At 63.4% G+C, this 113,020-nt stretch carries 112 protein-coding genes, 2 pseudogenes and 1 riboswitch (2 of these 115 only partly in view); of the genes and pseudogenes, 55 read left to right on the top strand and 59 right to left on the bottom strand.

The genetic code is table 11. From position 1 onward, the window contains the following. On the bottom strand, positions 1–574 hold the start of the coding sequence (locus tag DH08_RS23505; RefSeq protein ID WP_192181547.1) for a pilus assembly protein TadG-related protein. It extends 647 nt beyond the left edge of the window; the window shows 574 of its 1,221 coding nt (coding positions 1–574); its start codon is at positions 572–574; the stop codon falls past the left edge of the window. A 227-nt stretch (positions 575–801) separates the two neighbouring features. Here DH08_RS23505 and DH08_RS23500 point away from each other — a divergent pair. The 7 genes and pseudogenes from DH08_RS23500 to DH08_RS23470 all read left to right on the top strand — a co-directional run bounded on the left by DH08_RS23500 (position 802) and on the right by DH08_RS23470 (position 7,968). Next, positions 802–1,034: pseudogene (locus DH08_RS23500) on the top strand (hypothetical protein). A gap of 826 nt (positions 1,035–1,860) precedes the next feature. Then, on the top strand, positions 1,861–2,460 hold the full coding sequence (locus DH08_RS23495; protein ID WP_192181546.1) for a CDP-alcohol phosphatidyltransferase family protein: 600 nt from the start codon (positions 1,861–1,863) through the stop codon (positions 2,458–2,460). Positions 2,461–2,480: 20 nt separating this feature from the next. Continuing rightward, a complete protein-coding gene (locus DH08_RS23490; RefSeq protein ID WP_428339029.1) occupies positions 2,481–4,268 on the top strand; it encodes a bifunctional alpha/beta hydrolase/class I SAM-dependent methyltransferase in 1,788 nt (595 codons plus the stop codon). Positions 4,269–4,271: 3 nt separating this feature from the next. Next, entirely contained in the window at positions 4,272–5,612 is a 1,341-nt protein-coding gene (locus tag DH08_RS23485; RefSeq protein ID WP_192181544.1) for a phosphatase PAP2/dual specificity phosphatase family protein, read from the top strand. A 307-nt stretch (positions 5,613–5,919) separates the two neighbouring features. After that, a complete protein-coding gene (locus tag DH08_RS23480; RefSeq protein ID WP_246800972.1) occupies positions 5,920–6,288 on the top strand; it encodes a hypothetical protein in 369 nt (122 codons plus the stop codon). Positions 6,289–6,358: 70 nt separating this feature from the next. Next, entirely contained in the window at positions 6,359–7,027 is a 669-nt protein-coding gene (locus tag DH08_RS23475; protein WP_246800971.1) for a lysophospholipid acyltransferase family protein, read from the top strand. 8 nt (positions 7,028–7,035) lie between these two features. After that, positions 7,036–7,968, top strand: a complete 933-nt coding sequence (locus DH08_RS23470; protein ID WP_192181640.1) for a phosphatidate cytidylyltransferase — start codon at positions 7,036–7,038, stop codon at positions 7,966–7,968. Positions 7,969–7,977: 9 nt separating this feature from the next. On the opposite strand, the gene DH08_RS23465 is transcribed toward DH08_RS23470, so the two are convergent. Continuing rightward, entirely contained in the window at positions 7,978–8,910 is a 933-nt protein-coding gene (locus tag DH08_RS23465) for a hypothetical protein (protein WP_192181542.1), read from the bottom strand. Positions 8,911–9,208: 298 nt separating this feature from the next. On the opposite strand from DH08_RS23465, the gene DH08_RS23460 reads away from it, so the two are divergent. Both DH08_RS23460 and DH08_RS23455 read left to right on the top strand, forming a co-directional pair. Then, positions 9,209–9,472, top strand: a complete 264-nt coding sequence (locus tag DH08_RS23460) for a hypothetical protein (protein ID WP_210328845.1) — start codon at positions 9,209–9,211, stop codon at positions 9,470–9,472. A 40-nt stretch (positions 9,473–9,512) separates the two neighbouring features. After that, positions 9,513–9,737, top strand: coding sequence for a hypothetical protein (locus DH08_RS23455; protein WP_192181541.1), 225 nt, complete (start codon positions 9,513–9,515; stop codon positions 9,735–9,737). Between the two features lie 82 nt (positions 9,738–9,819). Here the strand turns inward: DH08_RS23455 and DH08_RS23450 are convergent, their stop codons facing one another. Further along, positions 9,820–11,727: an AI-2E family transporter gene (locus tag DH08_RS23450; protein WP_246800970.1), complete on the bottom strand. Its 1,908-nt coding sequence runs from the start codon at positions 11,725–11,727 to the stop codon at positions 9,820–9,822. A 689-nt stretch (positions 11,728–12,416) separates the two neighbouring features. Here DH08_RS23450 and DH08_RS23445 point away from each other — a divergent pair. From DH08_RS23445 to DH08_RS23430, 4 genes are all read left to right on the top strand, one after another. Continuing rightward, positions 12,417–13,487, top strand: a complete 1,071-nt coding sequence (locus DH08_RS23445) for a sensor histidine kinase (RefSeq protein ID WP_192181539.1) — start codon at positions 12,417–12,419, stop codon at positions 13,485–13,487. 1,018 nt (positions 13,488–14,505) lie between these two features. Next, the gene (locus DH08_RS23440; protein WP_192181538.1) at positions 14,506–14,979 is read left to right on the top strand and encodes a BA14K family protein; all 474 of its coding nucleotides are present in this window, start codon (positions 14,506–14,508) and stop codon (positions 14,977–14,979) included. 176 nt (positions 14,980–15,155) lie between these two features. After that, the gene (locus tag DH08_RS23435; RefSeq protein WP_192181537.1) at positions 15,156–16,211 is read left to right on the top strand and encodes an HWE histidine kinase domain-containing protein; all 1,056 of its coding nucleotides are present in this window, start codon (positions 15,156–15,158) and stop codon (positions 16,209–16,211) included. Continuing rightward, positions 16,204–16,569 carry a response regulator gene (locus DH08_RS23430; protein ID WP_192181536.1) on the top strand — a complete coding sequence of 122 codons (366 nt, stop codon included), beginning with the start codon at positions 16,204–16,206 and terminating at the stop codon, positions 16,567–16,569. Before DH08_RS23435 ends, DH08_RS23430 begins: the two co-directional genes overlap by 8 nt. 609 nt (positions 16,570–17,178) lie before the next feature. Here the strand turns inward: DH08_RS23430 and DH08_RS23425 are convergent. Then, positions 17,179–17,730 (bottom strand): group I truncated hemoglobin, encoded by a 552-nt coding sequence (locus tag DH08_RS23425; protein WP_192181535.1) that lies wholly within the window; start codon positions 17,728–17,730, stop codon positions 17,179–17,181. 336 nt (positions 17,731–18,066) lie between these two features. Here DH08_RS23425 and DH08_RS23420 point away from each other — a divergent pair, with 336 nt between their 5' ends. Both DH08_RS23420 and DH08_RS23415 read left to right on the top strand, forming a co-directional pair. Next, a complete protein-coding gene (locus DH08_RS23420; RefSeq protein WP_192181534.1) occupies positions 18,067–18,375 on the top strand; it encodes a DUF1236 domain-containing protein in 309 nt (102 codons plus the stop codon). 527 nt (positions 18,376–18,902) lie between these two features. Continuing rightward, the gene (locus DH08_RS23415; protein ID WP_192181533.1) at positions 18,903–19,196 is read left to right on the top strand and encodes a hypothetical protein; all 294 of its coding nucleotides are present in this window, start codon (positions 18,903–18,905) and stop codon (positions 19,194–19,196) included. A gap of 197 nt (positions 19,197–19,393) precedes the next feature. Here the strand turns inward: DH08_RS23415 and DH08_RS23410 are convergent, their stop codons facing one another. Next, positions 19,394–19,747, bottom strand: coding sequence for a cupin domain-containing protein (locus tag DH08_RS23410; RefSeq protein ID WP_192181532.1), 354 nt, complete (start codon positions 19,745–19,747; stop codon positions 19,394–19,396). 530 nt (positions 19,748–20,277) lie between these two features. Between DH08_RS23410 and DH08_RS23405 the strand changes: the two genes are divergently transcribed. Next, positions 20,278–22,254, top strand: a complete 1,977-nt coding sequence (locus DH08_RS23405) for an SGNH hydrolase domain-containing protein (protein ID WP_192181531.1) — start codon at positions 20,278–20,280, stop codon at positions 22,252–22,254. A 104-nt stretch (positions 22,255–22,358) separates the two neighbouring features. Here DH08_RS23405 and DH08_RS23400 read toward each other — a convergent pair whose 3' ends face one another. After that, positions 22,359–23,891, bottom strand: a complete 1,533-nt coding sequence (locus DH08_RS23400; RefSeq protein ID WP_192181638.1) for an FAD-dependent oxidoreductase — start codon at positions 23,889–23,891, stop codon at positions 22,359–22,361. Positions 23,892–24,222: 331 nt separating this feature from the next. On the opposite strand from DH08_RS23400, the gene DH08_RS23395 reads away from it, so the two are divergent. From DH08_RS23395 to DH08_RS23375, 5 genes are all read left to right on the top strand, one after another. Continuing rightward, positions 24,223–25,149: a DMT family transporter gene (locus DH08_RS23395; RefSeq protein ID WP_192181530.1), complete on the top strand. Its 927-nt coding sequence runs from the start codon at positions 24,223–24,225 to the stop codon at positions 25,147–25,149. Between the two features lie 134 nt (positions 25,150–25,283). Then, on the top strand, positions 25,284–26,639 hold the full coding sequence (locus tag DH08_RS23390) for a selenium-binding family protein (RefSeq protein ID WP_192181529.1): 1,356 nt from the start codon (positions 25,284–25,286) through the stop codon (positions 26,637–26,639). Further along, positions 26,636–27,007 (top strand): 2Fe-2S iron-sulfur cluster-binding protein, encoded by a 372-nt coding sequence (locus DH08_RS23385; protein ID WP_192181528.1) that lies wholly within the window; start codon positions 26,636–26,638, stop codon positions 27,005–27,007. The genes DH08_RS23390 and DH08_RS23385 overlap by 4 nt, the downstream gene beginning before the upstream one ends. 5 nt (positions 27,008–27,012) lie before the next feature. Next, positions 27,013–27,462, top strand: coding sequence for a CoA-binding protein (locus DH08_RS23380; protein WP_192181637.1), 450 nt, complete (start codon positions 27,013–27,015; stop codon positions 27,460–27,462). Positions 27,463–27,608: 146 nt separating this feature from the next. Then, positions 27,609–28,499, top strand: coding sequence for an ankyrin repeat domain-containing protein (locus tag DH08_RS23375; RefSeq protein ID WP_192181527.1), 891 nt, complete (start codon positions 27,609–27,611; stop codon positions 28,497–28,499). Between the two features lie 43 nt (positions 28,500–28,542). On the opposite strand, the gene DH08_RS23370 is transcribed toward DH08_RS23375, so the two are convergent. The 4 genes from DH08_RS23370 to DH08_RS23355 form a co-directional block, all read right to left on the bottom strand. Continuing rightward, positions 28,543–29,772 carry an NAD(P)-binding domain-containing protein gene (locus DH08_RS23370; RefSeq protein ID WP_345892439.1) on the bottom strand — a complete coding sequence of 410 codons (1,230 nt, stop codon included), beginning with the start codon at positions 29,770–29,772 and terminating at the stop codon, positions 28,543–28,545. 59 nt (positions 29,773–29,831) lie between these two features. Further along, entirely contained in the window at positions 29,832–30,389 is a 558-nt protein-coding gene (locus tag DH08_RS23365; protein ID WP_192181526.1) for an OsmC family protein, read from the bottom strand. A 199-nt stretch (positions 30,390–30,588) separates the two neighbouring features. After that, complete coding sequence (locus tag DH08_RS23360; RefSeq protein ID WP_192181525.1) at positions 30,589–31,479, bottom strand: transglutaminase family protein; 891 nt, start codon at positions 31,477–31,479, stop codon at positions 30,589–30,591. A gap of 133 nt (positions 31,480–31,612) precedes the next feature. Beyond that, positions 31,613–32,551 (bottom strand): AraC family transcriptional regulator, encoded by a 939-nt coding sequence (locus DH08_RS23355; RefSeq protein WP_192181524.1) that lies wholly within the window; start codon positions 32,549–32,551, stop codon positions 31,613–31,615. 97 nt (positions 32,552–32,648) lie between these two features. Here DH08_RS23355 and DH08_RS23350 point away from each other — a divergent pair, with 97 nt between their 5' ends. After that, positions 32,649–33,392 (top strand): SDR family oxidoreductase, encoded by a 744-nt coding sequence (locus tag DH08_RS23350; RefSeq protein ID WP_192181523.1) that lies wholly within the window; start codon positions 32,649–32,651, stop codon positions 33,390–33,392. Positions 33,393–33,439: 47 nt separating this feature from the next. On the opposite strand, the gene DH08_RS23345 is transcribed toward DH08_RS23350, so the two are convergent. From DH08_RS23345 to msuE, 5 genes are all read right to left on the bottom strand, one after another. Next, positions 33,440–34,201 carry an ABC transporter ATP-binding protein gene (locus tag DH08_RS23345; RefSeq protein WP_192181522.1) on the bottom strand — a complete coding sequence of 254 codons (762 nt, stop codon included), beginning with the start codon at positions 34,199–34,201 and terminating at the stop codon, positions 33,440–33,442. Between the two features lie 17 nt (positions 34,202–34,218). Next, on the bottom strand, positions 34,219–35,217 hold the full coding sequence (locus DH08_RS23340; protein ID WP_192181521.1) for an ABC transporter substrate-binding protein: 999 nt from the start codon (positions 35,215–35,217) through the stop codon (positions 34,219–34,221). Between the two features lie 38 nt (positions 35,218–35,255). Continuing rightward, positions 35,256–36,092 (bottom strand): ABC transporter permease, encoded by an 837-nt coding sequence (locus DH08_RS23335; protein WP_192181520.1) that lies wholly within the window; start codon positions 36,090–36,092, stop codon positions 35,256–35,258. A gap of 62 nt (positions 36,093–36,154) precedes the next feature. Further along, positions 36,155–37,528: an LLM class flavin-dependent oxidoreductase gene (locus DH08_RS23330; protein WP_192181519.1), complete on the bottom strand. Its 1,374-nt coding sequence runs from the start codon at positions 37,526–37,528 to the stop codon at positions 36,155–36,157. Positions 37,529–37,574: 46 nt separating this feature from the next. Next, entirely contained in the window at positions 37,575–38,132 is a 558-nt protein-coding gene (gene msuE / locus DH08_RS23325; RefSeq protein ID WP_192181518.1) for an FMN reductase, read from the bottom strand. Between the two features lie 348 nt (positions 38,133–38,480). Here msuE and DH08_RS23320 point away from each other — a divergent pair, with 348 nt between their 5' ends. Next, positions 38,481–38,786, top strand: coding sequence for a hypothetical protein (locus DH08_RS23320; protein WP_192181517.1), 306 nt, complete (start codon positions 38,481–38,483; stop codon positions 38,784–38,786). Between the two features lie 123 nt (positions 38,787–38,909). Here the strand turns inward: DH08_RS23320 and DH08_RS23315 are convergent, their stop codons facing one another. Next, on the bottom strand, positions 38,910–39,506 hold the full coding sequence (locus DH08_RS23315) for a DUF6456 domain-containing protein (RefSeq protein ID WP_192181516.1): 597 nt from the start codon (positions 39,504–39,506) through the stop codon (positions 38,910–38,912). A gap of 254 nt (positions 39,507–39,760) precedes the next feature. Between DH08_RS23315 and DH08_RS23310 the strand changes: the two genes are divergently transcribed. Beyond that, the gene (locus DH08_RS23310) at positions 39,761–40,048 is read left to right on the top strand and encodes a DUF982 domain-containing protein (RefSeq protein WP_192181515.1); all 288 of its coding nucleotides are present in this window, start codon (positions 39,761–39,763) and stop codon (positions 40,046–40,048) included. 17 nt (positions 40,049–40,065) lie between these two features. Here the strand turns inward: DH08_RS23310 and DH08_RS23305 are convergent, their stop codons facing one another. Beyond that, positions 40,066–40,857, bottom strand: coding sequence for a GcrA cell cycle regulator (locus DH08_RS23305; protein WP_246800969.1), 792 nt, complete (start codon positions 40,855–40,857; stop codon positions 40,066–40,068). 90 nt (positions 40,858–40,947) lie between these two features. Beyond that, positions 40,948–41,286: a hypothetical protein gene (locus DH08_RS23300; protein ID WP_192181513.1), complete on the bottom strand. Its 339-nt coding sequence runs from the start codon at positions 41,284–41,286 to the stop codon at positions 40,948–40,950. A 178-nt stretch (positions 41,287–41,464) separates the two neighbouring features. Between DH08_RS23300 and DH08_RS23295 the strand changes: the two genes are divergently transcribed. Then, entirely contained in the window at positions 41,465–42,115 is a 651-nt protein-coding gene (locus DH08_RS23295; RefSeq protein WP_192181512.1) for a LexA family transcriptional regulator, read from the top strand. Between the two features lie 42 nt (positions 42,116–42,157). Here DH08_RS23295 and DH08_RS23290 read toward each other — a convergent pair whose 3' ends face one another. The 4 genes from DH08_RS23290 to DH08_RS23275 all read right to left on the bottom strand — a co-directional run bounded on the left by DH08_RS23290 (position 42,158) and on the right by DH08_RS23275 (position 45,443). Continuing rightward, on the bottom strand, positions 42,158–43,165 hold the full coding sequence (locus tag DH08_RS23290; protein WP_192181511.1) for an ABC transporter substrate-binding protein: 1,008 nt from the start codon (positions 43,163–43,165) through the stop codon (positions 42,158–42,160). A gap of 2 nt (positions 43,166–43,167) precedes the next feature. Continuing rightward, positions 43,168–43,950, bottom strand: coding sequence for an ABC transporter ATP-binding protein (locus DH08_RS23285; RefSeq protein WP_192181510.1), 783 nt, complete (start codon positions 43,948–43,950; stop codon positions 43,168–43,170). Continuing rightward, complete coding sequence (locus DH08_RS23280) at positions 43,947–44,717, bottom strand: ABC transporter permease subunit (RefSeq protein WP_192181635.1); 771 nt, start codon at positions 44,715–44,717, stop codon at positions 43,947–43,949. Before DH08_RS23280 ends, DH08_RS23285 begins: the two co-directional genes overlap by 4 nt. A 117-nt stretch (positions 44,718–44,834) precedes the next feature. Then, the gene (locus tag DH08_RS23275) at positions 44,835–45,443 is read right to left on the bottom strand and encodes a Ykof family thiamine-binding protein (protein ID WP_192181509.1); all 609 of its coding nucleotides are present in this window, start codon (positions 45,441–45,443) and stop codon (positions 44,835–44,837) included. Next, positions 45,434–45,547: riboswitch (TPP riboswitch) on the bottom strand. Its footprint overlaps the gene before it by 10 nt. A gap of 224 nt (positions 45,548–45,771) precedes the next feature. Between DH08_RS23275 and DH08_RS23270 the strand changes: the two genes are divergently transcribed. Both DH08_RS23270 and DH08_RS23265 read left to right on the top strand, forming a co-directional pair. Beyond that, complete coding sequence (locus DH08_RS23270) at positions 45,772–46,857, top strand: nucleotidyltransferase family protein (protein ID WP_192181508.1); 1,086 nt, start codon at positions 45,772–45,774, stop codon at positions 46,855–46,857. A gap of 111 nt (positions 46,858–46,968) precedes the next feature. Beyond that, positions 46,969–47,319 carry a hypothetical protein gene (locus DH08_RS23265; RefSeq protein WP_192181507.1) on the top strand — a complete coding sequence of 117 codons (351 nt, stop codon included), beginning with the start codon at positions 46,969–46,971 and terminating at the stop codon, positions 47,317–47,319. Positions 47,320–47,742: 423 nt separating this feature from the next. On the opposite strand, the gene DH08_RS23260 is transcribed toward DH08_RS23265, so the two are convergent. From DH08_RS23260 to DH08_RS23250, 3 genes are all read right to left on the bottom strand, one after another. Further along, positions 47,743–47,982, bottom strand: coding sequence for a DUF2934 domain-containing protein (locus tag DH08_RS23260; RefSeq protein WP_192181506.1), 240 nt, complete (start codon positions 47,980–47,982; stop codon positions 47,743–47,745). 112 nt (positions 47,983–48,094) lie between these two features. After that, positions 48,095–48,310, bottom strand: coding sequence for a hypothetical protein (locus tag DH08_RS23255; protein ID WP_192181505.1), 216 nt, complete (start codon positions 48,308–48,310; stop codon positions 48,095–48,097). 69 nt (positions 48,311–48,379) lie between these two features. Next, entirely contained in the window at positions 48,380–48,703 is a 324-nt protein-coding gene (locus DH08_RS23250) for a DUF1236 domain-containing protein (protein WP_192181504.1), read from the bottom strand. 307 nt (positions 48,704–49,010) lie between these two features. Here DH08_RS23250 and DH08_RS23245 point away from each other — a divergent pair, with 307 nt between their 5' ends. Beyond that, positions 49,011–49,334 carry a DUF982 domain-containing protein gene (locus tag DH08_RS23245; protein WP_192181503.1) on the top strand — a complete coding sequence of 108 codons (324 nt, stop codon included), beginning with the start codon at positions 49,011–49,013 and terminating at the stop codon, positions 49,332–49,334. Positions 49,335–49,347: 13 nt separating this feature from the next. On the opposite strand, the gene DH08_RS23240 is transcribed toward DH08_RS23245, so the two are convergent. Further along, positions 49,348–49,656, bottom strand: coding sequence for a hypothetical protein (locus tag DH08_RS23240; protein WP_192181502.1), 309 nt, complete (start codon positions 49,654–49,656; stop codon positions 49,348–49,350). Between the two features lie 170 nt (positions 49,657–49,826). Here DH08_RS23240 and DH08_RS23235 point away from each other — a divergent pair, with 170 nt between their 5' ends. Continuing rightward, positions 49,827–50,807 carry a glycosyltransferase gene (locus DH08_RS23235; protein ID WP_192181501.1) on the top strand — a complete coding sequence of 327 codons (981 nt, stop codon included), beginning with the start codon at positions 49,827–49,829 and terminating at the stop codon, positions 50,805–50,807. A gap of 97 nt (positions 50,808–50,904) precedes the next feature. Here the strand turns inward: DH08_RS23235 and DH08_RS23230 are convergent, their stop codons facing one another. Both DH08_RS23230 and DH08_RS23225 read right to left on the bottom strand, forming a co-directional pair. Beyond that, complete coding sequence (locus tag DH08_RS23230; RefSeq protein ID WP_192181500.1) at positions 50,905–51,126, bottom strand: hypothetical protein; 222 nt, start codon at positions 51,124–51,126, stop codon at positions 50,905–50,907. Positions 51,127–51,334: 208 nt separating this feature from the next. Further along, entirely contained in the window at positions 51,335–51,634 is a 300-nt protein-coding gene (locus tag DH08_RS23225; RefSeq protein WP_192181499.1) for a DUF1236 domain-containing protein, read from the bottom strand. Between the two features lie 226 nt (positions 51,635–51,860). Between DH08_RS23225 and DH08_RS23220 the strand changes: the two genes are divergently transcribed. From DH08_RS23220 to DH08_RS23210, 3 genes are all read left to right on the top strand, one after another. Continuing rightward, positions 51,861–52,613 carry a DUF1236 domain-containing protein gene (locus tag DH08_RS23220; protein WP_192181498.1) on the top strand — a complete coding sequence of 251 codons (753 nt, stop codon included), beginning with the start codon at positions 51,861–51,863 and terminating at the stop codon, positions 52,611–52,613. A 577-nt stretch (positions 52,614–53,190) separates the two neighbouring features. After that, positions 53,191–54,213, top strand: a complete 1,023-nt coding sequence (locus tag DH08_RS23215; RefSeq protein WP_192181497.1) for a diguanylate cyclase domain-containing protein — start codon at positions 53,191–53,193, stop codon at positions 54,211–54,213. 468 nt (positions 54,214–54,681) lie between these two features. Further along, positions 54,682–54,954 carry an exopolysaccharide production repressor protein gene (locus tag DH08_RS23210; RefSeq protein WP_192181496.1) on the top strand — a complete coding sequence of 91 codons (273 nt, stop codon included), beginning with the start codon at positions 54,682–54,684 and terminating at the stop codon, positions 54,952–54,954. 127 nt (positions 54,955–55,081) lie between these two features. On the opposite strand, the gene DH08_RS23205 is transcribed toward DH08_RS23210, so the two are convergent. The 3 genes from DH08_RS23205 to DH08_RS23195 form a co-directional block, all read right to left on the bottom strand. Continuing rightward, complete coding sequence (locus tag DH08_RS23205) at positions 55,082–55,492, bottom strand: heme-copper oxidase family protein (protein WP_192181495.1); 411 nt, start codon at positions 55,490–55,492, stop codon at positions 55,082–55,084. A 238-nt stretch (positions 55,493–55,730) separates the two neighbouring features. Beyond that, a complete protein-coding gene (locus DH08_RS23200) occupies positions 55,731–56,639 on the bottom strand; it encodes a hypothetical protein (RefSeq protein WP_192181494.1) in 909 nt (302 codons plus the stop codon). A gap of 391 nt (positions 56,640–57,030) precedes the next feature. Then, positions 57,031–57,267, bottom strand: a complete 237-nt coding sequence (locus DH08_RS23195) for a hypothetical protein (RefSeq protein WP_192181493.1) — start codon at positions 57,265–57,267, stop codon at positions 57,031–57,033. Positions 57,268–57,552: 285 nt separating this feature from the next. Between DH08_RS23195 and dinB the strand changes: the two genes are divergently transcribed. Together dinB and DH08_RS23185 are read left to right on the top strand one after the other, a co-directional pair. Next, on the top strand, positions 57,553–58,815 hold the full coding sequence (dinB, locus tag DH08_RS23190) for a DNA polymerase IV (protein WP_192181492.1): 1,263 nt from the start codon (positions 57,553–57,555) through the stop codon (positions 58,813–58,815). A 99-nt stretch (positions 58,816–58,914) separates the two neighbouring features. Next, positions 58,915–59,358 carry an SRPBCC family protein gene (locus DH08_RS23185; protein ID WP_192181491.1) on the top strand — a complete coding sequence of 148 codons (444 nt, stop codon included), beginning with the start codon at positions 58,915–58,917 and terminating at the stop codon, positions 59,356–59,358. 181 nt (positions 59,359–59,539) lie between these two features. Here DH08_RS23185 and DH08_RS23180 read toward each other — a convergent pair whose 3' ends face one another. Continuing rightward, a complete protein-coding gene (locus DH08_RS23180) occupies positions 59,540–60,607 on the bottom strand; it encodes a glycosyltransferase family 2 protein (protein ID WP_192181490.1) in 1,068 nt (355 codons plus the stop codon). Between the two features lie 560 nt (positions 60,608–61,167). Here DH08_RS23180 and DH08_RS23175 point away from each other — a divergent pair. Continuing rightward, entirely contained in the window at positions 61,168–62,523 is a 1,356-nt protein-coding gene (locus tag DH08_RS23175; protein ID WP_428339026.1) for a sensor histidine kinase, read from the top strand. After that, positions 62,520–63,164 carry a LuxR C-terminal-related transcriptional regulator gene (locus DH08_RS23170; RefSeq protein WP_192181488.1) on the top strand — a complete coding sequence of 215 codons (645 nt, stop codon included), beginning with the start codon at positions 62,520–62,522 and terminating at the stop codon, positions 63,162–63,164. Before DH08_RS23175 ends, DH08_RS23170 begins: the two co-directional genes overlap by 4 nt. A gap of 163 nt (positions 63,165–63,327) precedes the next feature. Here the strand turns inward: DH08_RS23170 and DH08_RS23165 are convergent, their stop codons facing one another. The 3 genes from DH08_RS23165 to DH08_RS23155 all read right to left on the bottom strand — a co-directional run bounded on the left by DH08_RS23165 (position 63,328) and on the right by DH08_RS23155 (position 66,172). After that, the gene (locus DH08_RS23165; RefSeq protein WP_345892438.1) at positions 63,328–63,774 is read right to left on the bottom strand and encodes a hypothetical protein; all 447 of its coding nucleotides are present in this window, start codon (positions 63,772–63,774) and stop codon (positions 63,328–63,330) included. A 546-nt stretch (positions 63,775–64,320) separates the two neighbouring features. Further along, on the bottom strand, positions 64,321–64,800 hold the full coding sequence (locus DH08_RS23160; protein WP_192181487.1) for a hypothetical protein: 480 nt from the start codon (positions 64,798–64,800) through the stop codon (positions 64,321–64,323). Positions 64,801–65,284: 484 nt separating this feature from the next. Next, on the bottom strand, positions 65,285–66,172 hold the full coding sequence (locus DH08_RS23155; protein ID WP_192181486.1) for an EamA family transporter: 888 nt from the start codon (positions 66,170–66,172) through the stop codon (positions 65,285–65,287). A gap of 262 nt (positions 66,173–66,434) precedes the next feature. Here DH08_RS23155 and DH08_RS23150 point away from each other — a divergent pair, with 262 nt between their 5' ends. The 5 genes from DH08_RS23150 (at position 66,435) to DH08_RS23130 (ending at position 72,908) form a co-directional block, all read left to right on the top strand. Continuing rightward, positions 66,435–67,238: a trypsin-like serine peptidase gene (locus tag DH08_RS23150; protein ID WP_192181485.1), complete on the top strand. Its 804-nt coding sequence runs from the start codon at positions 66,435–66,437 to the stop codon at positions 67,236–67,238. Between the two features lie 543 nt (positions 67,239–67,781). Beyond that, positions 67,782–68,960: an acyltransferase family protein gene (locus DH08_RS23145; protein ID WP_192181484.1), complete on the top strand. Its 1,179-nt coding sequence runs from the start codon at positions 67,782–67,784 to the stop codon at positions 68,958–68,960. Next, positions 68,957–70,066, top strand: coding sequence for a glycosyltransferase family 2 protein (locus tag DH08_RS23140; RefSeq protein WP_192181483.1), 1,110 nt, complete (start codon positions 68,957–68,959; stop codon positions 70,064–70,066). The genes DH08_RS23145 and DH08_RS23140 overlap by 4 nt, the downstream gene beginning before the upstream one ends. Next, complete coding sequence (locus DH08_RS23135) at positions 70,063–71,106, top strand: glycosyltransferase family 2 protein (RefSeq protein ID WP_192181482.1); 1,044 nt, start codon at positions 70,063–70,065, stop codon at positions 71,104–71,106. The genes DH08_RS23140 and DH08_RS23135 overlap by 4 nt, the downstream gene beginning before the upstream one ends. Beyond that, positions 71,106–72,908, top strand: a complete 1,803-nt coding sequence (locus DH08_RS23130) for an ABC transporter ATP-binding protein (RefSeq protein WP_192181481.1) — start codon at positions 71,106–71,108, stop codon at positions 72,906–72,908. The genes DH08_RS23135 and DH08_RS23130 overlap by 1 nt, the downstream gene beginning before the upstream one ends. A gap of 71 nt (positions 72,909–72,979) precedes the next feature. On the opposite strand, the gene DH08_RS23125 is transcribed toward DH08_RS23130, so the two are convergent. From DH08_RS23125 to DH08_RS23080, 10 genes are all read right to left on the bottom strand, one after another. Next, positions 72,980–74,482, bottom strand: a complete 1,503-nt coding sequence (locus DH08_RS23125) for a coiled-coil domain-containing protein (RefSeq protein WP_192181480.1) — start codon at positions 74,480–74,482, stop codon at positions 72,980–72,982. A 403-nt stretch (positions 74,483–74,885) separates the two neighbouring features. Next, on the bottom strand, positions 74,886–75,158 hold the full coding sequence (minE, locus tag DH08_RS23120; protein WP_006201441.1) for a cell division topological specificity factor MinE: 273 nt from the start codon (positions 75,156–75,158) through the stop codon (positions 74,886–74,888). Next, positions 75,155–75,970, bottom strand: a complete 816-nt coding sequence (gene minD, locus DH08_RS23115; protein WP_006201442.1) for a septum site-determining protein MinD — start codon at positions 75,968–75,970, stop codon at positions 75,155–75,157. The genes minE and minD overlap by 4 nt, the downstream gene beginning before the upstream one ends. A gap of 59 nt (positions 75,971–76,029) precedes the next feature. Beyond that, positions 76,030–76,839 (bottom strand): septum site-determining protein MinC, encoded by an 810-nt coding sequence (gene minC / locus DH08_RS23110; RefSeq protein ID WP_192181479.1) that lies wholly within the window; start codon positions 76,837–76,839, stop codon positions 76,030–76,032. A 191-nt stretch (positions 76,840–77,030) separates the two neighbouring features. Continuing rightward, positions 77,031–78,923 (bottom strand): bifunctional sugar phosphate isomerase/epimerase/4-hydroxyphenylpyruvate dioxygenase family protein, encoded by a 1,893-nt coding sequence (locus DH08_RS23105; protein ID WP_192181478.1) that lies wholly within the window; start codon positions 78,921–78,923, stop codon positions 77,031–77,033. Next, positions 78,920–79,375 (bottom strand): type II 3-dehydroquinate dehydratase, encoded by a 456-nt coding sequence (locus tag DH08_RS23100; RefSeq protein ID WP_192181477.1) that lies wholly within the window; start codon positions 79,373–79,375, stop codon positions 78,920–78,922. Before DH08_RS23100 ends, DH08_RS23105 begins: the two co-directional genes overlap by 4 nt. Positions 79,376–79,395: 20 nt before the next feature. Next, positions 79,396–80,697, bottom strand: a complete 1,302-nt coding sequence (locus DH08_RS23095) for a TRAP transporter large permease (RefSeq protein WP_192181476.1) — start codon at positions 80,695–80,697, stop codon at positions 79,396–79,398. Next, entirely contained in the window at positions 80,694–81,212 is a 519-nt protein-coding gene (locus DH08_RS23090; protein WP_345892437.1) for a TRAP transporter small permease, read from the bottom strand. Before DH08_RS23090 ends, DH08_RS23095 begins: the two co-directional genes overlap by 4 nt. A 78-nt stretch (positions 81,213–81,290) precedes the next feature. Next, a complete protein-coding gene (gene dctP / locus DH08_RS23085; protein ID WP_192181474.1) occupies positions 81,291–82,277 on the bottom strand; it encodes a TRAP transporter substrate-binding protein DctP in 987 nt (328 codons plus the stop codon). A gap of 19 nt (positions 82,278–82,296) precedes the next feature. Then, complete coding sequence (locus DH08_RS23080; RefSeq protein ID WP_246800980.1) at positions 82,297–83,217, bottom strand: shikimate dehydrogenase; 921 nt, start codon at positions 83,215–83,217, stop codon at positions 82,297–82,299. Positions 83,218–83,348: 131 nt separating this feature from the next. Between DH08_RS23080 and DH08_RS23075 the strand changes: the two genes are divergently transcribed. Beyond that, positions 83,349–84,059 carry a TetR/AcrR family transcriptional regulator gene (locus DH08_RS23075; protein WP_192181472.1) on the top strand — a complete coding sequence of 237 codons (711 nt, stop codon included), beginning with the start codon at positions 83,349–83,351 and terminating at the stop codon, positions 84,057–84,059. Positions 84,060–84,334: 275 nt separating this feature from the next. Then, entirely contained in the window at positions 84,335–85,489 is a 1,155-nt protein-coding gene (locus tag DH08_RS23070) for a sulfite oxidase (RefSeq protein ID WP_192181471.1), read from the top strand. 758 nt (positions 85,490–86,247) lie between these two features. Here the strand turns inward: DH08_RS23070 and DH08_RS23065 are convergent. The 3 genes and pseudogenes from DH08_RS23065 to DH08_RS23055 all read right to left on the bottom strand — a co-directional run. After that, positions 86,248–86,571, bottom strand: coding sequence for a DUF2934 domain-containing protein (locus DH08_RS23065; protein ID WP_192181470.1), 324 nt, complete (start codon positions 86,569–86,571; stop codon positions 86,248–86,250). 193 nt (positions 86,572–86,764) lie between these two features. Then, on the bottom strand, positions 86,765–87,271 hold the full coding sequence (locus tag DH08_RS23060; RefSeq protein ID WP_192181469.1) for a YciE/YciF ferroxidase family protein: 507 nt from the start codon (positions 87,269–87,271) through the stop codon (positions 86,765–86,767). A gap of 181 nt (positions 87,272–87,452) precedes the next feature. Further along, positions 87,453–88,094, bottom strand: a pseudogene (locus DH08_RS23055) (SDR family oxidoreductase); the annotation flags it as partial. Between the two features lie 23 nt (positions 88,095–88,117). Between DH08_RS23055 and DH08_RS23050 the strand changes: the two are divergent. Continuing rightward, positions 88,118–88,282 (top strand): DUF3309 family protein, encoded by a 165-nt coding sequence (locus tag DH08_RS23050; RefSeq protein ID WP_192181468.1) that lies wholly within the window; start codon positions 88,118–88,120, stop codon positions 88,280–88,282. A gap of 54 nt (positions 88,283–88,336) precedes the next feature. Further along, a complete protein-coding gene (locus tag DH08_RS23045) occupies positions 88,337–89,551 on the top strand; it encodes an FAD-dependent oxidoreductase (RefSeq protein WP_192181467.1) in 1,215 nt (404 codons plus the stop codon). A 32-nt stretch (positions 89,552–89,583) separates the two neighbouring features. Here the strand turns inward: DH08_RS23045 and DH08_RS23040 are convergent, their stop codons facing one another. Beyond that, a complete protein-coding gene (locus DH08_RS23040) occupies positions 89,584–90,192 on the bottom strand; it encodes a cysteine hydrolase family protein (protein ID WP_192181466.1) in 609 nt (202 codons plus the stop codon). A gap of 217 nt (positions 90,193–90,409) precedes the next feature. Here DH08_RS23040 and DH08_RS23035 point away from each other — a divergent pair, with 217 nt between their 5' ends. Continuing rightward, positions 90,410–90,826 carry an HD domain-containing protein gene (locus DH08_RS23035; RefSeq protein WP_192181465.1) on the top strand — a complete coding sequence of 139 codons (417 nt, stop codon included), beginning with the start codon at positions 90,410–90,412 and terminating at the stop codon, positions 90,824–90,826. Between the two features lie 60 nt (positions 90,827–90,886). On the opposite strand, the gene DH08_RS37485 is transcribed toward DH08_RS23035, so the two are convergent. Beyond that, complete coding sequence (locus tag DH08_RS37485) at positions 90,887–91,129, bottom strand: globin domain-containing protein (protein ID WP_428338966.1); 243 nt, start codon at positions 91,127–91,129, stop codon at positions 90,887–90,889. A 326-nt stretch (positions 91,130–91,455) separates the two neighbouring features. Then, positions 91,456–92,121 (bottom strand): BA14K family protein, encoded by a 666-nt coding sequence (locus tag DH08_RS23025; RefSeq protein ID WP_192181464.1) that lies wholly within the window; start codon positions 92,119–92,121, stop codon positions 91,456–91,458. A 284-nt stretch (positions 92,122–92,405) separates the two neighbouring features. Between DH08_RS23025 and DH08_RS23020 the strand changes: the two genes are divergently transcribed. Together DH08_RS23020 and DH08_RS23015 are read left to right on the top strand one after the other, a co-directional pair. Then, on the top strand, positions 92,406–92,942 hold the full coding sequence (locus DH08_RS23020) for a FecR domain-containing protein (RefSeq protein ID WP_192181463.1): 537 nt from the start codon (positions 92,406–92,408) through the stop codon (positions 92,940–92,942). Between the two features lie 6 nt (positions 92,943–92,948). After that, positions 92,949–94,817: a CHASE2 domain-containing protein gene (locus DH08_RS23015; protein WP_192181462.1), complete on the top strand. Its 1,869-nt coding sequence runs from the start codon at positions 92,949–92,951 to the stop codon at positions 94,815–94,817. A 45-nt stretch (positions 94,818–94,862) separates the two neighbouring features. Here the strand turns inward: DH08_RS23015 and DH08_RS23010 are convergent, their stop codons facing one another. Together DH08_RS23010 and DH08_RS36555 are read right to left on the bottom strand one after the other, a co-directional pair. Further along, the gene (locus tag DH08_RS23010) at positions 94,863–96,029 is read right to left on the bottom strand and encodes a KamA family radical SAM protein (protein ID WP_192181461.1); all 1,167 of its coding nucleotides are present in this window, start codon (positions 96,027–96,029) and stop codon (positions 94,863–94,865) included. A gap of 249 nt (positions 96,030–96,278) precedes the next feature. After that, positions 96,279–96,614, bottom strand: coding sequence for a hypothetical protein (locus DH08_RS36555; protein WP_246800966.1), 336 nt, complete (start codon positions 96,612–96,614; stop codon positions 96,279–96,281). Here DH08_RS36555 and DH08_RS23000 point away from each other — a divergent pair. The 6 genes from DH08_RS23000 (at position 96,614) to DH08_RS22975 (ending at position 105,251) form a co-directional block, all read left to right on the top strand. Continuing rightward, positions 96,614–98,137, top strand: coding sequence for a winged helix-turn-helix domain-containing tetratricopeptide repeat protein (locus DH08_RS23000; protein WP_192181460.1), 1,524 nt, complete (start codon positions 96,614–96,616; stop codon positions 98,135–98,137). The two genes, DH08_RS36555 and DH08_RS23000, sit on opposite strands and share 1 nt — an antisense overlap. Positions 98,138–98,353: 216 nt before the next feature. Beyond that, positions 98,354–99,289, top strand: a complete 936-nt coding sequence (locus DH08_RS22995) for a hypothetical protein (protein WP_192181459.1) — start codon at positions 98,354–98,356, stop codon at positions 99,287–99,289. 906 nt (positions 99,290–100,195) lie between these two features. Then, on the top strand, positions 100,196–100,483 hold the full coding sequence (locus tag DH08_RS22990; protein WP_192181458.1) for a hypothetical protein: 288 nt from the start codon (positions 100,196–100,198) through the stop codon (positions 100,481–100,483). A gap of 578 nt (positions 100,484–101,061) precedes the next feature. Beyond that, positions 101,062–102,144: a substrate-binding domain-containing protein gene (locus DH08_RS22985; RefSeq protein WP_120019063.1), complete on the top strand. Its 1,083-nt coding sequence runs from the start codon at positions 101,062–101,064 to the stop codon at positions 102,142–102,144. 76 nt (positions 102,145–102,220) lie between these two features. After that, entirely contained in the window at positions 102,221–104,476 is a 2,256-nt protein-coding gene (locus tag DH08_RS22980; protein WP_192181457.1) for an ABC transporter permease, read from the top strand. Beyond that, positions 104,469–105,251 (top strand): ATP-binding cassette domain-containing protein, encoded by a 783-nt coding sequence (locus DH08_RS22975; RefSeq protein ID WP_120019065.1) that lies wholly within the window; start codon positions 104,469–104,471, stop codon positions 105,249–105,251. Before DH08_RS22980 ends, DH08_RS22975 begins: the two co-directional genes overlap by 8 nt. A 255-nt stretch (positions 105,252–105,506) precedes the next feature. On the opposite strand, the gene DH08_RS22970 is transcribed toward DH08_RS22975, so the two are convergent. Continuing rightward, positions 105,507–107,075 carry a serine hydrolase gene (locus tag DH08_RS22970; protein WP_192181456.1) on the bottom strand — a complete coding sequence of 523 codons (1,569 nt, stop codon included), beginning with the start codon at positions 107,073–107,075 and terminating at the stop codon, positions 105,507–105,509. Positions 107,076–107,492: 417 nt separating this feature from the next. Between DH08_RS22970 and DH08_RS22965 the strand changes: the two genes are divergently transcribed. Beyond that, positions 107,493–110,090, top strand: a complete 2,598-nt coding sequence (locus DH08_RS22965; protein ID WP_192181455.1) for an EAL domain-containing protein — start codon at positions 107,493–107,495, stop codon at positions 110,088–110,090. 21 nt (positions 110,091–110,111) lie between these two features. On the opposite strand, the gene DH08_RS22960 is transcribed toward DH08_RS22965, so the two are convergent. The 5 genes from DH08_RS22960 to DH08_RS22940 all read right to left on the bottom strand — a co-directional run. Then, positions 110,112–110,393, bottom strand: a complete 282-nt coding sequence (locus tag DH08_RS22960) for a hypothetical protein (protein ID WP_246800965.1) — start codon at positions 110,391–110,393, stop codon at positions 110,112–110,114. A gap of 512 nt (positions 110,394–110,905) precedes the next feature. Next, positions 110,906–111,145 carry a hypothetical protein gene (locus DH08_RS22955; RefSeq protein ID WP_192181454.1) on the bottom strand — a complete coding sequence of 80 codons (240 nt, stop codon included), beginning with the start codon at positions 111,143–111,145 and terminating at the stop codon, positions 110,906–110,908. A 56-nt stretch (positions 111,146–111,201) separates the two neighbouring features. Then, a complete protein-coding gene (locus DH08_RS22950; RefSeq protein WP_192181453.1) occupies positions 111,202–111,645 on the bottom strand; it encodes a carboxymuconolactone decarboxylase family protein in 444 nt (147 codons plus the stop codon). A 140-nt stretch (positions 111,646–111,785) separates the two neighbouring features. After that, complete coding sequence (locus DH08_RS22945) at positions 111,786–111,968, bottom strand: YjiS-like domain-containing protein (RefSeq protein ID WP_192181452.1); 183 nt, start codon at positions 111,966–111,968, stop codon at positions 111,786–111,788. 55 nt (positions 111,969–112,023) lie between these two features. Beyond that, a protein-coding gene (locus DH08_RS22940) for a class I SAM-dependent methyltransferase (RefSeq protein WP_192181451.1) crosses the window boundary here: on the bottom strand, positions 112,024–113,020 show its 3' portion. It continues 74 nt past the right edge of the window; 997 of the gene's 1,071 nt are visible here — the last part of the coding sequence; the start codon falls outside the window, past its right edge; the stop codon is at positions 112,024–112,026.

Below are 113,020 nucleotides of genomic sequence, written 5' to 3'. Positions count from 1 at the left end.
GGAGGCTCGCCGAGCCCTGAAGCTTGATGGCATCGCTGGCGATCGAATTCGACATGGTGACGCAGCCGGTCTGCTTGGGGCTGGTGTTGCCGGAAAAGAGCACCGCCTGCGAAGCCGACGCATTGAGCGCTATGTTGCAGGCATAGGCGCCATCGGTGATGAGCGCCACCGCCCTCGCCTTTTCGGGAACCTGCCCCTGAACGAAGATCGAGGTGAAGATCCGGTCAAGGTTCCGGTTGAGGATCACCTCGACCGCCTTGTTGGCCGTGTTCGGCCCCGAGGTGGGCGGCGTGTGGACGACGATGGTGCCGGTGCCTAGTCCGTTCGAGGTGGCCGACTGGGTGGCGGCCGTCGTGATCGCCGCGATGTCGGATCCCGCGATCTTCTCGAGCGCACCGGCATAGGCGGCGGCGTCCGCCGTCGCCTGCAGCTTCAGGCTCGAATAGTACCAGTAGGACGTCTCCACGCCGAGACCTGCCCCGCCGACGACGACCGGCAAAGTCAGCGCGAAAACGACGGCGACGTTGCCGCCCGCCTCGGCGCCGCGACGCAGGCAGTGGGAGACAAAGTCCAAAAAAATATTCAGAAGCATCCGCATAGCGCATTTAAGCAATCATGAATACGCTAACTATTTCCTAAGGATTTGCCTCGATTTTCGTTCATCACCACATCTTCAGGGGACGACCACCCGCCGTCGGGCCGGCGTTGCCGCATTTAAGCTGGCTGCCTGTTGCCCCCGCGCATCGTTTAGGTGACGTGAGAGGCTGCTATTTGCGCCTCCCCCAACATCGCGCGGGCGCGATGGCGCTTTCGATGGTGAGCGGCGCGGCGCTGGCCGGCGCGCTCGACAACCCGGAGAAGATGACTTCACGGATAGCGGCATGAAGACCATGAAGCCGGAAGCCGATTTCAAGGCGGCCTGGATGGCCATGAGCGAGGAAGACCGTACCAGCATGTCATGCAGCGACGAGGGAAACGCCAAGGAGCACAACGACTTCTGCGCCATGACCAAGAAGCTCGGCGGCGCCAACTGAACGCTCGTCGCACGGAACACTGTTGGAAATGGCGGGCTGCGGCCCGCCATTCCTGTTTCCGGCGAGCGAGAGCAGAGGCTTCACGGCAGTGGCAACGCAAGCTCCCCCGGCGGCGAAGCATGCCGAAAGAGCCGCCACGAAAATACACCCAAAAAAAGTCAGGTTGAAAAGCCCGGCGCGGAGCGCGCCCGGCCAGCGAAAAGTAAACCGATTCAAGCGCCTAGATCAGGGCTGACGCAACGTCCCCTGCAACCGCGAAAAGCCCGGAAAACCGGCTTTCTAGAGGTCTTTTCATGCCAGCAATAGCGTGATCGCGCGGTGCCCCGGGCGGCTGCCCGAAGACGGAAAATCCTCTCTTTCAGACCCACCCAGGCGGCGTTGACAGGCGGCACCGCCAATGGATATTCGCACAGCTACGGGTCACGCCATAACCGTGGCTGTTGGGGACGGACGGGGTTTCAACAGCATTGGCGGCGGCGCCGGACGGGCGGGCACTTGCAAGTGTACCGCCCGCTCCTGGCCAGCCTCTCCCTCGCGGGAAACTCAAGCCTGGATCAAGCTTTGGCCTGGATCAAGCCTTCGGGTTGGCGTCTGAAACGGGCGCGCCTGCCGTCACCACGGACAGCTTTTCGCGCCGGCTAAGCGTCGGCTTGCTGTAGGCCTTTTTCATCGGCATCCCCTCTGCCAGAAGCGATCAGCGAAAGTGATCCCGTGGCGCTCGCTTTGTCAAGCATATGCTAAAATATGGGTGTACTCCTTCGCCCTTGCGTCTTGTCCGCCGATTGATCATCTTCGCCGGATTGAGGCACGGGTTGGGGAATCGCAGATGCCGACGCTCTATGCGTTGAAACCAGCCTTCCAGGCGAGGTTGAGGCCGCTTGCCGACTGGCTGGCAAGAACCGGCGTCACCGCCAACCAGATCACACTTCTCGCTGCCGCACTCTCGATCGCCACCGGCGCGGCGGTCGCCGCGTTTGCCGATCATCGCGGGGTGTTCCTCTTGATGCCGGCGGTGCTGTTCGCACGCATGGCGCTGAACGCCATCGACGGCATGCTCGCCCGGGAGCATGGGCAAACCTCCAGGCTCGGCATGTATCTCAACGAACTCTGCGACGTTGTTTCGGATCTGGCGTTGATCCTCGCCTTCGCCATCGCCTTCCCTGTCTGGGGCGTCGTCGCCTTTGCGATTGCCGCGATCATCGCGGAATATGCCGGCGTGCTCGGCGTCGCGGCCGGCACGGGCCGCAACTATGCCGGCCCGTTCGGCAAGAGCGACCGGGCCCTGGCGCTCGGCATCATTGGCTTCCTCATCGCCTGCGGGCTTTGGGTGCAAGTCCTTACACCCTTTGTGTTTCCAGCCATGGCTACACTGTCGCTTGCGACCGCCATCAACCGGATACGCAGCGGCCTTAGAGGCGACCGATGACCAGCCTCGAAGGAACCGCCATGCTTCACGAACAGAACATCACCGCCGCCACTGTCGCCGACGGGAAGCGCGTGGCCGAGGAGCGGACCTTCAAGAGCCATGACGGCACCGAGATCTTCTACCGCTACTGGCCGGCCGTCGGGGAATCCGCCCAGGGCGCCATCCTCCTGTTCCATCGCGGCCACGAGCATGGCGGCCGCATGGCCCATCTGGTCGATGAACTGGCCATGCCCGACCACGCCTTCTACGCCTGGGACGCGCGCGGCAATGGCCGCTCGGCCGGCGAACGCGGCTATGCGCCGTCCTTCGCCGCACTTGTGCGCGACATCGACTGTTTCGTGCGCGAGATCGGCAGGGACGGGTTTGGCCAGCGCGACATCGCGCTGATCGCGCAATCCTTCGGCGCTGTGCTCACTGCCGCCTGGGTGCATGACTATGCGCCCGACATCCGCGCGATGGTGGCGGCCTCGCCGGCCTTTTCCGTCAAGCTCTACGTGCCCTTCGCCAAGGAAGGCATCGCACTCTGGCAGAAGCTCAAGGGTCGCTTCTTCGTCAATTCCTACGTCAAGGCGAAATTGCTCACACATGATGCCGAGCGCATCGCCTCCTTCGAAACCGATCCGCTGATCACACGGCCGATCGCCTCCAACATTCTGGTCGAGCTTTACGCCCATGCCGCGCGCATCGTTTCCGATGCCCGCGCCATCATAGTGCCGACGCAGCTCCTGATCTCCGGAGCCGACTGGGTGGTACGGCACGGGCCGCAGCACGAGTTCTTCGTCAACCTGGCGAGCCCCGCCAAGGAGCGGCATGTGCTGCCCGGCTTCTTCCACGACACGCTGGGCGAGCGCGACCGCAAGATGGCGCTCGACCTGATCCGGCCGTTCCTGGAAAAGCAGTTCGCGACGCCGGAGAAGAAGATCGACCTCACCACTGCCGACCGCGCCGGCTACACGCGCGACGAGGCCGACCGCCTTGCCTCGCCGCTGCCGCTGCTGTCGCCCAAGGGCCTCTACTGGGCCATGAGCCGCGCCTCGATCCGCATGGGCGCCTGGCTGTCGCCCGGCATGAAGACAGGCATCGCCACCGGCTTCGATTCCGGCTCGACGCTGGACTATGTCTACGAGAACGAGGCGCGGGGCATCGGCTTCGTCGGCCGCATGATCGACCGCACCTTCCTCGACGCCATCGGCTGGCGCGGCATCCGCCAGCGCAAGCTTCACCTGGAAGAATTGATCGGTAATGCTGTCGCTGCGCTGAAGGCGGCTGGCCGTCCCGCGCACATCGTCGACATCGCCGCCGGCCATGGCCGCTATGTGCTCGATGCCGTCGCCAAATGCGCCGAGCCGCCGGCGAGCGTGCGGCTGCAAGATTATTCCGACATCAATGTCGGGCTGGGCTCGAAGCTGATCGCCGACCGGAATTTGCCGACCAGCGTCTCTTTCCGCAAGGCCGACGCCTTCGACGCAAAGATGCTGGCCGCCCTGAAGCCGGCGCCGGACCTCGCCATCGTCTCCGGACTCTACGAGCTGTTTGCCGACAATGCCATGATCGCGCGCTCGCTGGGCGGACTGGCCAGCGCCGTGCAGCCCGGCGGCCTGCTGATCTACACCAACCAGCCCTGGCACCCGCAGCTGGAGATGATCGCGCGCAGCCTGACCTCGCATCGCGGCGGCCAGGCCTGGGTGATGCGGCGGCGCACGCAGGGCGAGATGGACCAGCTGGTGGCGGCTGCCGGCTTCGAGAAGATCGATCAGCGCATCGACCAGTGGGGCATCTTCACCGTCTCGGTCGCGCGGCGCGTCTAGAGCATGGCCGTGCCTGCCGCAGACCCTGCCCCCATTACGGCCGAGCGGCCGAAAGATCGCTTCAGCGCCATCCTGCTCAGGGCCGCACTTTGGCTAATGCTGCTGGCGCCGCTGTTCTACTCGACCTACGGCTTTGCCAACTGGCTGGCGTCGCGGCGCGACGATGTCGGCAGCATCGTCTTTGCGTGGGAGCGCGACATCCCGTTCATGGCCTGGACGATCGTGCCCTATTGGTCGATCAATCTGTTTTACGGCCTGTCGCTGCTGCTCAACGATACGAAGAACGGTGTCGACCGCCTCGCCGGCCGCTATCTCACGGCGCAAGCCGTCGCGGTGACCTGCTTCATCCTGTTCCCGCTGAAGGCGACCTTCGTGCGGCCGGAAACCGCAGGGCTGCCCGGCTTCCTGTTTGCCGTGCTCGGCGGCTTCGACAAGCCGTTCAACCAGGCGCCGTCGCTGCACATCGCGCTGCTGGTGATCATCTGGGACCACTGGCGGCAGCGACTGAGTGGCATCACCGGCGTCGCCTGGCACATTTGGTGTTTCCTGATCGGCGCCTCGGTGCTGACGACGTGGCAGCACCATTTCATCGACATCCCGACCGGCGCGCTGCTCGGTTTTTTTGCGCTGTGGCTTTTCCCGGCCAAGGGCGAATTGCCCTTTTCCGGCTTTCGCCTGACTACCGACCCGAAGGCCAAGCTGCTGGCGCGGTTCTATGCGCTGGGAGCGGCTCTGGCGCTGGCGGGTGCTGCTCTCGGTGCCTTCGCCTCGCCTGTCGCGCTGATCCTGTTGTGGCCGGCCTTGGCGCTGGCCATTGTCGCTTTCGCCTATGCCGGGGCCGGACCCAAAGTGTTCCAGAAAGCCGCCGACGGCACCGCGCCGCTGGCCAGCCGCATCGTGCTCTGGCCATACCGGCTCGGTGCCCGGATCAATCAGTGGGCGTGGACACGAAAACTGCCGGCGCATGTGGCGGTCACCGACGGCGTCTTCCTCGGCCGCTTCCCGACCGCCGGCGAAGCCAGTGGCTTCGGCACGGTCGTCGACCTTGCCGGCGAACTGGAACGGCCGCGCGGCACCTCCTGCCGCTGGATCAGTCTTGCCGTGCTCGACCTCCTGCCGGCTCCTGAGCAAAGGCTCACTGAAGCGGTGGCGGCGATCGAGGCGGCACGCAAGCGCGGTACGGTGCTGGTCTGCTGCGCGCTCGGCTTCCAGCGCAGCGCCGGCGTCGTCGCCGAATGGCTGGTCGCCACCGGCCGCACGCACACGGCAGCACAAGCACGGAAAGTGCTCGCGGCATCCGGCCGTCCGGTGCACATTCATGCAAGCGTGGACGAACCGGCATGAGCGAACGGGGCAATGGCTTTACGTTGATGAGCGCTGGCGCGTCCTTATGGGAAGGCGAGCAATTGTTGATGTCTGCGCTGCCCCTCACCTGCCTGCCGGCATCCTCTCCCCGTATAGTGACGGGGAGAGGGAAGCTCTCCTCAACGGTTTCGCCAATCATCAATAGTGCAGAGGTAGCGCCAAGGCCGCAGCCAGTCCCTTCTCCCCGTCACTATGCGGGGAGAAGGTGCCGGCAGGCGGATGAGGGGCAGCGCAAACGCCCGGAAATGGTGAGGGGCTGCACCAAACCTGACGTGATTGTTCCGGCATGAGCGGCAGCGCCTATCAGGACAAAGCCGGCGCCTTTGCCGCCGGGCTGATGGTGCAGGCGGCGTGGCCGCTGCTGCTGATCGCGGCTTGCGCGCTTGCCACGTCCGTCATCGGGCTTGCGGCCGGGCCGCAGGCGACGCCGCTGTCGGCGGCGGCCTGGTTCGTGGCGGCGGTGGGCGCCCTGACCACCCTCGCCTTTTCCATGCTCATCCTGTTCGACGCGCTGCTGTTCCGGCTGATGGCAAGTCACGACAATGAAGCAGCCGGCGGCGCGGCGATCGACGATGTGCTGGCGCGCATGCGGCTCAAGCCCACGCCTGCCGCCACTCGCTCGACCAGCGCATGGCGGGCACGCGCCGCCTGCTGATGAAGCAGCGCCTCGCCTTCGCCCTGTTCGTGGCGGCGTCGCTCGTCGCGGCATTCCTATGAGCCCTTCGATGACCAAGCTCCACCTCCGCGCCAACACATTTACCCTGCTGCAGACGGTGACCTCGGTTGGCCTGTCGGCGCTGGCCTGGGTGGTGACCGGGGTGCGGCCGATCTGGAACGGCAGCCAGCCCTCGGAGCGGCAGCGCATCTACTTCGCCAACCATGCCAGCCATGGCGACTTCATCCTGCTATCAGCCTGCCTCAGCGAAAAGGTGCGCGCCCGCACCCATGCGGTGGCGGCGGCGGAATACTGGGGCAAGTCGCGGCTGCGCCGCTACATCGCCGAGGATATGCTGTCGTCAGTGCTGATCCACCGGCAGTGGACCGACGAGGCGCAGAACCCGATCTCGATCATGCTCTCCGTGCTCGACCAGGGTCATTCGCTGATCCTGTTTCCCGAAGGCACCCGCAACACGTCAGACGAGAAGCTGCTGCCGTTCCGCTCCGGCCTCTACAATCTGTCGATGGCGCGGCCCGAGGTCGAGTTGATCCCGTGCTGGATCGAGAACATGTCGCGCGTGCTGCCCAAGGGCCAGTTCCTGCCGGTGCCGCTTCTGTGCCGCGTCGTCTTCGGCCCGGCGGTGACGATCGCGCCCGGCGAGGCCCGGCGCGCCTTTCTCGAGCGCGCCCGCCAGACGCTGCTTGCGCTCAACCCCCGCCCGGATCGAGATGACTGATGCCACCGATGCATGAAACCATGATCCTGGTGATCGGCCTGGTCGGCGTGCTGACCACGGCCAGCCTCGTCGCCGGCATCCTGTCGTGGCGGGCGCCGAAGCCGCTGTCCTCGACGCTGGTCAACCTCACCCAGCGCATCAACGCCTGGTGGGTGATGGTGGTGGCGATCACCGTCGCATTCTTCTTCGGCCGCACCGGAATGACCATCCTGTTCGCGCTGATCTCGTTTGCGGCACTGCGCGAATTCGTGACGCTGACGCACAGCCGGCGCAGCGACCATTGGGTGCTGCTCGGCATGTTCGGCCTCATCATCCCGTTCCAGTACTGGCTGGTGTGGACGGCCTGGTATGGGCTCTTCACCATCTTCATCCCGGTCTACTGCTTCCTGCTGATGCCGGCGATCACCGCGCTCAACGGCGACACCGAGCGTTTCCTCGAACGCGTCTCGGCGCAGCAATGGGCGGTCATGATCTCGGTCTACTGCGTCAGCCACGTGCCGGCGCTGCTGACGCTCAACGTGCCCGGCTTCGAGGGCCGCAACCTGCTGCTCATCGCCTTCCTGATCATCACCGTGCAAGGCAGCGACGTGCTGCAGTACATTTTCGGCAAGCTGTTCGGAAAGCACCTGCTGTCGCCGGCCGTCTCGCCCTCAAAGACTTGGGAAGGGCTGGTCGGCGGGCTGGCGGCATCGAGCCTGCTCGGCGCGCTGCTTTCCTTCCTGACGCCGTTCTCAGCCTTGCAGGCGGCGGCCGTCGCCCTCGTCGCCTGCCTGATGGGATTTCTCGGCGGTCTGGTCGCCTCGGCGATCAAGCGCGACCAGGGCGTGAAGGACTGGGGCCATCTGATCGAAGGCCATGGCGGCATGATGGACCGCGCCGACAGCCTGGTCTTCGCCGCCCCGGTGTTCTTTCATACGGTGCGCTATTTCTGGACGGTGTAAGGGGCGATCCTAGCCCGCATGGCTCAGCCAATGGCGGTCGAACACATCGAGGATGGCGCGGAACTCGGTCGGCGGGATCTGGCTGGCGCCGCCATTGTTGCTGTCTCCGAGGAGAAATTGCGCCAGCTGCCGGTCGACCGCCTCCGGCTGCTCGATCTCCAGGCCAAGCGATGCCAGATCCGCGGCGATCGACCCGTCGGGCGACAGATACCCACCCCATGTCTCGGGCGCCGGATCGCGCAGGCGAATGATCAGGATCCTGGTCAGGGACGGCTGCGGCTCCGGGCCGATGATGGCGCCGCCGCACATGTAGCCGCCCAGCACGCTTCCCGGTTGCGATTGCGGGAACAGGCAGAGGAAGAAATGGGCCTCTCCACCGGTTTCCTTCAAAAGCGCGTAGAGACCGCGTTTTGCCGGCGTCACCGGCCCGGCAACCAGCAGATGCCCGGTCGGCAACACCTCGCGATAGGCGGCAATCAGGCTGTGTGAGCCCGGCCCCGCCTCTATCGACAATGTGCCCCTGATCAACTGGCCGCGATAATAGGGCGACAGGGCGCGCGAATAACAGGCGTAGGTTCCGGCCAGGGCAACGGCGAGGCTTCGCTCCTCATGCCCGGGCGACGCTTCGAACTGCGTGCTGGCGCGGCGCTCCAGGTCGGTCCTGTCGATGCCGTGGCGGGCGCTGACGGCCGCCGTGAAGCTCGCCAGATCGCTGTCTGCGATCCAGGCGCCCGGCTGCTCCAGACGAAGCAGCTTTGCCCAATCCTCATAGACGCTGAGCTGGCGCGGCTGCGCGCGGCCCTGAAGCCATTTGTCGGCACGGCCGAGATCGAATGCCGTCTCCGGATTGACGCGCCTGAATGCCGCCGCCAGATCCTTGCGGCTGACGGTCCCGAGCAGCGCAGACGTGAGGCGCAGCTTCTGCGCGATATGCTGTGCCATACGACTGCCCCTCAATGCCCGCTACAGGCATAGCACGCACGGCCGATTCCTGCCGCCGTATTTTTCCACATGCTAATATTCCTGGAATTCCAAAGAATTCCACGGAGTTCCGCAGATCCGACCTGTTCGGCGCCACGGCCAGCGATAAGCTGATCGAGGGCAAAGGGGACCGTCATCAAACTCGCATTTGCGCGGGCAGGCACGCCATCCCTTCCTTCGTCGAACCCGTGACACGCTCAGTTGGAGCAATCGGCGAAAACTGAGCTTCACGGCACCTCAACAAGGAAGGAAGGGATCGATGTCCCGAACTGCTTCTCCCACAATCCCCTTTTTCGCGGCTGCGGCTGGATGCGCCGCAATAGCGCTGTTCCTGACCTTCGGGCCGACCGGACCATCGCGAGCAGCTGCGGGGATCAGCTCACGCGCGGCAGCGACATACGTCAAGCCGACGCCTGCCATCCAGCCGACGCGCATCGAAGTCGACAGCGAAGCGCATTCGATACGCTTTTACATCGACGGAAAGCAGGTCGCCCTGCTCGACGCCGCCGGTTTCAAGAAATGAATTCGGCACCCGGAGTCGTGGACACAGGAAGGGGAACCTCATGAAACGCGAACTATCCGCACTTTTCGTCGTGCTTGCACTGTCGCAGACGGTGGAGGCCAAGACAAAGATGCCAGTCACCGACACGACAGGGCCCGCGATCGAGGAAAGCCGGCCGCCGCTCGACAACACACCGACGGGCGGGATCACGCCTGCCGACACAAAGGCGGCGCCGGCTACGGACGGATCGCAGTATCCGCCGGCGCTGTACCCTAATTTCCAATAGGTCGCTTTCTGCTGGCCGTGACGCCCGGATCCAATGGCCCGCGCGCGACGACGGCTAGGCCTGCAGCCCCGTCGCCGCGGCCTCAGCCGGCTACCGCAAGCGCCGCCTTCTTGCGGGCGGGCGGGCGTCGCCGCAGGCGACGCTTCGCGGCGAGCTTGAGCTTGACCGGCGGCGCGTCGGTCAACGCTCCGAGGGCGGCGTCGACCATGCCATAGGCGACGAAATCGGCGTTGAGATCGCCGGCCAGCGCTTCTGCGGATTGCCTGTCGTTGTTGCCGGCCTCCGACCAGAACACGATGCCGACCCGCAGCGCCGGCCTGGCGCGCTTCAGCCGACGCACCAGGAAACGGGCGTGCTTGACGGAATTGCGGTTGAGGAAGCCGACCACGACACTGTCGACGGCGTCGAGTTCGAGGCGACGAATGCCTACGGCCTCCATGTCGGCAAAGCTTGCCTTCGACACCGTCGCGCCCTGGACTTCCAGCACCTGCGCCAGCATGGCGGCGGCGGCATCGTCGAGTTCGCCGCGCCCGCCGGCACACAGCACCGACATGCCGGTGCCGTCGGGCAGTTCGGCCTCGGCCTCGCCGGCGGCGTCCTTGCCCCCGTTCGCAGCAGTCTCGTCGGCCACGGCCGGCTCATCGTCCTCTTCCGCTTCCTCCTGCGCGCTGTCGTCGAGATTGGCGACAAGCGTCAGCGCGCTGGCCGCCACCTGCTGCCGCTGCTGCTCGTCCATGACTCCCCGGACACGATCCTGCTCGCCAAGCAGCAAGGCGGGAATGGCGACCTTGTCGTAGAAGTCGACCAGATACTTCTCTTCCAGCATTTCCTCGGCATGGTCGGTGGCTTCATCGGGATCGCCCGCCAGCAGCCGCTGGTAAAGCCGGGCATGCGGCTCGAGCACCGGCTCGTTGCCGAACAGGACGTCGAGGAATTCGAACTGCGGCACGTGCCGGCCGAGCACGACCAGGCAGACGGTGAGCGGCGTCGACAGGACCAGGCCGAGCGGCCCCCAGAGCCAGGTCCAGAAGATCGCCGCGACGATGATGGCGAGCGGCGACAGCCCGGTGCGCGAGCCATAGAGCCAGGGTTCTATTACATTGCCGGTGAGCATCTCCATGACCACGAACAGCCCGGCGGTCCATAGCAGCAGCGACCAGCCGGGCGCCACCGCCAGCGCCAGGAACAGCGGCAGCAGCGCGCCGATGACCGGGCCGATATAGGGAACGAAGCGCAGCGCCAGCGCCAGCAATCCCCACAGCAGTGCATTGGGAATGCCCAGGATCCAGAGCCCGATGGTAATGGGTATGGCGTAGACGATATTCACCACCAATTGCATCAGCAGATATTGGCCGACCCGCTTGCCGGCATCCTGAAGCGCCTGGGTGGTTCGATGCAGATCGCCATAGCCGACGAGGCGTATGAAACGATCACGCAAATCCTCCCGCTCCAGCAGCATGAAGATGACGACGATGATGATCAGCCCGGCCGAGGCCAGCGGACTGATCAGCGGGCCGACCAGGTTCTGCAGCACTTCGAGCGGCCTTTCGCGGGCGACGATCTCGACCGGCAAGGGTTCGCGTTTCGGTGTCTCGGCCGCGGATGGCAGCTGCGGCTCCTGGCGCTCGATCTCCTGGCCGATGCGCTCGACCACGCGGCTCAATCTGGAAACGATCCCTCCCCCGACGCCTGTCTCCTTAAGGGATCTGACCTTGGTCAGGATGTTTGTCTGGTAGGTCGGAATGTTCTGCGCCAGTTCGCTGACCTGCGATGCGACAATGAAGGATAACAAGGCGAGTGCCGCGAATGCGCTGAGCACACTGACGATGACAGCAGGGGTGCGAGGAACGCCTATTCGTTTGAGGGCGGAAACCACCGGAGCCAGCGCAAAGGTCAGCAGCAGCGCGATGGCGATCGGCAGGAAAACCTCGCGGCCGAAATACAGGGCGGCGATCGCCGCCACGACAGTCGCGACGGTGGGCAATGACATGCGCGGGGCCGTAGCAGCAGAAAGAATGCTCCCCAGCCCGGGGCCCGACGGGTCTCGACGACTGGTCGTCACTTGATGCCTCCACCCTGCCAAGGTCATGATCGGGCATATTTAGTCGGCGCGCAACGTTTGCGTTCCACAGGATAGTGCTGCCTCACAAGGCTTCGCCCGCCACCCGGGGCGGGTCGCGGGCAAACCCTATCGACACAGGAAGGGACGTTACTGCGTAGATACCGGTGCATCTAACCCATACTTAAGACGCATCTTCATAGATCAGCTAAAGAAGACCCCAATCGTCATGAAAATTATACATACCCCAAAAACTGGCGCCAATAGCCAGCGAGCTTGACCGACGCTCTCATCCATCTTTTCCTCCTGAAAACTTGCTTCTGGGAACGAGTACTGGGCCCCAAGGTTCCGGGCGATATGACACTGCAGACCTTTTCGCGCGGCACTCAGACTTAGGTCCGATAGCAGGATCAGACCGAAACCCTGGCGGGGGAACATGTGGAGGGGCGCCACCGATCGGTGTCTGCATCAACGCCATGACGTGATCCGGCTGCTCGCTCCCAAGAGGGAGAAGGCAGGCTGGCACTGGCGAATCGATTCAATTCGCGACACGAAGCCAGCAACGGTGTAAAGATGGCCCTTAGGAGGAGGCGAAAACGCCTCCAGATCGGCTTTAAGCCTTGTTTCATCCCATCGCCAATATCGACGACGCGCAGACGCTGGCGCAGGCCATCGTCAATACGCTCGTCGAACCCTTCCTCGTGCTCGACGAACAGTTTCGCGTGCTGGCGGCCAGCCGCTCCTTCTATGAGACCTTCAAGGTCGATTCGGAGCAGACGCACGGCTCGCTGCTCTATGCGCTGGGCGATGGCCAGTGGGACATTCCGGCACTGCGCCTGCTTTTGGAGACGATCATCCCCGAGAAGACCGCCATGGACGGCTTCGAGGTCGAGCATGATTTTCCCAATATCGGCAAGCGCACGATGCTGCTCAACGCGCGAAAGGTGCTCTACGACCACAGTTCGGCCGTCACCATCCTGCTTGCCTTCAACGACATCACCGCCCGCCGTTCCATCGAGAAGGAAAAGGAAGAGCTTCTCGCCCGCACCGAAGACCTGCTGCGGCAGAAGGATGTGCTGCTGCGCGAGATGGAGCACAGGGTTGCCAACAGCCTGCAGATCATCGCCAGCATTTTGCTGCTGAAGGCCCGCTCGGTCACCTCCGAGGAAACCCGCCAGCACCTGAAGGACGCCCATCAGCGCGTGCTGTCGGTGGCCGAAGTGCAGCGTCATCTCCACACCTCGGCCGGCATGGAGGAGATCGACGTCGGCTCCTATCTGTCGAAATTGTGCAGCAGCCTGGCCTCGTCGATGGTCGGTGAGGACCAGCCGATCAAGGTCAACGTCACGGCGCAAGGCGGCAGGATAGACTCGCAGAAGGCGGTGAGCCTCGGCCTGATCGTCACCGAACTCGTCCTCAACGCCATCAAATATGCCTTCCCCCGGGAGAAGGCCAAGGCGGTGATCCAGGTAACCTACGAGACCGACGGCAGCGACTGGAAGCTGACGGTCTCGGACAACGGCGCGGGCAAGGCGGCCGGCGAAGTGCCGAGCGTGGGCCTCGGAACAGCCATCGTCGAGGCACTGGTCAAGCAGCTGGAGGCCAAGATCGAGGTCATCAGCGACACCGACGGCACCAGCGTATCGGTGACCAGGGCGACGTTCATCTCGCGCATCCCGCGGGCGGCGTAGCCTTCCGCGCCATTCGAGCCTGCTCAGCCACCCCTGGAACCAATCCGCTGCCGCTTCCCCGCGTCGAGCGCCTGAGTGTTCGGAACTATCGGGCCGCGCTGCCCGTTTGGAAAGGAAACCAAACGGGAGGCCCCGATGAACTCTTGGCAACCCAACACCTTGGAGGCGGCCTGTCTTCTTGCCGTTCCGCTGTCGCTTGTCCTTACGGTTCTACTGGCTGGCCTCATCCTTGGCTGAGCGGCCGGGTACCCGGCGACAAGCCTGTCGAGCTAGCATCAAAGCCTGTATGAAGCACCCTCAGGAAGACCTTCGCAATGGAACTTCTTTGGCCAGTCGTCCCTTCAAGGAACGGAAGCCGATGTCGTCCGTTTATCTTCGAGCGATTCTTGGGAAAGCTCCTGGGCAGAAGCATTTACGGTGATAGTCGCACCGCTATTTTGGGCTTGCGTCTGAAACGCTTGGATTCTTTGTAATCTGAAAAGGAGATAAATTATGGCTGATGGCCCAACTGTTATCAATTCGGGCGGAGGCGGCGGTGGCACCACAGTTATCGCCGTCATCGTGGCAATCGTCGCAATAGTCGTGTTGCTGTTTGCCACGGGTATCGTCCACATGCCTGGGGGCGGCGGAGGTGACGTCAACGTGAAGGTTGATGCGCCTGCGGCCCAAACGCCTGCCGCACCCGCTCCGGCTGCACCCGCTCCGGCTGCAAGCGCTCCGGCTGAACCGGCGCCTGCCGCGCCGGCACCCGCGCCTGCCGAACCAGCACCGGCGCCTGCCGAACCCGCACCGGCCCCGGCTGCACCCGCCAGCGGCGGCTGATACACTCGCCGCTCCAGTACCGCTTCAGCGTGAAGCGCAGCCCATCGGTGTCAAAGCCGGTGGGCTTCCTTTTGGCCTCGAACTTTCGAAAGGCGATCTGATATTGCTGGCGCGGCCCTTCCAGCGGGCGGGAACCATAATGCGGTTAAATCGTTTTAAATCCATAGGGACGTCAACCACCCTTCAAGGAGGAAAAATGAACAAGATCGTATCGGGTTTGCTGGCGGCCACATTGTCAGTATCGTTCGCGGCCGCCGCTTCCGGGCCTTCCGGCGCTGCCGGGATATCCCAGCCGCAAGCGCCTTCCGCCTCGTCTGATGTGCAGGCGATCGACCACAGGCCGTGGAGGAAGCACCGGAGCGCCAACCGCAATCGCAATTTTTCGCAAAATTTTGCGCAAAATGATGGCGCCTACTGGAATGGCCACCGCGGCTATCGTGACTACCATCGCGGCTATCGCCGTCATGGCGACTACTGGTTCCCACTGGCGGCCTTCGCCACCGGCGCGCTGATCACCAGTGCGATCATCAACAACAACCAGAACCGTGTCTATCGCGGCGGTGATGCCCATGTGGAGTGGTGCTACGATCGGTACCGGAGCTATCGCGCTTCGGACAACACGTTCCAGCCCAACTACGGCCGTCGTCGGCAGTGCAATTCGCCCTACTGATAAAATACGAGCCCGCGCTGGTGACGGCGCGGGCTTTTCAATCCATGTGGACCCCCGCCTTCGCGCGGGGTTTTTGGTAACTGCGCCTCTATTACATTCCACCAGTCTGTCGACCTGTAGCGCGGAGGCCTTGGGCAAGCTACGCTGTCGAATGGCTTGCACCAACGGCGGGATCAATGGTCACGATGCCTGACAAGTCCGAACAGCAGAAGGACGCCGAAGCCGAAGTCGAGGGCTTTCAGCACGACCTTGGCCCGTTCGTTGTTGCCGCCGAGACAACACGAATGGCCATGGTTTTCACCGATGCAAAAGAGCCCGCCAATCCGATCATTTTTGCGAATGACGCCTTTCTCGCTTTAACCGGATACACCAGGGAAGAGGTACTCGGTCAGCCCTTCAATTTCCTGATGGCGGACGGCGCCGACGCCGGAGCACTGAAACGTATCAAGGCGGAGTTCGAAGCCAATTCGGAGGCGAGCACGGAAATCCTTTACAGGCGCAAGGATCGCAGCGAATTCTGGGCGGCCCTTTTCGTCAATCCCGTCCGCGACAGGAGCGGCGCCATCGTCCAGTATTTTACCTCCTTCGTCGATCTCACCAGACACAAGGAGGAGCAGGCGCAATCGCGGATGCTCATCGACGAATTGAACCATCGCGTGAAGAACATGCTTGCAACGGTGCAGTCGATCGTCTGGCAGGCATCGCGAGCGAATTCCGATCCAAAGGTGATCCGCGAGGCCGTCGAGTCCCGGCTGTTTGCGCTTTCCCGGTCGCACAACCTGCTGACCCGCGAAAACTGGCACAGCGCCGGGTTGCTCGATGTCCTCCACGATGCCCTGGAACCATTCGGCGTCACCGACGGTCGGGCGGAGCGCCTTGTGATTTCCGGCGAGAACATCCGCCTCTCGACAAGGGCAGCCCTGGCGCTTGGCATCGCGTTCAACGAACTTGCCACCAACGCCGTGAAGTATGGTGCGTTTTCCAATGACAAGGGTTCGATCCGGATCGATTGGACGATGATCGAGCCAGCATCGGAGGGCCGCCGACTGGTCCTGTCATGGAAAGAGAAGGACGGGCCGAAGGTTACGCCGCCGTTGCGAAAGGGGTTCGGTTCGCGCGTGATCGAGCGCGGCCTGACCCACGAGCTCGAAGGCACTGTGCAACTCGACTATCGCCCGGACGGGTTGATCTGCACGATGAACATTCCGGTACCGGGAACTCGTGATGGATAAACTGCTTTCTGGCCGCCGCATCCTCGTTGTCGAGGATGAAATTCTGGTCCTGATGATGATTGAGGACATGCTGGGCGATCTTGGATGCGAGTCCGTCACCTCAGCCGCCACGATCGAAAAGGCGATCGCCCTGATCGAAGCGCAGGTTTTCGATGCCGCCATGCTGGACATGAATCTGGATGGCGACGACAGCAATGCCGTGGCCGACGCGCTTGCCGAGCGCGGTGTGCCCTTCATCTATTCGACTGGTAACAGCGGTCGCGACATGCGCGAAGGCTTCAGCAGCCGTGCCGTCCTTCGCAAACCGTTCAGCTTTGACGAGCTCAGCAGCAAACTCGAGCGCCTTCTTTCTCGTTGATCGAGGAACAAGCTCCGGGAATGACCAGCGCGGCTTCAGACGGTGCTGATTGGCCCGCATCCTCTCAGAGTCGGGTAGCTCCGTCATGGAAACCGACTGTCGGCACTCTGCCGCACTATAAATTCAACGTGTTGGAACAAAAACGCTGCACAGTCGTTGCGTCTATTGACAATAGTTTTCGCCATGGCATCTCGAGGTAAAGGGAGGCCGTTATGAATAGCATTATTTGGCTGGTCGGAGCCGTAGTTATCGTACTATTGATACTCAGCTTTTTTGGCTTGCGTTAGACCGATCGGTTTAGAACAGGCATCAATCACGCACATAGGAGGCGCATGGCCTATATGGATATCACCACAATACTGGTCATAGTTCTTATCGTTATTCTGCTAGGCGGCGGCTTCTACGGCCGTGGACGCTGGTACTAAACGGCGAAGATCATCGACGAGTCCGGGACCTCTTCGTTCCCGCACTCCGCCCGATTGGCCCGCGCCCTCCGTCAGAGGCGCGGGTTTTTGTTGCCTCCTGGAAAATCTCCCGGGATCGCACCTTTTACCGGAATCATCCGTCCGATCTTTCCTCACCCCCTGGAACGCGGAAACACAGGGGACTTCAGCCCTTCTTGACGTAGCCGGCGGTGACCTCGTCCTTGTGCGCGGCGAAGGCTGCCAGGACCTCGGTTTTCTCGGCCTTCGGAACCTTGAAGTGGTCCAGGGTCCGTCCGAGTTCCGCTGCGACCTCATCGAATTCCGCGGGAGATATCCGCAGGTCCCGGTGCGCCTCCTCAAGGCCGAGCGGCGTCGTGCCAGGCTTGGTGGCCGTGAATTTGAAGGGTCCACCAGAAACGTCGCAGACCCACAGCGTGCGCATGAACTTGAGGCCGGGCAGCCTTTCCAGGTTCTTGGTGTGCCATTTCCGCAGCTGCGGGTTCTTGGACTTCTTGCCGACGATGGGATTCTTCACGACGGCGTCGCTGAAGTGATCCACCACCGCTGCGATGGCGAAGACGCCACCCAGCCGTTCGTACAGACTTTTCTCAGGCGTGGATTGCTCGTCCTGCGCGTGCGCGTTCTCCGCCGACAATACAGCCGTCGTCGCGGCGGTCACTGCCAGCCCTGCGACGACGACCCGTCTTGTGAAAGAGGTCGAAACAGCCGTTTTCATCTCTGGTTCCCTCCGAGTTGGGCCAGAACAAGCCGCGGCCTGTCTGGCGGCTTCAATGTAGGCAGAGTCTTAAATCCGCCACCGTCTGAGGAATTAACGAGCCTCCCAGCCGAATTATTCCGATTGACGGCATTCCCACCATCAACATGCGAACCTTCGGCACGGGCGAAGGTCCCTGCATGGCGCCAACCGGACTATCCGAGCGGGCTAATCATTTAGACGGCGCTGATGGGAACGATAGGCAGCGGCCAGAGTTAGCTCCATGGGCTCGCCATAACGGGACTATCAAGCCAGTCGCCCGCGACGATCCAAAGGCGAAGCTCACAGGAGTTTACAATGAAGAATTATGTTATCGCTGCCGCCGCCGGGTTTGTTCTGGTCGCCGGTATTGGTGCGGCCGTTGCAGAGGACGTCATCGTGATTGCTCCCGAACAGCAGACCGTCATACGCGAATACGTGCACAAGCAGAAGCTTGCGTCGGTCAGCCTGCTCGGCGTGGAACTCAATGTCGGTTCGCCGCTGCCCGACACGGTTGAACTTCATCCGATCGACGTGCCCGACGTGAAATACAAGTACGTCGTCGTTCAAGATCGTACGGTGCTGGTTGACCCGGATACACGCAGGATCGTGCAGGTCATCGACTAACCATGCCGCGAATGGAACAAACGCCTCGGTGACGTGTTGATAGACACATCGAACACTCCAAGCGTTTGGTGTCTAAAGAGCCCGCTTCCAAAGTCCCCTCTGGCAAGCGGGTTTTTTGCGCCCTCTGCCCGGCCTCACTGGGTGCTACCGAGGCACAGCATCTGCTGAAACGCCTGCCGTCCGGAGATGGCCTCGATCTTGATCCGATAGAACAGATGGCTGCCCGAAATGGCCGGCGTTGCGCCGCCCAGATTCAGGGCGCGGGGCTCCCACCAGGTTGGCATGCTTCTGCAGCAGCGACCAGGCGAACTCCCGGTCATGGTTCGACTTGGGAAGCGGCTGGTCGACGGCGGGCAGCAGCGGCTCGCCAGCCGAACTAATGGATTACAATAGAAAGTCATTTTCTCAATCGATAAATTTTTAAAATGCCATGCTCTGTTTTGAAAAGTATTTGGAACCCTTTTGCAAACAACCCGTTCCTCCCTTGGTCGCTTTGACGATCTGAAAAGCAACAAGAGGAATTGATCATGAACATCAAGATGCTTTGCATGGGCGCGATGGCGCTTACGATGATGAGCGGTGCAGCCCTTGCGGGCAGCAGCACCGGAACCTCGGCGCTCGACGATCCGGCGAAGATGACGCCCTTCTTCACCGATGCCGAAATGAAGACCATGAAGCCGGCGGAAGAATTCAGGGTCGCATGGCTGGCGATGAAGGAAGAGGATCGCGCCGGCATGACCAAGGAATGCGGCGACGAGGCCATTGCCAAGGAGCATGACGAGTTCTGCAAGATGACCAAGCAGCTGGGCGGCGCCAACTAGCCGTCGGCTCTTGCCAATGAAATGGCGGGCAGAGATGCCCGCCATTTTTTTGGGATTGAGAAGCACTCAGCGGGGCTCTGCCTCAGTCACTTTATCGGGATCATGAGATGTGCGTAGGGCGTGCCCGCCCACATCACATAGGGCTTGGACGTGTCAGGCTTGGGATCCGCCGGATAGCCTGCATGCGCGGCCGCGGATCAGTCGACTCTGACGACGAAGTGTTTTGTCACCGGCTCGACAATCTTCCAGGTGCCCTTGAAATCGGCCTCGACCACAAAGGCATCGCCAGGCCCAACCTCGACCGGCGCGCCGCCGTCGGGCGTGATGATGATGCGGCCGGCAATCATGTGCACGAATTCATAGTCGGTGTAGGTCGCGTGATAGGTGCCTGGCGTCGCCTGCCAGGTGCCCGACATCACCTTGCCGTCGGCGGTGGTGTGCTGGACGGCGGTCTTCATCGTCGGCTTGCCCTCGACCACCACCCAGCCCGCGAGGTCGCCGGCCTCGGCATTGTCGACGGCGCCGAATTTGAGAATGGTGGGGTTGGTCATGGTCGGGCTCCGTTTTGCGCCGGCATTGGCTGCGGGCTGAATAGCCGATGCGGCGGATGCGGGCAACGCGGCGGCCGACCACAAATGTCGGAGATTGGCGAAATCGGCGGCCAGAGCGTCCTTCTCTCCGCTACGGGGAGAAGATGGCGGCAGCCAGATGAGGAGCGGCGCGGCGCTCGCCCAGCCTTGCCGTCCGCAGATCTCGTTGTTCTCGAATCGAGCAAGCATCGATCGAGGCGCAGCTCCACGACGACAAGCGTCGGCGCTGCCCCTCATCCGCCTGCCGGCACCTTCTCCCCGTGAACGGGGAGAAGGAATATCTCCACTTATGTTGCACTGCGTTAAATATGTTGCATTGCGATATCAACCCATAGGACCGAGTCTTTGACACGGGTGGGCTGTCAACGGTTGTGGTGCCGCGCGTTCGATGCGCGCGGAGGCGCCGCAGCACGTGTGATCCCCGGCGAGCTGTTTCTCGCCGGTGCGGACCGTCGGTTCGGGGTCATGCACCAGCGCGAGGTTCAACAATCGTGTCAGCATCGTTCCGGCCTGATATCGAAGGCTTGCGCGCCGTGGCGGTGGCGGGCGTGATCGCCTTTCATTTCGGCCTTACGTCGCTCTCCGGCGGCTTCACCGGCGTCGACATCTTCTTCGTCATCTCCGGCTATCTGATCACGAAACATCTGCTGACCGAGATCACCGAGACCGGGCGGCTGAACCTGTGGCGCTTCTATGCGCGGCGGGCGCGGCGGCTGCTCCCGGCATCGCTGTTCGTCATCCTCGCCACGCTGGTGGCCGGCGCCTTCGTACTGTCGCCGGAAGAGCAGTCGCTCTATTCCAAGGGCGCCATGTTCGCTTCGGCCTACATGATCAATCTGTGGCTGATCCGCTGGTCGTTCGACTATTTCGCCGCGGATGCGACCAGCAACCCCTTCATCCATTTCTGGTCGCTGTCGGTGGAGGAGCAGTTTTATCTGGCCTGGCCGGCGCTGCTGATGCTGGCGGCGTGGCTCGCTCCCGGCAAGCGCGCACCGATGCTGGTGATCGGCCTTGTTGGCCTCGTCTCTTTCGCCGTCTGCGCCTGGCTGACCACGGTGGCGCAGCCCTGGGCGTTCTATTTCTCGCCGCTGCGCGCCTGGGAATTCGCCGCCGGCGGTCTCGCCACCATGGTGCCGGCACGTTTCTGGCGCGAGCGCCGGCAGCTCGGCGCGCCGCTGGCGTGGCTGGGTCTGGCGCTGATCGCCGGCGCCTATCTCAGCTTCACCGAGGAGGCGCCCTTCCCCGGTTTCATGGCGCTGGCGCCGGTGGCCGGCACGGTGATGCTGCTGCTGGCCGGTGCCGCCAATGCCGAGCTGCGCGCCAGCAGCGGCCCGAGTGCCGCACTGGCGCTGCCGCCGCTGCAATGGGTCGGCAAGCTTTCCTATTCGCTTTATCTCTGGCACTGGCCGGTGATCGTCTATGCGTCGATGCTGGTGCCCGATCTGACGCCGCTGCAACGCGTCGGCTGCATGGCACTGACCTTGGCGCTATCCCTCTTCACCTATCATGTCATCGAGAACCCGATCCGCCGCAATGGCTGGCTTATGGCCAGCGCGGCGCGGGCGCTGGTGCCGGCCGTCCTCCTGACCGGCACCGGCGTCGCAGCCGCTTATGCCAATGCGCGGCTCGCCGTCAGCGACCTCGACCCGGTGCAGCGCAGCATCGCCGAGAGCGCGGCGCGCCCCTCCACTGCGCGCGCCAAGGTCGGCTGCGTGCTCGACTACGAAACGGTAACGCCAAAGCCCTGCGAGTTCGGCGACAAGGCCGCGCCGCGCACGATCGCGCTGTTCGGCGATTCGCATGCCGACCACTGGTCGACGCCACTGATCGCAGCGGCCAGGAAGAACGACGCCAAGGTGGTCACCTGGCTCAAATCGTCCTGCCGGGCCTCGCAGCTGACGGTGTGGGTGACCAAGCTGAAGCGCGACTACACCGAGTGCGATCAATGGCGCGCGCAGTCGATCAAGGAGATCATAGCGGCGCGGCCGAGCCTGGTGGTGATCTCGGAGATCGCGCTGGCGAGTTCGCGCAAGATGTCGCCCGACGCCCAGATCCCGGCCGACCAGGACGCCCGGTGGCGCGATGGCCTGCGGGCGACGCTTTCAGCGTTCAGCCAGGCCGGGCTGAAAGTCGCCTTCATCCGCGACGTGCCGTTCAACGAAGAGCATGTCGACACCTGCGTGGCCAGAGCGCTGTGGCGGGGCGAAGCGCCCTCGCTCTGCGACCAGAAGCGGACCGACGCCGCCAATGACGCGGCAGCCGCGGTGGAGCGCGAGATCGTGCGCTCGGTGCCCAACGCCAGCTACATCGACATGACCGACCAGTTCTGCGACGCCACCATTTGCCACGTCTACATCAACGGCAAGATCGCCTACCGCGACCGCCATCATCTGGCGACACCGTTCGCGGAATCGCTTGAGCCGGAGGTGGAGAAGGTCGTGTTCAGGCAGGTGGTGGCGCAGAGGTAGGTCTTCCAGTGATCCTATCCGGACACCGGGCGATGCCTCATCGCTCCCAGTCCTTCGGATCGCGCGATGAGCGGCCGTGACGGAGGTCTTTGCGGATCGCTCCGTCAGGTCATCTGACGCTCCATTTCCAGTTCGGCTTCGAGGCTCTCGATGTCGCGAAAGATCGACGCGACAGCCAGTGTGCGCCCTCCGCGTTTGAATCGCACGAGACAGTCCTTGGCGGCAACGTCACCATCGACCGCGAGCTCGTCCCATTGCCCGGCATGGCCGACATAGTTGATGGGAACGTCGTAATGCTGGCTCCAGAAGAACGGCACGGCGACGAATTTCTCGCGATGGCCGAGCATGTTGAGCGCCGCTGTTTGCCCCTGCCTCTCGGCAACGATCCAATGCTCGACCCGAATGTTGTCGCCACTGTGAGGATCCGGCCAGCGTGCAATGTCGCCGGCCGCGAAGATCCCGGGTGCACTTGTCTCCAGAAACGCGTTCACCACGACACCGCGATCGAGGCTAAGCCCAGCCCTTTCGGCAAGCGCCGTCCGTGGTTTCACGCCGATGCCGGCGACAACGAGGTCCGCCGGCAATGTTTTGCCGCTGCTAAGTTTCACCGTGCTGCCGTCGATGCCGCTCGCGGTGTCCTCGAGATGGAATAGAACACCATGCTCCTCATGGAGGGCGCGGACGAAGTCGCCCATTTGCGGCCCCAAAACCCGCTCCATGGGCCGTTTGTCCGGCGCCACGACATGAACTTCGATATCGCGCGAGCGCAGGGCCGCGGCAACTTCCAGGCCAATGAAACTGGCACCAAGCACGATGGCGCGGCGCGCAGTCGTGGCTTTTGCGATGATCGCCTTGCAATCCGCGAATGAGCGCAGCGTATGGACATGTGGCTGGTCGGCGCCGGGGATGGTCAGGCGCACTGGTTCGGCTCCGGTCGCAAGCAGCAGCTTGTCGAAGGGAGCCCGCTCCCCATCGGCGAGTACAACTTCGCCACAGCGCGCATCGATGCTGGCGACAGTCGCATTGAGACGCAGGTCGATATCGCTCTTTGCGTAAAAGGTCTGTCCGCGAAGTGGGACCCAGTCCTCCGGTGCCTTGCCGGCGAGGTAGTCCTTGGAAAGGTTGGGCCGATCAACCGGCGGCGCTGCATCGCTGCTGACCATAACGATGCTGCCCTGATACTGTTCGCGCCGCAGTCTTTCGGCCGCTGCGAACCCGGCCGCGCCGCCGCCGACAATCACTATTTTCTCCGGAACCCGGCCGGAGCTGCCACCGCGCGGCATCGGTGCCGTCCGCTTGCGCTTCTCGCCTACGAATATCCTGTTATCGCGCAGTTCCACCGACCAGCAGGCGAGTTGATTGAAGGCAGGCGCCCGCAAGGCCTCGCCCGTGCGCAAATCGAAGCATGCGTGATGCCAGGGACACCGAACGGTATCCTCCACCACAAGACCGTCGACGAGCGGCCCGCCGTAATGTGTGCAAGTCGCCCCGATGGCGAAGACCTCGGCCCCACGGCGCACCAGCAGCACCTGTTCATCGCCGCAATGACCTAACAGCTTTCCGCCATCGGCAAGCTCGGAGAAAGGGATGCCCTGCACCAGATCCGGCCCGCTTGGTTTGGTATGACCTTCAGCCATTTCCTTCTCCCCTGGCGATCCTGTCGCCTGCGCGGCCAAGAAGCGGGAAATCCTCCGGAGTTCGCCAACCTTGGCCTTGTCTTCCGGCGCGCGCCTTCGGGTACTCGACGCCGCTTCTGCCAAACGTTCGGCCACATCATTCGTTGCCAGTGAGCAGCGTGCAGACTCCAATTTTGCGCCGTCAAGCCAGCCCGCCACGATGAAGACGCTCCGCGCTCTCAGGACATCTTCCGGGCACGATGCTGCCGCTGGTCCGCATTGGACCGCCATATCGAGGGAGCTGCCATCTGGCCCTGGCGCTTGCTCTACGATATCGGCTGCATTCCGTCACATGAGTGAAGCCGTGAAGATATCCAGCCAGACAGGCGCCGTTTCCCCGATGATCCCGGTGCTTGTATGCGCGCTGGCGATCTTCCTCCTATCCGTGATGGATGCGGCGATGAAGACCCTGGTTATCGCCATAGGCGTCTACAATACGGTGCTGTGGCGCAGCATGCTCGCCACTGTCGTCGCGGGCGCAGGGTGGTCGGCGGGGCCGCGCTCGCAGCCAACCCTTTCGGTGCTGAGGCTGCATGCGCTGCGTGCCGCGGTTATCTGTATCGTTCTGATATCATTCTTCTGGGGGCTTGCGAGGCTGCCGCTCGCGGAGGCGATCGGGCTTAGCTTCGTCGCGCCCTTGTTCGCCCTTTTCCTGGCCGCGCTATTGCTGGGCGAACGAATCCGGCGGCAGGCCATCTGGGCATCGATGGCCGGCATCGCCGGCGTCGCGATCATAATGGCCGGCCAGTTTGGGCAGGAAAGCTATTCGCAAGATGCGCTGCTTGGCACGGCAGCGGTGCTTATGTCGACGGTGTTCTACGGCTACAATCTGGTCCTCGCCCGGCAACAGGCGCTGTTGGCCAAGCCAGTCGAGATCATGTTCTTCCAGAGCCTTGCCATTGCAATCGTCCTCGGCTGCGCCGCACCGTGGCTCGCCGTCGCCTTGCCGACCAATCTCTGGCTTCCCTTGGCCGGCGTGACGGTCCTGTCGCTCAGCGGCCAATTCCTGATGAGCTGGTCCTACGCCCGCGCCGAAGCGCAATACCTGATTCCAACGGAATACTCGGCCTTCATCTGGGCGATCGCACTTGGCTGGTTCTTCTTCGGCGAGGCGGCAGCCTGGACTACGCTCGCAGGAGCATGCCTGATCGTCGCCGGCTGCCTGATCGCCGCGCGCGCCAACCCGAAGCTTGCCGAGCCAATCGAGGCAGCAGTTTGAGGAAGGCGCTCTGTCTTCGAGTTGCACGGCGCGCTTCGCTGGCCGCCGCGGCCGTAGCGCCAACGGCAAGCATGCACTAACATTCCAGCTTGCCCCCTGGGGCTGGCCAGTGATCTGTTCAAAGGGAAGCACCCATGACCAATCATTGCTGTGGACCGGGCTATGCTTCTCCAGCCGAGGCGATGACGGCACCTCGTGAAAAGCTGCTCTATACGATTGCCATCTACACCGGCACGGGCATACAGAAGCCGGACTATCTGTGCACCATCGATGTCGACTCGGAGAGCTCGACCTACAGCCAGGTGATCTCACGTTTGCAAATGCCGGGTATTGGCGATGAGCTTCATCACTCGGGCTGGAATGCCTGTTCGTCGTGCCATGGCGATGCGAGCATGGAGCGGAAATATCTGATTGTGCCGGGTGTGCGCTCGTCCAATCTGCATATTGTCGATTGCGGTACCGATCCGCGCAATCCGACGCTGTTCAAGGTCATAGACGGCGCTGAAATCAAAGCCAGGACCAATTTGTCGGCACCGCACACGGTGCATTGCCTCGGCTCGGACATCATCGTCTCCATGCTTGGCGACGCTCAAGGCAATGCCCCCGGCGGTTATCTGCAACTCAGCAAGGAGTTCGAGATTGTCGGCCGTTGGGAAAACTCCATGGGCAGCATCAAGTTTGGCTATGATTTCTGGTACCAGCCGCGACACAACGTGATGGTCAGCTCGGAATGGGCCGCGCCCAACACCTTCATGCCTGGTTTTGACCTGGAAGAGGTAGGCCATCTGAAATATGGCCGGCAGATCCATTTGTGGGATTTTGAAAAGAAGGAGCCAAAGCAAACGTTCTATCTCGGTGAAGATGGCTTGATCCCACTGGAAGTGCGGTTCCATCATAATCCCGACAGCAGTCACGGCTTTGTCGGAGCCGCCCTCTCTGCAAACATCATCCATTGGTGGAAGGATGCGGCGGGTGACTGGCAATGGGAAAAAATTGTCGATGTCGGCAATGAGCCGCATCCCGAATGGCCGATACCAATACCGGGCGTGATCTCGGTCATTCTGCTCAGCATGGACGACAGATACCTCTATCTGTGCAACTGGCTGCATGGCGACATCCGTCAGTACGACATCTCTGACCCGCACAATGCCAAGCTTACCGGACAAGTGTGGATGGGCGGACTTCTCGGCCGTGCGCCCGAGGTCAATGGCGTGAAAGTGACTGGCGGGCCGCAGATGATACAGCTCAGCCTCGACGGCAAGCGCCTCTATGTAACGACCTCGCTCTTCTCGACCTGGGACAATCAGTTCTATCCGGAAATCCGCACCAATGGCGGATGCATGCTGATGGTCAATTGCGATACGGAAAACGGCGGCATGGAAATCGATCCGCTGTTTGTCGTTGATTTTGGCAAGGAACCAAATGGACCGAGCCGCTGCCACGAAACCCGTTATCCCGGCGGTGATTGCACGAGCGACATCTGGGTATGACCAGCTTCACCATAACTCTCGCCAATCAAGGCGGTGCGGCCTTTGACGTCGACCGGCGCAAGCCCCTCTTGCAAAGCTTGCGCGAGCAGGGCGTGGACCTGCCATATGGCTGCAAGTATGGCGGCTGCATCAGCTGCGCGGCCAAGATGATCAGCGGCAAGGTCGATCAAAAGGCGCAGCGGGCGCTGAACAACCGCCAGATCAACAATGGCTATATAATCCTCTGCGTCGCCCGCCCTTTGAGCGACTGCACGCTGGAGGTCGGCGTTGAAAGCCACGACAAGCTCTATCGCAACCCCTTCCTTGATCCCCTGGCCGCACATGAATTGAAAGCCGATATCGCGACCCCGCTGGAAGCAAAGAAATGACCCATATGAACCATGATGAGCCCTATTCGGAGGCTTATCTGCAAGACATTCTGAAGTCGGTCAAAACCATCGCCATGGTGGGAGCGAGCCCCGACAAGACCAAGTTTTCCTATGGTGTTCTCAGGGTGCTGCACGAAACCGGCTATGACATGATCCCGGTCAACCCCAGTTCCGGTCTGGATGAAATTCGGGGGCTTAGGGTGTACCCGTCACTGGCGGCCATCGACCGGCCTGTCGATATGGTTGAGGTTTTTCGCCGCTCCGAAGATCTGCTGGAGGTTGCGCAGGAGGCCATCGCAATCAACGCCAAGGTTCTGTGGGGTCAGATCGGGGTGCGCGATGACGCGGCCGCTCACCTGGCAGAGGAAGCGGGCTTGAAAGTGGTGATGAACCGCTGTCCCAAGATCGAGTTGTTCCGCCCCTTCTGGAAGCCGAAATTGCACCTGGGAATATGATTGCAGGGCCACGGAGGCGAGGAAGTTGACGGCGTGTTTCTTATAGCGCGTCGCGATGCGGGCGTTGTCTCGATCGGGGATTTTGAGGTAGACTTTGCCGTCTTGAAAGCGTGACGCGTACCGCGGTTTGCCTTGGGAGATGCCAAATGCGCATGTCCTTGCTTTTCATTCCACTAGTGCTCGCACACATCCCGATTGTATCGCATGCCGCCGACATTCACGACGCCGCCTTGAACGGCGATGTCGCGGCGATCACGGCGGCGCTCGATGCAGGCGCCGGTATAGATGAGAGTGATGGAACCGCAACGCCGCTCTATTTTGCGGTCTGGATGGGCCACGTCGAAGCGGCAAAACTGCTCATAGAACGTGGTGCGGACGTCAACGCCCAGACGACTGGTGGTCCCCCGCTGATGGCGGCTGTAGGGACAGGCAAGATCGATCTGTTAAAGCTGTTGCTGGAGCGGGACGCAGATCCAAATTCCAACCGTGGTGGCGAATTCGCCCTTCATGTCGCCGTCACTCTCGATTGTCTCGACTGCGTGAAGGCACTGGTCGAGGCCGGCGCAGACGTGAATGCGAAGACAATGGACGGCAAGACACCGCTCCATCTGGCAAAAAGCAGGGGGCAACGCGAAGTTGCCGACTATCTCTTGTCGCACGGCGTCGTCTTGCCGACACCAGCTCCCATCTCGATGAAGTTGGCTACTGCCGATGTCGAGAAAGGCCGAACCTACTTCACCCGCCGGTGTACCAGTTGCCACAACGTCGAGCCACAGGGAGGGAACAAAATAGGACCGAACTTGTGGAGCGTCGTCGGCCGCGACAAGGCATCTGTGGCAAATATGCGTTACTCCGACACGTTGCTGGGCTGGGAGGGTGTATGGACGTACGAGGACCTGAACAGATATCTCTTCGGGCCCATGCTCACCACGCCGGGCGTCAAGATGGAGACTCCTGGTGTCCCGGACGATACCGAACGGGTCAACCTGATCGCCTACTTGCGCACACTCAGCGACAAGCCGATCCCGCTGCCCTGAATCGATGGTATCTTGTGCAACTACTGCTACGGGCCTGCGTCGGCTAGCACATTGAATTTTGCCCGAGGTACGACGCCAGATGGTCGCTGAGATCACGCGCGTCGTCGCCGGCGCCGTCGATCAGCGCAGATTTGCGGCGGCGCAGAAACTGCATCCCCATCAGGTACATGCCCGGATGTTCCGCAACCCCGCCGTCGTGACGGACATGGCCCTTGCGGTCCAGAACCGGCAGTTCCAGCCAGGAGTAGTCCGGCCGGTAACCGGTGGCCCAGATGATCGTCCTGATCGCGCCTCCGGCGAGATCGAGGCCGAGCGGCGGGTCGTCCTCGACACGGGTCGGCGGCAGGCGATCCGGCGGCCCGACCGTAGCGTCCAGGCCGTTGGCGCGCGCCCATTCGTCGATCAGGTCGAGCAGCCGGGCCATCTTGAGATCGGAAAGCGCGCACATGTTGCGCAACGACCCGGCAAACTGCGCCTTGCCGTCTTCGGTGATGCCGGCGAGACGGCCAACGAGTCTGACGCCGAGGTCGACCAGCGCATTGAGGTCGAGGGTGGTGCGGTCGGGCGTGCCGGCAAGCTGCAGCGAAGGAACCCGCCGCGCCCGCCTGATGTCGTCTACCTCGTCGTAGCGCTCGTCGAGCACGCCGGCGGCGTCCATCCACCATTCCAGGTCCTTGCCGCGATAGACGCGCGGCGCCCGGATGTGTTCGCCCACCGACAGGGTCACCTGACGCCCCGAACGCTGCAGCTCCTGTGCGATCTGGGTGCCGCTGGCCGACGCGCCCGCCACCAGCACGCCACCGTCGGCGACCTGATCCGGATTGCGATAGGACTGCGCCGTCAGCATGGCGACCGACGGCGGCACGCGGACGGCGAAATCGGGCAGGCGCGCGACATTGCACGCGCCCGACGCGAGCACCACGGTCCGGCACCGCCACTCGCCGCGGTCGGTGCGCACGAGATATCCCGCCCCGTCGCTGCGAACCGAGGTAACGGTCGTGTGCGTTCTGACCGGAGCCGAGATCGCCCTGGCGTAGTTGCCGAGGAAGTCGACGACCTCAGGCATCGTGCGGTAGCCGTCGGGGTCGTCGCCGTCATAGCGGAAGCCCGGCAGCCGGCTCTGCCAGTTCGGGGTGAGCAGCCGCAGCGAATCCCATCGCTCGGTGCGCCAGGTATGGGCGATCTCGCCGCGCTCCAGCAGCACATGGTCGATAGAGCGCTCCGCGAGGCAGCGGCTCATCGCGAGCCCCGCGTGCCCTGCGCCAACGATCACGGTGGTGACGGAACTAATCGCGCCCTCACATCAGGAAAGTCTACGGCTCGAAGCGCCTTTCAATTCACCACGACCGTGACGTTCGTCGGATTGGTGACAATGTCATACACCGCCGACCGCTTCTGCGACTGGGCGACGAGAGCCTCGATGTCTTCTTGCTTGGCGTCGGCGTCGATGTTGTACTTCACCGTGATGCCGCTGAAGCCGTTGCGGACGTCGCTGTCGATGCCGAGAATGCCGGCGATATCCATGTCGCCTTCGATGGTCGCCTTGACCGACTTCAACTGGATGTTCCGGTTCTGCGCGACCGCGGCGATGCCGGCGGTCAGGCAACTGGCCAGCCCGACCAGCACATATTCGACAGGCGTGGCGCCCTGATCCAGGGAAGCGAAGACTTCCGGATGGTCGGCATCGAATGCGAAAGTGGTCTTGCGATGCTGGTCCTGGCCGAGACCGTAGAAGCTCTCGACCGTCGAGTGGCTGTGGGTGCCATCCTTCCATTCGCAAGCCGCGCGCCACTTGAACTGCGCAGCCTCCGGGGCGTTTGTAAGCGCTTCTTTTGCTGCGAGCAGCGCCTCTACGTTAACGCCATTGTTTGCCTGTACTTCGGAAGCCATAATTATCCTCCCTACCTTGCACTGGCTCAAAAACCCGACCGGTTCCACTGACCTCCTGATCAGATTTTACCATGACCTTCGATGGTATGGGTCGCGAAGCGTTTCTTCAAGTTGATTCCGCAGAGGCAAGGGCGCCCCTCGGGTGCCTTTTCGAGCTAAACCGGGCAGCCTGAACAGTTCCGGAATGCATCGGACGCAGCTAATCTTTGTTCCCGTCGATTTCCTTCGCCACTTTCACCTCAACGGTCATCCCGACAAAACTCGAGGCGCTGCCGGAGTAGCTTCCCGAAAGTGGGATGGCCTGCCGGGGATGGCGAGCCACGGCTACCCTGATCAAATCCCGGTTGCCGACAATGCCATTGGTTGGATCGAACTCGATCCAGCCTGCCCCAGGCAAATAGACCTGGCACCAGGCATGCGTTGAGCCTCCACCGCGGATTGCGTCACTGTCGCGGCTCGGCACATAGACATAGCCGGTCACGAAGCGGGCGGCAAAGCCGAGCGAGCGGACCGCTTCCATCATGAAAAGCGCAAAGTCCCGGCATGTGCCCTTGCGCAGATGCAAGGTCATGAGCGGCGGCTGCGTTCCGGTTTCGATGCGACGGGAATACACGAAGCTCTCGTGGATGGCGTAGCAGAGCGTCATCAGCAGTTTGCCGGTCTCGGTGCGCCCCGCGGCACTCACGAACTGCCGCGCCCATTTGCCGACCTCGTCGCCGTCGTCGGGATGATGGCGCTCCATTGTTTGCGCGAGGTCGGCCGCCTCGTCGGGATCGTAAGAGAACGGATAATTCAGCGCCGCTTCATCGATGCGGAAATCGGGCGCATGCTGCGGCGTGTGATCGAGCCGAATGTCTGTCGCAAAAAGGAGTTCATTGGCCGAACCCTTGAAATCGATCACCGCAACGCAGTTGCCAAAAACGTCATGGATCCAGCGAACCTCCTTCGGCTCGGGGTCCACGGATAGAGCGTGGTCCAGAAGCCGTTGATCGAAACTGTCGCGCGGCCTGAACATCAGCCGGTGTTCGCCAAAGCTCACCTTCCGGCTATAGCGATAGACGGTCGTGTGCTTGACTGAAAAAATCGGCATCGGCGTCCGTCGGCAAATTCACCTGCGGCGCAATCATACAATCTTTTCGACGTGCATCCGAAGGGCCATGTTTGGAGGCCAGCGAACTCGCTCGTTTCCCCTTCGCCAGTTCCTCTGGCTATCGCGACGAGCCCTATGTCGAGATCGTCACGGGCAGTCGAGTGCCCGCTCCCTCCTGGCGCCCGCGCGCATATCGGCCCGGCGACTGGCCCACATGGCGATTGAACGCGGTGCTGAATGTGCTGGCCGAGCCATAGCCCACTCGCCTGGCAACTTCATCGAGCGCGACGCTGTTGCTGCGCAGAAGGTCCTTCGCAACGGCCATTCGCCAGCCCAACAGGTATTCCATCGGCCGCAGCCCCACGGAGCGGATAAAGCGGTCGAAGAAGGCCGAGCGCGACATGCCCGCCTCGCGCGCCAGGTCAGCCACCGTCCACGGCCGCTCGGGATCGGCATGCATCTGCCGCAACGCCCCGGCACAGCGCGCATCGGCGAGGCCGCGCAGCAAACCCGGCGGCGCGTCCTTTCCCCGGGTTGCCCGCAGCGCTTCGATCAGCAGCACCTCGACCAAACGCGCGAGCACGAGATCGCGGCCCATGCTCTGGGCGCTCGCCTCCTCGCCAACAAGCCGCACCAGGACCGAAAGCCGCGGAATGCCGCGCAGGTGAAGCATTGCCGGCAAGAGCGATACCAGCAGTCCCGCATCTGGCGAGTCGAACACGAAGTAACCGCCGAGCAGCCGCACATCCGCGGGACCGTCGGGACGACCGTGACGGACCTCGTCCGTGGGCGCAGGCGTCACCTTGGGATCGATACGCCTCGGCGTCACATGGTCGAAGCTGGACATGGTGAAGGCCGGCGTCGCGGGCAGCAGGACAAAATCGCCTTCTTCGAGACTGATCGGCGCCTGCCCGTCGACGGCCAGCCGACATCGGCCTTCGATCACCGCGCAAAAGCCCGGCTGGCCGAATTCGGAGTAGCGCACACCCCAGCGCCCGGCGCCACTAATCCCCTTCGAGAACACCGTGCGTGGGCGCAGAAGCTGGATCACTTGCGAGAGCGGATCGGTCATTTCCGGACTTAGGCAGATGAAATTGAGACTCTTAGTCGATGATAGTCCTGATGTTGGCGGTTATTTGTCCTGCGTCAACACGAAAGAGGATATCGTCATGAAAACCGTACTGATTACCGGCAGCTCATCCGGCTACGGCCTGGAGACCGCACGTCACTTCCACGCGCAGGGGTGGACCGTCGTCGCCACGATGCGAACCCCGCGCGCGGGCATACTGCCCGCTTCCGATCGCATCCGCGTGCTGCCGCTCGACGTCACCGATGCCAGCAGCATCGCGGCCGCACTCGAGGCGAGCGGGTCTGTCGACGTGCTCGTCAACAATGCCGGCATCGGTGTCGCCGGCGCGTTCGAAGCGACGCCGATGTCGCACATCCGCAAGGTGTTCGAGACCAACACATTCGGCGTGATGGCGATGACACAGGCCATCATCCCGCAATTCCGCATCAGGGGATCAGGCGTGGTGGTCAACGTGACCTCGAGCGCGACGCTGGTCCCGATGCCCCTGGCGGCGGCCTACACGGCCAGCAAGATGGCCATCGAGGGGTTCACCGGATCGCTGGCGCACGAGCTTCAGGCATTCGGCGTGCGGGTCAAGCTGGTGGAACCCGGCTATGCGCCGAGCACCCGTTTTGCGCACAATACCGAATTGCGCGTCGAGGATATGATCCCCGAGGCCTATGCATCGTTCGCGCAGCCGATCTTCGCCGGGTTCGCCAACCCTGCCATGGTCACGAAGGAGACCGACGTTGCCGAGGCCGTCTGGCATGCCGCCAACGACACCTCCGCCCGGCTGCGCTACCCGGCAGGAGCCGATGCTGTGGCATTGGCCCGCGCAGGCTGAGAACTGCCGGCGCGATCAATCCAGCCGGCCTGGTCGATTTCGCCCTGTCAATGCAGCCCGAACTCCCGCAACAGCTCTTGGCGATAGCTCACAAACCGGCTCTCGCTGCGGTCGCGGGGGCGCGGCAGGTCGACATCGACCAGGCGCGCCGCGCCGCCTTTTTCCTTGGGCAGGATCAGCACCCGGTCGGCAAGGTAGATCGCCTCTTCGAGGTCATGGGTGACCATGACCATGGTGACGTTCTCCTCGCTCCAGATGCGCGCCAGTTCCTCCTGCATGCCGATCTTGGTCATGGCGTCGAGCGCGCCCAGCGGCTCGTCGAGCAGCAGGATCTCGGGCTGCACGGTGAGCGCCCGCGCAATGCCGACGCGCTGCGCCATGCCGCCGGAAAGCTGGCGCGGCCAGGCATCGGCGAATTCGGCGAGGCCGACCAGCGCGATGTAGAAACGCGCCCTCTCCTCGGCTTGCCGCCTGGGTATGCCGCGCACTTCGAGGCCGAAGGCGACGTTGCCGAGCACGGTCAGCCAGGGCAGCAGGCGCGGCTCCTGGAAGATCACGGCGCGCTCGGCGCCGACGCCGTCGACAGGCTTGCCGTCGATGGCGACGCCGCCGTTGTCGGCGGCCTCCAGCCCGGCAAGGATGCGCAGCAGCGTGGTCTTGCCGGAGCCGCTGGCGCCGACGATGACCAGGCATTCGCCCGCGCGGATGTCGAGGTTGAGCGTCCTCAATACCTGAAGCGGACGCCCGCCAAGCGTAAAGGATTTCGAGAGGTCGCGTATCGAGACCTCGGCGCCGCTGGTGCTGGCCATCGCCTTCGTCTCCGTGCTCAGTTGGTCTTGGTTTCGCCCGGCCGGTAGAGGATATCAGCGGCCTTCAGCTTGCCCTTGGCGAGGCGGCCGTCGCGCTCGAGCACGGCGACCCAGAAATCGATGTCGCGATCGGTCGCCTCAGCGCCTTCACGCAGGCCAAAGCCGGTCCAGTAGCGGGCGAGATCGCCGTTTTCGCCGCGCTTGTTGAGGATGTTGGCCAGCACCTTGCGGGCTTCATCGGGGTTCTGGCGCGACCAGTCGGAGGCACGCGCCGATTGTTCGACGAAGTTGCGGGCGGCATCCGGATGCGCTGCGATGAAATCGCGCCTCAGCACGACGAAGCCGCCGGCCAGTTCCCCCAGCACGTCGGTGTCGTCGAACACGCCGCGCACGCCACCATTGGCGACCAGCGCGCCGGCAAAGATCGCCTGCCAGTAGCCGAGGCCGGCAATATCGACCTGGCGCGAGCGCAAGGTCTGTTCGAGCTGCGGACCGGGCACGACGACGAGGTTGGCGGCATCCGGCGGCAGGCCGACGCTGTGCAGCGCCTCGCGCACCGTATAGTCGAGATGGGCGCCGAGCGTGTTGACCGAGATGGTCTTGCCGGCAATGTCGGCGATCGATTTGATCGGGCTGTCTTCCAGCACGTAGAAGACGCTCTTCACATCCTTGTTGATGCCGTTGCTCGGATAGGCGGCGACGAAGTCGTTGCCGCCCGAGATCGAGTTGATCACGGCGGCGGTGGCGGCCGAACCGATGTCGACGCTGCCGGACGACAGCGCAAACAGCGATTCCGGGCCGCCGGCGGCGTAGCCGGCATTCTCCAGCTCGACGCCAAGGCCCTTGAAGTAGCCGAGTTCGTCGGCCAGCTCATGCGCGGAGATGCTGCCGCGGCTGGCGAGGTAGCGGAACTTGACGGGTGCGGCTTCGGCAAAGGCGAAGCGCGGCAGGCCGGCGGCGAGGATGCCGGCGGCAAGCGGTGCGCCGGCAAGCAGGGTACGGCGGGCGATTTTCATGATCCGGTCTTTCCTTGTTCGAGAAGAAGGTGGAAGCGTCAGTTGATAGGCTGGCTCCAGCGGCAGAGCCGCCGCTGCAGGCTGACCAGCGCCTGGTTGGCGATCAGGCCGAGGCCGGCGAGGATGACGATCGCCGCGAACATCAGCGGGATCTGGAAGTTGTACTGGGCGTTCATCACCTGGAAGCCGATGCCTTTGTTGGCGCCGATCATTTCGGAGGCGATCAGCAACAGAAGCGCGGTCGTCGCGCTCAGCCGCAAGCCGACGAAGATCGAGGGCACGGCGCCCGGAAGCACGACACGGCGAAACACGGTGAGCCGCGTGGCGCCATAGACGCGTGCCATCTCGAGCAGTTTCGGGTCGACCTCCTTGACGCCGCTGATGGTGTTGAGCAGCAGCGGAAACAGCGTCGCCCAGAAGATGACGAACACTTTCGAGGCCTCGCCCAGGCCGAGCAGCAGGATGAACACCGGGTAGAGCGCCAGCGCCGAGGTCTGGCGGAACACCTGCAGGATCGGATCGAGCGCGGTTTCGACCGATCGCACCTGGCCCATGAACAGGCCGAGCGGGATCGCCACCACTACCGCCGCGACGAAGGCGATGCCGGAGCGCTGCAGACTGATGGCGATGTCGCCGAGCAAGGTGCCGCCGGCCAGCCCCTTCCACAGGGCTGCGACGATCATGTCGATCGGCGGCAGCACCGCGGCATTGACCCATCCGGCGCTGCTCGACACCTGCCAGAGCGCCAGGAAAGCAATCAGGATGCCGTAGCGCGACAGGAGACGTACGGATGCCGCTCTGGCCAGGCGCAGGATGTCGGTGCCGAGCCTGCCGTCGCCAAGGATGACCGGCTCTTCGATGTGCTGCAAACTCATCGTCTTTGCCCTTTGCTTCAGGATTGTCGGGAGCTTCGAGTGTTGTCCGGCGCTTCAGCCGATCATTCGGCGGCCAGCACCTTCGAGCGTGCGGCGGTCCAGGGGTTTTCCGGCCGCCTGAGACCGAGGTTCTCGCGCAGCGTCCTGCCTTCGTAAGCCGTGCGGAACAGGCCGCGGCGCTGCAGTTCGGGGATCACCAGGTCGACGAAATCGTCGAGCGCGCCGGGCAGCCAGGGCGGCAGGATGTTGAAGCCGTCGGCGGCCTCGCTCGTGAACCATTCCTCGAGCTGATCGGCGACCTGGGTGGCGCTGCCGATGATTGTGTAGTGGCCGCGCGCCGTTGCCACCCACTGGTAGAGCTGGCGGATGGTGAAATTGTTCTCGTCGGCAATCTGACGGATCAACGCCTGGCGGCTCTTCATGCCTTCGGTTTCCTTGCTGGGCGGCAGCGGGCCGTCGAGCGGATAACCCCGGATGTCGAGCGTCTGGCCGGCCAGCCCGTTGAGCAGCGCCACCCCGTCCTCTGGCAGGATGAGGTCGTTGAGCTGCCGGTATTTTGCCTGCGCTTCCTCTTCGGTGCGGCCGACGAAGGGTGCCACGCCGGGCATGATCAGCACCTGGTCGGGATCGCGACCGACGGCCGCCACGCGCGCCTTGATGTCGCGGTAGAATTCCTGCGCCGTCTCCAGCTTCTGATGGGCGGTGAAGATGACCTCGGCCGAGTGCGCGGCAAGCCCGCGTCCGTCCTCCGACTGCCCGGCCTGCACCACCACCGGATGGCCCTGCACGGGACGCGGCACGTTGAGCGGACCCTTGACGCTGAAATGCGCGCCCTTGTGGTCGACATCGTGCAGTCTGTCCTTGTCGTAAAAGCGGCCCGACTTCTTGTCGCGGATGAAGGCGTCGTCCTCCCAGCTGTCCCACAGCGCCTTGACGGTCTCGACATGCTCGTGCGCCCGGGCATAGCGCTCCGCGTGGTTGGGCTGGACATCGCGGTTGAAGTTGCGCGCGGTGTCGTCGCCGGCCGAGGTGACGACGTTCCAGCCGGCGCGGCCGTTGGACAGCAGATCGAGCGAAGCGAATTTGCGTGCCAGCGTATAGGGCTCCTCATAGGTGGTGGAGGCCGTGGCGATGAAGCCGAGATGCGTGGTCAGCGGCGCAAGCGCGGCAAACAGTGTCACCGGCTCGAAGCCGGCAATCTTGGCATTGCCGCCTTCGCGGGCGCCGAGGCCGACCGTCAGATTGTCGGCCAGGAAATAGGCGTCGAACAGGCCGCGCTCGGCGGTCAGCGCCAACTGCTTGTGGAACTCGAAATTCGTCGCGCCGTCGGCCGGCGCATCGGGATGGCGCCAGGCGGCGATATGCTGTCCGCCGCCGGGCAGGAAGGCGCCCAGTTTGATTTTTCGCGGTTTGCTCTGTCGGGATTTGCTGGTCATTTGCAGGCTTCCTTCTGGCGCTGTGCGGAAAGGGAATTCCGCCGTTTCAGGCGGCAAGGCCGACGCTGTAGGGCACGCCGGCCGCCCGGCAGGCTTCGGCGACGGCTTGGCGAGCACGCGCCTGGATGGCTTCAGACACCAGCTGGCCATTGGCGAAGTCTTTGTCGGAGGCGTAGATCGCGGTCGGCATGGTCAGCGCCTCGAAGAAGCCGAACAGCGGCCGCAGCTGATGCTCGACGATCAGCGAGTGGCGCTCGCCGCCGCCGGTCGCCGCCAGGATCACCGGCTTGCCGCGCAGCGAGGACGGGTCGAGCAGGTCGAAGAAATGCTTGAAGAGCCCGGTGTAGCTGCCCTTGAAGGTCGGCGAGCCGACCACGACGATATCGGCGCCGAGCAATTGCTCGACGAGATTGCGCGCCGCCGGATCGAGATCGCCGACGCGCCTTGCCTGCGCGAAAGACGGACCGAGATCCTCGATATCGAAAACGCTCGAGGCAGCATTCGTCCTGCCGGCGATGTCACCAACGATATGGCTGATGAACGCCTTGGTCTTGGACGGACGGGTCAAATTGCCCGACACCCCCACCACCAGCTTCTTCGACATGCCAGGCTCCTTCTCGCAAACGCTATCTGCATTAAGCCTACCGATTTTGTAGAATTAAATGAGCGAGAAGATTTCAAAACCAGCCCGGCAAGCGGATTGAGTTTGCCGAATGCGGCCCTCGATTGGTTCATTCGACGCGAGTTGTGGCGGTGCGCGACGTCAAAGAACGAGCCGGTCGAGGGTCAATGCATTGCCTGGAGACGGCCTTGCGATGATGAAGCAAATGCCGCCGCCCCCAGCATTTTGCGACCGACCGGGTGGGTTTGCCTATGTTCACTTCTTGCGAAATTGTGGAACAGGGCCGCGCCTCAGTGGTTTGATTGGATCAACCTTGAAAAGGAGGTAGCTATGAAAAAGCTCCTGCTCGCCTCCGTCATCGCTATTGCGTCGGCGGCGGCCATGATAGGCCCGGCCAGTGCCGACAGCCTGCGGCTCGGCATCGGCATCGGTCCCGCCTATGACGATGATTATTATGGCGGCCCGTACTATGACGATCCTTACGTCTATCGCCCGCACCATCGCTACAATGTCTACGACGATGGTTACAGGCCCCGGTACTCCATGCGCCACAACCGCAATTGCTGGACCGAGTATCGCAAGCACTGGCGCCACCACCACCGCGTGATCGAGAAGATCCGCATCTGCGAGCGGTGACGTGAGCATCGATCCGGCCGGCTTTTGTCGGCCGGATCACTCGTAGCCCGACAGTGATCGATTCCGCTTCTGCGAAGAAGCGCCCGCTACCTGCGGGGCTTTGGCAGCACAAGTTCACCGCCCTCACCCTGCTCTGCGCCCCATCATCCCATAGTGCACGGCCAGCAAGTCCAGGCCGATCTTGAGCATTTTGCTCACCACGTCGCGCGGCTCGCCGGTCTGTTCGGCTAAACTCTTTACCGAATCGCCGGCGCAGCAGATTTTCTGCACCACGGTCGAGACCTCCCAATGCGCCAGCACGCGGGTTGCCTCGGCATGGGCGCGGCCGGCCGAGAGGATATGGTCGGGAATGCCGCCATCGCGCCGGCCGCCGTCGACGCGCTCTTCCCACGCCATCGGCCGCGGGCCTTCGCGCGAGGCGCGCTCGAAATCGTCGCGAAAGCGCATGCCGGCCTCGCGCTGCTGGCGCGACAGCGAGGTGATGCCCAGCAGCGGGTCGACATTGCGCACCCGCACGATGCCGCCGGTCGAGGTGTAGCCGCCGTTCGAGACGTCATAGATGCGCGCCGCCTCCTGCGTGCCCGCCGTCAGGCGCTTGCGGCCGAAGGGGTCTTCCCTCAGCGCGAAATCATGGCCGATCTCCCTGCGGATACGCACCTGCTCGGCCTCGCCCTTCGGCAGTTTCGGCGGTTTCGGTTTTTGAGCGGTTCTTCGGCTCATGGGTCGGTTCCTTGTGGGCTGGCTGTGGGGATGGAGGGCGAGGTTGGCGATCCTTCGCGCCCCTCTCTGCCTGCCGGGGCATCTCCCCCACGAGGGGTGAGACTGGCAGCGTCACTCGCGCGACCTTTTCTGCAACGTCGGCGATTGGCGAAAGCGGCGGCGACATGGCAGGCAATGCAACCGCACGGCATTGCCGCGCGTTGTTGGACGCTACAGCCAGAAAATCGACAGCGAGGTGTAACGGCGTGGGCACGATGCGAACCGGACGTCCGATCAGGGTCAGCTTCGACGGCGAGATCGAGGACATCGAGGATGTCAACGCCGCCGCCGACCTCCTGCAGCGCTGGCCGGTCGACCGGCGCGGGCACGTCTACCGCAGTGCGCTCAATGCCTGCAGCGCCGCCATCGCCGCGCAGATCTCGCCAGACGACGCGCTGAAGGTGTTCACCGGCTTTGCCCGGGTGACCGGGATACTCGTTGTCGATGACGACCCGGCCATGGTGTTCGAAGAGAGAAGCGTCCAGAGCCGGATGCCGAAATAGGGGCATACCAGACAAGCTCATCGCGCCGGCGCCGCCAACAAAGTGCGGCGCCGGCCGTGGAAACGGGCGTGATGGTGCCTGCAATAGCTGCGCGTCGCCGAGGTGCGCAGGCCGCAGCACAGCATGTCCGGCGCCGGCCTGGCGCCAGGCGCGTCCTTGTCCGGGTCTTCCTCAAGCGTGAGGTCGAGCGGGGCACGGCAGCGGCCGAACAGGCAGTCGATGAAGCGCATGGCGGCGACATGCGGCTGGCGGCCGGGCGGCAGCGGTGGCGGTGGCGCCGGCAGCTTGTAACGAAGAGCGTCGGGCTTGTCCTCGTCGCGGGCCAGGCCGTGCGGCGACAGCCAGGCCGGCGGCAGAGCGCGCGCCGGCTTCCTCGGCTTACCCTGTTTTGGCTTTTCCGGCGTGCGGACAGTGACGACGCCAGCAGGCGGGAATGGCGTACCAGCACCGCCCTGCCCCTCAGCCTGCCCGGAAGCCCTCGCCTGTCCAGCCGGCCCTGCCTGTCTTGGCTGGTCTGAATGTCCGGACTGCCTTGCTTGTCCGGACAGCTTTGCTTGTCCCGTAGCGCGCCTTCCCGCCGGCCTTGCCGCATTCTTCCGGGGCCGGCCACCGGAGCGGCCGCCCCTGGGGCTGGCGAAGCCGATGGCACGCAGACCCGCGTTGCGATGGACGATACCGATGATGGCGTTGCGCGAAACCGGGCTGCCACGCAGGGCGGAAAAGCGCAGCGCGATCCTGGTGGCCGACAGGCCATCCTTCAGCCAGAGCGCGATCGCATTGAGTTCAGTGTCGGTATAGGCAGCGGCCATGTCGGGATCCATCGGTTGCGAAGGCCTCGCCCGGGGCGAGCGCCAGGGTTCGGCCCGCAGGCCGTTGCGAAATCGTTCGAAGGGGTTGGTTCAGGCGGGGCTCACCGCCCCATTCAGGCGGCGAAGCGCGGCCTCGGCGGCCACGCGCGTCAGGCCGAACACCGCCCGGCCCGTCAGCCTGTCGAACAGGATGACGGTGCCGTCCTCGGTGCGGATGCAGGAGGTGGCGGCCAGTTCGCCAGTCCCTGGCGGACCAGCGAGTTGGCGCGAAAAGGGGGCCGGAACCGGGGGAGGAACGGTTCCGGCCGATCCGGCGGCCTGCGGTAACCGCAGGTGGGCCGGATCCGGGGCAAAAGCCCCGGTCTTCGTCCGGGCCGGGGAGGAGGACAGCCCGGACGATTCGAAATGGGTGGACAGGCGCAGGATCATGCCGCCTCCCCTTGCGCGGTATCGGTGGCGGGCCAGCGGTCAATTGGCCCTGAGATGCTCGTGGGCAGTACGGAAATGCTTGCGGGATGCTCGATCATGCGCTAAGCGTACGATATGTACGAAAGAGTCGCAAGCAAAATCGTACATATTGGACGATAAATTTCAGGCATTTTGTACGATGATGGATCCTCGACACAGATTGCAGCAGGCGCGGGCCGAGGCGGGCTATGCCTCGCCTAGCGATGCCGCACGCGCCCTGGGCGACATCAACAAGAACACGCTGATCAGCCACGAGAACGGCAACCGGCCACTGTCGCGCCAGGCGGCGGAAAAATATGGCCGCCTGTTCGGCGTTGATCCCGGCTGGCTGTTGTTCGACGGCAATCCCGCGGGAAGCGGCGGCTTCCACGAGGCCGGTTCGGCCGCGCTGATGCCCTCGCCGCTTACCGTCGACGTGCCGATCGTCTCGTGGATCAGCGCCGGCGAACTCGGCAGCCAGGACAGCGTCGTCAACCTGTCGGACTATCCGACCATTCCCGCCGCCGATCTCGAGCAGGGCGAATGGATCGCGCTGCGCGTCGACGGCCCGTCGATGAACAAGATCTCGCCGCCGGATTCGATCATCTTCGTCAATCTGCGCGACAAGCGGCTGGTGACCAATGGCTGCTATGTGATCTCCGACGAAACCGGCCGCGCCACCTACAAGCGCTACCGCCCGAACGACAAGCCGCCGTTCCAGCCGGCCTCCTACATGGAAATCCCGCCGCCGGAACTGGAAGGCGCGATCACCATCATCGGGCGCGTGAAGCGGTCGATGATCGATATGTGAGGGGTAGTCTCCCCCTCGAGGGAGATCAGCAGCTCGACGTCCCTACCCGAAATATTCATTGCTGAAATAATCTTCGAAATCCGGGCGCCTCTCCAGCGCCTTGCCGTCGCCGTCGCGCAGGATGCCGGCGGTGAAGAGGTAGTTGCCCATCGCGTCGATCTTGGCCTTGTCGATGGTGCCGATGGCGCCGGCTTCGCTCCTCAGGAAATGGCCGTCGTTCAGCGCCTTCAGCGAGGCGTGGATCAGGGCCGGATTGGTGAGCGCGTCCTTGTTGGCCGCAATCAGCAGGTCGCCCGCCTCTTGCGCGTGGTCGACGGCGAACTCGTAGCCGCGCCGTGTCGCCTGGACGAAGGCGGCGGCCGCTTTCGGGTTGGCTGCGAGAAAGGCGTCGCTGGAGGCGATGAAGGTGGTGTGCTCGTCGGGCACGCCGTAGTCGGCGTAGCGGAAGCTGCGCTGCCTGATGCCCTTGAGCTCGGCCTCGACGCCTTCCCAGGTCGAGACCTCCAGGGTGAAATCGACCGCGCCGTTGGCCAGCGCCTCATAGGCCGAGGTGCCTAATGTCACCGTCTCGAAATTGCCCTTGCCGCCATCATGGCGGATGATGGTCGAGATCAGTGCGTTCTCCCAGGCACTGCCGAAGCCGCCATAGGTCAGGCCGTCGAGATCCTTCGGGCTCTTGATCGCGCTACGGTCGGCGTTGAACACGACGCGGCCGGTCTCGGTTTGCACCACGGCATAGACGGCCCTGAGGTCGGCGCCGGCGGTCTTCTGGGTGAACAGGCTGATGGTTCCGTTGATACCGAAATCGGCGACGCGGTTGGCGACCAGCGTGCCCGCGCCGGTGTCGTTGTAGGGCAGGATTTCGACCTCGAGGCCGGCTTCGGCGTAAAAGCCTTTGTCGCGGGCGACAAACAAACCGATGTGGTTGGTGTTGACGGTCCAGTCGAGCGCGACGGTGACCTTCTGTCCAGCGGCGAAAGTCCGGGCGGGGAACGGCAGACCGGCAGCGAGCGTCAGCAGCAGCGCTTGGCGGCGTGTCAGATCAGTCATGGTCATCTCCTTGGGGACGGTCTTTGGGCTGAGAGTTGCGGATCGGTGGCGCCGAGCAGCGTGTCGAGAATGCCGGCCTCGAGCCCAGCCGCCTCGCGCGCCACGCTGGCGTCGGCAGTGCGCGGGCGCGGCAGCGGCACCTTGATCTCGCTGACGATGCGGGCCGGGCGCGCGGAAAACACATAGATGCGGTCGGACAAAAGCACGGCTTCGCGCACGTCGTGGGTGATCAGCAGCGCCGTCCAGTGGTGGCGCCGCCACATGGCTTCCAGCCAGCGCTGCATGGCCGCGCGGGTCAGCGCATCGAGCGCGCCGAACGGTTCGTCGAGCAACAGCATGTCGCGCTGCTGCACCACGGTGCGCAGCAAGGCGGCGCGCTGGCGCATGCCGCCGGAAAGCTCGGCCGGCCAGGCGCGCTCGAAGCCGGCAAGGCCGAACTCGGCAAAGAGCGGCGCGACGCGCTCGCGCGCCGCCCGGCGCGGCACGCCCTGCACCTCCAGCCCCAGCGTCGCATTGTCGAGGATGCGCCGCCATGGCATCAGCGCGTCGCGCTGCGGCATGAAGGCGAAGCGGCTGCCATGGTCGTCGAGCGGCGCGCCGTCGAACAGCATCTCGCCCTCGCCTCTCTCCGCGCCGGTCAGCAGCTGGAACAGCGTCGACTTGCCGGCGCCGGACGGACCGAGGATGGAGACGAATTCGCCGGCCGCGACATTGAGCGAAATGCCGGCCAGAACCTCGCGCGGACCAAAGCATTTTCGCACCTGGCGCAGCTCCAGCCGGGTCATTGCCGCCCCTCGCTGCCACGCCCTGCAGCCGCCCGCTCCCAAGGCATGGCGAGGCGCTGGAAGAGCACCGTCAGGCCGAACAGCACCAGCGTCAGCGCCGCACTCACGCCGACCGCGGCGAGCACCAGGTCGGGGCGGAAATTGTTCTTGGCGTTGAGCATGTAGATGCCCAGCCCCTTCGCCGCGCCCGCATATTCGGCGAAGATCGCGCCGACGACGGCATAGGTGATCGATATCCTCAAGCCGGCGAAGAAATAGGGCAGCGCCGAAGGCAGCCGCGCCAGCCAGAAGACACGCCAGCGCCCTGCCCCCATGGCGCGGAGCATCTGGCCGATCTCCTTCTCGGTCGCCTCAAAACCCTCGACCAGCGCCACCATCATCGGAAAGAAGGTGACCAGTGCCACGAGCAGGATTTTCGGCAGCAGGCCGAAGCCGAACCACAGCACGACCAGTGGCGCGATCGCCACCAGCGGCAAGGTCTGGCTGGCGATCAGCAGCGGAAACAGCGCGCGGCGCAATGACGGCCAGAAATCGACCAGCGCCGAGAAAAGGAAGGCGGCGGAGAGCGAGCAGGCAAAGCCGGCAAGAGTGGCGCGGATGGTCGGGATGGCATTGTCCATCAGCGCCTCGCGATTCTCCCACGCCTGTCCGAAGACGCGCGAGGGCGCCGGCAACACCGTCGGCCTAACGCCGCCATAGCGGGCATAGAGCTCCCACGCAGCGAACAGCAGCCCGACCGAGACGGCAGCGGGTGCGGCCCTGGCGATGGCCGACGAGACAGCTGATCTCCCCCCTCGTGGGGAAGGGCCAGAGGTATCTCCTCCAGACAACGGGACGGACGGAACAGCCACGGAAATATCCTCGACGGCGGCGAGCGCTATGGCTCAGACAGCGGACGGGCTGTTGGCCGACACGGTGACGTCGAGGGTTACGTGGCCGGCGCCCGGCCCGAAGCGGCAGAATGCTTCGTTCAGCGTGGCGAAGATGGCACCGGCATCGCCGCGCAATTTGGTGCAGAAATGCTTGGAGCGCTCGTAGACGCCGGACTGTTTGAGGAAGTCGATGCAGCCATAGATCTCGTCCATGTGGTCGCCAGTGCCCATCACATAGAGCGAGAATTGCGCCGCCGTCGCCTGACCGGTCACGGCGGTGGCCTGCACGGCGCGGATGGCGGCAACCTTGCGCTCGTCGAGCGGAATGACGGGGCCGCCGATTTCGTCGGAGCGGCAGATCGGATCGTCGGGCTCGCCCGGGCAGCCGCGCGAGATCGCCGCTGACAGCACGCAGTGCCTGCCGCTGGCGGAAGCCGCCACGAACAGGTCGCGCATCGCCGGGAACAGCACTTCGGGCGGCCCGACCAGCAAGGTCGAGATGTCGTCGGTCTCGATCCTCAGCCGATCGCGATACGGATCGAGCGCGCCAAGCGCGCCAAGGATGACGCCGACGAAATCATCGGCCATGGGATAGAGGGAAATCTGTGCGCCAGAAAACATAGCCCGCCTCGCTCCGCTGGTATTACCCAGATCAGCTTTTAGGGTCTGTGGGCTTGCCGCCCCCGTCTCAGCCCCGACCGTACGGAGCACCCCTGTGGATGCCGGGGTTAAAGCACTGTTCGGCGAATTGGGGAAGAGGGTTTGTTGAGGCGTGACGCGAATGTGTGTGACAGTCTCCCGCTTGGGGGAGATCGGCCGTTTCAACGCTCCGCGTTATAAGATTTTCACCATTTTCTTATAACACTCTTGAAATTCAGCTGGATAGCGCGCAGTTATAAGAAAACTGACAAATTCTTATAACGGAAGGCGCATGATCGGAGTGCTAGCCATGAAAACGATCGATCTCGCCTATCGCACGATGTACGCCGAACTCGTGCAGCGTAGCCTGGATGCCTCGTTCGAGACCGATTTCTCGACGGCGGGCAACTTCGTCCGCGTTCCGGTAAAGGGCCGCGACTACTGGTACTTCGAGGAAACCCGCCCGACGAAGACAAGGCGATACGTCGGCCCGGCCGAAGACCCCGAGATCGCAAAACGGGTCGCCGCCTTCAAGGAGATCAAGAGCGACCTCAAGAGCCGCCGCAAGCTGGTTGCGACCCTCGTCCGCGACGCCGGTCTGACGGCGCCTGACACATTCACCGGCGCCGTAGTCGAAGCTCTGGAAAAGGCTGGACTCTTTCGGCTGCGCGCCGTTCTGGTCGGAACAGTCGCCTTCCAGACCTATGCCGGGCATCTCGGCGTGCGGCTGCCTGGTGCCTCGCTGCAGACAGGCGACGTAGACTTCGCTCAATTTCATTCCGTCTCGGCCGAAGTGGACGACAGTCTGCCGCCGGTCATTGAGGTGCTCAAGGCAATCGATCCGACATTTCGAGAGGTTCCACACCGAACGGATGCCGGACGGACCACACAGTTCGAGAACGCTTCCCGCTACAAGGTCGAATTCCTCACTCCGAACCGGGGCAGCGACGACCATGCGGATCACGCAAGCCCGATGCCGTCGCTGGGAGGCGTCTCCGCGCAGCCTCTGCGGTTCCTGGATTTTCTCATCCGCGACCCCGTCAGAACGGTGCTCCTGCACCGCTCGGGCGTGCCCGTGCTGGTGCCCTCGCCCGAGCGCTACGCCGTCCACAAGCTGATCGTCGCTTCACGCCGGCAAAGCGCCGCAGCGAAGCGGGAAAAGGACCTCCATCAGGCGAGCCTGCTGGTCAAGGCGCTTGACACCACACGCCGGCAGGACGACCTCGCCTTCGTGTTCGCGGAAGCGTGGAACAGGGGCGACAGCTGGCGCGATGCGCTCCGGAAAGGCCTGCACGTGCTCGATCCGGACAGGCATGATATGGTCGGCCTGATCCTCGGGAGGGCGCTTGCCGATATTGGCGCGCAGCTCGAAGGATTTCCAATGCGGCTCGCCTGAGGCGCCGGCATTCCGATGGTTTCTATCCATCTCTTTCGTTCAAATTGTACGAATTGCACTTGACCAGTATTCGTACGTACAGTACGATATCTTCTCTTTGAGGGGATATCCTTGAACACCGCAAATCACGCCGCCTTCGCCGATCTCTCCCGCCCGCTCATTTCTCCTGCAACGACCGAGCAGAGGCAGCGCCTCGCCGGCGCCTGGCGCATGGCCAGCCAGGACATCGCCGAGGACATTCGCTTCATCCGCCAGTACCTGAAAGTCATCGCCGAAAAAGAGCAGCGGCTGTCGACCGGCACGCTGGTCCACAGCCGCGCCTATGTCGAGGCATGTGCCGGCTGGCTGCCGCAGACCGCGGCGCGCTATCTGCGCAACCTGCGGGCAATCACCGAATGCGAACTCGCTATGACGGCGACCGGCATCCGCTTTGCACTGTCCAGCGATGCCTGGGAGGCGTGAGGAGCCGAGCGGCCGGAAGGCTGTCGGTCTGGCCCGGAATGCAAGCCCACCGGCCTCGAGGCCGGTGGGCTTGTTTGCCGCTGAAGCGGCGAGTGGTCAGCCGCAATCGGCCGGGCCAGAGCCCGTTGGGCCCAAGCCTATCTCAGACCAAAAAAACCCAGGATCGCGATGACGATTACAACGGCCCCGACCAGCCAAATGATGTTGTTCATGAGGTGCTCCTTCGCCCAAAATTGGTGCTGGAAGCACAACATTTAGCGACGCCTAAAGGTTCCCGCCGGTCGGGTCGTCGTAAGCTGCAATCTCGGCGTGACGGGGCGACAATGCAGGTTCCATGAACGCAGCCAATCTCCACCGGAGACAGCGCTGCCGCGCCGCATCCATTTCCCATGGGTCATTGAAGAGAGATTTGGTGGCCGGCGCTCAGCCCTTGGCTTTTGGCTTGGCGGCCTTGGCGGGTGCCTTGGCCTTGGCGGCTGCCGGTTTGGCTGACTTGGCGGCCGCAGCCTTCTTCGGCGCAGCCTTGGCTTTCGGCTTAGCCGCTCCGTCGATCTCGGCTGTCGCCTGGTCCCAATGTTGCATGTCCGAGCCCTCGGGTCGCCCGGCCTGTTCCCAGATTTCGTGCGCCCGCTGGCGAATGCGTTCCTGCCTGTCGTCCGTCACTGTCGCCTCCGTGGTTGGGTCCAAATCGGATGGGTCCAATTCCCGGCAAAACATTAGCCGATATTTCGACCGGCGTCTTGGGGCGTAGACACGCTCGACGCCGCGATTTCCTTTAGTGGTCGTTGGACAGGACCGCGACACCCATCAATGCCGCCTTCTTGGTAATCAGCCCGGCGAGATCGGCGTCGGAGCGCTCTGTGCCGGTGCGCCGGCGCAGCTCATCGATCGCCTCCTTCATCGACAGCAAGCTGGTGCTTCGCTCGGCCAGCAGCTTGTCGCAACAGGCCGCGACATTGGTGGAATTGGGGGTCTCGACATGCGGCAACATGGGAATGCTCCTTGAACAAACCCGTTGCCCGCCGTCTCCTCCCGAAGACGGCGGGACAGGCATCATGCATCACTCGATGACTTCAACGACCCTGCGCGTGCCGGGGTCGACCAGCACGGTGCGGTCGCCGACGACCGTGTATCTGTACCTGGTGTCGGGAACCTCCCGCAGCTCCACGGTGTCGGGCAGAGTAGAGCCGATATTAAGCTCGACGCCGAGAAGGCTTATCGAAGCCAGCGGGTTCCGTTGCACATATTCGCGGATGACCGTCCTTTCTTCTGGCGTGATCACGACCGCTTGCGGCTGGGTTGTAACAATCACATCCTCAGCGGCAGCGACACCGACGCCTGCAAGAAGAAGCAGCGCGGCGGCGGAAGGAATCAGGGTTTTCATCGTTCTCTCCTGTTTCGTGTTGGCGAGCTTCGCCCTCGCCTCCGCCTTGGCGGAAACATCCACAGGTCGATAAGTGGCGAGCTCTGAAGGCAAACGCCGCGACAACGCTGTTGTTCCGTAAGTCGGGACTAATTGATCTATGGTTTGCGGCTCTCTGCCCTCGGCCTTTGCGTGCCCAGACGATCGTTTGTCGGTCTCAGCCATTGGCAAAGCCACCTTGCACCTCGCCGGATCCCGCTTAGCCAGAACGGGAACCGGACCGGCCCTATTTGCATTGAAGGGCCGGTCCATCAGGGAGGTTCTCCACATGAACGACATGCCTTTCCATGCTCCGCTGACAATTGCCGTCGGTGCCGGCTTCAAGCGCGAAATCGCTTCGCTGGCCGAGATGCAGAATTTTCTGAAGGAATGGCCGGCGGCGCGGCGCGGTCTGGTCTACGCCACCGCCATCAGGGCCTGCGAGGCGGCGCGCGCCGGACATCTCACGGCCGACCAGGCGCGGCGGGCCTTCATGGGATTTGCCGAAGCAGCAGGCATAGTGTGGACAGGCGTCGATCCCGTCACCGTGCTGCGGCAAGCCAAGACGAGAAGCGTGCGCAGCCGAGCTGAGCGGAATCGCCCCGTGCCGTGACCTGGGGCCGTTGCTATTGCTTCGGCTGCGCCGGCACCTCGTCGGGCCTGATCACAGGCGTCCTGCCCTCATTCGGCGCCGGCTGGGCCATGCCCTGGTCGCCGGTGGGCGGCGGCTGCAGCACGCCGCCGCAAGGTTCGAGCTTGCCGGTCAGGCCGCCATTGCCGCCACTGGTCGTCGACGGCTTCTGGTCGTCGTTCTGACCTTGCGGCTCGGCCTGGCACGGTCCGCCCGGCGTCCGGGCATTCGTCTGGTCGTCGGTCTGCGCGGCCGCCGGTCCGGCGAGCGCCAGCAACAAAGCGCATGGCAAGAGTGGTTTCATGGTTCCAACTCCTTTCCTGCAAGGCTTGTCCTTCGGGAATGGATGTCGGCGGCGATTGGTTCCGACCTGCGGCAAAGCGGACATTGCGACGGTTCGGCAAGGGGGCTGCAAAAATCCGGTGCAGTCAGCTATGGATGCACGCTCCGAGGGAAATGCAAACGGGCCAGTTCATGCAACGCGAGAGCTATTCGATCATTGTCGAAATGGAAAATGCTGGCACGATCGACTGGGACGAGGTCGGCGCCGGCCTCGCCGCGCTTTCGCGCGAGATCAAGGCCGCGGCCGGCCTGGGATACATCGCCAGACAGGTGATTTTCGTTCATGCCGGAGAGGCCGGCGACACGCCGCTGTTGCGCCGCCGGATCGAAGACGCGGTGCCGGAACTCGCGCCGGCCCTCAGCTTCGCCGCCCTGCCCGGCGGGCGCTATTACGAGCTGAAGAACGAGGGGATCGCCCAGGCGACGGGCGACATCGTCGTGCTCTGCGATTCCGACACCGTCGCTCAGCCAGGCTGGCTGCCGGCCCTGCTGAAGCCGTTTGAGGACCCGCGGACCGTCGCCGTGAACGGCCACACCTATCTCGAGCATGACGACTTTGCCTCGCGGACATTCGCGCTGCTATGGATCTTTCCGCTTCGCGACCATGATCGGCGCTTTGCCGCCAAGCGCGCCATGAACGCCAACAATTGCGCCATCCAGCGAAGCTGGCTCGCCAGCCATCCATTTCCGAACAACAACGGCTTCAAGGTGTCGTGCACGCTGCTCGACCGGCAACTGCGAGCGGAAGGCCACGACCTGGTCAAGTCCGAGGCGCTGGCCAGCCACTATCCGCCGCGCGGTTGGCGCTTCCTGTTGTGGCGCGCGCTGGTCACCGGTCGCGACGCGGACCGCAAATATGCCGCGCTGAAATCCGCCTCGCGGCCACGGCGCGTTTTCAAGGCCATGCGCCGCTGGGCTTCGGCATCCTGGCGCGCCAGCCTGCGTATCGCGCTGCAGGCTCCGCGCACCGGCATGCCGGCGTGGCAGGTACCCTTGGCCGTGATCGTCGGGCTTGTCTTCAACGCGCTGGTGTTCGTCGGCCAGATCAGCCTGGCGGCTGGTCTGGTGAGGGACGACGTCGAGCGCATCCCGGCCTTTGTCGGCCACAGTTGAAGGCGCACGCGGGCATCAAGCATCAGCGCCTTTACCTGCGCTGATGCTCAATAGACCGTTGTGCGCGATTTTTTCGACCGGTTCGGGCCGGGGGATTTCAATTCAGGGAGTGATCGCCCGCCCCTTGGGTGACGAAGGACGCCGCGATCAGATCGTCGGCGTCGATGCGTAGGGAGCCTTCGCCATCACCCATGATGGCCGCGACCTTCTGGAAGGTTCTCATCTCATGCTCGGTGATACTTGCGCTGCGCATCCTGGCCCTCAGGTCAGCGACGCGCATCCCCAATGCGGGGGACGTTCCTATTTCACGTTTCGACATAATACCTTGCCTCCTCCCCAGCCCATGCATGTTGTCGCCTCGCCGCTTCGCTGGACCATGCTGCCTATCAACAAGGCAGCACCAAGTCAGACGCGGCAACGTGTGGTGCCAAGGAAGGTTCCTGCTTATACGGGCCTATACTAGTCACGAAATAATACGGCACGGCCGGTCCGCCGCTCCGGCAAGCGGCGAGCCAGTCCCAAACAGGTCACTGAATGATCTTGACGATCTTGCGTGTGCCGGGGTCGACAAGCACGGTCTGGTTGTCGACGACGACATAGCGGTATTTGACGTTGGGAACTTCATAGAGTTCGACCGTGTCGGGAAGTGCGCTACCGATATTGAACTCCACGCCGGGAAGAGTAACCGACGCCAGGGGCTGCTTTTGCACATATTCCCGAATGACCGTTTCCTGTTCAGGCTGGATGATGATGTCCTGGGCAGCCGCGGCGCCCACCCCTGCGAGCAGCAGAACGCCAGCGGCGGCGGTTGCAAGATGCAGTCTCATGACCATCTCCTTTTGGTTGCAGCGGCCACTTGCGTCACGCGGCCTGGGGCCATTCGCGACCGGGTCGCCTCAGTCGTAAACGCCACTGCATGGGGCTTGTTCCTCCCATTTTTCGGCTCCTCGACGCGACAATTCCGCTTTGCCAGCTGGGGCAGATCAGCCCGGAACAAAGGCCACGAGTCGAAGTTAACCCAACGAAAGGACGACACTTTCGAGGAGACTTTTGATGAAACATCTTCTGATTACAAGCATGCTCGCACTCGGCGTCGGCTGTGGCGCTGCCATGGCCCAGACGCAGACGCCCGCCGAGGTCCAGCCAAGCGGTGGCGCCAATTGCGAAGCCGGCGCAGCGGACTGCCAGCAGGGCGGCAAGGCCGGCGAGCAAGCCCAGGGCAAGGCCAAGAAGACCGATGAGCAGGCGCACGGCAAGGCCGGCGCCAGCACCGAGGAGCAGGCTCAAGGCAAGCCCAGGCTGAAGACCGACGAACAGGCACAAGGCAAGGCCGGCGCCACCACCGAGGAGCAGGCTCAAGGCAAGCCCAGACTGAAGACCGACGAACAGGCACAAGGCAAGGCCGGCGCAACAACTGAAGAGCAGGCCGAGGGCAAGGCTGGCGCCACGACCGACCAGCAGGCTGAGGGCAAGGCCAAGGTCCAGACCGACGAACAGGCGCAGGGCAAGGCTTCGACCCAGACCGACCAGGGCTCGACCGCGTCGATCAGCAATGTGACCGTCGAGCAGAAGACCGAGGTCACGCAGATCATTCGCGAGACGAACGTCGCTCCGGTGGCGCGTGTCGACTTCGACATTTCGGTGGGCATCGAGGTGCCGCGGGAGAAGGTGCGGCTGCACCGCTTGCCGGCGCGCATCATCAAGATCGTCCCGGCATACGAAACCTACATGTATTTCGTGCTTGCCGACGGCCGCATCGTCATCGTCGATCCGGACAGTTACGAGATCGTCCTGATCCTGACCTGATCCGGCCAGCACCACGAAAAGGCCCGCCGCACGTTCGGTACGGCGGGCCTTCTTGCGTCTGACGCGGTCTTCTAAGGTTAGGATGGCCTCCCAAACCGAAGCCCCGCCGCCTTCACGGAGAAAGGCGGCGGGGTCGGCCTTCCGCCGATGAAGGGACGTTCTCGGCGGGTGGCTGGCAATTGTTCCCTGGCGCTATCTTCCTTGTTTGAGCATGGATCTTTTCCGAACCGGGATGATCCTCTAGCCGAACAGGATTCCGGCAGTGACAAAGACGACGCCCAAGGCGAAGACAGGCGCAAGTATCCACCGCGCCTCGTGGACGCTGCGTTCCATGAGCTCCTCCTGATTGATGTGGTTGGGGAACGGTCCCGCCTGTGCTTGGTTCCTGAATTCAGAAGTCCTTGGCCAAAGGTCCCCATGGCATCGACCAAAAGACCCAAAGGCCATGGCCGCGCCCGATGAGGCGACCAACCTGCCTCCGCAAAACCAGGCGCGGGCCAGCCGTTAATCCGATGGCAATCGTTCCATATTAGCGTCGCCGCATATTTCGGAAAATTGCTGAGGGGGTCAGCGGCCGATGCCGAAGGTGTCACGTATCCTGGCGAATGCGTTCGAGGTGGCCGAGCCGTCAGGGCCCGGCCTGCCGGGCCTGGCCGAAGCGATCGGGCGGATGGGCCAGCTGATCGAGCATTCGCGCGAGCGGATCCGGCTGCTGGAGGCCGTGATCGACAATTTCCCGGGCGGCGTTTCGCTGTTCGACCAGGATCTCAACATGGTCGTCTGCAATCAGCGGCAACGCGCCTTGCTCGACTATCCCGACGAGCTTTTTGCCAATGGCTACCCCTCGATGGAGACGCTGTTTCGCTTCAATGCCGAGCGTGGCGAGTACGGACCGGGCGATATCGAGATGCATGTCGCGCGCCGCCTCGCCCTCGTCAGGCAGCGCGAGGCGCATGTCTACGAACGCACCCGGCCGAACGGAACCATCGTCGAGGTGCGCGGCATGCCGATCGAGGGCGGCGGCTTCGTCACCACCTATTTCGACGTCACCGAACAGCGCCGCAACCAGGCCACGATCGCGCATATGGCGCATCATGACGCGCTGACCGACCTGCCCAACCGCATGCTGTTTTCCGACCGGTTGCACGGCGCGCTTGCCCTTGCCAGGCGCGGCGCCCTGATGGCCGTGCACTACCTCGACCTCGACAATTTCAAACCGGTCAACGACAATTTCGGCCACAAGGCCGGCGACAGATTGCTGATCGACGTGGCCGGCCGGCTGCGCGCCGCGGTGCGCGACAACGATACGGTCGCGCGTCTCGGCGGCGACGAATTCGCCATCATCCAGACCGGGATTACCGGACAGACGGATGTGTCGGCGCTTGCCCGGCGCATCGTCGAGCGTTTCCAGTCGCCCTTCACGGTCGCCGACAGCCCGGTCGTCGTCGGCGTCAGCATCGGCATCGCGCTGGCGCCTGGCGATGCCCTGGGCCGCGACGAACTGCTGCAGAAAGCCGATACCGCGCTCTACCGCAGCAAGTCGGGCGGGCGCGGACAATTCAGCTTCTTTGGGGAACCACATCCTCCTTTGGGTGGATAGGTCAAAATATTCGCAAACGCTAATATGATTCGCGCAAGCAAAGCACCCAACCCTTGCGCCGAGCGCCGGCGGAGTTCCTATAGCTGCCTCGGCCGGCGCTCGTCATCGAGTGCCGCCTTGATCGCGATCAGATGATGAGAAGTGCTACCGCCGCCGAGACGCCTGGGCTCGCGAACTTTCGCGCATTGAGCCAACAGCGAAGCCAGAGCCGGCGACTTTGCGCTGATTTTGCCCGCGGCAAAACCGTTCCCAGCAAAGCGCGCGCGACGCTCCAACGCCGCACTTGCACCGAAAGGCGTATGGCCCTAAGTCCTAAGACGTAGGTCGCATGCCGTGGGCCGAAAGCCCTCCGAGAGCGCGGCACAGTGCCAACTTGCGACCGCACATGAAAGGTGCAACGCTCGAATTGGGTAGAGACATGGGCGGGCTTCCCGGGTTTCAATCGGTCCGGGACGTTCGATTGGGCAAATGTACTTTCCGCAGTTTCTTGTGGGAATGTCAGTAACGCTTCTCGTAATCCTTGGCTGGATTTACGCGGCTACCGGATCGTTTTGGCACTCGCTGGGCTGGACATTTGTTGCCGCCCTGGTGCTGCAGGCGGGCTACTTCATCGCTGTGATTTTGCTCATCTATGGCCGCACCTCATCGGCGGCCGAGGCCGACAAATCGCTCCCGGCCAAAGTGCCCGGGCCGTTCGAACGCGACGGCATCATCCACACGTTGCTGTCGCGGCTTTTTTAACAGGCGGCGCGGCGCCCTTGTCCAAGACTTGTCGCACCAGCGCGAGCCGGCGTCCGCCCAGACGCCGGCGCAGCCGGCAGGTGCGCCAGGGGACCTCAGCCCACCCGGCAGCGCTGCATGACTCCGGTCAGCGAGGTGCCGACTTCAAGCCGGAGGCGGTGGGCACCGGTTCGGACGAGAAGACCACGAAGCCGAAGACGAGAACGGCAGCGGCGACGATCATGGAGCCGGTGGCAACGACCGGCTCGATCGCCGTGTTGCCCTTCGCCAGCATCAGGTAAAGCGCCGGCAGCATCACCACCAGGCCGAGCGTATAGAGGCCGAAGTGGATCATCGCGATGCGGCGCGCGGCCTTGGCCGGATTGAGCGCATAGTAGCCGCCGAATATCGCGGAGGTTACCCAGCCCAGAAGGTTGATGTGGGCGTGCGCCGGAAAGGCGGCGTGATCTTGCGAGATCGCCATATGCAGGCCGATGGCGATGCCCACGATGAGAAAAACGATGGCCGTTTTGAAGAAAAGTTCCGAAACCCTAGGCATGTTGTTTTCTCCCCAATGCCTTTTAAACCCCGACATTGCGAAGGTTACACGTGGGAGCGGAGATTTTCCATGCCGTACCTGGGGTTAGCAACGGGTTTTGCGCAGCGTTGTGGTGGCTCCCTGACGCCGACGGACAGGGGAGGCGATGGATCGCTGCAGAACCGATTGCAAACCTGGGCAACGGCAGGCGAAAAAATGCCGCCGGGGCGAACCCCGGCGGCATTGCCGTTCAGCCAAACTATTCCGCCGTGTCGGTCTCGGTCGGCTCGTCGACGGTCGAATCGGCAGCCGCGTCGTCCGCGTTCTCCGCTTCCAGCTTGGCGGCTATCTGGTCGACCTTTTCCGCGAGCACGCCCTTGGCCCATTCGGTGACCTCGGCGTCAACCGGCTTGTTGGCCATATCGGCGAGTGCCGCGTCGAGCGATGCGTCGTCGGTGCCGACAGCGGCTTCGTCAGCCTCCGCCTGGGCCGCGGCAGCCGCCGCCTCGGCATCCGTGACCGCGGTCTCCTGATCCGCGATCTGCGCTTCCAGATCCGCGATCTGTGCGTCCAGGGCCGCCTGCTCCTCGGGCGTTGCGGGCGTCTGTGCATTCGCCTCAACGAGCTGCGCGTTCAGGTCGTCCAGCTTCGCCTGAGCTTCGGCTGCCGCGGCGGCCGCCTCTTCAGCCGTGGCCTCGGCGAGCTTGGCGTTCGCGGATGCCATCACAAAAGCCTGAACAGCGGCGAATTTCTTGCTCTTGGAGTTCATGTAGGCGTTGATGTTGCGCTGCAGCGAGTTCAGCCGGCCGAGCTTGGCGTGGATGTTCTTCTCCTTGGGAGCGGCGGCGACGTCCACCTCATCCACGGAGACTTCCGTCGTGGCCTTCTTGCCCGACTTCGTCGACTTGGCCGATGCCGACTTGCCGTTCGTGCTCTTGCCTGACTTGCCGTTCGTGCTCTTGCCTGACTTGCCGTGCGTGCTCTTGCCGGAATTGCCCTGCGAACCGCTTTTGCCGGAGCCGCCATTGCCGCCGCCATTCCCGTTGCCGCCGCCATTGCCGTGGCCACCGCCATTCCCACCACCATTGCCACCGGCAGCGGCCAGTGCGGGAGACGCCAGAAGCGCGAATGCCGCAAGCGCGGCAAAGAGAGTCTTTCGGGATGTCATGAGTATTTTCCTCCGAGAATCGCCACCTCACCCAACCGTTAATGAGGGCAATATGAGAAATTGCTAATGCCGTCGGTAAACTTTAGATAAATGTGGTTTCAATGCGAGAGCGAAGCAGCTCGCCAGCGAACAATCCGAATCGAGAAACTGCCATAACCATTTGAACTTCTTAAACTATATGAAAGCCGGACAACCGGCTTGCGCCATTTGGACCGCATTAGGCCTATACGGGTCAGACCATGGTCCCAAACCGGCGACCAGCGGGTACGAAAACGGTCGCCGCGTCGTCGAATGAGAAGGCGCTCAGGCAGCGGAAGTCGATGACAGAGCGAGGGCGCTCCGACCGCCTGATACGGCAGTCAAATGAGCGGTGCCACCTCCTGGCGACGCACTATGGCGCCCGCAAAATGTCGGCGCCCGGCTGCTCGTCGAACAGCACCGCGCAACCGCGCTCAAGCGCCACCACCGACAGCGCATTGGCGACGGTCTCATCCGCCGAGACGAAATCCCCGGTCAGCACGCGCAATTCTTCCACGGCCCTCGCCATCGATACGAGCCGCCCGGCGGCACGGTCGGTGGTGCAGGCATCGACGACACAAACGAGATCGATGATTTCGAAGCGGTCCATCTCAGGTCTCCGCAAAACAGTCCCTTCGAGCCAATCAACGCCGTGGCGCGCGACAATGTTCCGGGGCGGATCATGGACCTTCGTCGATGGTGCGCTGCCCACTGACGGTGGGCAAAAAAACGAGATTCCGACTTGAATCCGCCCTTCATCGAAAGACATTTCCCCTGCCCTCGCCGACGGCTCAGAGGCAGCTTGACAAGAGACCCTATTTGTTCTCTTTTTGTTCGGCAAAAAATTCCTTAAAACAGGCATGGCTAATGCTGCAATGCCGTAGGGTGGAACGGGATGGAAACCAGCGCCACCATCCTGCATGCCGACCTCGACGCCTTCTATGCCTCGGTCGAGCAGTTGCTCGATCCATCGCTGCGCGGCAAACCGATCGCCGTCGGCGGCGGCGTGGTGCTGGCCGCATCCTATGAGGCTCGAGCGTTCGGCGTGCGCGGCGGCATGCCCGGACGCAAGGCCCGCGAACTCTGTCCGCAGCTGATCTTTGTCGGCGGCCATTTCGGCGACTACCAGCGACTCGGCGACGCCGCCATAAAAGTGCTCGACGATTTCACGCCGTTGGTCGAGCGCATCTCCATCGACGAGGCCTTCGCCGACGTTGCCGGCTGCACGCATCTGTTCGGACCACCGGCCGAGATCGCCGCCATTGTACGGCGCCGCGTGCGGGCCGAGCTCGGCCTGCCGATCTCGATCGGCGTGGCGCGCACCAAGCACCTGGCCAAGATCGCTTCGCAGGTGGCCAAGCCCGACGGGCTGGTGGTCGTCGATCCCGCAGGCGAGCTCGCCTTCCTGCACGATTTGCCGGTGTCCCTGATGTGGGGCGTCGGCCCGGCGACCAAGGCGCGGCTGGCGGAAATCGGCGTCGAGACCATCGGCCAGCTGGCCAAGACCCACAGTGGGGCGCTGGAACGGCTGATCGGGCCGGCCGCCGGGCAGAAGCTTGCCGCACTGGCCTGGAATCGCGACCCGCGCCGGCTCGAGACGCATCGGCGCGCGCATTCGGCGGGCGCGCATTCGGCGGGCGCGCAGTCGGCACTGGGCCGCAAGCCTGCCGTGGCGGATGTGTTCGTGCCAACCTTGCTGCATCTGGCCGACCGGGTGGCGAGCCGACTGAGGGCCAAGGACCGCCCCGGCCGCACGGTGACGGTGCGCGTGCGCTTCGCCGACCTGCGCGCGGTGAGCCGCTCGATCACGCTTGACCAAGCTATATCGGCGACGGCGATGCTGGCCGAGACCGCCGAGGAACTGGTGCGTGGCGTGCTCGCCGCCCATCCCGGCGAGAAGGTGATTTCGCTGCTGGCGATCTCGGTCTCGCATCTCGAGGAAAGTGCGGAACTGCAGCTGGAGCTACCGCTCGGACTTGCCGACGAGAGGCGCCGGCCGGGCAGCAAAAGGGGCCTGGCGCGCTTTGGCGCCGACCGCGCCGTCGACAAGATCCGGCAGCGCTTCGGCAAGCAGGCGGTCGGCTATGGCGCCGTGGCGCTGGAGGCGGCGCGTTCGGTGCCGGACGAGTTCCGCGAGCTGGCCGAGAAGGAACTGTGAAGCGGCGGTCGCGGTTTAAAAATGTTCGGCACGGGTGTCGGACCAGCCAAGACCCGTTCGTCCTTGGAACATAGACCGGCGATCATTAGGAGAAACGATATGCCCAGCACCGTACGCTTGCACCGCGTTCTGACAACCAGCCCGGAGAAGGTTTATCGCGCTTTCATCGAGGCGGACGCGCTGGCGAAATGGCTCCCGCCCAACGGTTTCACCTGCACGGTCCACCACCTGGAAGCAAAGGTCGGCGGTACGTTCAAAATGTCCTTCCGAAACTTCACGACGGGCAACAGCCACTCATTTGGCGGCGATTATGTCGAACTCGTTCCGGGTGAACGCCTCCGCTACACGGACACGTTCGATGATCCCAACCTGCCCGGCGAGATACAGGTGACGGTGATATTGAAGAAAGTCTCGGTCGGCACGGAGTTGGATATCACGCAGGCAGGCATACCGGACGCCATTCCGGCCGAGGCCTGTTATCTCGGCTGGCAGGAGTCGCTGCGAAACCTGGCAAGGCTCGTCGAACCCGAGATCAATCAATAGAGGCTGATGGCGAAAGATCCATGCGGCCCGAGACTGCCAATCTCCCCCCTCGAGGGGTCCGGTAGGACAGAGGGGGCGCGAAGGATCGCGTCTGCCGGACCGGCCCCTTCGCTGTCGCTCCGGGCGATCGTTGTTCGCAAGGCCAGGCAATTGGCTTTGCGTCCGCTGCGCGGACCACGCCTCACCCCATCGCCTGGCGGATGGATTTGGAAAATCGGGCCAGGAAGGCCGGCCTCGATGAGGCGTCGAGCTTCCACGACAGCACCGCCGTCGCCATTTTGCGCGGCAGCATGCCGACGGACAGAAACCAGGCGGCAAGGATGGCTCGCCGCCTGAGCGACACCGTCAATTGGAGGCTGGCGACGGCGCCGGCCGCACCCAGGACCAGCCTGGAATCATTGACCACCGGGTGCCGACGCCTGTCGGCGCAGAGCGAGGCCAGCCGTTCTTCGAGGTGAACGGGATCGTGCAGGAAGGTTTTCGACGGCTCCACGGTCAGGCCGACACTGGAGACCTGGTCGGAAAGCGCCTCCAGGCGGTGGAAATCGTGCGTCACCCGCCAGCGCGCCCGCTCGGCGAGCTTTTCGCCGAAGACGGAATGGTTGGCGCCGTGGATGCGGTAGGCGCCGACGCACTCGTCGATCGACTGAACATGACCATAAAGCGGCGCCAGCGTCGCAAGATAGCCATCGGCGCCCTGGCGGAAATCCGCTTCGGGGATCGGCATGATGGTTTCCAGCGTCGTGCGGTCGAAGGCCAGCCCGCTTGTCACCGTCGTCTGGTAGCGCCCCTTGTGCAGGAGCTTCGGCATGACATCGCCGTCATCGAACGGCAGTTCCGGCGGCGGGAAGACATCCTTGATGCGCTGCCGTTCGTCGACGATGTGGAGCCTCGATTGGACCTGGGCGGTTGCCGAATCCCAAGTGTCGACGATCCTGGAGATGGCGTCCGGATAGAGATAGTCGTCGGCGTCGAGAAACAGCACGATCTTGCCCGAGCTTGCCGCAAAGCCGGTGTTGAAGGCGGCGGCATGCCCGCCGTTCTTCGGCCTGAGACAAGCGCGGATCCTGTCGCCATAAGACTTTATGATCGCCGCCGAGCCGTCGCTCGACCGATCGTCGACGACGATGACCTCGACGTCCGCGTGGTCCTGGCCGAGCGCGCTGTCGACGGCGCGTTTCAGGAAGCGCGCGTAATTGTAGTTCGGAATGATGATGGAAACCGGAATCCGGCTCGGAACGGGATGCATCGCGTTTGACCTCGCATCTTTGCTTTGGTTTCAGCGGAACCCGTCTCCTAAAGTCCCGCGGGTCTCTCAGGAAAAGCCTGCGCTTCCTTCAGAGAAAAAGCGCGCCTTCCCCGGGAAGACGAGTTGGGTCTTCCGTTGCGACATCAGCTGAGCGGCCGCTTTTTGCCTTCGTGTATCCACGCGGCGCCGGGATCGAACCGGCGGCGGCAAGGTGCGGGAGTTCCCGGTCGCGGATGATGCCGCGGCCGGGCCGACGGAGCGGCGCTTCGTCAATTTGGTGTCGAAGCGACCGCCCGTCGCCTTGAAGGCACAACCGATAGTGACCTCGAAACGTGGCCGGCACAACCCCCGCGCCAAGGATCCGCTCCCGCCGCGGCGGCGTTGCCGTGCTTCAAGGCTCCGAAACCCGCAGAAAATCCGCCCGACGGAAGAATCCTGCATACACAGCACGAAGGTCGATGTCGCAAATGCCGCGCTCACTCTATAATCTTCGCCGACAGGGGGAGATTGCGCGATTGCCTGGGACCTTCTTGGGGGATTATTTACAGTACTGGCGCAAGTTGTCGCTGGCCTTGCAGTTCTTCATCGCGGGCGGCATCGGGCTGCTGCTGGTGATGCTGGTGGTTGGCCTGTGGGTGACCTCGCAGATCCGGGAAGGCGTGATGCGAAATTCCGCCGCAACCACGGCACTCTATGTCGACAGCGTGATTGCGCCGCTGTTGCCCGACATGCGCACCAGCCGCGAGCTCAGCGACACGGTCAAGCGGGCGCTGGACGAGACGCTCGGCCAGGGCGCACTCGGCAAGAGGCTGGTCTCGTTCAAGCTGTGGCGGCGCGACGGCATGGTCCTCTATGCCAAGGACACTGCGTTGATCGGCAAGCGGTTCGAACCGAACGCCAATCTGGTCGCCGCCTTTGGCGGCAATGTCGTTGCCGAGTACAATGACCTCGACGACGACCCCGAAAGCCACGAGGAGCAGGCAGTGAACGCGCCGCTGTTCGAAATCTACAATCCGGTGCGCGAACCCTGGTCGGGCGAAGTGGTCGCGGTTTCGGAGTTCTACGAGATCGCCGACGAATTCCAGGCGACGCTGAACGCCGCCCTGTGGTCGAGCTGGCTGGTGGTGGCCGGCGCCACTGCGACGGCACTGGCGCTGTTGTCCGGCATCGTCTTTCGCGGCAGTCACACCATCCAGACCCAGCGCGCCGCGCTCGAGGCCAAGGTCTCCGAACTGCAGGCGGCCTTGTCGCAGAACTCGTCGCTGCGCCAACGCGTGCAGCGTGCCTCGCGCCGCGCCACTGCAATCAACGAACGCTATCTCAGGCGCATCGGCGCCGACCTGCATGACGGGCCGGCGCAGCTCGTCGCGCTGGCGGCTCTGCGGATGGACAGCCCCATTCTGCTTGACTCCGGCTCGTCCAGCGAGCAGCGCGAAGCCGAGATCGCCGGCATCCACAAGACGCTTGGCGAGGCGATGCGCGAGATACGCGGCATCTGCAACGGCCTGGTGCTGCCGCAGATCGAGACGCAGGCCGTGATCGACATCCTGCGGCTTGCGGTGAGCGAGCACGAACGACGGACCTCGAGCTCGGTGGCGCTGACGCTTCCGGCCCGCTTGCCGGAACTCGGCACTTCCGAGAAGATCAGCATCTACCGTTTCGTCCAGGAAGGGCTGAACAATGCCTGGCGGCATGGAAAAGGCAGGAACCAGGCGGTGAAAGCCGGGGTGAAAAGTGGCAGGCTGATTGTTGAAGTGATGGACGGCGGCCCCGGCTTCGAGCCCGGCAGGAGCGAAGGCCTCGGGCTTGCCGGCCTCAGGGAGCGCATCGAGAGCATCGGCGGGCAGTTCGAAACCCTGTCCGGCCCGCAAGGTACACGATTGGTGATTTCACTCTCAGTCGAGGAGCAGCCGTGACCGGCATCATCCGCATTGCCATTGTCGACGACCATCCGCTGTTTCGCGAGGGCGTGGCGCGCAGCCTCGGCGAGATCGGCGGCTTCGAGCTGGTCGGGGAAGGCGCCAGTGCCGAGGACGCCGAAAGGCTGGCCCACACGATCGCGCCCGACATATTGCTGCTCGACATCAGCATGCCCGGCGGCGGGCTCAACGCTGCGGCCAGCATCCTGTCCGGGCACCCCGGCCAGAAGATCGTCATGCTGACCGTGTCGGAAACCAATGCCGACGTTGCCCAGGCGCTCAATGCCGGCGTGCGCGGCTATGTGCTGAAGGGTGTCGGTTCGAAGACGCTGGCCGAGATCCTCGGCGACGTCGCGGCCGGCCAGAGCTATGTATCGCCGACGCTGTCGGCCAAGCTTCTGTCGAACCTATTGCAGCCGGCGAACCGCAAGCCCGACCCGCTCAGCCAGCTCACCAGCCGCGAGGCCGAGATCCTGCGGCTGGTGGCGGAAGGCTTGAGCAACAAGGAGGTCGCGGCCCGGCTGTCGCTGCAGGAAAAGACCGTCAAGCACCACATGACCAGGGTGCTGGCCAAGCTCAACGTGCGCAACCGCACGGAGGCGGCGCTGCTGATGCATGAGGCGAAGGAAAGGGAATAGGGGATAGCGAAGGTTTGGATATGAGCCGCTGAGCGGGCTGCCGCAACCAATCCATACTGCCTACTGCCTAATTCCCCTACTCCCTCCCAAAACATGTCACCCCCGCCCCCGGGGGCGGGGACGGGGGTGAAGTGAGAAACAGGGAGGGGGTAGTTCCCTGCCCTCACAAGGCCTGCAGGCGCGCCACATCCTCTGGCGTCGCCTCGCGTTCGATGATGGTGCGGCCGAGCGCATCCTGCATTTTGAAGCGGCCGTTCTCGATCTCCTCCTGCATGCCGTCGGGATGTGTGACCGTGATCTTGTCGCCGTCAACCTCGACCTTGTCGCCGGTCGCCGCATTGACGTGGGTGCCATGGTTGCCCTGGTTGCCCTTGGCTTTGCCGGAGTTGCCCTGGCCGGCGTTTCCGGAGCCAGGATTGGCGCCGCCGCCAGCCGAGGATGAATTGCCACCGCCGTTGCCATTGCCGCCGTTGCCATTGCCATTGCCGCCGCCATGACCGCCACTGTTCCCGCCGGCGGCGTAGGCCATCGAGGGAGCGATGTCGGCGGCGCCGTAGAGCTTGACGGGGGATGGCGCGAGCGTAAGCGCCAATGCCGATGGGGTCAGCAAGGCGAGCCATCCCAGGCGGATCAACGAAAGTCTACACATCCTCCCCCCGTGTCGGCCCTATGGCGGTCTGGCCGAAACCGGCATGATCGAGAGGAGCATCCATGCATCGACGCGCGCGCGAAAGCGGCCCACGACCCTTGCCTTGCCGATTCGGACTTTTTTGCCGCCGGTGCCGGACTTATGTCGCAACGTCGTCGCCAGGCCTGACGTTGATCGGCACTAGGCACAGGATGAAAACAACGCAAACGAGGCCGGTTACAGGGCGTTAACCAACCCTCTTGGAAAACTGACGGCAATTCTTTAAGATTGAAGCGCGCGAAAAAGCCGGACAGTTGCAACGAACCGCGATGCGCCAAGAGTTTCGTTTGCAGAAATGCAAGCCGGAGCCCAAAAAAATACCCCCGCCAAAGGCGGGGGCAAGGTGAGTAGCGGGAGTTCCGTCATACGATGATCAAGAACCGAAGAGACGAAGCAAAAGGTGGCAACCTGATTTTGCAGCGCTGACCTACGGTCCCGAAAAGATCACTTCCAGATAGAACCTCACTCTCACAAACTCTTCAAACGCGCCATATCGGCCGCGGTTGCCGCTCTGTCGACGATGGTGCGCCCAAGCGCATCCTCCATCCTGAAGCGGCCGTTTTCGATCTCTTCCTTCATCCCGTTTGGATGAGTAACCTTGATGCTCTTGCCGTTGACCTCGACCTTGTCGCCAGTCACGGTATTCACATGATCGACAGTGGCGGAGGCCTTGCTCGCGCTGTTGCCCTTACCGTTGCCACCGCTATTGCTGTTTCCGCTGTTCCCGTTCCCGTTGTTGCCGCCGCTGTTTCCGTTGCCGTTACCGCCGCTATTGCCGCCGCCGTTCCCGTTTCCGTTCCCGCCATTCCCATTGCCGTTGCCGCCCTTGCCGGCATAGGCCTTGGTGGCGACTGGGCCGTCGGTCGAGAGGTGAAAGGGCGCGATAACCAGCGCAAACGCCGTAAGCGCTCGCAAGACACACGTGCTGCCCATGCGCGGTTCGCGCATCCCACTCTCCCCATGCCGGTCACCCGGCCCCGACTCCAAGCCGAAAACCCCAACGGCATTGTCGAAGTGAAATCATTCACAAATCGCAGCGCCTTGCGGAAGTGGCCCACGACCCTTGTCTTGTCGATTCAGACTTTTGCGGAAACAGATTCAGACTTAAGTCCCAATTCAACCTCCGGATGTGGTCCTGCATGCGGGCACGCGCGGCCTGGAATGGCCAGAAATGGCTTAGCCGGCTAGGCATGACCGGGGCCGACCAGGCATGACAGAGGCACGGCCTTGAGCCGACCAGGCACGGCTAAAAAGACCGGCTCCTGCCGATGCTGGCGACGCTGCGAGCATGGGCAGCAAGCAACGCGACACCGGCAGCGAGCTGGCCAGAACGTCGAGGAGCTCTCGACGGGCGCAGAAGCGGCGCTGGAGGTCACGAAGGCAAGGCTGCGCGCCGAGCATATCGAAGCGGCACAACGCCAGACGCGAAGGCCTATTGGGGCGACGGCACCGGCGGCTTTGACGTGACGGCGGCGCCAAAGGCAGCGGCGATGACCGCCGCAATGCCCAGGCACTGCAGCGCCGTCAGGTTCTCGCGCAGGAACAGGAAGCCCATCAGCGCGCCCAGCGCCGGTTCCAGACAGGTGAGCGTGCCATAGACCCTGGCAGGCATCCTGGTCAGCGCCACCATCTCCAGCCAGAACGGCAGCGCGCTGGAGAGCAGGCCGACAATTGCGGCGCTCAACAGAATCGACGGATTGCCCAGCGCTGGCGCCGCGCCGGCAAGCCCGAAGGGCAGCGACAGCACCGCGGCGATCGCCATGCCATAGGCGACGGTGCGCCCGCCGAGCTCGGCGCCGGCCTTCTGCGCAAAGACGATGTAGAGCGCCCAGCAGCCACCGGCGGTCAGCGCCAGCATCACGCCCACGGGATCGAGCGCCTGGCGCATATCGGCAAAAGGCGACAACAGCACGATGCCGGCCACCGCCAACGCCACCCAGACAAAATCCATTGCGCGCCGTGACGAGAGCGTGGCGACCAGCAGCGGGCCGGTGAATTCGAGCGCCACGCAAATGCCCAGCGGAATCCTGGTGAGCGCGGCATAGAAGAGAAGGTTCATGACGCAGAGCGTCACCCCGTAAGCGGCGAGCCACGGCCAGACGGCGCGCGATGGCCTGACCCGCCAGGGCCTGAGCACGGCCGTCAGCATGAGCGCGCCGGCGACAAGCCTGAGCATCGTCGTGCCCTCGGCTCCGACCAGCGGAAACAGCCCCTTGGCGAAGGCGGCGCCGATCTGCACCGACATCATGGCGCCGAGCAGCGCCACAAGGGGGATAGCGCCGGCTTCAGCCGCAGACTTTGCAATCGGCGTCGACGTCACCTTGCTTCGTTCCTCCCCTGCCGCTTGGATCGCGCGCCGGCGTACCAAGGCATGGCTGGAGATAGGGCTCGCCATCCCTCCTGTCGTGAGGCACGGCAGGACGGTTGATGGGGCAAGGCGCAGAATGAAGCCATTGCGCTGAGGGCCGCTGCAACAGCGGCACCCGCACCTCGGATGTAGCAGGCTGGTCCACACATGGCGCTTGCCGGGCTGCTTGCCTGAAACTAGGCTACGGCCCACGGGCGATAGCGGGGGGATAAGGATGCGGATCGCGCTGGGATTTCTCATTTTCGCCGCGGCTTCGTCAGCAGCGATGGCCGGCGCGATCGGGGCCGACAAGCGGCTTGCGATCGCCGACTACGCAAAGCAGCACAAGATGGACACGCTTGCGGCGCGCAAACTGTTCGGCGCCAGCGGCCGCATCATGTGCCCCTTCAATGCGGCGAGCGCGTTCCTGGCCTACAAAAGCGACATCGTGCTCAGCGCCCGGCATGTCGTGCTTCCAGAACCAAGCATGAAATCCTACGCAGGCGCCTCGCGCCCGAGCCACTGCAGTTTCGAACTAAGCACCGACGGCGTGAAATCGACCTGGTATGAGGTCGATGTGAAGACCATCGTGTACCCGGAAGACAAAGAGCGGTCCTTCACCGACCGCTTCGACTGGATCGTCATGAAGCTGGTCAAGCCGATTCCCGATGTAACGCCCTACGGTCTTGCCGACGCGCCAGCGGCTGCGGACGAAGACGTGACCATGGTCACGCTCCGTCAGGACGACCTTCCGCATGACGACTGGAACGAGAGGATCGTCGAGGACTGCAAGGTCAAGAAGGTGATCGATATCGATACGGTCGCCGGCAGCGGGCTGAAGCTGGACTGCTCCGCCGCCCCTGGCGCTTCCGGTGGAGCGCTGGTCAGGCAAGGGGCCAGCGGGCTGGAGGTGGTCGGCGTGCAATCCTCGATCACCCGCTCGTGCCGGAAATTCAGCGCGCGCTCCTGCTACTCCTTCGCCGTTGGCCTCTCGGAAGACGTCAGGAAGGCCATCCGAACACTTGCCGGCGAGCCATAATCACCGGCCCTGACTTGCGGATGCCGCCCGGAGCCGGTTGCACCCAACCTGTCCAGGACTTGCACCGATCAGCCCATGCTGCATCGCGCAAGAACTGACAGCTCCAACCAATTTTCCATTTTTGAAGATCCAATACCATATAACTTAAGTATACTTTCAATATTTAACGCAGAATTGAAAAAGAACTAAACCTCTTTCCCGAACTTATGTCAAAACACACAAGTAAAACTGATTGCAGACACGTATGCAACTTATGCGTTAGCGTAGAATGCGGGCAAACACTCGCCAGCGGCGGAAAATCCTGCAGGATTTGTCGGTTTTTAGCATCCGATCACACAAATGTGTCAGCGAATGTAAAATTCTTGTGTTGCGCTGCACCATCGGTTGATCGCACCCTCTCCTGGGGGATTCATTTAGCGACTGGACGTGCGTCGTGGAGGATTCCGCCAGGTTGACCAGCTTCAGGCTTCTGCTGGCCAACTGTGATTTCGAGCCCGTCTCGTGCGCAAGGCACCGGTTTGACAGTGCCGGCGGGCGCGGCTGATGCAAAGCGTACGCGACACGCAGTTGGACGCGCTCAGGGCCATTGCCGTGACGATGGTGCTGTACTCGCATTTCTTCGCCGCGGGCGGCTCCTCCTTCCTTGGCCATCTCGGCGTGCGGCTGTTCTTCGTGCTCTCCGGCTTCCTGATCACGCGGCTGCTGCTGGAAGCCCGCGCGCCCGCCGAGTTCGAAGCCGGACCGGCGCTGCGTTCCTTCTACATCAGGCGGGCGCTGAGAATATTCCCGCCCTATTTCGCCGTGCTCGGCCTCGTCTGGCTGACCGATCTCGAACAGTCGCGTGGGTCGCTTCTGTGGCACGCGCTCTATCTCTCCAATTTCTGGTACGCGCTGCGCAACGAGTGGACGCCCTGGCTGCTCTGCCATTTCTGGAGCCTGAGCATCGAGGAGCAGTTTTATATCGCCTGGCCGCTGATCGTGCTTCTGGCGCCGCGCCGGCGCATCGAGGCGATCACCATCGGCGTCATCGCGCTCTCGCTGGCTTACCGCTTCTACTGGCCGGTGACCGCCAACACGGCGCTCGCCCGCGACCTGCTGCCGCCCGCCTCGATGGACGCACTGGCTTGCGGCGCGCTGCTCGCCATGCGCGCTGGCAGAGGCGCTGCCCTGCCGCAATGGATGCAGCGCGGCTGGCCGGCCTTCGCGGCCGCGTTCCTGGCGATCCAGTGGTTTATCCCGGCGCCGGCAGAGCCCATGCTGGAATGGGCCCATTGGCTGCTGCTGCAGGTGCTGCCGCTGGCCCCGCTGGTGGCCATTGTCGCCGCCTGTTCGTCCGGGTTTGGCGGCATCCTCGGCAAGCTTGCCGAACTGCCGCCGCTGCTTGCCCTCGGCCGCATCAGCTACGGCGTCTATCTCTATCACCCGATCCTTCTGGCCTATGCCGTCAAGGCGCAGCCCTGGATCCCGCTCAACGTCTCCGAGCAAGGGCCGGGGCGGTTCCTCGTCGCGGGCACCGCCACGATCGTCGTGGCGGCGATCTCGTGGCAGGTTTTCGAAAAGCCGCTCAACGGCCTCAAGCGGCATTTTCCCTATGTCGCCCGCCGTGCTTTCCAAGAGCGCGCAAGCAAGGCCGGCTGGTTCGGCAGGCCGGCCTATCCCACCGGATCGCCCGACGGCCGCGAGCCGCCGCGCAATCTCCGGCGAACGGGTGCCGGCCAATGACCGGCGCCCCGCTCGTTTCCGTTCTGCTGCCGGTTTACAATGCCGGGCCTTATCTCGCTGCTGCGATCGGCTCGATCCTGCGGCAGAACTACGATCGCCTGGAGGTCATCGCCATCGATGACGGATCGACCGACAACTCGCTCGATATCCTCGAGCGGCACCGCCGGGCCGACAACCGCGTCTCGATCGTCTCGCGCGAAAACCGCGGCCTCGTCGCCACCCTGAACGAGGGCCTGGCCACTGCCCAGGGCGAACTGGTCGCCAGGATGGACGCCGATGACATCGCTTATCCCTGGCGCCTGTCGCGCCAGGTGGCGCTGTTCGACCGGCGGCCCGAGCTCGGCTTCTGCGGCGCCGGCATCGATACCTTGTTGCGCGGCCGTATCGCCAAGGGCAGGCCTGATCCGGTGTTCCAGTTCCGCCTGCCGATATTGTCGATGTTCTTCACCGTCTTCATGCACCCGACGGTGGTCTACAACAGGAAGGTCATCGACGAGGGCAGTCTCCACTACGATCCCGAATACAGGCACGCCGAGGATTTCGATCTCTTCGGGCGGCTTGCCCGCCGTTTCCCGGCGGCGATGATGCCGGAAAACCTGCTCGTCTACCGCATCCACCCTGGAAGCGTGACCAGCCGGCATACCGGGGACATGCGCAGGACGCATTTGCGGATCGTGGCCGAGAACCTGGAGCGCGAGGGACTGGCGGACCGCACCGAGGATCTGCGGGCCATCGGCGATGCCGCCTCGTTCGACACGGTCGCCCGCGCCGCGCAATTCATCGTTGCGCTGGAAGAGCGGATTTCCGCGCTGCCCGATGACATCAGGCCGAGCTTCGCGGCCGGCGCGCTCAACCTGTTCTATTTCCTCTACCAGCTCGTCGGCGACGAAAGGGAGCCTGCACTGACGCATGAATTGCTGACGCGGACCGCGAAGTGGAACGTCATTCGCCGCCGCGAACAATACGCGCTGCGCCCCGGACCCTGGGCGCCGTGGCTCAGTCTTGCCTCCATAGCGGCAGGAAAGCAGGCGGATGCGATGGCGCATTATTTCAAGACCAGGCCGGCCCAGGCGGTGCTTGCGCCTTATCAGCGGGGGTCGGCATGAACGACCAGCCGCATCCGCTCTTGCGACGCGATCGCCCGGCGCCCTCGCCCGTCCATCCCCGGCGGGGCCAGAAGCCGGCGTTCGAGGTCAGCTTCATCATCTGCACGCGCGACCGACTGGCCGTGCTCGAAGCCTGCATCAAGTCGGTCCAGGCCGCCTGCCGGGCGCATCCCGCCTTTGCCGCCGAGATGGTCGTGGTCGACAATGGCTCGATCGACCGTACGGCGGAACGCCTTGCCTGCCTGGCCGAGACCTCGGACATTCCGCTGACCGCCGTTTCGGAGCCGCGGCCCGGACTGGCGGCGGCCCGCAATGCCGGACTGGCGCGGGCGCGGGGGCGCATTCTGGTGTTCGTCGACGATGATTGCGCGGTCGATCGCGACTATTTGCGCGACCTGATGCGGCATAATGCGAGCGGCGAGAAATGGCTGGTGCGCGGCGGCCGCGTCGAACTCGGCGACGCCAGGGACCTGCCCTTCACCATCAAGCGCTGTGAACAGCGCGAGCGGCTGACGCCTGCCGTCCACCCGGGCGGCTTCGTGCTTGGCTGCAACATGACCATGCACCGCGACGTCGCGGCCCGCATCGGGCCGTTCGACGAACGTTTTGGCGCCGGTGGCCCGCTGCGTTCGGCGGAGGATACGGACTACCTTGTGCGCGCAATGCTCAAGGGCATTCCCGTCGAATACGTGCCCGACATGACGATCTTCCACCATCATGGCCGGCGCGATCGCAAGTCGATCGACAGGCTGCACCGCGATTATAGCCTCGGCAATGGCGCGCTGTGCCTGAAGCATGTGCGGCGCGCGCCCTGGCTGCTGCGCCATTTCTACTGGGCCGCGCGGTCGGCCATGCGCGAGCTTGCCGGCGGCCCGCGCTTCGACCACGATCTCGGCCTGTCGCACTGGCCCGTCGTCGTCATGAACCTTGCAGGTGCCACCAGATTTGCGCTGCTTTTGATTGTCGGATGGCGCAGGCAGCCACGGCTGCAACCGGATCGGCAGGCCAATGAAGCCGGCGCGGAGGCCAGAGCACGATAATGACGCTGATGCCGCCAGCCCTGCCGATGCTGCGCCGCGCGCTTGGCGGCGGGTTGCTGCGGCTTGTTCCCGCCGTGGTGGTGCTTGGTCTGGCGGGTGCGGCGCTTGAAGGCCTCGGCATCGGCCTGATCATTCCGCTGCTCGGCATCATCATGGGGCATGGCGACACAGCCGGCATGGCCGGCTTCTCCGCCCTCCTCCAGCAGATTGGAGCGAACCTCGGCGAGCGCGAGCGGCTGATCGCCATCTCGGCCGCGATCCTCGGCTCGATCGTGCTGAAAAACGTCCTTGCCTTCGCCAACACGTTGCTCACCGCGCATATTTACGGCAAGGCAAGCTATGCCATCCGCAGCGCGCTGTCGGAGCGGCTGCTGAGGGTCGGCTACCCGTTCTTCCTGCAGCAGAGCCCCGGACGGCTGCTCAACATCATCTCGAACGAATCCTGGCGAGCCTCGGACGCAATCCAGGCGCTGCTCGGCGCGATCGTCAGTGCCTCGGCTGCAATCATCCTGCTCGCCTTCCTGCTGCTCTTGTCCTGGCAGATGACGCTGCTGGTGACGCTCGGGCTGGCGCTGGTGCAGCTGGCGCATGCCCTGCTGTCGGCCAAGCTGAAGGCGCCGAGCCGCGGCGTCGCCGCGCGCAACAGCGCGCTTGCCTCGCAAATGCTGCATCTGGTGCATGCCGGGCGCCTGATCCGCATCTTCGGCCAGGAGGACCGCGAGAAGGCGGTGTTCGACAGAGCGTCCGACGGTGTGCGGCGCGCCGCCTTCGTGCTCTCGACCCGTCAGGGCGTCTTGCCGCCGCTGACCGAGGTTCTGCACGCCATGCTGTTCCTGATGGTGGTGATCGGCGCGTGGCTCGCCAATGTCAGCTTCCCGCTGACCGCCGCCTTCCTGATCCTGCTCTACCGGCTGCAGCCGCATATGCGCGCCTTGCAGATGTCGTGGAGCCAGTTGCAAGGCCTCTCCGGCTCGCTGGAAGAGGTGCAATGGCTGCTCGACCCCGCAGGCAAGCCGGCGGCGCCGCAAGGCAACCGTCCGTTCGACGGCCTGCGCCAGGCGATCAGCTTCGACGATGTCAGCTTCACCTATGCGGGCGCAGCCTCGACGCCCGGTCCGGATGCGCGCGGGGCGGTGCTGCACCAGGCCACGTTCAGCGTTCGCAGCGGCCGCTCGACGGCGTTGATCGGCCGTTCGGGTGCCGGCAAGACGACGATCGTCAACCTGCTCTGCCGCTTCGTCGAGCCGGACGGCGGCAGCATCCTTGTCGACGGGACGCCACTTGGCGAGATCGACCCAGGCCAATGGCGCAAGAACATCGCCTTAGCCAGCCAGGAGCTGGAACTGGTGGACGGCACGATCCTCGACAACATCGTCTACGGCCACGACACGGCCTCGGCCGGCGACGCCGAGCGCGCCGCCAGGCTGGCCGAGGCACATGAATTCATCGAGCATTTGCCGCAGGGCTACAAGACGCTGGTCGGCTATCGGGGCGTCAACCTGTCGGCCGGGCAAAGGCAGCGCATCGCCCTGGCGCGCGCGCTGGTGCGCGATCCCGACATACTGATCCTCGACGAAGCCACCAATGCCGTGGACGGTCTGTCGGAAGCGGCCATCGTCGAGACGCTGAAGTCGCGTGCCGGCCGCCGCACCACCATCGTCATCAGCCACCACCACAGTACCATCTCGTTCTGCGACGACGTCGTCATCCTGAGCCGCGGCCGGGTGAAGAAGCAGGCGCCCTTCGCGGCATTGGCAAAGCTCAGCATGGACGAGCTTTACCAGCATGAAGCGGGGGAGTGAGGGGGCGAAGCGCTGAACAGCCAATCTCCCCCATCGTGGGGGAGATTACGCACTCCGCCGCATTCGCCTGCTTACGAAGTCGCGCGCAAATTGCGGTGGGCGCGCCGCCGGTGCGTGGCACGCGCCTTTTCGGCGACCACGCCCTTGATCTCGACCACCACCGCGTCGTCGCGCGGCCTGGCGCTGGCCGCGTCGTCGCGCGCCCTGGCCTCGGTGACCCGATGCAGCCGCTCATAGGGCAACAGCTCCTGGATGCGGGCATTGAGCGACGCGATCTCGGCGCGCAGGTCCTCGCATTCCTGCTTCTGGATATCGAGCTGTATCTGCTCGGACGCCTGCTGCAGCGTCAGCTGCGAAAGGTCCGCGCTCACGGTCGAAAGGTTTATCTTGTCGTTTTCGCTCTCGTTCATGAGGGCAGACAGTCGTTCATCGGCGATCTGCTTTTCGGCCATGGCGTCGCTCAGTTCCGTCTTGAGCCTGGCGACCTCGCCGGCGGCCTCGCCGTTCTCGGTCGCGGCAAGCTCCAGCCGTGACTGGAGGCCCTGGATCTCGGCACGCAGGCCGCTCATCTCGGCCTGGGCACGCTCCTGCTCGGCCTGCCTGTCGGCTTCCACAAGACGGGCCGCTTCGGTCATTTCCGACAGCTTCGCCTGCGCCATCTCGAGCCCGGTCTGCAGCCGCATTTCCTCTTTCTCGCTTTTGACGAGCGCGGCCACGAGGTCAGCGATCCGCGCCGCTTCGCTGCGATGCGTGGTCAACAGCTCGTCCAGCCTGTGGCGCGCCTCGGCTTCGCGCTTCTGCGCCCTGTCGAGATCGATCGACAGGTTGACCTGCTTTTCCCGCAAGGTCTTGATCTCGCGCGAGCGCCGGTTGGCCTCGACCGTCCTGTCGGAAAGCGACTTGACGGCATCGCCGAACTCCGCCTCGCGCCTGGCGCTCGCATTGGCCGCCTCGACGAGTTCCAGCCTTGCCGCGGCCAGGGCGGTGCGAAGCGACTCGCGCTCCTGGACCAGGCTTGTCTCGCGTTGCTGCAGCACCTCGACGGCGCTTTCGCGCTCGCGCTGCTTCTTGACCGCATCGTGCAGCTGCTGCGAGAGCGCGCGTTGTTCCGCGGCCAGGCCGGTATTTACAAGTTCAAGCTCGTTGGCGCGAAGGATGTCGCCGTGCAGGATGGTGAGGAATTCGCGCGTCAAATGGTGCGAGGTGCCGATCTCCGACAGTTTCGCGGTGATCTCCTCCAAATAGTCCTGCGCTTCGTGGAACAGCCCATCGACGGCGCCCAATGCGGCCAGCCGGGTTTGCGTGTGGGACGTCAGCCGTTGCACGGGCTGTCCTGTCCTGTCCTCGGGCGGCGGCTCGGCCTCGGCCACCTCGCCCTTGGTCACCTCGTCCTTGGTCACCTCGTCCTTGGCGCCCTCGATTTGCAGACTGTCGCCCTTTGCCCGGCGATCATCATCCGGATCGTTCTCCAGCGACTCGAGAGACTCATTGATGGCTTCCGCCAGATCCGTCTGCAGCTCCTGGAATACCTTGTCTACATCTTCAGCACGCTTGATCAGGCTCTTGAGGTTCATGTCATACACCTCTTACTCTGCCGCTTACGCAAACCCCTCGTACTTAATGAATTGCTAATGTTTCTCCTTTTACATCCTATGCTTTCGTAGGGGAAGCCCCTGCCGGCTTGTAGGTAATTTGGGGACATTTGGGGGTAGATGCCGCGCGAGGCAATTTAGCCGCGGCCTTGGAAAAGCTAGGGTTGCACGCCCCGCGACGTGGGAGGAGGTGGCTCAGCGAAGCCGGGACGGAGAGGCGGAAATGCCTCGCTCTAACGATCTAGAGGGAACCCGCCGGCGTGGCGAAGCCCCCTCTCCGGCCGCTTCGCGGCCACCTTTGCCGGGGCGAGCCACGGGTCTCGCCCGTCCTTCGGACCCCCCACTCCGTGGGGGCGAGGAACCCTGGTTCCGCGAGGTCAGCCCCTCACCCCGCCATGGCCAGCGGCACGGCGCTCTTGTTGGGGATCTGGATGTCGATCTCCAGCGTCGACATGGTCTCGCCACGGTCCATCGAGACCTGCAGATAGTCCTGGTCGATCTGCACATGCTTGGCGATCACCGCCATGATCTCCTCGCGCAGGATGGAGACCAGGTCGGGTTGGCTGCGGTTGCGGCGCTCATAGGCGAGCAGCACCTGCAGCCGCTCGCGCGCCACCGGCGCGCTGGAGCGCCGCTTGAAGAGGTCGAAAATGTTCATGCCGCCCTCCTTCCGAGCAGACGGTCGAGGAAGCCCTTGCGTTCGAAGGGCACCACGACGGGCAGTTCCTCGCCTTCGAGCCGCCGTGCCGCGTCGAGATAGGCCTTGGCGGCGGCAGTCAGCGGATCGGCCAATGTTACCGGCGAACCGAGGTTCGAGGCCCTCAGCACATCTTGGCTCTCGGGGATGATACCCAAGAGCGGCGTCGACAGGATTTCCAGAACGTCGTCGATCGAGAGCATCTCGCCGCGCGCCGCGCGCGCCGCATCGTAGCGCGTCACCAGCACGTGCTTGGCGATCTGCTCGCCCTGCTCGGCCTTCATGGTGCGGGCGTCGAGCAGGCCGATGATGCGATCGGAATCGCGCACCGAGCTCACTTCCGGGTTGGTGACGATGACTGCCTCGTCGGCAAAGCGCATGGCAAGCTGGGCGCCGCGCTCGATGCCGGCAGGGCTGTCGCAGAAGACATAGTCGAACACCGAGCGCAGCCGCTCGATGACCTCGCCGACGCCCTCTTCGGTCAGCGCATCCTTGTCGCGCGTCTGCGAGGCCGGCAGCAGGAACAGTGTCTCGACCCTTTTATCGCGGATCAGCGCCTGCGACAGTTTGGCCGAACCCTGGATGACGTTGACCAGGTCGAACACGACGCGCCGCTCGGCGCCCATGATCAGGTCGAGATTCCTTAAGCCGACATCGAAGTCGACCAGCGCCACCTTCTTGCCGGTCTTGGCGACTGCCGCACCCAGTGCCGCCGTCGAGGTCGTCTTGCCGACGCCCCCCTTGCCCGACGTGACCACCACTACCTTGCCCATGAAAATGCCTCCGTTTTTGTTTCGTTGTCTTGTCGGTCGGCGCCGCCGCCGAGTTCCTGTCAGCTGAACGGCGCGATGCGCAGCATGCCGTTGTCGAGAAAGGCCTGGACCGCCTTGCTGCGCACCGACGGATCCATCTCCTCGGCGGTGCAATACCAGCCGTCGACCGAGAGCAGTTCGGCTTCGTTCTTGCGGCAGAAGATGCGCGCCGCGGAATTGCCGAGCCCGCCGGCCGAGGCGCGTCCGCGCAGCGTGCCGTAGACGTGGATGGAACCGGCGGCGACGATCTCGGACCCGGAAGCGACGGAGCCCAGCACGATGACGTCGCCATGCGGATGAAACACAAGCTGCCCCGAGCGGATCGGCGTGCGGATCATCAGCGTGCCGTCAGCCGGCAAGGCCGCGCCTGGTTTGGCATCGTGAGCCCTCGCCGCGCCGGCCTTGGCGTCGCCACCCACGGGCGCGTCGCCAGGCGCCTTCAATTCGCTTGCCGCCTTGGCGTCATCCGCCCTGCCCTTGCGACCGGGCTGCAGCAGCAAGCCGTCCGATGTGGCCTCCTTGGCGCCGACCAGCGTCGGCGGCAGATGGGCCCCGAGTTCCGCGCCGCCATCGAGCTCGATGGCATAGACGCGGATGCCGCGATGACCAAGCACGCCGACCAGCGATTCGATCGCGGCGACATCGGGCTTGAGCGTGTTCAAATCGAGCACCACCGGGCGGCCGGCAAAATAGCCGGGCGAGTTGCCAATCCAGCGATCGAGGCTCTCCAGCCACACGTCCAAAGGCGCCTCGGGCGTCAGCGTGAAGGCGACGAAGGAGCGGGCGCGAAAGCGAATGGATTTGGTCTCGACGGGGGCGGCGAAGGTCACGGACAGCGATTCCTTACTGATAGGTAAACGCTAGGCCGGGCATGGTTAACGAAAGGTTAACGGAGGGGGTGGGATGAGGCGAGGAAAGGCGGTTCCTGAGCGCTGGCCGGGGAGTACGAGAATTTGCCAAGCGCCAGGTAGCGGACGTGGAGCCAGGTCAGCTTGTGCCAAAGTGGACATTTCGCTTTCGGTCACGTCGTAACGGCTGGCATGCCTTTTGGCCGCAGTGTTCGCTTCTGGGCGGCAATGCGGAACGGGGCATTGACTGCCCCGTAGCCTCGATAGCCGCGACGCTCGACGATCTCGAAGAAGAAACCTTCGCCGTAGGTCTGGCTGTAGAGCTGGAAATAGTCGCCTCCCTCGTCCCGATCGAAGAGGATGTTTCGGTTCCGCAACCGGCTCGAGAATTCCGGTTCGAGACCGAGGCGTGCTTCGAGATCGTCGTAGTAGTTCGGTGAAATTTCCAACACATTGAAGCCGAGCTCGGCCAAGCGGTCGGCGGTCTGGAAAATATCGCGGCTGGCGAAGGCCAAGTGCTGCACGCCCGAGCCGAAGCTCTCAGCGACAAAATGGCCGGCCAGCGTCCTGCGGTTCTCCGCACCGTTCAAGGTAAGCCGAAGCCAGCCACCATCGTCGCTCTCCACGACCTGGCTGCGCACGACGCCGGCCGGATCGATCACATCCACCATGGGCAATTTTCTCGTCCTGAAGATCGATGTGTAAAAAAGCAGCCAGGTCAGCATCTCCTCATAGTTCATCGATTGAGCGAGGTGGTCGATTGCCATCAGCCCGGCATCGTCGCCTGCGTCGGCGACCGGTTCGAATTCGATCTCCCAGACTTTTGCCAATTCGCTCTTGCCGTCGATGAAGTAGATCACGCCGCCTCCGACCCCGCGTATTGCCGGTATCGCCAGCTCATCGGGACCATGGCGTTGTTCAAAGGGCTCGGCGCCCAATGCACGAGCGCGGGCCACGGTTGCGGCCGCATCATCGACCTTCAATCCGAACGCATAGGCAGAAGCGCCGTGAACCAGGTACGAGGAGTGCGCCAGCCCCTCTTTCTCGGTGTTGACGACAATGTTGATGGCGCCCTGACGAAGCAGCACCACATCCTTGTTCTTGTGGCGGCCAACCAGCGAGAACCCCATGGCGCGCAGCAGCAGCACCAACTCGTCAGCCTCGGTCTCGTTTGCGGCGAACTCGACGAACTCGATGCCGCTGACCGCGACCCGTTCCGGCAAGGCCGGCACGTCGATCGCGATGTCCGGCTCGGCGCGTGCAACCTGGTCCATGAGGTAGACCAGGGACCTGTGGCCGTCGACCGCGATAGACCTGGGCGATCCACCGCGGAACTGGTCATTGAATATTTCGAGCGACAACGGACCGTCGTAGCCGGTTGCCACGACCGCTCGCATGAAGTCGACCACCGGCAGATCACCTTCGCCCGGCATGTTCCGGAAATGGCGGCTCCAGTACAGCAGGTCCATGTCAATTAGCGGAGCGTCGGCAAGCTGGACGATGAAGATGCGATCGCCAGGGATGGCGCGGATCGTCTCCACATCCACCCGTCGGGCCAAGGTGTGAAAGGAGTCCAGGATCAGTCCGATGTTGGGATGGTTCGCACGCCTGACAATCTCCCACGCGTCGCGATGGTCGCTGATATGCCTCCCCCAGGCGAGCGCCTCGTAGCCGACGCGAATCGCGCGCCGTCCTGCCCGTTCGCCTAGCTCGCGGAAATCGTCAGCGGCACGGTCGATGCCGCCCAGCGCCAGCGGCGAGACGTTGGAACACACGAGCATCAGGTCGGTGCCGAGTTCTTGCATCAGGTCGAACTTGCGCTCCGCTCGATCGAAGGAACGAGAACGTTGCTGTTCGGGCATTCCTTCGAAATCGCGGAAAGGCTGGAACAGTGTGATCTCCAGACCATGATCCCTGATCATCCGCCCGACTTCAGAAGGGCTGCCGTCGAAGGCAAGAAAGTCATTCTCGAATATTTCCACCCCGTCGAAGCCGGCCGCAGCGATGGCCGCGAGCTTCTCGCGCAAATCGCCGCTGATCGACACGGTGGCGATGGAGGTCTTCATGGTCCTGGCACCTTCGATGCCGCCGCAAGCAGGTCTGCGATGGCACGAACCGCAACAGGATAGCCGCGCGGGCCCAGACCCGCGATGACCGCCGTCGCGATCTTCGACACGTAGGAATGGTGATAGTGGGCCTCGCGCCGGTGAATGTTCGAGATGTGGAGCTCGACGATCGGGCCGGGAAACATTTTTAGAGCGTCGAGGATCGCAATCGACGTGAAGGAGAAACCGGCCGGGTTGATGACGATGCCGGCTCCCTCGTCGATCGCTTCGTGGATCCAGTCGATGATCTGGCCTTCGCTGTTCGACTGATGGAAACGGACGGGCGTGTCGCCGGCCGCATCGCGGCAGAAGGCCTCGATCTCAGCCAGCGTCGTCGTGCCGTAGATTTCCGGCTCGCGCTTGCCGAGCCGATTCAGGTTCGGGCCGTTGATCACGTAGATTGGCTTCGCCATGACGGCTCCTTTGTCTTCGATCAGCCCTGGTAGCCCAGCAGCCGGGGCAGCCAGAGCACGAGTTCGGGGAAAAAAGTGATGAGAGCCAGCGAAGCGATCATCGCCCACAGGAACGGAAGCACGTCGCGGACAATGTCCTTCAGCGGCACTTCGGCGATCCTCGTCATGATGAACAGCAGCAGACCGTATGGCGGCGTCACCAGGCCGAGCATGATGTTGACCACCACCATCACGCCGAAATGCACCATGTCGATGCCCAGCGCGCGCGCCGTCGGGATGAGGACGGGCACGATCACGAGAAGAATCGTGGTGCCTTCGAGCACGCAGCCGAGCAGCAGGAGCAGGATATTGACCAGGATCAGGAAGCCGATGGCCGACAGATCCCAGCTTGTGAGAATGGCCTTGATCGATTCCGGGATGTTCTCGACGGTGACCACATAATTGAAGACCAGGGCACCGGCGATCAGCATGCCGATCGAGGCCGAGGTGCGCGCGCTGGCCAGCACGGAATGGTAGAAGTCGGCGAAGCTGACACTGCGGTAGAGCACGACGGAGATGACCAGGGCATAGGCCGCAGCCACGGCCGCCGCTTCGGTCGGCGTGGTGACGCCGGTGTAGATGCCGCCGAGCAGGACGACCGGCATCATAAGCGAGGGGAAGGCACGCCAGGTAATGCCCGGCAGTTCGCGCAGCGGTGTCGGCGCTTCGACCGGAAAGTTGTTGCGCTGCGCCTGGTATGCCACGATCCCCATCTGCGCCGCCGCCATCAACAGGCCGGGGATGACACCCCCGAGGAACAGGTAGCCGATCGAGGCGTCGGAGACGAGCGCATAGATGACCATGGGGATCGACGGCGGGATGATCGGCCCGATGACCGAGGTCACGGCCGTCAGCGCCGCTGCGTAGCTCGGCGTGTACTTGCCGTCCTTGGTCATCATCATCTGCATCATCTTGCCGGTGCCGGCAGCATCGGCGATGGCCGATCCCGACATGCCCGCAAAAATGATGCTCTGGACGACGTTGACGTAGGCAAGCCCGCCCCGGAACCGGCCGACCACGGCATCGCAGAAGCGCAGCAGGCGTTCCGTCATCGAGCCGATGTTCATCAGCTCCGCAGCCAGGATGAACAGCGGCACCGCGAGGATGATGTAGTTGTTGTACATCCCGTTCACGAGCTGCTCGGCCGCCGTCCCCATATCGAGCCCTGCCAGCAGCAGATAGAGGATCGAGCCGGCGATCATCGAGTGCCCGATGGGCAGCCCGAGGAAGGCAAGCACGGTGATCGCGACGACCGAGATCGAGAACGGGCTGGCGAAATTCATACGCCCGACCCCGCCTTGGTAGGATCGAACTCCTTTGGCGCCTTGCCGAACACGGCCTGCCAGGACAGCCAGAGGTAGCGGACAATTATAGCCACGACGAATATGATGTAGATCGAGAACAGCCAGTCGAAGCGGATCTTCAGATAGGCGGTCTTTTCGACCTTCATGAACGTCACGTAGTCGAGCACGGCAGGAAAGGAAATCGCGTAGAGCGCGATCAGCGATGCGGCCGCGATGAGGAACATGATGCGGCGAACGCGCGGTGGGGCCGATGCGTAGAAGAGGTCGAAGCGGATCTCCTCCTCCTCGCGGACAACGAAGGCTGCACCCCACAGCACCAGCCAGATCCACAGGATCACGCTGATTTCGTTGGTCCAGCCGATCGGCATGTTGAGCAGGTAGCGAAAGACGATCTGCAGCAGGAAGGCGGCGAACATTGCGGCCAACATGACGGCGAGGACGTTCTCGGCGCGCTGGTATAGCCAGCGGCCAAGGTTTCGGAGCGAAGGGTTCACGCGGGCTTCTCCGCCTGTGAAAGCCATTTTTAGAATGAGGAGGCGCGGCGCAAGGCAATGCCCGCCGCACCTCCCGGCTTAGAGCGCGTTGATCTTGTCGACCATGCCGGCCGGCCATTCCTTGGCGAGATCCGACGACAGGTATTTCTCCTGAGCGTATTTGCGGAACGCAGCGATGTCGGGCTCGTAGAGCTTGAGACCCTTGCCCTTGAACAGCTCGACCAGCTCCTTCTCGCGCGCAAGGTGTTTTTGCGTGCTGAATTCGATGGCGGCGTCAGCGGCGGCCTGGAACTTCGCCTGCTTGTCGGCGCCCATGTCATCCCACACCTTCTTCGATACGGTCAGCAGATCGAAGCCGACCAGGTGCGAGGTCAGCACGATCTGCGACATGACCTCATAGAACTTCATGTTCTCGACGTTCGGCAGCGGATTGTCCTGGCCGTCGATCGCGCCGGTCTGCAGCCCGGTGTAGACCTCGGCGTAGGCCATGGCGACGGGATTGGCGCCGAGCGCGGTGCCGAGAAACTGCCAGGCGTCGCCACCCGGCATGCGCAGCTTGATGCCCGCCATGTCGGCCGGCGTGGTGATCTTCTTGTCCGGCTTGAGGCCGATCTGCCGGGCGCCGAAATAGGTCGGCCCGAGCACGCGCACGCCAAGCTGGTCCTCGGTCATCTTCTTCATCTCTGCGCCGAGATCGCCGGCGAAGAAGGTTTTCAAATGCGCGGCGTCGCGGAACAAATAGGCCGCGGTGACGATCGACCATGCCGGGATCTGCTTGGAGATATCCTGCGGTGCGATGTTGCCCATCTCGAGATTGCCGCGTTGCAGGGCGACGAGCTCGGTACCCTGCTTGAACAGATTGCCGCCGTAGTAGCCCTCAAAGACGAAGTCGTCTTTGACTGCGTCAGCGAACATTTTCATCATGTCGGCGCGGATGTCCTGTTCGGAGAACACGGCCGAGAAGCGCAGCTTCGGCTTGTCCTGGGCGAGCGCCGGAAAGGCTGCCGTCGTGGCGAGCACGCCCGCCCCGACCAGGAGTTCCCGGCGTGTGGCATTTAAGGTCATGTTCTTTCCTCCCTGTTGGCTATTGTCCAAGTCCTGTGTCGGCTGGGTCACGGCCCCTCCCAAAGGCGGCAAACGCCGACTTCATCCGTTCAACATCGGGCGCGAGCCCGGTGAAAAGTTCAAAAGCCCGCACGGCTTGGAACACGGCCATTCCCTCGCCGCTGAGCGTGCGGCAGCCCCGTTGCCGCGCCTCCCTGAGCAGTTCCGTTTCAAGCGGCAGGTAGACGATGTCGGCGACCCAGCACTCCGGCCGCAACAGATCGGCGGCGATCGGCATGCCGGGCAACTTTGCCATCCCGACCGGTGTCGCGTTGACGATGCCGTCTACGCGACCGGAGGCCGCAGCGAGGTCCGAGATGACTTCCACCTTTTGCGTGCCGCCGGCCGACCTGAGCCGGGACGCCAGCGCTTCGGCCCGATCGACCTGTAAGTCGGTTACAAGCAGCGTCTCGACGCCGCTTTCCAACAAGGCGTGGGCCACCGCGGCGCCGGCGCCACCGGCTCCCAGCAGCAGCACCTCCCGACGCTTCTGTCCGGCCAGCCCGTGGCGAAAACTCTCCTTGAACCCCCACTTGTCGGTGTTGTGGCCGATGCGCCGACCGCCCCGGAACACCACGGTGTTGACCGAGCCAAGGATCTCGGCCGCCTCGGAAAGCTCGTCGAGCAGCGGGATGATTTCCTGTTTGTAGGGGAACGTGACGTTAAAGCCGGTGAAGCCGAAGTGCCCGGCAAAGGTGATGAGATCTCCCAAAGGAGGGGCGGTCTCGCCCATCGTTTCCGTATCGAGCAGCGTATAAACGCAGGAGAGTCCTTGGGCGCGGCCTTCCGCCTCGTGCATAGCGGGCGTCCGGGAAAGCTGAATTCCACGCCCGAGCAAGCCGACCAATATGCGGCGCGAATTGGGAGACTTCCCCCAATTCTCTGCAGTGGCGGTGGCCAACAAGGCCAAACGATCCTCCCAAATCGAACTGGACCCAACTTTGTACCAGTCAGTTAATTACGTCAACAACTTTGTACTATTCGGTTAATTTGCTAGGCTCTGTGCCGATGCCACGTTTGCGAGGAGCGGACATGAGTGACGAGATGAGGCTGCACGAGAAGGTGCCGGCGGGCGGCCGCAGCGGGTGGAAGCAGGATCCCGCCGGCGTTCAAAAGAACATACTCGCGGTGGCGATGACCGAGTTTGCCGCAAACGGCCTGTCGGGCGCGCGCATCGACGAGATCGCGGCAAAGACGCACACGTCAAAGCGGATGATTTACTACTATTTCGGCGACAAGGAACGGCTCTACGGCCGGGTCCTCGAGGAAGCCTACCGGCAGGTGCGAACTGGCGAGCAGGAGCTGGAGCTTGATCACCTGCCGCCGGTCGAGGCACTCAAGCGTCTCGCCGAGTTCACCTTCGATCATCACAGCCGCCATCCGGATTTCATCAGGATCGTGATGATCGAAAACATCCATCATGGCGTGTATCTCGAACAGTCTGAGCTGATCAGGCTGTTGAATGCAGGGGCTATTCAGAAGCTTGAAGCGATTTGCCGACGCGGGCGCGCCAATGGCCTTTTCCGTGAAGACGTGTCGCCTCTTGAACTGCACTGGCACATCAGTGCGTCGAGCTTCTTCAACGTTTCCAACCAGGCCACCTTCTCGCGGATTTTTGGCAGCACGCTCTACACCGTGGACGGGCAGCGCTCGCTACGAGATCATTTGGTGGAAATGGTCGTCGGCCTCGCGCTGAAACTCGATCGCGCGAAAGGGCGCGCTCGTGGAGCAGCGCGCCCCTGACCGCCGTGCTTTCCTGGGCCGGACATCGCTCTGCCACAAAGTTACAATGTCCCGTCCAGGTTGTGGACACTTCCTTTTCAAGGGCGCACTCTTAGATTGCGAAACGCAGCTAGAGTTTCGCTCAACACTTCACATGCTTGAGGTGCGTCGGTGATTGTCTGACCTATCCGGATACTTCCGGCTGGGCAGAATTTTCATTGTGTCGCCTATCCGTGATCAGGCTTCGGCCTAACGCACGTTGCAGCCTGTTCCGGATCAACTGGGAGGTAAACAACATGCATAGAATTCAACGTAGAGAACTTCTTATTCAAGGAAGCGCGGCTCTTGTCGCAATCGCTGCTCTCCGTGCCTCGCGAGCTTACGCATTTCCAACACAGGCGGGCGAGGACGTCGTTCCGTGGCTGGACCAGCCGACCGAAAATCCCGATCCGGTAGGCATCCAGAGCCAGCTTGTCTGGGAGGATCTGAATAGCTGGATAACGCCAAACGACAAGTTCTTCAGCATCTCGCATTTCAATCGACCGACGATCGATGAGAAGACATGGTCCATGGAGATCGGGGGCATGGTCAAGAGGCCCCTGAAGCTGACGCTCGCCGACATCAGGGCGCGGCCGCGCCAGGAGGTCGTTTTCACAGTGGAATGCTCGGGCAACCACGGTTTTCCCTTTTTCACCGGCGGCATCGGCAATGCCCGCTGGGCAGGGACGCCGCTGGCGTCGATCCTCGAGGAAGCCGGCGTGCTGGATCAGGGCATCGAGGTCGTCTTTTTCGGGACCGACGAAAGCGAGGTCCCGATACGCGACGTCAAGATGAAGCAGAACTTCGCGCGCAGCATGTCGCTCGCCGACGCGATGAACCCCGACAATCTGCTCTGCTATGAAATGAACGGCGCCGCCTTGCCGGCACCCAATGGTTTCCCGCTGCGGCTCATTGCTCCGGGTTGGTACGGCATCGCCAACGTCAAGTGGCTGAAACGCATCGAGGTTCGCGACACAAGGTTCATGAGCGTTATGATGGCCCGCGACTATGTCACCATCCGGGAGGAAGACCACAATGGCGAGACCGTATGGGCCGAGACCTCGGTGGGCCGGGCGCTGCTAAAGTCGGCACCCGCGAAGGTCACCCGGAAAGGCTCGGACTACGCCATCGTCGGGGCAGCCTGGGGGGCACCGATCGACCGGGTCGAAGTGCAAATCGATCAAGCGCCCTGGGCGCCGGCGACCATCGACCACAGTGAGGAGGCCGAACACGCCTGGAAAATCTGGTCCCTGCCCTGGGCAAACCCCTCGCCGGGAGAACACACGGTGACCTCGCGCGCGGTCAGCACCACGGGACAGATTCAACCAGCAATGGACGACCCCTTGATCGCCAAGAAGCACACATATTGGGAGAGCAATGGCCAGGTGACGCGGCGCGTCAAGATCGCTTGAGAAACATCGAAGCCAAAGATTCGGGAAGCCTGCAGGAGGCCAGCAACGTGGCGAAAATTGTCATGCCGACGCGGCCGCGCGGCATGACAATTCGGGGTGTCGTCAGCGGCGCATAGTACGCGCCAGCCGCCGGCATGATTTCCCCTCAATGCCGCTTGAAATACTGCACCTCGGCGGCCTCGCGGGTGTCGACGGTGCTGAGGTTGCGGCGGCGGCCGGTCTTTTCGTCCTTCTTGCGCGAATAGAGCCTACTTTCCGGATTTGAGTTTCCTGATCATCTGTCGCGTTCGCCTCGAAACCGATTCAGCCAGCGGGCCTTGTTTTGATGCTCCGGACAAGGCGGCTAGTGGCGCGGGGGCGATCTCGCCAATGGCTGCGAAGAGTTCTCCCCGGCCGAGCGCAAATCATCAGGCCGGGACGGTCGCCTCTTCGGCTTGGGCTCAACCTTTGGGATCGGCGACCTCGCAATCAGGTAGTCGGCCCGATTTGTCCGGTAGTCTTCCTTGTGCACAGTCGTCTTGTGGACAGACATTTTTTTGTCTCCTGACAGAGGTCAACGCGCTTCGGCGCTCACCTGTTCCCGCATGACGGCGAAGGCCGCTGGGGCCCGCCTGACAGAGGGGCCGCTGACGCGGGGCTTGCCCGACAGAGGGGCCGCTGACGCGGGGCTTGCCCGACAGAGGGGCCGCTGACGCGGGCTTGCCCGACAGAGGGGGCCGCTGACGCGGCCCGGCTGTTCGCTTCAATGCAGCCCGAAGCTAGAGCCGCCGTCGCGCCTTGAGGCTGCGCGCGGCTGCCTCGATCGCCGCGCGGTCACTGCCCAGCCTGTCGATCAGCTCCCGCGCCTCGTCGCCCGATATGCCGGTGCGCATGGCGAGTTCCTCGACCGTCAGAATGTCGGAGCTGGCGATCTCGCGGGTTTCCGGCAGGGCGTCGCCCGCCGTCATCGGCAAGGCGGCCTCGCGGTCGATTTCCGCCTGGGCCTGGTTCCAGTGCCGCTCGTGATTGCCGAACAGCCGGCCTTCCCGTTCCCAGATTTCATAGGCACGCTGATTGATCTTTTCCAGCCGATCGTCGCCCATTGTCCGTTCCTCCATTTCAGCTTTTTCTGAAACGCCGAGCGCGGCAGAACGATCCAAGGAATTTGCGCGATTCCACGAGTGCCTCCGGCATATGAGCGCCCTTCCGGAGCCATTCGATTGAAAGTCGTTCTCCGAGCCCTGGTGACCGATCACCAGGGCTCGGGACGACAAGAGAGGGGATGGCTGGTTGCCGTTACGCGGCTTCCGCCGCCATGTTGACGGCCGATCCGGCAAGTTCGGTGAGTGCCGCGTCGGTTTCCTTCTCCTCGATCAGCGTCAGGTCCAGGAGATTGACCGCCTCGGTCAGTCCGAGTTCGGATGCCCAGGTCCGCAGCGTGCCATAGCGCGAAATCTCATAGTGCTCGACGGCCTGTGCTGCCGCCAGGAGGCCGGCATCCAGAGACGGCGAACCCTTATATTCCTTGATGATCTCGGCGCCTTCCTCGGTGATGCCCATGATGGCGGCGCAGGTTTTGCCAGCCGGTTTCTTGTCGATCACCTCGAAGACCTCCTCGAGGCGAGCAACATGCTCTTCGGTCTGATTGCGATGCTTTTCGAATGCCAATTTCAGAGCCTCGCTTTGCGCCGCCTTTGCCATCTTCGGCAACGTGATGAGAATCTTCTTCTCGGCGAAATACATGTCCTTGAGTGTGTCGTGGAAGAGTTCATTCAGACCCTTCGATGCAGCCTTGGTCGCCATGGGGTTGGTCCTTCCTGGTTGTTCCCTCGCCTCGACATGAGGTCTTAGGAAACAGCCAGTCTCCCGCCTTGTTCCAAACGAAACCAAATTCTTTCCGCACGGAGTCGAGCCCTGTCATGGGGCATAGGGTTCCGCCCTTGAATGCTGAGTGAGCGGCGCGATTTTCAGGACCCAACCCGGATCAATACCCGCCAACGATCGGCAGGATCTCGCCGGTGATGTAGCTGGAGCATTGCGGCGAGGCCAGGAACACATAGGCCGGCGCGATCTCCTCCGGCTGGGCCGGGCGCTTCATCGGCGTCTTCGCACCGAACACCGAGACGTCCTCGGCCTCCTTCTCCGACGGGTTGAGCGGCGTCCATACCGGCCCCGGCGCCACCGCGTTGACGCGGATGCCCTTGTCGATGAGACTGCCCGACAACGCACGGGTGAAGGCGTGGATGCCGCCCTTGGTCATGGAATAGTCGACCAGATGCTTCGAGCCGTCGATGCCGGTGACCGAGCCGGTGTTGATGATGGCCGAACCCGGCTTCATGTGCGGCACCGCCTCCTGCGCCATATGGAAATAGCCGTAGAGATTGGTCTTCAGCGTGGTGTCGAAATGCTCCTCGGTAAGGTCGGTGAAATCGACCGAATGCACCTGGAACGCGGCGTTGTTGACCAGCACGTCGAGACCGCCGAACTGCTTCACCGTCCGTTCCACCGCGCGGCGGCAGAAGGCGCGGCTGGCGACATCGCCGCGCAGCGCCAGGCAGCGCCGGCCCTCGGCCTCGACCGCCTGCTTCGTCGCCTCGGCGTCGCGGTCCTCGCTAAGATAGGCGAGCTCATTGGAGAGAGGAAACATCCATGGGTCTCGGCACGATTCTGATCATCATCTTGATCCTGATTTTGCTTGGTGGTTTCAGCGGCCTTGGCGGCGGGCCCTTCTATGGCACCGGCTACTATGGCGGCGGCGGGCTGGGTCTGGTGCTGCTCATCATCATCATTCTGGTTGTTCTCGGGCGCCTCTAGCGCGATAGCCAGCGATCACCGGACGCTCATTGCGTCCAGGTGCTGGAGGAGTTGGTGGCGCGCAAACTCGACCTGAGGAGCGGTCGGCCTGTCTGGTTTTCTTACCGCGCGCCATCGGTGCCGACAGAAAAACTGACGCGGGACGTAAGCACCGGCGTACTGATCGTCGGAATGGGCGTCAGCGGCGCCATGGCCGCCGAAGCACTGACGCGCGCCGGCCATTCGGTGATCTGCATCGACCGGCGCGGACCGCTGGACGGATCGACCTCGGCCACGACGGCCCTGGTGCAATTCGAGCTCGACCAGCCGCTCACAAAACTTTCGGCGATGAGGGGAAAGGCCGATGCCGAGCAGGCATGGCGCCGGTCGCGCCTGGCCGTACTCAATTTGCAAGGGCGGATCGCCGAACTGGCGATCGACTGCAACCTCACCTGCCATCCCGCGCTTTATCTGGCCGGCAATGTGCTTCGGCCATCCGCGTTGCGCGCCGAGGCAGAGGCCCGCCAACGAACCGGAATCGCTGCAACTTACTTGAGCCGTCAGGCCCTGGCGGAAGGTTTCGGCATTGATCGCGCCGGCGCCATTCTCAGCCATGGCAATCTCGCGCTGGACCCGCGCAAGCTAACCGCGGGTTTGCTGCTGCGGTCGCTGGCACGCAAAGCGGGCTTCTATGCACCGGTCGAGGCGACGGCGATCGACCACGATCGCGAAAGAGTCGTCGTCGGTACCAAGCATGGCCCGACGATCACAGCGCAACATCTGGTGCTGGCAACCGGCTATGAGCTGACCAACATCATCCCGTCGACGGCGCATCGCATCGTCTCTACCTGGGCCATCGCCACAAAGCGGCAGCCAAGAAACATCTGGCCGGGCGCCGCTCTCATCTGGGAGGCATCAGAGCCATACCTCTACGTCCGATCGACAGCCGACGGCCGCGTCCTCTGCGGCGGCGAGGATGAAGACTTCGCCGATGAGGGAGATCGCGATCGGCTCATCCCCGGCAAGGCCGAACGACTGGCCGCAAAGCTATCGCGGCTGTTGCCGCAGCTCGATCCCACCCCCGAATTTGCCTGGACCGGTTCGTTTGGCACGACGACAACGGGGCTGCCCTATATCGGTGCGCTGCCCGGGCACCCGCGCGTTCATGCAGTCATGGGCTATGGTGGCAATGGCATCACCTTTTCGCAAATCGCATCGGAGATCGTTTTGTCGGCAATCGGCGGTGCCGAGGACACCGATGCGAAGCTCTTCGGATTCGCTCGCTCCTGACGAGTACGGCAAGCGGGAATCTCAGCCTTGCATCAAGTCCAGCTCGACAGGATCGTCTCCATTTCCACCGTTTCCACCTGCTGCGCAAAGCGCTGGTGATAGACGGTCAGCAATGCGTCATGCGTGGCGTCGGACGAGCTGCACAGCGCATCCGTGACCAGCACCACGCGGTAGCCGAGGTCGATGGCGCCGAGCACAGTGGCGAGCACGCACACGTCGGTCTCGCCGCCGGTGATTACCAGGGTGTCGATGCCCCGCCTTGCCAGAAAATTCGTGACCCTGCCCTCGAACCAGGGCGAGTAGATATGCTTGTCGATGATGGTCGCGGGTGGACAGTGCCGCGCCAGAGAAGGCAAGAGATCGACCATCTCGGGACCGATCTCCTCCAATGTCATCGACGCCCAACGCTGGTAGTAGCGCTTCCAGGTGCCGATGCCCTGGCCTCGTTTCTGTGCCGGCAGGAAGCGGGTAAAGACGGTTTGCGCGGCGCGGCGCGCGACAAGGCTCTCGATCCGCGGCAACACACGGGTGATCCAAGGTGTGGCCCAGGGCGATGGTTCCGCAAACAGCCGCTGCATGTCCACGCAAAGGTGCACGCATTTGTCACCCAACGGGCCATAGGCCAGTCCTGGCGCTGACATCAGGATGTCGCTCGCGCGACGGCTACGGCGATACGCAGCCGTTCGACAATGACCATCTCGCCACACATGCGGCCCTCCGCTGCCTCAAACGCGACGCACCGCCCTTCGTTCCTACGGGATGGCAACTGCGGACCCTGAACGTGGCGAGCCATCGGACGCGTGGAACCCGCGGCGCAATTCCCAGTTAAATCCAAGAGGCGGATACAGGATCGAGGCCATGAGCGTTCTCTACCAGGCGGCAAAGATCGCCGAAAAAGCCCATGCCGGGCAGACGGACAAAACGGGGCAACCCTATATCGAGCATTGCCACCGGGTTGCCGACGCGGTCGAAACGATTGACCAGAAGGCTGTCGCCTACCTGCATGACGTTCTCGAGAAGAGTAAGGGCTGGAGCCGTGACCGGCTCGAAGAGGCAGGATTCGGACTATCGATCGTATCGGCCGTTGACGCGCTCACCCGACGACCCGAAGAGGAAGATCTCGCTTTCGTACGCAGGGCAGCCGCCAATCCGGTGGCACTCGCGGTCAAGCGCGCAGACCTTGCCGACAATCTCTGGCAGGCACGCCAGATTGGTGCCTCGACGTCAAAATACGAGGACGGCTTGCGCGTCCTCGATGAAGAGTTCGGCGGTTGAATGCCCGCTCCGTTGGAATGGGCGAAACGAACCGCCTTCGGCCGCAGCCCATCACGTACGTCACGCCGCGAGCTGGTCCTCGCGGGCGGCCGCGATCATGACACTCGCGAGCAGGCCATAGGCGGCTTCCCAGGCCTCGCGCACCGGCGCGGTAAAGGCGGGGCCGAGGCCGGCCGCCAGCGTCTCGATCAGCGCCTGCCCGACGATCGGGTAATGATGCTCTTCAACGCCATAGGTGACGTGCCGCTTGGCGAGTTCGCGCACGGTCGGCAGAATGGTCTCGGCACGATCCAGTCCATGCACGACGAAACCCAGGCTTAGCCATCAGCTTGGCGCCCTGCTTGGTCATGTCCCGCACCGGAAACAGCGCCCGAAGGCTTTCGTCGATCGCAAACAGGCGCTCATAGAACAGAGCGGCGGCAGCCGCGCGAATCGGGACGACCTTGCGAAAACTGTCCTGCACAAGTCGGATCTGGTCGGGTGTCATCGGCGCACTCCTCTGGGTTCTGGCTTGGGTGACCATCCCCTCGGGGCGTTTCGCAGGCATGTCGCCCGCTCGCGTCGATGTTTCAGATACGTCTCGATCCGGTTTCAGGTTGTATTCGGTTGTTTTCGCACCCCGTCACTCCCTATTCGCACTGCCGGCGCGGGCCACCGGAATAAGGCTGGTATGTGTTGTCTTCCGGCCGGTAGGAGCGGTAGCGGCTGAAGCAATAATCCACGTGGTCGGGCGAAAGCTGGGCGCCGTCCGTCTCATATGTCGTGGCGTAGCCGTCCATCGAAGCGTCGTTCGCCTCGACGTAGCTGACGGTATCGGCGGGAGGTTGCGCCGTGGGTCCGGCAGTGCCGGGGTCGAGATAGGGCGAGATGCAGGGGCGCTGCTGCCCGCTGTAGGACATGTAGCTGTTGTCGCCGGGACGATAGGAGCGGTAGCGGCTCGCGCACCATTCGACATGGGCGGCGGGCAGTCCTGCCGAGGCCTGCTCCTCATCCGTCGAAGGCTGGATGGCGGAGGTCGCGATGGCGTCGGTCGTCGCCGGGGTGGTCTGCGACGCGGCGGCCGCTTCCGCTCTGGCGTCAGGCATCGCAGCCTGCTCGGCCGGGATACGCTCCAAGGTCTGCGCCGCCTTATTCACAGGGAGCGCGTCCTTGGTCCAGAGTTCCGCGACGCCCACGCTGGGGGTGATCTGGCGCACGGGCTTTGCGGCGAGAAGCCAGACGGCGAAGGCAAGGCCGCTGGCGAAGACGGCGAGGGTCAGCACGAAGCCGCCGACTATTCCCAACAAAGCTTTCACGCCGCGCACTCCTTAAGGCCCCGCTCATACAATGCGGGATATTGAGTCCGGTTCCAGGGAGCCTGCGGGCGAGCGAGGAACCGAGCTTGCCCCCCACCTCCGTGAACCCACCTCCCCGTCGCACGTCTGGCTTAGCGCGGGAGCAGGTTGTCGTGTTAGGATTGCCGGTCGGTATCCTGCTGCTTCAGGGCAACGCCGCTGCAAGTGCCGGCTCGTGTGCATACCGTTAGGCTGACGGCAGACGATTTTCCTGCCGCAGATTTTCGCGAAGCAAGGAGGGGTTCATGAGCGCAAGGGGCCGATATTTCCGTAGGCTGGTGGCCGGCATTTTTGCCGGTGTCTTCTGGATGGATACCGCCTTTGCGCAGTCGAGCGAGGCGGGGTGCAGGTTCGAGCCGGTGGCCGGAACCTCTCGACAGATCCTGCGGTGCCAGGAAGGCCTTACCATCATCGTCGAAGACGGCGCGCGTTTTTCGCTGGTGGACCGCGATCGGAACGGCAATGCCGATGCGGTGAGACTGCGGCGCAAGGCGCTGCTGCTCGAGGCTCCTGCCGGCGGGGCCCAGGGCGGTTTCGTGGTCGTCACCCCGCAGGCGATCGCCGCGGTGCGCGGCACAAAATGGACGGTCGACGTCGGCCAGGGCAAGACGTCCGTTTTCGTCCTCAGAGGCCGCGTCGCCGTGCAACGGCGGGCATCCAATGCCGGCGTGGTGCTGGCGCCGGGCGAAGGCGTCGACGTCGAGGCAGGGACAGGCAAACTCACCGTCAAGCGCTGGCCGGCCAAACGCGTTTCCGCATTGATGGCTCGTCTGGTTCAGTGAGCGAGGATGAGCGGTCGAGCGCTTGCGACGCTGATCGCGCTCATTCTGGCCGGTCTTTGGGGCGCCGGCCTGGGCTTCGCGCACTGGCGCGGCAATCTGGGGTTTCTCGATCGCGTCGAAGCGACGATGACCGATCTTCGAACGCTCGTTCGAGGAACGGCAAAGCCACCGGACCTGATCACCATTGTCGCGATCGACGACGAAACGGTGCGCGTTGAGGGCAGCTATCCGCTCAGCCGCGCCACGCTTGCCCGGCTTGTCGATACGATCGCGCGCTTTGAGCCGAAAGCCATTGCGCTCGACCTTCTGCTGGTCGATCCCGGGGCGAAAGACGATGACGCGGCGCTCGCGCGTTCTCTGGGCAGGAGTGCAAGCGTCATCGCTGCGGCAGCGGTCTACCCGGGAGGCCGACAATGGGCAGTGGCCGAGGGTGAAGGCCCCCTCGCCCGCGTGCCGAATGCCGAGCGGTTTCTGTGGCCGCTGAAAGCGTTCTCGGATGCCGCCGCCGTCGGCGTCGTCAACGTGATCACCGACCGGACGGGAACGCCCCGGTCCGTGCCGTTGCTGTTTCGGGCCGGAGATCAGCTGGAAGCGTCCTTCTCCCTGCGTGTTGCTGCCCTGGCTGCGGGCGAGGATCCAGCCATAGTGCCCGATCATCTGTCGCTGGGCAGCCGCCGGGTCAGGACGGACATCGGTCACATCCTGCCGCTGACATTCTACGGCCCGCGCGGCACGATCCGCACGATCAGCGCCGCGACCGTGCTGGAGGGCCAACTCGATCGCGGCATCATCCAGGATCGAATTGTCGTGATCGGAGCGACGGCAACCGGCGCCGGCGATGTTTTCCCGACTCCGTTCGATCCCGTGCTTCCGGGCGTCGAAGTCATGTCGACGGCGATCGCCCATCTGGCGACCGGCGACGGCATCGTGCGCGACCGGTCCGTTCGTCTTGCGGATGCCGGCTTTGCAGTGGTGCTGCCCATGGTTCTCGTCGGGCTGCTGGCATGGCGGCGAAACGCCATCGGCCTGGCGGCGGTCGCCGGCGTGGTGTTGATCTGGTTCGTGGTCAATATGACCGCCTTCTCACACCATATCTGGCTGAGTGCTGCGCTGCCGATGGCCGCTGCCGTTCCGCCGGCTCTCCTGTTCGGGTCGGCACAACTTTGGCTGGGCAGGAACCGCGCCCAATATTTCGCAACGCAGAGCGAATTGCTGCAACGCGTTGAAGCTCCGGGCCTGGGCGAGTGGCTCGCCACACATGGCGACTTCCTCAAGGAACCTGTGCGGGTAGACGCCGCCATCCTGTTCATCGACCTGTCCGGCTTCACCGGACTGAGTGAAACATTGGGGCCGAGCGCCACGCGCGAACTTCTGAACGCGTTTCATGCGTTGGTGGACAAGGAAGCGGCAGACTGCGGTGGCGTCGTCATTGCCTTCATGGGTGACGGAGCCATGATCCTGTTCGGCCTGCCGGAACCAGCGGCAAATGACGCCTTCAATGCGGCTCGCTGTTGTGCACGGCTCTCCAGCCGCACCAACGATTGGCTGGTCTCGTTGCCGGCATCGACGGCATCGCGACTCGGCTTCAAGATCGGAGCGCACCACGGAACGATCGTTGCCTCACGACTCGGCGGCCAAGCCCGTCAGCACATCGCGGCCACCGGCGACACGGTCAACGTCGCCAGTCGCCTGATGGAGATCGCGGCCGAGCAGAATGCCGAAGTCGCGGTGAGTGACAAGATGCTGCAAGCCGCCGGTCGCGACTGCGCACTGTTCAAATCCGGTGTTCTGAGAGGACCTGCGGAAACACAAATCCGTGGGCGATCCGGTTCGCTGGCAATCTGGTTCTGGCAGAGTACGCGGACGCTGCAGTAGGGCTCCTCGCCCGGGCGGGGCGAACCCAACCTTTTCAAAGCTGCCCTACTCGCCCACCACCTCCCGATACGTCCTCACCTCCCCATCCTGCCCGCGAATGCGCCAGGTCTCCCCGTCCCGCGCCTCGACATGGCACGGTCCGAGCGGGACCTTGCCGCCGCCGTCCGGCAGGTCCAGCACGTAGACGGGGTTGCAGATGCCCGACAGGCGCCGGCGCAGGGCGCCGGCCAGCGCCTGGCCTTCGGCGATTGTGGTGCGCCGGTGCGCCATGCCGCGCGCGAGGTCGCCGTGGTGCAGGTAGTACGGCTTGACGCCAAGGCGATACATCAGTTCGCGACAGAGCTCCTCCAGCACCTCGACATTGTCGTTGACGCCCTTGAGCAGAACGCTCTGGTTGAGCAGCACGAAGCCTGCGTGGCGCAAGGTACGGCAGGCCGCTTCAGTGGGTTCCGTTATCTCGCGCGAATGGTTGAAATGGGTGACGACGGTGACCATCAGCCGGCCCTGTAAGGCCCCGACCAGCCCTGATGTGATGCGCGAAGGCAGCGCGACCGGCACGCGGGTGTGGATGCGCAGCAGGCGCACATGCGGGATCGCCTCGATGCGGGCGCGGATCTCGGCCAGCGCCTTGTCGGGCAGCGCGAGCGGGTCGCCGCCGGTCAGGATCACCTCACGGATTTCGGGGTGGTCCGCGATATAGGCGAAGGCCGGCTCGAGCGCTTCGCGCGTATAGCCGCGGCCGATCGAGGTCAGCGACTCCTTACGGAAGCAGAACCGGCAATAGACCGCGCATTGATAGGTCGGGAACAACAGCACGCGGTCGGTATGGCGATGCGTCAGCCGCGGCACCGGGCTGAAGTCATGGTCGCCGATCGGATCGTCGAGCTCGCCGCCCTGCTCCGCCAGTTCCTGCGGCGACGGGATGACCTGCGCCCGGATGGGATCTTGCGGGTCATTCCAGTCGATCAGGTCGAGATAGGCTTTTGGGATGCGCACCTTGTGGTTCGCGGCCGCGCTTTGAGCCGCCGCGCGCTCGGCCGGCGACAACGGCAGGGACTCCAGATCGCGCACATGGCGCACGCCTGCGCGGACGTCGTCCTGCCAAGAGGCATCGCCGGCCGCCGTGCCGTCGTTCACGTCATCGGCCGTGCCGGAGGCCGCTTCCGTCGCTCCGCCGCTTGTGCCCGTCGGCGCGGCATCGTTGAAAGTCATCGAAGGCTCCTTGAATTCTTGCTGCTCGATACAGCATTGCGGCCAGCGCGCAAAAGCCTTCGATGCATGGCTGAGACAAACGCCATGCCCTTGGCGACCGCGCGGGATCGGCCTTGCACATCTACGAAACCATAAGTTTTTTACGGAATGGAAAGCGATGGGTCGAAAGTCAGCGCCGCGATAGCCCGTGCCGGAAGCGGAAGTGGCCGCCGCTTCCCCCGGCAAGTACGGTGGATCGACAGGAGAGATTCAGCAGAATTTCAGAAATCTTCCGGTACGCGCCCGTTCCTTGGCTTCATCGTTCTCAAGAGCGAACCGGATGAGGTCGAACATGTCACCGAATGAGAACACGCGCCAAGCCGCCCGGCAGGAACTCCTGGAATATGCATCCAGCGTCATGGCTGCGTCGCCTTGTGCGCCCATGCCTGGAACAATGTTCGAAATGCTCGAGATCATCGCCATGGAGAGGCGGATGGCTTCCAGCCAAGGAGAAGGCGGATCAAATTCTCCTGATCCCTTGACGTCCGCGCCGATTGGGACCCCAATCAGGCAGCGTTTGGTCAAGCTGGTCAGATCGGCATTCAATGTCGCGAGAAAACCCAGGGCACGTACCACTGGCACTTGGCAGTTGCGAGCTTGATATTGCCCGCGGGCTGCTGTTGTGCGACGGGAAACCTGTTGCTCTGCGCTCCAAGGCGTTTGACCTGTTAGCCTACCTCAGCAGGAATGTCGGGCGTGTTGCGACCAAGTCTGAACTGATGTCGGCGGTGTGGCCTGATGTCTTTGTGACCGAGGATTCACTGACGCAGGCGGTCAGGGAGTTGCGAAAGGCGCTGCAGGACGAAAGCCAAACCATTATCCGCACGGTCGCCAAGCGCGGCTACGTCTTCTCTCCTCCCGATGCGCCAAAGCAAGAGCGCGCCGGACAGCCGCGCGTTGCGGTGCTGCGTTTCAGCAATGAAGGTGCGCCGGAAGACACCCCCTTGGTCGACGGTTTCGCCGAGGACATTGTCAATGCGTTGGCTCGCTTCGGAACGGTCGTCGTGCTGGCGCGCAATTCCGGATTTGCATTTGTCTCGGATTCCGCTTCCGATTGGCGTGCCGTTGGCGACAGCCTTGGCGCAACCTATCTGGTCCGCGGCAGGGCGACGACCCGGGCAGACGGCATGCGGGTCACGATCAGTCTCGTTGCTGCTTCGACGGGTGGAGTCCTGTGGAGCGATACCTTTGCTGCCTCCGGCGGCCAGATCTTCGACATGCAGGAAGAAATCGCCCGCCGTGTGGTGAACCGGCTGGTCGCCAGGATCGACGACGCAGGTATCAAGCAGGCAACCCCAAAACCTCCCGGCAGCCTGGCCGCATACGAGCTTCTCCTGCGTGGACTGGCCCGGCTGCGCGGTTATGGTGATGATGACAATCAGGCTGCGCGCGGTCTTTTCCAGGCTGCGGTCGAAAAGGACCCGACCTATGCCTTGGCGCATTCCTACATCGCGCTCGCCGATCTCATCATCGGTGGCTATGCTGAGGCATCCTCGGCATTGCTTGGTTCAGTGATCGACCGCGCGGAGTGTGCGGTGACCTTGGCGCCGGAAGAGCCACGCTGCCATCGCGTTCTCGCCCAGGCTTTCCTCTCAGCCCGCCGGTTCGAAGCGGCTGAACATCACCTTCAACGCGCGCTCGACCTCAATCCATATGACGCCGATACGATCGCGCAAATGGGGTATTTGCTCACGATGAGAGGCAGGCCTCTTGAAGCGCTCGCGGCACTTGACAGTGCGATACGGATCAACCCGATCCACCCCGACTGGTACCACTTGGATCGCGCTATCGCGCTATACTCTGCTGGAGACTACAAGGCCGCGCTTGTCAGCATGTCCAAACTGCCTTCGAAGACTCCCTGGCGACTGGCAAGGCTGGCAGGATGCCACGCTCAACTCGGCGACCTGAAGGAAGCTCAGCGCATCATAGCGGAGGTCAAGCGGATAGCGCCTGACTATTCGCCATTGGAGTTCGCGCAAACCGGGATCGCCTTCGAACATGCTGGTGATGTTGAGCACCTCGTTGCCGGCGTCGCCAAGGCACTCGCAGCGTATGAGCAGCAACCCTAGGCAGAGCCAGCGGGGGGTCGTTTTCGCATTGGAATGGCCGCTTCTCGCAGGGCGCGCCGGCCCAGGCTCCCGATCGAACTGCGGCATGTCGGCAAGATCCTTCGTCCTCCGAGAAGCGCGACGTCTCTCTGCCGAGCGCTGCGATGCTCTACGAACCCATAGGTATTTGAGCAAAATGGCATTAATCTGCGCAGCCTGGGGTTTCGGGGCAGACGAATGGATTTCGGCACGGGCCATGGCTACCTCCTCATCGGCGGCCTCATCCTGGTCGGTGCCGGGCTGCTGATCCTGTCGCTGATCGTCAATCTTCGCGTGGCGCACAGTGTGCGCGACGACGTGCGCCATCGCGAAAAGCTGCTGGAATACTACCGCAACATCTTTTCGCAGCTCGGCGTGATCCTGATCGGCATCGGCGTGTCCCTGTTCATCTTCTTCTTCCAGCAGAACTATCAGGACCAGAAAAGACGCGAGACGGAGCTGCAACAGGTGTTGGCCAAACTGGCGGCGCGCATTGCCCGCGGCACCCCTGTCGTCGCATCGCTCGGCGAATTTGACGAGCTGCTGGATCAAGGCGGGCCTTATGTCAGTCCGGACCTTGGGGGGACGAACGCCGCGGTCAGCGCGCAGGGAACGGAACTCGGCAAGCAGGTAGCCGAGATCCTTCTGGTCGAGCGCGACGTCGATGTCCAGGCGTTCGATATCCTCAATCTGTCGAGCGATTTCGAAACCTCGTTCGTCGTCAACGAACTCGATCCGACGCTGTGGTTCAACATCGTGCGGGACGAGAACGACATCAAATATGCCACCACCCAGCTCGCCCTCGACTACAAGGATCTGCTGGACGCGATCGGCGGCGGGTCGGTCGAGGCTGCGGTCGCCAATCCTGAAAAGGAGCGCAAAATCAAGCAGGAGGTGCTGGATATCTTCTACGATGCCGACCTGCTGCGCCTCAGCAGCAGGAGACATCTCGGCCGCGCGTGCTGGCTGTTCAGCAAGGGGCGCGGCTTCGTCGCCCTTGCACCGGCCGATGTGATCGAAGCCGATGCCAGATCGCACCAGGAATGGATCGACCGCGCGAAGCCCTTGCTGACCCAGTCGAAGTCGGGAAGCGGCGACTGCTTCAAACTGCTCCATTACGGCCAGGCGAACTGAGAACGAGCCGTCGGCGAAAACCCACCGGGTTCGATCCGTTCCCGACGTCGGTGCTCGGCCCGACCGCTGGCCAGGTGCATGACGGACAGATCGCCAACACGCTGCTGGACCATCTCGGCGCGCGCACACGCCCTAGTCATTCGGAGACCAATGGTATTTTTAGCGGATCACTAATATACATAGACGCTCGAACCAGCAGCGCCTGCCGATACCTGAGGAATGCCATGCGGAGGTTCATCTTCACGGCAATGTGCATCGCCGCGGCAACAGGCGCCAACGCCCATGATTGGTACGAAGACAGGATTGACCCGCTGACGAAATTCAAGTGTTGCGGCGGTTCCGATTGCCGCGCCATACCTAGCTCTTCGGTACGGTCCAGAATTGATGGGGGCTACATTTACTTGCCGCATAATTTCATCATCCCGAAGGATCGCGTGCAGGAATCCCCAGACGGCCAATACCACATATGCGAGAATACCTACGTCATAACCAATCAACTGTATTTGCGTTGCTTTTTCGCACCTCGGGTCAAGATCTCTCTACTGCTTCCACGTTAAGGTAAATACTGCGCGTCGCTCGCTGCCCTGAACGGACGTTCGCGTTCACTACCAAGGAAGCCAGAAGCTGCCGTCCCGGTTCAGGCCACCCGGAAGCGAGCTCTGCGACCATACGTTTCCTTCCGGCCGTGGTGGCTAAAGGAGAAACATCATGGGACTTTCACTGTACGATCCCGCAGCCAATTTCCCGCTGCCGCGCTCCACGTTATTGCAAGACGGTCAAATTTGAGCTTCCGCATTCATGCTTTGTCGAGCGTATCTCTTAGAGTCGCTTAAACCTTCTGCGCCGTAAGTTTTTAGCCGTGCTGAATCGCCGACGGCGACGATGACGACGAGATAGGAGAACGCAATGACTCGCAATCACGTTGAACGTCTTGGAGAGTTCAGGGAAATCCTGGTCGCGACTCGACGCGAAGGAGTCCGTAACGTGCACCATACTCGCGACGCAATGCGGGCAAGTGGCTTTCAGATCGGGGACAGCGACGGCTCCAGCTACGGAGCCGAGTTGAAGGCGCTCCAGGAGGAAATCGAGGCCGTCGATCGCGCCATTGAAGACGAGAAGCGGTTGGCCTTGACCCTCGAGAGCGCGGCTCAATCCCGCCGACCGACTAAACCGAGAATCGTGAAGGGAACATAGAGTCAGATACGGCCCTTGGCGCGCGCCCGTCGCGTCAAAGCGGTCGGCACTACCTTGGATAAGGTCGGCTTTCTAGCCCATCATCCCGAAAGCGGACGTTCCGCGGCCCGAGGCCGACGTCCGTCTGCTACGACGCTGATGGCAACTTTGCGCCGCATCTCGGCCATTGAAGTTAGCTCGGCCACTGCCTTAAAGCGGACATTACCGGCGACCGCGCTGGAGGTCGCGGTTGCGCCATTTGCGGACCTAAAGGCGTGTCACTGTATCCAATTGCAGTCATTCGCATTGGCCCATTTCTAGCGAACGATCAATCCTCGCTTGCGAGCGGCGGATTCGGCCGTCCAAATGCAGTCGCCGTTTTCATCACTTCCCGCATCGCTGCTGCCCCGGCGTCGAACTTCTTCTCGAACACCGTCATGTCGATCTGATTTCCGTTCGGGATCACGCTCCGCCGACCAGAGCACTATTTACGTGGGCAGGCTTTGGGCAGAATATACGCGGTGGGAGGAAGCATTCGGAATCCCCTGAATAAATGCGCCCGAACGGCTTCCGACCGTTGGTTGCAAGGGAGGATAATCATGAAACATATTTTCCCGCTCGCGGTGTGTGCCGCGGCGTTATCGCTCGGCGTATCGAACGCCTACGCACAATCGGGCGGCGTCGATAAGGCGGTCGGCGGCTACAGCTTCGAAGAAGCCGCAAAGGAGGCCCCCGGTACCAAGGACTTCCATTCGGCCGATGGTCACCTCACTTTCGCTATCGTGACACACACTGCCGGCAATGGCTTCTTCGATCCGGTCTACGTCGGCGCGACCGTCGCCGGCAACCTGATCGGCGCCAAGGTCCTGCTGCTCGGCGCGGAATCGCCGACCGACGACCCGGCCCGCGAGATCGAAATCCTGAACCAGATCGTGCAGGATCCGACGATCGACGGGCTGATCATGACAACGCCCCAGGTCGGCGCCTATAACGACATCGTCAAGGCCGCCGAGGCGAAGGGCATACCGGTCGCCACGACCAATTCCTTTGACGGTACGATCCTCAACCGCAGCGGCATCGGCCACACCGGCCAGGACGCCTCCGCTGCCGCAATCGCCGGCGAGGCGCTCGTCAAGTGCCTCGCGGACAAGGGTATCGAGAAGGGTTCGATCGTCCTGCCGTCGTCGACCGCAATGGGCAACATTGAGGTGAACAATCGCGTCACTTCGGCTTTCAACGCCATCGTCAAGGGCTTGAAGGATGCCGGCAAGCTTGATGCCTTCAAGGTCGACGCGGGTCCGGAGAACACCGGTATCGACACCAATCCGAATGATCCGGTGAACGGCATCGTGACGCTGTTCGAATCGCGCGGCGACGTCGTTGGCGCGTTCGCCGGCAACAACGTGTTCACGCCGGCGCTTGCCAAGGCCGTCGCTCAGGCCGGAATGACCGGCAAGATCTGCGCCTACGGTTTCGACCTGGGCCCGGCCCAGCAGGATGCGATGAAGAGCGGCGATCTGACCGGCGCGCTCGGGCAGCAGCCTTTCTTGCAGGGCTTCTGGCCGGTTATGCAGCTCTATCTGCAGATCGACCGCGGCATCGCGGCGGCCAATCTCGACACGCGCGCCCAACTCGTGACGCAGGAGACTGTCGGAAACGTCGGCAAGCGCTTCGAGAACTGATTTCGCTCGGAACGTTTAATCGGTGCGGGAGGGCGCGAGTTCCCCCGCAGCGACGGCAACGACCAGAGGGGGACCCATGGCGCCCACCGCGACCAAATCGCCCGGCCGTGCGCCGCCCCAGCTTGTCGGCGGCTGGGAGGCGGGGCTGCTTGCCCTGCTTTTGCTGCTCTATCTCGGCGGCGCTTTCGTCAACCCCGCGTTCTTCGGCTCGACCGAGGCGCTCCACGCCCTGCTGCGCGACACCTCGCGGGTGGCCATCATCGCGGTCGGGATGACCTTCGTCATCGTCAACAAGGACCTCGACCTGTCGGTCGGCTCCACCTACGGCCTGGTCGCCGTGGTGTTCGCCCGGCTGTTCGCCCCGAGCTTCCTCGATCTCGGTATCGTCCCCTCGGTGGTCCTCTGCCTGCTGCTCGGCACGCTGATCGGGCTGATCAACGGCGTGCTCGTCACCGTCCTGAAGGTGCCGGCGTTCATCGGCACGCTGACCATCCTCTTCATCGGCCGCGGCTTCGTGCTGGCGCTGACCCACGGCCAGTCGATCTACTATCCCGCCAAGGCGAGCGAGCATCCGCTGTTCTTCCACCTCGGCGAGACCAACGTCCTGGGTTTCAACAACCAGATCGTGGTCTTCGCCGTCGTCGCCGTGGTCGGCGCCTATGTGCTTGCCAAGACCCGCTGGGGCTACGAGACCTTCGCCACCGGCGGCAACGAGCAGGCAGCGGGCTATGCCGGCATCCCGACCAACTGGGTGCGCATCCGGGCCTACCTGATCTCCTCGCTCTGCGCGACCCTCGCCGGCCTGCTGTCGGCCGCCCAGGACAAGGGCGTGACCCCGCTCTACGGCGTCAGCGGTGAGCTGACCGTCATTGCCGCCGTCATCATCGGCGGCGCCTCGATCCTCGGCGGCCGCGGCCGGGTAGCCGGGTCCTGCCTCGGGGCCATGCTGGTCGTGCTGCTCGACAAGGTGCTGCGCGAGGGCTGGCCGATCACGCGCATCATCAAGATCGGCGACGAGGAAATCACGGTCAACGCCGTCTTCTCGCTGCCGGTCGGCGCGGTGCCGGTCTTCCTCGGGCTGCTGCTCATCGTCGCGGTGCTCATCGAGCCCTATCTCATCCGCCGCCAGGTGGCAGGGCGCCTCTGGGCCTGGCTCCGCGGCCGGCCGCCGCCACCGGCCTACGAGATCGGCGGCATCGCGATCGAGGGGGTGCAGACCAAGGGCGCGATGGCGACCGACATGGCGCTGTCGGCCACGGGATTAGGCAAGTTCCTCGCCCGGCGCGACGCGCTCGCCATCATGCTGACCGCGCTCCTGTGGCTGACCGGCCTCGCGCTCCGGCCGGACTACTGGTGGAACCTGTCCAACAGCTTCGCGATCCTGCTCAACTACACCGAGCTTGCGCTGATCACCATAGGGCTCACCTACGTCATCGCCGCCGGCGACATCGACCTCTCCGTGGGGGCGGTGCTCGCCCTCGCCGGCAGCACCGCCGCCTATTTCCTGAAGGTCCTCGACGCTGACCCACTCACCGCCGTGGCGATGGGCCTGCTCGCGGGCATGTGCGCCGGCCTCGTCAACGCGATCGTCACCGTCGGCTTCAAGCTGCCGGCCTTCATCGCCACGCTTGGCATGTTCTACATCGCCCGCGGCCTCGCCGCCTGGTTCGTCGCCGGGCAGCAGCTCACCGGCTGGCCCGAGGGCTACAACCTGCTTGGCCGCAAGGTGAACGACATCCTGCTGCACTACCGCATCTCGCTGCCGGACGGGCTCCTGCGCTCGATCGCCGAGGTGGTGAGCGTCCAGACCATATGGATGCTGTTCGTCGCCCTCGTTGCCGGCGTCGTGCTCGCCTACATGCCGTTCGGGCAGAAGGTCTATGCGACCGGTGGCAACATTCGCGCCGCCGCTTATGCCGGGATCAACACCAACCGGGTGCGGTTTCTCGCGCTCATGCTGGCGGCGCTCTGCGCGACAATGGCCGGGATCATCAACGTCGCCTACTTCCGCAGCTTCAACCCGGTGGCCGGCCAGTTCCGCGAGCTCGACGCCATCGCCTCGGTGATCATCGGCGGCGGTTCGATCTTCGGCGGCTACGGCACCGTGATCGGGGCGCTCGCCGGGGCGGCAGTGATCACCCTGATCCGGGCGCTGCTGCAGCTCAACGTCCAGGGCCTCGCCATGCCGCAGCACTGGATCAACGTCTTCATCGGTGGCATCCTGATCGTGGCGGTGCTGATCGACATCTGGGTGCGCCAGGCCAACATCTTCGGCCGCCTGCGGGTTCGCCTCGCGCGGCGCACAAGAACGGCGGAAACCACCCATGCGTGACGCGACTAAGCCTGCACCGATCGTAGAAATGCGGGGCATCGAAAAAGCCTTCGGTGCGGTGCAGGCGCTCCGCAACGTCGACCTCGTGCTCTATCCCGGCGAGATCCTGGGCCTCGTCGGCGACAACTCGGCCGGCAAGTCGACGCTGATGAAGATCCTGACCGGCGCCTACCAGCGCGACGCCGGCGGCGAGGTCTTCGTCGCCGGGCAGCCGGTGCGCTTCAAGAGCCCGCACGAAAGCCGCGACGCCGGCATCGAGATGATCTACCAGGACTTCGCGCTCTGCGGGAATATGGATGTCGGTCAGAACATCTTTCTTGGCCGTTGGCCGCGCAAGGGCCTTTTCGTCAATCGGCGGAAAATGTACGCGGAAGCCGACAGCGTGCTGAAGCGGCTCAAGGTCGACGTGAACTCCGTCTATCAAAAGGTCGAGAGCCTGTCGGGCGGCCGCCAACAATCTGTGGCGATTGCCCGCGCGATCTCCTTCCTGCCGCGCGTGGTGATCCTCGACGAGCCGACCGCCAATCTCTCAGTGATGGCGACCGAGCGGCTGCTCGAGACCATGCTGGAACTGAAAAAGCAGGGCGTTGCCCAGATCATCATCTCCCACCGCCTCGTTGACATCTTCGCTGTGGGTGACCGCGTGATGGTGCTGAAGCGCGGCGAGAACGTCGGCGATCGCTACATCAGGAACACCGACGAGCATGAGGTCCTGGAGATCATCGTCTCCGGCACGCGAGAGCACGCACTTACGGCCGATGAGGCAAGGCTTTGACCGTTCAGGATCACTTTTCTCCAGCCGTGGCTGTCAAACAGAATGGCAGCTTCCACTCCCCGTGTAGGCCTTGAAGCGTGACATCAAGAAGGTCGTCAAAGGGTCAGTTCACGACTATGCAAGCGGGGTGCCTCAAGGTCCGCTTCCGTCTATTTGCGCCCTTAAGGCCCAAATAGGACGTTCGGCACGTCGACTCCTGATGTCGCCTTCTGGCGCAAATCGGTCATTCAGCGCTTGCGCCGGCATGTCCGCTGTCTACCGGCCATCTTGATCGCCGACGCGCCGCAGCGTGCCGAGATGATTGTCGTCGAGAAACTCTATCGTCATCGCCGACGCCTTGCCGTCCGGGCCGACGACGAAGCTGACGCCCGTTGGCCTGTCCGGTGTCTCGGCATCGGGGAAGGTCAGGAACAGGTCGCCGTCGAAATGCGTCAGCGAATAGGACCGGCCGCCGGCCGGGCCGACCTTAAGCACAAGGCCGTCTCCCGCACTCGACACGACCGCATCGCCGATGAAGTCGTTGGCGTAGCGGCCGGCATAGGCACTGGCCGGCCCGACCGGCCTTGCCGGAGACGGCGGCGCGGCATAGGCGGCCTTGGCCGCTTCGACCGCCGGACCGAACAGGCCGGCATAGATCCCGTCCCATGCCTTGATCCAATCCTTCTCGACTGCACCGTCGAAGACGAGATCGGCAAAACTGTCGGACAGCCCCTCGGGCACGCCTGTCGGAAAGGCATTGGCGATGATGACGATGCCAAGCTTCTCCTTCGCGAAGACTGTCACGAGGGTGCGCGCGCCGACGCTGAAGGCGCCCGCATGGCCCCAGCTCAGATCGTGCCGGCCGAATTCGACATTCCAGCCGAGGCCGTAGAAACTCTCGCCGCCGGAAACGGGGTTCTTGCCGCGGGTCATCAGCGGCACATGCGTCTGGCCCAGCGCATCGGCGGCAATCAGCGTCTTGCCGGCATAGACCCCGTTGCCGACTATGAGGCGCACCCATTGCGAGAGATCGCGTGCCGTGGAACTTACACCGCCCGCCGGCGCCTGCGCATCCGGATCGCGCTTTATCTTCGCGGCCCAGGCGCCATCAACCTTGACGTGGAGCGCGGCGCGATTGGCATGCTTGACGAAGTCGGAATGGCGGGAGCTGGTCGAGGCCATGCCAAGCGGACGGTAGAGTTTTTCCTCGGCGACCTCCTCCCAGGGTTTGCCTGTGGGCTTGGCGGCAGCAATGGCACCCTCGGTCAGTCCGAAATTGCTGTAGGAGTAGCCGGCACGAAAGCTCGACGATGGCGGCACGAACCGCAGCCGATGCAGGATCTCGGCGCGGTCGTAGCCAATGTCCTCGAGGTCGTCTCCGGCGGTGCCCGGAAGCCCGCTGCGATGCGCGAACAGGTCACGGACGGTGAGTTGGCTGGTCGGATAGGGATCGGCGAGCCGGAAGGCCGGATCGAGGTCGGCGATTTTGGAATCCCAGGACACGATCCCCTCGCTGACCAGCGCCGCCACGACGGTGGCGGAAACCGGTTTGGAGAGCGAGGCGATCTGGAAAACCGTGTCGGCGTCGATGGCCTCCGGCTTGCCGGCCTCGCGATGCCCGAACCCTTTGAGGAAGATCACCTCGTCGTCATGCACGACGCCGATGGCGAGACCGGGCACGGCACCGTCGGCGACGGCGGCTTCGGCGAGCGCTTCGAGTTTCGACAGGGCAGCGGCGATGCGTTCGGGCGTGATGTCGTCGGCCGACGCCGCACGCGGCCAGAACGCCATGAAGGCGATGAAGGCCCAGATGCACCAGTGGCAGAGATACCGATCCAGCCGCACGATCGAGCCTCCTCCCCTGCATTCACCTGGCCATAGTACAGGCCGGCGCGGGCGAGGCCAACTCTCCCATCGGTTGTGACCGAGGCCTCCAGTCAGGCCCGCGCGTCCCTCCCCCGGTGCGTACTGCCCGGTGCGCTCGACGCATTCCACATAGCTGCCGCCACAGGATCGCCTCGCCAGTATTGTCCCGAGGACAAAGATCCTTTTGGGTTGCTGAAATCGGCGACCAGTATCGGTCCGTTATGCACTGCTTCAGCCCGCGGACAGGAATGCCGGCAACAATGGGCCCGATGCTGAAACTTGCGGCCGGCCTGGAAGGTTAAATTTAAGCACTTTCTACTAGGTTCGCCCGATGGGCTATTGTCCAGGAAAGGTATTCGGGTCGAATTGACCAGAACGGGATTCAATCTCGGCCGCGTGAGACAGGCCGTTTTTTCTGCCGCCAACTTGCCGGCGGCGATAGCCTTTGTCGTGCTTCTGATCTGCGCCGTGTTTGCCGACCAGCAGAACAGACAAGTCTCCGATCAACTGGCGCGCGCCAATGTCCTGGCCAAGGTCAACATTATCCGCGCCAAGCTCGAGGGTAACATAAACGGCAATCTCCAGCTCGTGCGCGGCCTGGTATCGGCCATCGTCACCGAGCCCTATATGGGCCAGCAGAGATTTGCCTCGCTCGCCGGCAATCTGTTCGAGCAGAAATCGCAATTGCGCAACATCGCCGGCGCGCCGGACCTCGTCATCTCGCTGATGTACCCGATGGAAGGCAACGAGAAGGCGATCGGGCTCGATTACCGCAAGAACGAGGCGCAACGCACGGCAGCGCTTCGGGCTCGCGACGGGCGCACGCTGGTGTTCGCCGGTCCGGTCGACCTGGCGCAAGGCGGGCGCGGCTTCATAGGCCGCATCCCGGTCTTCGTGCCGACGGCGGGCGGCGGCGAGCGCTTCTGGGGAATCGTCTCGGCGGTGGTCGATGTCGAGAGGCTCTATGCGGCGAGCGGCCTCAACGACTCCCAACTCGACATCGATGTTGCGCTGACCGGCAAGGATGCGCTGGGCGGCGGCGGCGAGCGCTTCTTCGGCGGCGACAATGTCATCGCCGGCAAACCCGTGACGGCCGAAGTGCAGCTGCCTTCGGGCTCCTGGCGGATTTCGGCCATTCCCAAGGGCGGCTGGCCAGCGGCGCCGAAGAATGAGCGGACCTTGCAGGCAATCATGGCGCTCGCCGGCGTGCTGGTGGTGCTGCCGATCCTGGTGGCCGGGCGGCTGTTCGGCGAAAGGCAGAAAAACTATGCCGAGTTGAGACGCCTGTCGGGGCGGCTGGAGCTGGCGCTGGAGGCCTCGGGCATCGGCGTGTGGGAGCACGACCTCGCCACCAACGAACTGGTGTGGGACGACCGCGTCAACGAGATCTACGGCAGGCCCGCCGACGGCAAGCCGCGCGCCTATGATGACTGGTCGGGGACGATCCATCCCGACGATATCGAGCGTGCCCGGCAGGATTTCGACCAGGCCGCGGCGACCAAGGGCCTCTACTCCTCGCAATATCGCCTCGTCCATGCTGACGGCCATATCCGCCATGTCCGCACGCGCGCGACCTTCTTCCAGGACACTGGCGGCACGCCGAAGATGATCGGCGCCGAATGGGACGTGACCAGCGACGTGCTGCTCAACGAGAACCTGGTGCGCGAGCGGCAGCTGTCGGAATCGAAGAACGCCGAACTAGAGACCGCCAAGGCGCGCATCGAGCATGTGGCGCTTCACGATTCGCTGACCGGCCTGCCCAATCGCCGCTATCTCGACGAGATGCTGGCCGAAAGCGGCGAAGCCGGCCGGCGCACGGCGCTGCTGCATCTCGACCTCGACCGCTTCAAGCAGATCAACGACACGCTCGGCCACGCAGCGGGCGATGCCATGCTGTTGCATGCCTCGAAGGTGATCAAGGGCAATGCCGGGGCTGCCGATTTCGTGGCGCGCATCGGCGGCGACGAGTTCGTGGTGGTGAGCCATGGCCGTGGCGACGACAAACTTGCCGAACTCGCCGACCGCATCATCGAAGAGATGCGGCAGCCGATCACCTACCAGGGCCACCAGTGCCGGTTCGGCGTCAGCATCGGCATTGCCGCCAACAGCGGGGTCGACGCCAAACAGTTGCTCGTCAATGCCGATCTCGCGCTTTACCGGGCGAAAAGCCATGGCCGCAATCGCTACGAATTCTTCAACGCGGAACTGCAGAGCGAGATCGTTCGGACCAAGCAGACCGCCGATGAAATCCTGGGTGGGCTGGAGCGGAACGAATTCATCGCTTACTACCAGCCGCAGTTCGACGCCAAGACGCTCGAGATCGTCGGCGTCGAGGCGTTGTCGCGCTGGAAGCATCCGCGGCGCGGCATCCTCGCCCCCGCCGCCTATCTCAAGGTGGCCGAAGAGCTCAATGTCGTGGCGCTGATCGACAGCGTCACCCTCAAACAGGCGCTGGAGAATTTCGAGCGCTTGTCGCATCTCAACATCCCGCGTGTGTCGGTCAACGTCTCGGCCAGGCGCCTGGAGGACAGGGACCTGATCAACGGGTTGCGCAGGCTCGCCATCAAGGAAGGGACGGTGTCGTTCGAACTGGTCGAGTCGATCTTCCTCGACGAGAACGACGATTTCGTTTCCTGGAACATCGAGCAGATCAAGGAACTCGGCATCGACATCGAGATCGACGATTTCGGAACCGGCCACGCCTCGATCGTCAGCCTGCTCAAGCTGCAGCCGCGCCGGCTGAAGATCGACCGCCAGTTGATCACGCCGATCATCGACTCGAGGGCGCAGCGGCGGCTGGTGTCGTCCATCATCGAGATCGGCAAATCGCTCGGCATCGAAGTGGTGGCCGAAGGCGTCGAAACGATGGAACACGCGCGCATCCTGAAGGAATTGGGCTGCGACATCCTGCAGGGCTACGCCTTCGGCCGTCCGATGGACGCCAAGGCCTTCAAGGCCTTCGCCCAGTCGCGCAAATGGCTGGCTGTAGGGTAGCGGGCGCGCCCCTGGCCTTGATCAATGCGCCACGCCGTCGGATGCGTGCAGGAGTCTCCAGGTCAAGCCGATGCGGCCGTCGAACTGGAATGCAAAATGTTCGGCGGCGACGCCTTCCAGGCCGTCATCGACAAGAGCTTCGATGCTTCGTCGCACCAGCGCGAACTGCATCTCGCGGGCGTGTGCCAGGTCTGCCTCTCTCAGGATTTCCGTGACGTGGTAGGCGACAACGGGCTGGCCGAGGCAAGACATGAGAGCGCTTGCTTCTGACGTCACTGCCGTAACTGCGTCTTCGATATTCATTCTGGCGCTCCTCATCAAACTTGATGCTGGCGCCTCCCCATGAGACGACGGTGTTCCGTCGCTTACTTTTCAATTTCGACTGTCGCGAGTGAAAGTGGCAGATGCGCGAACAGGGGAACTACTTCTTGTTCCAGTCTCCTTGAGCAGCCTCGCTACCCAAATCAGTATGCTGCAAAATTGAATTAAAGGCGACCGGATAGTTAATCGATGGTTAATGGCGGCGCTCGCATCTCAAGCGTTCGCGCATGAAACATCGGGCAAGTCCGCCTTGCGCCTCATGTCGGTCATTGAGGTGTCTGTTGCCACGGCCCGAAAGCAGACATTGTTGGCGACCATTCTGAGGTCGCGGTTGCGCCATTTGCGGTCATTCAACTGACAGCCGTCTGACGTGCCGGTCTGATCGAGCCGCTGGGCGTCGGCGGATCGCCTCTCCGCGTCATCGTTCGCGCCACCAGATAGGCGCTTCGGGTCGGGGAAAGGCTGTCGGGGCCTCGGAGTGGCCAGCGGTTGGATCACGCTCCAGCCTGCGCGTTTCTGTATCTGGCCAGGACGAGCCGGACGATCTGGATCAGGTTCAGCGCGATGAAGAACACGTTCCAGGCGACGACATTCAGCATCGGAACCGGCTGGCCGTAGAAGTAGACGGCAAGGCAGGTCGCTGCGGTGACCGTCAGCATACGCAGGCGCAGCATGTCCATCGTGAAATAGGTGGTCACGTAGAGGACGTGCGCCGTGTTTATGAGGATTTCCATGGGTGAGCACTCACTGAAAGCGATCCGGAGAGGGCGGCGTCGGGCGCCGCAATCCGTCAGTCGCCGCCGAATTCGGTCTTGAAGGTTTTGAGGTCGATCTGCATTCCGTTGAGTACGGTGCTCCAGTGACGGACATAGGCCGCCTGGGCGACCGCCTCTGCGACCTCCTCGTCCGTTGCACCCTGTGCCTTGGCGAACTTGGTCTCGACCCAGGTGCAGTATTGGCACGGGATCTGCGCCGCCACGGCAAGGTTGATCAGTGACTTCACCTTCGGCTCGAGCGCATTGTTCTTGTCCGTCAGAAGGCCCTTGGTCATAGCCCACGCACCGGCGACCGCCGATTTCGGATAGGTCTTGATGTGGCTGGGCACGACTCCGAACGTCGCCTCGATGTCCTTGTAGGTGTCCTCGACTGAAGGCAGTTCCTGCGCCGCGGCGAAGGAGACAGCACCCAGCAGGGTTGCGGCGGTGATCGCCGCGATTGCAAAGATCTTTTTCATAGTCGTTTTCCTTGTCATCGCTCTTTGATCGAAGGGGGGTGGCCCGTCTTCGCGCGCCCTTCACGCTACGAAGCGGGGGCCGCCCGGGTTTTGGGGCCGGGCGGGTATCTGGTCTGGGATTGCGAGCTTGCGATGCCGTTTCAGTCAGCCAGCGATTCCCTTGCGGCATGAGCAACGGGCCCGATGTCGAATCGCGTCAGGCCGATGTCCTTGAGCTGAGCATCCGAAAGTGCATGCAGCATCCAGGCGTTGCGGCGCGCGCGGCGCGCGTAGAGCATAGTCGTTGCGGCGTCGATTGCCGCGCGTGCAAAGGTCTTTCTCATTGTCTTTGTCCTTGTCTTCACTCATTGGTCCAGAAGCGAGGGAGGCGGCGGCGCCTCAGCGCCGCACCTCGAAGATGAGGTTGAAGGGCGTTTCCGCGGCGCGGCGGAAATGCGTGAAACCCGCCTTGCGGAACACTTCGGCCAGGCGCGCCTGTCCTGCCTGCGCACCAAGGACCATGGTTCCGCCCTCGGAGATCGCGTGTGCGCAGCAGACCAGGGTCGACGCCGAGTAGTAGAGCTGAGCCACCGGCGAGAGGTTGTCCTTGACGTGGTCGTGCGCGAACGGCTCGACCAACAACACCGTGCCGCCGGGCGCCAGCACCTTGGCTGCATGGCGAGCGGCTGCGACCGGATCGCCAAGGTCGTGGAGGATGTCGAAGAAACAGATCAGGCCGTAGCGCCCGTCCGGATATTCGTCGGCGCGGGCATGCGCAAAGTCTATTCGGTTGGACAGTCCGGCAGCTGCCGCATTCTGCCGCCCCTCGGCGAGGGTGGCATCGTGCGTGTCGAAGCCGTGGAAACGCGAGTTCGGAAACGCCTCGGCCATCAGCAGCGTCGAGTGGCCGTAGCCGCAGCCGACGTCGGCGACCTCTATGCCGCCCTCCAGTTGTTCCACAACGCCGTCCAGCGCCGGCAGCCACTGGGGCACGAGGCTGGCGCGGTAGCCGTTGCGGTAGAACGCGGCCGAGCCACATGAAAGCCGCCCGTCACGCTCTCCCCAGGCGATACCCTTGCCGGTACGGAAGGCTTCGAGCGTCTTCGGCTCGTCGAACCACATCGACGCCGGTACATTCCATGCGTGCGGGATGTAGACCGGGCTGTCCTCGTCGGCCAGCACCATCGCCTGCTCCGGCATGAGTTCGTAGGTGTCGCTCAGCGCGTGATAGGCGAGGTAACCGCCGGCCGCCTGAGCGTTGAGCCATTCGCTCACATAGCGTTCGGCGCAATCGGCTAGCGTGGCGATTTCCTGTGCGCTCAGCGGACCCGCGCCGGCCATTGCCTTGTAGAGGCCGAGCTTGCTGCCGACGCTCACCATCACGCCGGTATAGCCG

The organism is Mesorhizobium amorphae (genome assembly GCF_014843845.1).
In the GTDB taxonomy this organism is placed as follows: domain Bacteria; phylum Pseudomonadota; class Alphaproteobacteria; order Rhizobiales; family Rhizobiaceae; genus Mesorhizobium; species Mesorhizobium amorphae_A.
Note: the sequence above shows the minus strand (reverse complement) of the source record. Positions and strands in the feature narration are given on the sequence as shown.

Coding starts and splice junctions, on each gene's coding strand:
- DH08_RS23495 (WP_192181546.1), top strand. CDS start 1,861: ATGCCGACGCTCTATGCGTTGAAACCAGCCTTCCAGGCGAGGTTGAGG.
- DH08_RS23490 (WP_428339029.1), top strand. CDS start 2,481: ATGCTTCACGAACAGAACATCACCGCCGCCACTGTCGCCGACGGGAAG.
- DH08_RS23485 (WP_192181544.1), top strand. CDS start 4,272: ATGGCCGTGCCTGCCGCAGACCCTGCCCCCATTACGGCCGAGCGGCCG.
- DH08_RS23480 (WP_246800972.1), top strand. CDS start 5,920: ATGAGCGGCAGCGCCTATCAGGACAAAGCCGGCGCCTTTGCCGCCGGG.
- DH08_RS23475 (WP_246800971.1), top strand. CDS start 6,359: ATGACCAAGCTCCACCTCCGCGCCAACACATTTACCCTGCTGCAGACG.
- DH08_RS23470 (WP_192181640.1), top strand. CDS start 7,036: ATGCATGAAACCATGATCCTGGTGATCGGCCTGGTCGGCGTGCTGACC.
- DH08_RS23465 (WP_192181542.1), bottom strand. CDS start 8,910: ATGGCACAGCATATCGCGCAGAAGCTGCGCCTCACGTCTGCGCTGCTC.
- DH08_RS23460 (WP_210328845.1), top strand. CDS start 9,209: ATGTCCCGAACTGCTTCTCCCACAATCCCCTTTTTCGCGGCTGCGGCT.
- DH08_RS23455 (WP_192181541.1), top strand. CDS start 9,513: ATGAAACGCGAACTATCCGCACTTTTCGTCGTGCTTGCACTGTCGCAG.
- DH08_RS23450 (WP_246800970.1), bottom strand. CDS start 11,727: ATGTCATTGCCCACCGTCGCGACTGTCGTGGCGGCGATCGCCGCCCTG.
- DH08_RS23440 (WP_192181538.1), top strand. CDS start 14,506: ATGAACAAGATCGTATCGGGTTTGCTGGCGGCCACATTGTCAGTATCG.
- DH08_RS23435 (WP_192181537.1), top strand. CDS start 15,156: ATGGTCACGATGCCTGACAAGTCCGAACAGCAGAAGGACGCCGAAGCC.
- DH08_RS23430 (WP_192181536.1), top strand. CDS start 16,204: ATGGATAAACTGCTTTCTGGCCGCCGCATCCTCGTTGTCGAGGATGAA.
- DH08_RS23425 (WP_192181535.1), bottom strand. CDS start 17,730: ATGAAAACGGCTGTTTCGACCTCTTTCACAAGACGGGTCGTCGTCGCA.
- DH08_RS23420 (WP_192181534.1), top strand. CDS start 18,067: ATGAAGAATTATGTTATCGCTGCCGCCGCCGGGTTTGTTCTGGTCGCC.
- DH08_RS23415 (WP_192181533.1), top strand. CDS start 18,903: ATGAACATCAAGATGCTTTGCATGGGCGCGATGGCGCTTACGATGATG.
- DH08_RS23410 (WP_192181532.1), bottom strand. CDS start 19,747: ATGACCAACCCCACCATTCTCAAATTCGGCGCCGTCGACAATGCCGAG.
- DH08_RS23400 (WP_192181638.1), bottom strand. CDS start 23,891: ATGGCTGAAGGTCATACCAAACCAAGCGGGCCGGATCTGGTGCAGGGC.
- DH08_RS23395 (WP_192181530.1), top strand. CDS start 24,223: ATGAGTGAAGCCGTGAAGATATCCAGCCAGACAGGCGCCGTTTCCCCG.
- DH08_RS23390 (WP_192181529.1), top strand. CDS start 25,284: ATGACCAATCATTGCTGTGGACCGGGCTATGCTTCTCCAGCCGAGGCG.
- DH08_RS23385 (WP_192181528.1), top strand. CDS start 26,636: ATGACCAGCTTCACCATAACTCTCGCCAATCAAGGCGGTGCGGCCTTT.
- DH08_RS23380 (WP_192181637.1), top strand. CDS start 27,013: ATGAACCATGATGAGCCCTATTCGGAGGCTTATCTGCAAGACATTCTG.
- DH08_RS23375 (WP_192181527.1), top strand. CDS start 27,609: ATGCGCATGTCCTTGCTTTTCATTCCACTAGTGCTCGCACACATCCCG.
- DH08_RS23365 (WP_192181526.1), bottom strand. CDS start 30,389: ATGGCTTCCGAAGTACAGGCAAACAATGGCGTTAACGTAGAGGCGCTG.
- DH08_RS23360 (WP_192181525.1), bottom strand. CDS start 31,479: ATGCCGATTTTTTCAGTCAAGCACACGACCGTCTATCGCTATAGCCGG.
- DH08_RS23355 (WP_192181524.1), bottom strand. CDS start 32,551: ATGACCGATCCGCTCTCGCAAGTGATCCAGCTTCTGCGCCCACGCACG.
- DH08_RS23350 (WP_192181523.1), top strand. CDS start 32,649: ATGAAAACCGTACTGATTACCGGCAGCTCATCCGGCTACGGCCTGGAG.
- DH08_RS23345 (WP_192181522.1), bottom strand. CDS start 34,201: ATGGCCAGCACCAGCGGCGCCGAGGTCTCGATACGCGACCTCTCGAAA.
- DH08_RS23340 (WP_192181521.1), bottom strand. CDS start 35,217: ATGAAAATCGCCCGCCGTACCCTGCTTGCCGGCGCACCGCTTGCCGCC.
- DH08_RS23335 (WP_192181520.1), bottom strand. CDS start 36,092: ATGAGTTTGCAGCACATCGAAGAGCCGGTCATCCTTGGCGACGGCAGG.
- DH08_RS23330 (WP_192181519.1), bottom strand. CDS start 37,528: ATGACCAGCAAATCCCGACAGAGCAAACCGCGAAAAATCAAACTGGGC.
- msuE (WP_192181518.1), bottom strand. CDS start 38,132: ATGTCGAAGAAGCTGGTGGTGGGGGTGTCGGGCAATTTGACCCGTCCG.
- DH08_RS23320 (WP_192181517.1), top strand. CDS start 38,481: ATGAAAAAGCTCCTGCTCGCCTCCGTCATCGCTATTGCGTCGGCGGCG.
- DH08_RS23315 (WP_192181516.1), bottom strand. CDS start 39,506: ATGAGCCGAAGAACCGCTCAAAAACCGAAACCGCCGAAACTGCCGAAG.
- DH08_RS23310 (WP_192181515.1), top strand. CDS start 39,761: ATGCGAACCGGACGTCCGATCAGGGTCAGCTTCGACGGCGAGATCGAG.
- DH08_RS23305 (WP_246800969.1), bottom strand. CDS start 40,857: ATGGCCGCTGCCTATACCGACACTGAACTCAATGCGATCGCGCTCTGG.
- DH08_RS23300 (WP_192181513.1), bottom strand. CDS start 41,286: ATGATCCTGCGCCTGTCCACCCATTTCGAATCGTCCGGGCTGTCCTCC.
- DH08_RS23295 (WP_192181512.1), top strand. CDS start 41,465: ATGATGGATCCTCGACACAGATTGCAGCAGGCGCGGGCCGAGGCGGGC.
- DH08_RS23290 (WP_192181511.1), bottom strand. CDS start 43,165: ATGACTGATCTGACACGCCGCCAAGCGCTGCTGCTGACGCTCGCTGCC.
- DH08_RS23285 (WP_192181510.1), bottom strand. CDS start 43,950: ATGACCCGGCTGGAGCTGCGCCAGGTGCGAAAATGCTTTGGTCCGCGC.
- DH08_RS23275 (WP_192181509.1), bottom strand. CDS start 45,443: ATGTTTTCTGGCGCACAGATTTCCCTCTATCCCATGGCCGATGATTTC.
- DH08_RS23270 (WP_192181508.1), top strand. CDS start 45,772: ATGAAAACGATCGATCTCGCCTATCGCACGATGTACGCCGAACTCGTG.
- DH08_RS23255 (WP_192181505.1), bottom strand. CDS start 48,310: ATGTTGCCGCATGTCGAGACCCCCAATTCCACCAATGTCGCGGCCTGT.
- DH08_RS23250 (WP_192181504.1), bottom strand. CDS start 48,703: ATGAAAACCCTGATTCCTTCCGCCGCCGCGCTGCTTCTTCTTGCAGGC.
- DH08_RS23245 (WP_192181503.1), top strand. CDS start 49,011: ATGAACGACATGCCTTTCCATGCTCCGCTGACAATTGCCGTCGGTGCC.
- DH08_RS23240 (WP_192181502.1), bottom strand. CDS start 49,656: ATGAAACCACTCTTGCCATGCGCTTTGTTGCTGGCGCTCGCCGGACCG.
- DH08_RS23235 (WP_192181501.1), top strand. CDS start 49,827: ATGCAACGCGAGAGCTATTCGATCATTGTCGAAATGGAAAATGCTGGC.
- DH08_RS23230 (WP_192181500.1), bottom strand. CDS start 51,126: ATGTCGAAACGTGAAATAGGAACGTCCCCCGCATTGGGGATGCGCGTC.
- DH08_RS23225 (WP_192181499.1), bottom strand. CDS start 51,634: ATGAGACTGCATCTTGCAACCGCCGCCGCTGGCGTTCTGCTGCTCGCA.
- DH08_RS23220 (WP_192181498.1), top strand. CDS start 51,861: ATGAAACATCTTCTGATTACAAGCATGCTCGCACTCGGCGTCGGCTGT.
- DH08_RS23215 (WP_192181497.1), top strand. CDS start 53,191: ATGCCGAAGGTGTCACGTATCCTGGCGAATGCGTTCGAGGTGGCCGAG.
- DH08_RS23210 (WP_192181496.1), top strand. CDS start 54,682: ATGTACTTTCCGCAGTTTCTTGTGGGAATGTCAGTAACGCTTCTCGTA.
- DH08_RS23205 (WP_192181495.1), bottom strand. CDS start 55,492: ATGCCTAGGGTTTCGGAACTTTTCTTCAAAACGGCCATCGTTTTTCTC.
- DH08_RS23200 (WP_192181494.1), bottom strand. CDS start 56,639: ATGACATCCCGAAAGACTCTCTTTGCCGCGCTTGCGGCATTCGCGCTT.
- DH08_RS23195 (WP_192181493.1), bottom strand. CDS start 57,267: ATGGACCGCTTCGAAATCATCGATCTCGTTTGTGTCGTCGATGCCTGC.
- dinB (WP_192181492.1), top strand. CDS start 57,553: ATGGAAACCAGCGCCACCATCCTGCATGCCGACCTCGACGCCTTCTAT.
- DH08_RS23185 (WP_192181491.1), top strand. CDS start 58,915: ATGCCCAGCACCGTACGCTTGCACCGCGTTCTGACAACCAGCCCGGAG.
- DH08_RS23180 (WP_192181490.1), bottom strand. CDS start 60,607: ATGCATCCCGTTCCGAGCCGGATTCCGGTTTCCATCATCATTCCGAAC.
- DH08_RS23160 (WP_192181487.1), bottom strand. CDS start 64,800: ATGCGCGAACCGCGCATGGGCAGCACGTGTGTCTTGCGAGCGCTTACG.
- DH08_RS23150 (WP_192181485.1), top strand. CDS start 66,435: ATGCGGATCGCGCTGGGATTTCTCATTTTCGCCGCGGCTTCGTCAGCA.
- DH08_RS23145 (WP_192181484.1), top strand. CDS start 67,782: ATGCAAAGCGTACGCGACACGCAGTTGGACGCGCTCAGGGCCATTGCC.
- DH08_RS23140 (WP_192181483.1), top strand. CDS start 68,957: ATGACCGGCGCCCCGCTCGTTTCCGTTCTGCTGCCGGTTTACAATGCC.
- DH08_RS23135 (WP_192181482.1), top strand. CDS start 70,063: ATGAACGACCAGCCGCATCCGCTCTTGCGACGCGATCGCCCGGCGCCC.
- DH08_RS23130 (WP_192181481.1), top strand. CDS start 71,106: ATGACGCTGATGCCGCCAGCCCTGCCGATGCTGCGCCGCGCGCTTGGC.
- DH08_RS23125 (WP_192181480.1), bottom strand. CDS start 74,482: ATGAACCTCAAGAGCCTGATCAAGCGTGCTGAAGATGTAGACAAGGTA.
- minE (WP_006201441.1), bottom strand. CDS start 75,158: ATGAACATTTTCGACCTCTTCAAGCGGCGCTCCAGCGCGCCGGTGGCG.
- minD (WP_006201442.1), bottom strand. CDS start 75,970: ATGGGCAAGGTAGTGGTGGTCACGTCGGGCAAGGGGGGCGTCGGCAAG.
- DH08_RS23105 (WP_192181478.1), bottom strand. CDS start 78,923: ATGAAGACCTCCATCGCCACCGTGTCGATCAGCGGCGATTTGCGCGAG.
- DH08_RS23100 (WP_192181477.1), bottom strand. CDS start 79,375: ATGGCGAAGCCAATCTACGTGATCAACGGCCCGAACCTGAATCGGCTC.
- DH08_RS23095 (WP_192181476.1), bottom strand. CDS start 80,697: ATGAATTTCGCCAGCCCGTTCTCGATCTCGGTCGTCGCGATCACCGTG.
- dctP (WP_192181474.1), bottom strand. CDS start 82,277: ATGACCTTAAATGCCACACGCCGGGAACTCCTGGTCGGGGCGGGCGTG.
- DH08_RS23075 (WP_192181472.1), top strand. CDS start 83,349: ATGAGTGACGAGATGAGGCTGCACGAGAAGGTGCCGGCGGGCGGCCGC.
- DH08_RS23070 (WP_192181471.1), top strand. CDS start 84,335: ATGCATAGAATTCAACGTAGAGAACTTCTTATTCAAGGAAGCGCGGCT.
- DH08_RS23065 (WP_192181470.1), bottom strand. CDS start 86,571: ATGGGCGACGATCGGCTGGAAAAGATCAATCAGCGTGCCTATGAAATC.
- DH08_RS23060 (WP_192181469.1), bottom strand. CDS start 87,271: ATGGCGACCAAGGCTGCATCGAAGGGTCTGAATGAACTCTTCCACGAC.
- DH08_RS23050 (WP_192181468.1), top strand. CDS start 88,118: ATGGGTCTCGGCACGATTCTGATCATCATCTTGATCCTGATTTTGCTT.
- DH08_RS23040 (WP_192181466.1), bottom strand. CDS start 90,192: ATGTCAGCGCCAGGACTGGCCTATGGCCCGTTGGGTGACAAATGCGTG.
- DH08_RS23035 (WP_192181465.1), top strand. CDS start 90,410: ATGAGCGTTCTCTACCAGGCGGCAAAGATCGCCGAAAAAGCCCATGCC.
- DH08_RS23020 (WP_192181463.1), top strand. CDS start 92,406: ATGAGCGCAAGGGGCCGATATTTCCGTAGGCTGGTGGCCGGCATTTTT.
- DH08_RS23015 (WP_192181462.1), top strand. CDS start 92,949: ATGAGCGGTCGAGCGCTTGCGACGCTGATCGCGCTCATTCTGGCCGGT.
- DH08_RS23010 (WP_192181461.1), bottom strand. CDS start 96,029: ATGACTTTCAACGATGCCGCGCCGACGGGCACAAGCGGCGGAGCGACG.
- DH08_RS23000 (WP_192181460.1), top strand. CDS start 96,614: ATGTCGCGAGAAAACCCAGGGCACGTACCACTGGCACTTGGCAGTTGC.
- DH08_RS22995 (WP_192181459.1), top strand. CDS start 98,354: ATGGATTTCGGCACGGGCCATGGCTACCTCCTCATCGGCGGCCTCATC.
- DH08_RS22990 (WP_192181458.1), top strand. CDS start 100,196: ATGACTCGCAATCACGTTGAACGTCTTGGAGAGTTCAGGGAAATCCTG.
- DH08_RS22985 (WP_120019063.1), top strand. CDS start 101,062: ATGAAACATATTTTCCCGCTCGCGGTGTGTGCCGCGGCGTTATCGCTC.
- DH08_RS22980 (WP_192181457.1), top strand. CDS start 102,221: ATGGCGCCCACCGCGACCAAATCGCCCGGCCGTGCGCCGCCCCAGCTT.
- DH08_RS22975 (WP_120019065.1), top strand. CDS start 104,469: ATGCGTGACGCGACTAAGCCTGCACCGATCGTAGAAATGCGGGGCATC.
- DH08_RS22960 (WP_246800965.1), bottom strand. CDS start 110,393: ATGAATATCGAAGACGCAGTTACGGCAGTGACGTCAGAAGCAAGCGCT.
- DH08_RS22955 (WP_192181454.1), bottom strand. CDS start 111,145: ATGGAAATCCTCATAAACACGGCGCACGTCCTCTACGTGACCACCTAT.
- DH08_RS22950 (WP_192181453.1), bottom strand. CDS start 111,645: ATGAAAAAGATCTTTGCAATCGCGGCGATCACCGCCGCAACCCTGCTG.
- DH08_RS22945 (WP_192181452.1), bottom strand. CDS start 111,968: ATGAGAAAGACCTTTGCACGCGCGGCAATCGACGCCGCAACGACTATG.